The 115343-nt window shown below is 60.4% G+C and carries 98 protein-coding genes and 3 pseudogenes (1 of these 101 only partly in view); 42 read left to right on the plus strand and 59 right to left on the minus strand.

The annotated features are described in order from the left end of the window. From AC515T_RS16810 to AC515T_RS16825, 4 genes are all read left to right on the plus strand, one after another. Positions 1 to 640 carry the 3' end of a TonB-dependent siderophore receptor gene (locus tag AC515T_RS16810; RefSeq protein WP_496529244.1) on the plus strand. 1532 nt of this gene lie to the left of the window's left edge, so 640 of the gene's 2172 nt are visible here — the last part of the coding sequence; its start codon lies beyond the left edge, outside the window; it ends in the stop codon at positions 638 to 640. Positions 641 to 1024: 384 nt separating this feature from the next. Then, positions 1025 to 2887: an ATP-binding protein gene (locus AC515T_RS16815; protein WP_496529245.1), complete on the plus strand. Its 1863-nt coding sequence runs from the start codon at positions 1025 to 1027 to the stop codon at positions 2885 to 2887. 88 nt (positions 2888 to 2975) lie between these two features. Further along, positions 2976 to 4208, plus strand: coding sequence for a porin (locus AC515T_RS16820; protein ID WP_496529246.1), 1233 nt, complete (start codon positions 2976 to 2978; stop codon positions 4206 to 4208). 41 nt (positions 4209 to 4249) lie between these two features. Continuing rightward, positions 4250 to 4657, plus strand: coding sequence for a type 2 periplasmic-binding domain-containing protein (locus AC515T_RS16825; protein ID WP_496529247.1), 408 nt, complete (start codon positions 4250 to 4252; stop codon positions 4655 to 4657). 9 nt (positions 4658 to 4666) lie between these two features. On the opposite strand, the gene AC515T_RS16830 is transcribed toward AC515T_RS16825, so the two are convergent. Next, complete coding sequence (locus tag AC515T_RS16830) at positions 4667 to 7039, minus strand: bifunctional diguanylate cyclase/phosphodiesterase (protein ID WP_496529248.1); 2373 nt, start codon at positions 7037 to 7039, stop codon at positions 4667 to 4669. A 356-nt stretch (positions 7040 to 7395) separates the two neighbouring features. On the opposite strand from AC515T_RS16830, the gene AC515T_RS16835 reads away from it, so the two are divergent. From AC515T_RS16835 to AC515T_RS16850, 4 genes are all read left to right on the plus strand, one after another. Beyond that, positions 7396 to 8406 carry a response regulator gene (locus tag AC515T_RS16835; protein WP_496529249.1) on the plus strand — a complete coding sequence of 337 codons (1011 nt, stop codon included), beginning with the start codon at positions 7396 to 7398 and terminating at the stop codon, positions 8404 to 8406. A 3-nt stretch (positions 8407 to 8409) separates the two neighbouring features. Next, positions 8410 to 9369, plus strand: coding sequence for a sensor domain-containing diguanylate cyclase (locus AC515T_RS16840; protein WP_496529250.1), 960 nt, complete (start codon positions 8410 to 8412; stop codon positions 9367 to 9369). Positions 9370 to 9386: 17 nt separating this feature from the next. Then, the gene (locus AC515T_RS16845; protein ID WP_496529251.1) at positions 9387 to 9917 is read left to right on the plus strand and encodes a cupin; all 531 of its coding nucleotides are present in this window, start codon (positions 9387 to 9389) and stop codon (positions 9915 to 9917) included. A gap of 144 nt (positions 9918 to 10061) precedes the next feature. After that, on the plus strand, positions 10062 to 11288 hold the full coding sequence (locus tag AC515T_RS16850) for a zinc-dependent alcohol dehydrogenase (RefSeq protein WP_496529252.1): 1227 nt from the start codon (positions 10062 to 10064) through the stop codon (positions 11286 to 11288). A gap of 86 nt (positions 11289 to 11374) precedes the next feature. Here the strand turns inward: AC515T_RS16850 and treA are convergent, their stop codons facing one another. Beyond that, on the minus strand, positions 11375 to 13000 hold the full coding sequence (gene treA, locus AC515T_RS16855; RefSeq protein ID WP_496529253.1) for an alpha,alpha-trehalase TreA: 1626 nt from the start codon (positions 12998 to 13000) through the stop codon (positions 11375 to 11377). Positions 13001 to 13304: 304 nt separating this feature from the next. Between treA and AC515T_RS16860 the strand changes: the two genes are divergently transcribed. The 5 genes and pseudogenes from AC515T_RS16860 (at position 13305) to AC515T_RS16880 (ending at position 18033) form a co-directional block, all read left to right on the plus strand. Further along, positions 13305 to 14315, plus strand: a complete 1011-nt coding sequence (locus AC515T_RS16860) for a zinc-binding alcohol dehydrogenase family protein (RefSeq protein ID WP_496529254.1) — start codon at positions 13305 to 13307, stop codon at positions 14313 to 14315. Between the two features lie 17 nt (positions 14316 to 14332). Further along, on the plus strand, positions 14333 to 15859 hold the full coding sequence (locus AC515T_RS16865; RefSeq protein ID WP_496529255.1) for a UxaA family hydrolase: 1527 nt from the start codon (positions 14333 to 14335) through the stop codon (positions 15857 to 15859). A gap of 166 nt (positions 15860 to 16025) precedes the next feature. Further along, on the plus strand, positions 16026 to 16739 hold the full coding sequence (locus tag AC515T_RS16870) for a FadR/GntR family transcriptional regulator (protein WP_496529256.1): 714 nt from the start codon (positions 16026 to 16028) through the stop codon (positions 16737 to 16739). Between the two features lie 393 nt (positions 16740 to 17132). Further along, on the plus strand, positions 17133 to 17651 hold the full coding sequence (locus AC515T_RS16875) for an isochorismatase family protein (RefSeq protein WP_496529257.1): 519 nt from the start codon (positions 17133 to 17135) through the stop codon (positions 17649 to 17651). A 61-nt stretch (positions 17652 to 17712) separates the two neighbouring features. Then, a pseudogene (locus tag AC515T_RS16880) lies at positions 17713 to 18033 on the plus strand (isochorismate lyase). Between the two features lie 123 nt (positions 18034 to 18156). On the opposite strand, the gene AC515T_RS16885 reads toward AC515T_RS16880, so the two are convergent. The 10 genes from AC515T_RS16885 to AC515T_RS16930 all read right to left on the minus strand — a co-directional run bounded on the left by AC515T_RS16885 (position 18157) and on the right by AC515T_RS16930 (position 36005). Next, positions 18157 to 19188, minus strand: coding sequence for a glycine betaine ABC transporter substrate-binding protein (locus AC515T_RS16885; RefSeq protein ID WP_496529258.1), 1032 nt, complete (start codon positions 19186 to 19188; stop codon positions 18157 to 18159). 10 nt (positions 19189 to 19198) lie between these two features. After that, a complete protein-coding gene (locus AC515T_RS16890; protein ID WP_496529259.1) occupies positions 19199 to 24574 on the minus strand; it encodes an SDR family NAD(P)-dependent oxidoreductase in 5376 nt (1791 codons plus the stop codon). A 42-nt stretch (positions 24575 to 24616) separates the two neighbouring features. Continuing rightward, the gene (locus AC515T_RS16895; protein WP_496529260.1) at positions 24617 to 27649 is read right to left on the minus strand and encodes an AMP-binding protein; all 3033 of its coding nucleotides are present in this window, start codon (positions 27647 to 27649) and stop codon (positions 24617 to 24619) included. A gap of 141 nt (positions 27650 to 27790) precedes the next feature. Then, the gene (locus tag AC515T_RS16900) at positions 27791 to 28651 is read right to left on the minus strand and encodes a DMT family transporter (protein ID WP_496529261.1); all 861 of its coding nucleotides are present in this window, start codon (positions 28649 to 28651) and stop codon (positions 27791 to 27793) included. A 21-nt stretch (positions 28652 to 28672) separates the two neighbouring features. Next, a complete protein-coding gene (locus tag AC515T_RS16905) occupies positions 28673 to 28987 on the minus strand; it encodes an ArsR/SmtB family transcription factor (RefSeq protein ID WP_496529262.1) in 315 nt (104 codons plus the stop codon). 437 nt (positions 28988 to 29424) lie between these two features. Next, positions 29425 to 29646: a formate dehydrogenase subunit delta gene (locus AC515T_RS16910; protein WP_496529263.1), complete on the minus strand. Its 222-nt coding sequence runs from the start codon at positions 29644 to 29646 to the stop codon at positions 29425 to 29427. Further along, positions 29643 to 32519 carry a formate dehydrogenase subunit alpha gene (fdhF, locus tag AC515T_RS16915; RefSeq protein WP_496529264.1) on the minus strand — a complete coding sequence of 959 codons (2877 nt, stop codon included), beginning with the start codon at positions 32517 to 32519 and terminating at the stop codon, positions 29643 to 29645. The genes AC515T_RS16910 and fdhF overlap by 4 nt, the downstream gene beginning before the upstream one ends. Then, positions 32516 to 34075 (minus strand): formate dehydrogenase beta subunit, encoded by a 1560-nt coding sequence (locus AC515T_RS16920; protein WP_496529265.1) that lies wholly within the window; start codon positions 34073 to 34075, stop codon positions 32516 to 32518. The genes fdhF and AC515T_RS16920 overlap by 4 nt, the downstream gene beginning before the upstream one ends. Then, a complete protein-coding gene (locus AC515T_RS16925; RefSeq protein ID WP_496529266.1) occupies positions 34069 to 34551 on the minus strand; it encodes a formate dehydrogenase subunit gamma in 483 nt (160 codons plus the stop codon). Before AC515T_RS16925 ends, AC515T_RS16920 begins: the two co-directional genes overlap by 7 nt. Before the next feature lie 971 nt (positions 34552 to 35522). Further along, positions 35523 to 36005 (minus strand): hypothetical protein, encoded by a 483-nt coding sequence (locus tag AC515T_RS16930; RefSeq protein WP_496529267.1) that lies wholly within the window; start codon positions 36003 to 36005, stop codon positions 35523 to 35525. 456 nt (positions 36006 to 36461) lie between these two features. Between AC515T_RS16930 and AC515T_RS16935 the strand changes: the two genes are divergently transcribed. Together AC515T_RS16935 and AC515T_RS16940 are read left to right on the plus strand one after the other, a co-directional pair. Next, positions 36462 to 37385 (plus strand): hypothetical protein, encoded by a 924-nt coding sequence (locus tag AC515T_RS16935; RefSeq protein WP_496529268.1) that lies wholly within the window; start codon positions 36462 to 36464, stop codon positions 37383 to 37385. Positions 37386 to 37420: 35 nt separating this feature from the next. Continuing rightward, positions 37421 to 37582, plus strand: a complete 162-nt coding sequence (locus AC515T_RS16940) for a DUF2986 domain-containing protein (protein ID WP_496529269.1) — start codon at positions 37421 to 37423, stop codon at positions 37580 to 37582. Between the two features lie 23 nt (positions 37583 to 37605). On the opposite strand, the gene AC515T_RS16945 is transcribed toward AC515T_RS16940, so the two are convergent. Together AC515T_RS16945 and AC515T_RS16950 are read right to left on the minus strand one after the other, a co-directional pair. Continuing rightward, positions 37606 to 38322, minus strand: coding sequence for a class I SAM-dependent methyltransferase (locus tag AC515T_RS16945; RefSeq protein ID WP_496529270.1), 717 nt, complete (start codon positions 38320 to 38322; stop codon positions 37606 to 37608). A 351-nt stretch (positions 38323 to 38673) separates the two neighbouring features. Beyond that, entirely contained in the window at positions 38674 to 38979 is a 306-nt protein-coding gene (locus tag AC515T_RS16950) for an NIPSNAP family protein (RefSeq protein WP_122565709.1), read from the minus strand. Between the two features lie 79 nt (positions 38980 to 39058). Here AC515T_RS16950 and AC515T_RS16955 point away from each other — a divergent pair, with 79 nt between their 5' ends. From AC515T_RS16955 to AC515T_RS16965, 3 genes are all read left to right on the plus strand, one after another. After that, a complete protein-coding gene (locus AC515T_RS16955) occupies positions 39059 to 39352 on the plus strand; it encodes a hypothetical protein (RefSeq protein ID WP_496529271.1) in 294 nt (97 codons plus the stop codon). 38 nt (positions 39353 to 39390) lie between these two features. Continuing rightward, the gene (locus tag AC515T_RS16960; protein WP_496529272.1) at positions 39391 to 39957 is read left to right on the plus strand and encodes a DUF6630 family protein; all 567 of its coding nucleotides are present in this window, start codon (positions 39391 to 39393) and stop codon (positions 39955 to 39957) included. A 98-nt stretch (positions 39958 to 40055) separates the two neighbouring features. Further along, positions 40056 to 41822 carry a S8/S53 family peptidase gene (locus AC515T_RS16965; protein ID WP_496529273.1) on the plus strand — a complete coding sequence of 589 codons (1767 nt, stop codon included), beginning with the start codon at positions 40056 to 40058 and terminating at the stop codon, positions 41820 to 41822. A gap of 223 nt (positions 41823 to 42045) precedes the next feature. Here AC515T_RS16965 and AC515T_RS16970 read toward each other — a convergent pair whose 3' ends face one another. The 3 genes from AC515T_RS16970 to AC515T_RS16980 are packed head-to-tail and all read right to left on the minus strand — an operon-like array spanning position 42046 to position 46364. Continuing rightward, on the minus strand, positions 42046 to 43695 hold the full coding sequence (locus AC515T_RS16970; protein ID WP_496529274.1) for a N,N-dimethylformamidase beta subunit family domain-containing protein: 1650 nt from the start codon (positions 43693 to 43695) through the stop codon (positions 42046 to 42048). A gap of 43 nt (positions 43696 to 43738) precedes the next feature. Next, a complete protein-coding gene (locus tag AC515T_RS16975; protein WP_496529275.1) occupies positions 43739 to 45064 on the minus strand; it encodes an MFS transporter in 1326 nt (441 codons plus the stop codon). 49 nt (positions 45065 to 45113) lie between these two features. Then, on the minus strand, positions 45114 to 46364 hold the full coding sequence (locus tag AC515T_RS16980; RefSeq protein WP_496529276.1) for an MFS transporter: 1251 nt from the start codon (positions 46362 to 46364) through the stop codon (positions 45114 to 45116). A 102-nt stretch (positions 46365 to 46466) separates the two neighbouring features. On the opposite strand from AC515T_RS16980, the gene AC515T_RS16985 reads away from it, so the two are divergent. Then, positions 46467 to 47435, plus strand: a complete 969-nt coding sequence (locus AC515T_RS16985; RefSeq protein WP_496529277.1) for a cupin domain-containing protein — start codon at positions 46467 to 46469, stop codon at positions 47433 to 47435. A 107-nt stretch (positions 47436 to 47542) separates the two neighbouring features. On the opposite strand, the gene argC is transcribed toward AC515T_RS16985, so the two are convergent. Beyond that, positions 47543 to 48472, minus strand: coding sequence for an N-acetyl-gamma-glutamyl-phosphate reductase (argC, locus tag AC515T_RS16990; protein WP_496529278.1), 930 nt, complete (start codon positions 48470 to 48472; stop codon positions 47543 to 47545). Positions 48473 to 48586: 114 nt separating this feature from the next. On the opposite strand from argC, the gene AC515T_RS16995 reads away from it, so the two are divergent. Together AC515T_RS16995 and AC515T_RS17000 are read left to right on the plus strand one after the other, a co-directional pair. Beyond that, positions 48587 to 49471, plus strand: coding sequence for a LysR family transcriptional regulator (locus tag AC515T_RS16995; RefSeq protein WP_496529279.1), 885 nt, complete (start codon positions 48587 to 48589; stop codon positions 49469 to 49471). 105 nt (positions 49472 to 49576) lie between these two features. Then, on the plus strand, positions 49577 to 50530 hold the full coding sequence (locus tag AC515T_RS17000; protein WP_496529280.1) for a hypothetical protein: 954 nt from the start codon (positions 49577 to 49579) through the stop codon (positions 50528 to 50530). Positions 50531 to 50536: 6 nt separating this feature from the next. Here AC515T_RS17000 and AC515T_RS17005 read toward each other — a convergent pair whose 3' ends face one another. The 3 genes from AC515T_RS17005 to AC515T_RS17015 all read right to left on the minus strand — a co-directional run bounded on the left by AC515T_RS17005 (position 50537) and on the right by AC515T_RS17015 (position 52245). Continuing rightward, positions 50537 to 50863 carry an antibiotic biosynthesis monooxygenase family protein gene (locus AC515T_RS17005; protein ID WP_496529281.1) on the minus strand — a complete coding sequence of 109 codons (327 nt, stop codon included), beginning with the start codon at positions 50861 to 50863 and terminating at the stop codon, positions 50537 to 50539. Positions 50864 to 50904: 41 nt separating this feature from the next. Beyond that, on the minus strand, positions 50905 to 51879 hold the full coding sequence (locus tag AC515T_RS17010; protein WP_496529282.1) for a zinc-dependent alcohol dehydrogenase family protein: 975 nt from the start codon (positions 51877 to 51879) through the stop codon (positions 50905 to 50907). Positions 51880 to 51942: 63 nt separating this feature from the next. Beyond that, complete coding sequence (locus AC515T_RS17015) at positions 51943 to 52245, minus strand: ArsR/SmtB family transcription factor (protein WP_186610312.1); 303 nt, start codon at positions 52243 to 52245, stop codon at positions 51943 to 51945. 171 nt (positions 52246 to 52416) lie between these two features. On the opposite strand from AC515T_RS17015, the gene AC515T_RS17020 reads away from it, so the two are divergent. Beyond that, on the plus strand, positions 52417 to 54276 hold the full coding sequence (locus tag AC515T_RS17020; RefSeq protein ID WP_496529283.1) for an ABC transporter ATP-binding protein: 1860 nt from the start codon (positions 52417 to 52419) through the stop codon (positions 54274 to 54276). Positions 54277 to 54485: 209 nt separating this feature from the next. Here the strand turns inward: AC515T_RS17020 and AC515T_RS17025 are convergent, their stop codons facing one another. Further along, entirely contained in the window at positions 54486 to 55454 is a 969-nt protein-coding gene (locus AC515T_RS17025) for a WaaS/CpsH family glycosyltransferase (protein ID WP_496529284.1), read from the minus strand. 494 nt (positions 55455 to 55948) lie between these two features. Next, positions 55949 to 56668: a DUF1353 domain-containing protein gene (locus tag AC515T_RS17030; protein WP_496529285.1), complete on the minus strand. Its 720-nt coding sequence runs from the start codon at positions 56666 to 56668 to the stop codon at positions 55949 to 55951. Between the two features lie 201 nt (positions 56669 to 56869). Between AC515T_RS17030 and AC515T_RS17035 the strand changes: the two genes are divergently transcribed. Then, positions 56870 to 57763, plus strand: a complete 894-nt coding sequence (locus AC515T_RS17035; protein ID WP_496529286.1) for a LysR family transcriptional regulator — start codon at positions 56870 to 56872, stop codon at positions 57761 to 57763. Here AC515T_RS17035 and AC515T_RS17040 read toward each other — a convergent pair. The 11 genes from AC515T_RS17040 to AC515T_RS17090 all read right to left on the minus strand — a co-directional run bounded on the left by AC515T_RS17040 (position 57751) and on the right by AC515T_RS17090 (position 69888). Beyond that, positions 57751 to 58962 carry a (R)-mandelonitrile lyase gene (locus AC515T_RS17040; RefSeq protein ID WP_496529287.1) on the minus strand — a complete coding sequence of 404 codons (1212 nt, stop codon included), beginning with the start codon at positions 58960 to 58962 and terminating at the stop codon, positions 57751 to 57753. The two genes, AC515T_RS17035 and AC515T_RS17040, sit on opposite strands and share 13 nt — an antisense overlap. A 110-nt stretch (positions 58963 to 59072) precedes the next feature. After that, a complete protein-coding gene (locus AC515T_RS17045; protein WP_496529288.1) occupies positions 59073 to 59591 on the minus strand; it encodes a hypothetical protein in 519 nt (172 codons plus the stop codon). 164 nt (positions 59592 to 59755) lie between these two features. After that, the gene (gene metC, locus AC515T_RS17050; RefSeq protein WP_496529289.1) at positions 59756 to 62521 is read right to left on the minus strand and encodes a cystathionine beta-lyase; all 2766 of its coding nucleotides are present in this window, start codon (positions 62519 to 62521) and stop codon (positions 59756 to 59758) included. Between the two features lie 45 nt (positions 62522 to 62566). Next, complete coding sequence (locus tag AC515T_RS17055) at positions 62567 to 63166, minus strand: cysteine dioxygenase family protein (RefSeq protein ID WP_496529290.1); 600 nt, start codon at positions 63164 to 63166, stop codon at positions 62567 to 62569. 12 nt (positions 63167 to 63178) lie between these two features. Next, positions 63179 to 64015 carry an amino acid ABC transporter ATP-binding protein gene (locus AC515T_RS17060; protein WP_496529291.1) on the minus strand — a complete coding sequence of 279 codons (837 nt, stop codon included), beginning with the start codon at positions 64013 to 64015 and terminating at the stop codon, positions 63179 to 63181. Further along, complete coding sequence (locus AC515T_RS17065; RefSeq protein ID WP_496529292.1) at positions 64002 to 64790, minus strand: amino acid ABC transporter permease; 789 nt, start codon at positions 64788 to 64790, stop codon at positions 64002 to 64004. Before AC515T_RS17065 ends, AC515T_RS17060 begins: the two co-directional genes overlap by 14 nt. Next, entirely contained in the window at positions 64780 to 65514 is a 735-nt protein-coding gene (locus AC515T_RS17070; protein ID WP_496529293.1) for an amino acid ABC transporter permease, read from the minus strand. The genes AC515T_RS17065 and AC515T_RS17070 overlap by 11 nt, the downstream gene beginning before the upstream one ends. Next, complete coding sequence (locus AC515T_RS17075; RefSeq protein WP_496529294.1) at positions 65511 to 66722, minus strand: aminotransferase class I/II-fold pyridoxal phosphate-dependent enzyme; 1212 nt, start codon at positions 66720 to 66722, stop codon at positions 65511 to 65513. The genes AC515T_RS17070 and AC515T_RS17075 overlap by 4 nt, the downstream gene beginning before the upstream one ends. Beyond that, positions 66719 to 68143 (minus strand): FAD-binding oxidoreductase, encoded by a 1425-nt coding sequence (locus AC515T_RS17080; RefSeq protein WP_496529295.1) that lies wholly within the window; start codon positions 68141 to 68143, stop codon positions 66719 to 66721. Before AC515T_RS17080 ends, AC515T_RS17075 begins: the two co-directional genes overlap by 4 nt. Further along, entirely contained in the window at positions 68140 to 68991 is an 852-nt protein-coding gene (locus AC515T_RS17085; RefSeq protein WP_496529296.1) for a transporter substrate-binding domain-containing protein, read from the minus strand. The genes AC515T_RS17080 and AC515T_RS17085 overlap by 4 nt, the downstream gene beginning before the upstream one ends. Positions 68992 to 69045: 54 nt before the next feature. Further along, positions 69046 to 69888, minus strand: coding sequence for a transporter substrate-binding domain-containing protein (locus AC515T_RS17090; RefSeq protein ID WP_496533151.1), 843 nt, complete (start codon positions 69886 to 69888; stop codon positions 69046 to 69048). A 243-nt stretch (positions 69889 to 70131) separates the two neighbouring features. Between AC515T_RS17090 and AC515T_RS17095 the strand changes: the two genes are divergently transcribed. Next, positions 70132 to 70989, plus strand: a complete 858-nt coding sequence (locus AC515T_RS17095; protein ID WP_060741881.1) for a LysR substrate-binding domain-containing protein — start codon at positions 70132 to 70134, stop codon at positions 70987 to 70989. 36 nt (positions 70990 to 71025) lie between these two features. Here AC515T_RS17095 and AC515T_RS17100 read toward each other — a convergent pair whose 3' ends face one another. From AC515T_RS17100 to AC515T_RS17125, 6 genes are all read right to left on the minus strand, one after another. Next, the gene (locus AC515T_RS17100) at positions 71026 to 71469 is read right to left on the minus strand and encodes an HIT family protein (protein ID WP_496529297.1); all 444 of its coding nucleotides are present in this window, start codon (positions 71467 to 71469) and stop codon (positions 71026 to 71028) included. Positions 71470 to 72260: 791 nt separating this feature from the next. Next, positions 72261 to 72638: a response regulator gene (locus AC515T_RS17105; protein ID WP_496529298.1), complete on the minus strand. Its 378-nt coding sequence runs from the start codon at positions 72636 to 72638 to the stop codon at positions 72261 to 72263. A gap of 20 nt (positions 72639 to 72658) precedes the next feature. Then, positions 72659 to 74842: a PAS domain-containing sensor histidine kinase gene (locus AC515T_RS17110; protein ID WP_496529299.1), complete on the minus strand. Its 2184-nt coding sequence runs from the start codon at positions 74840 to 74842 to the stop codon at positions 72659 to 72661. Between the two features lie 193 nt (positions 74843 to 75035). Then, positions 75036 to 75866: an amidohydrolase family protein gene (locus tag AC515T_RS17115; RefSeq protein ID WP_496529300.1), complete on the minus strand. Its 831-nt coding sequence runs from the start codon at positions 75864 to 75866 to the stop codon at positions 75036 to 75038. A gap of 28 nt (positions 75867 to 75894) precedes the next feature. Beyond that, positions 75895 to 77184, minus strand: coding sequence for an MFS transporter (locus AC515T_RS17120; RefSeq protein WP_496529301.1), 1290 nt, complete (start codon positions 77182 to 77184; stop codon positions 75895 to 75897). Between the two features lie 132 nt (positions 77185 to 77316). Beyond that, on the minus strand, positions 77317 to 78048 hold the full coding sequence (locus AC515T_RS17125; protein WP_496529302.1) for a GntR family transcriptional regulator: 732 nt from the start codon (positions 78046 to 78048) through the stop codon (positions 77317 to 77319). A 381-nt stretch (positions 78049 to 78429) separates the two neighbouring features. Between AC515T_RS17125 and AC515T_RS17130 the strand changes: the two genes are divergently transcribed. Next, on the plus strand, positions 78430 to 79773 hold the full coding sequence (locus AC515T_RS17130; RefSeq protein ID WP_496529303.1) for an OprD family porin: 1344 nt from the start codon (positions 78430 to 78432) through the stop codon (positions 79771 to 79773). Between the two features lie 133 nt (positions 79774 to 79906). Further along, complete coding sequence (locus AC515T_RS17135) at positions 79907 to 80305, plus strand: VOC family protein (protein ID WP_496529304.1); 399 nt, start codon at positions 79907 to 79909, stop codon at positions 80303 to 80305. A 58-nt stretch (positions 80306 to 80363) separates the two neighbouring features. Here AC515T_RS17135 and AC515T_RS17140 read toward each other — a convergent pair whose 3' ends face one another. The 3 genes and pseudogenes from AC515T_RS17140 to AC515T_RS17150 all read right to left on the minus strand — a co-directional run bounded on the left by AC515T_RS17140 (position 80364) and on the right by AC515T_RS17150 (position 82894). After that, a complete protein-coding gene (locus AC515T_RS17140) occupies positions 80364 to 81155 on the minus strand; it encodes an EAL domain-containing protein (RefSeq protein WP_496529305.1) in 792 nt (263 codons plus the stop codon). A gap of 451 nt (positions 81156 to 81606) precedes the next feature. Next, positions 81607 to 82227, minus strand: a pseudogene (locus AC515T_RS17145) (AMP-binding protein); the annotation flags it as partial. Next, entirely contained in the window at positions 82217 to 82894 is a 678-nt protein-coding gene (locus AC515T_RS17150; RefSeq protein WP_496529306.1) for a thermostable hemolysin, read from the minus strand. The gene AC515T_RS17150 and the pseudogene AC515T_RS17145, both read right to left, overlap by 11 nt. Positions 82895 to 83140: 246 nt before the next feature. Here AC515T_RS17150 and AC515T_RS17155 point away from each other — a divergent pair, with 246 nt between their 5' ends. Beyond that, the gene (locus AC515T_RS17155) at positions 83141 to 84847 is read left to right on the plus strand and encodes an amidase (protein WP_496533152.1); all 1707 of its coding nucleotides are present in this window, start codon (positions 83141 to 83143) and stop codon (positions 84845 to 84847) included. 159 nt (positions 84848 to 85006) lie between these two features. Here the strand turns inward: AC515T_RS17155 and AC515T_RS17160 are convergent, their stop codons facing one another. Further along, positions 85007 to 85861 carry a LysR family transcriptional regulator gene (locus AC515T_RS17160; protein ID WP_496529307.1) on the minus strand — a complete coding sequence of 285 codons (855 nt, stop codon included), beginning with the start codon at positions 85859 to 85861 and terminating at the stop codon, positions 85007 to 85009. Between the two features lie 74 nt (positions 85862 to 85935). Here AC515T_RS17160 and AC515T_RS17165 point away from each other — a divergent pair, with 74 nt between their 5' ends. Then, on the plus strand, positions 85936 to 86892 hold the full coding sequence (locus AC515T_RS17165; protein ID WP_496529308.1) for a DMT family transporter: 957 nt from the start codon (positions 85936 to 85938) through the stop codon (positions 86890 to 86892). Between the two features lie 40 nt (positions 86893 to 86932). On the opposite strand, the gene AC515T_RS17170 is transcribed toward AC515T_RS17165, so the two are convergent. Beyond that, a complete protein-coding gene (locus AC515T_RS17170; protein WP_496533153.1) occupies positions 86933 to 87871 on the minus strand; it encodes a LysR family transcriptional regulator in 939 nt (312 codons plus the stop codon). Between the two features lie 147 nt (positions 87872 to 88018). On the opposite strand from AC515T_RS17170, the gene AC515T_RS17175 reads away from it, so the two are divergent. Further along, positions 88019 to 89218 (plus strand): MFS transporter, encoded by a 1200-nt coding sequence (locus tag AC515T_RS17175; RefSeq protein ID WP_496529309.1) that lies wholly within the window; start codon positions 88019 to 88021, stop codon positions 89216 to 89218. A gap of 99 nt (positions 89219 to 89317) precedes the next feature. Continuing rightward, positions 89318 to 90199 carry an AraC family transcriptional regulator gene (locus AC515T_RS17180; RefSeq protein ID WP_496529310.1) on the plus strand — a complete coding sequence of 294 codons (882 nt, stop codon included), beginning with the start codon at positions 89318 to 89320 and terminating at the stop codon, positions 90197 to 90199. A gap of 40 nt (positions 90200 to 90239) precedes the next feature. Here the strand turns inward: AC515T_RS17180 and AC515T_RS17185 are convergent, their stop codons facing one another. Then, complete coding sequence (locus AC515T_RS17185) at positions 90240 to 90464, minus strand: hypothetical protein (protein WP_496529311.1); 225 nt, start codon at positions 90462 to 90464, stop codon at positions 90240 to 90242. 792 nt (positions 90465 to 91256) lie between these two features. Continuing rightward, positions 91257 to 91604, minus strand: coding sequence for a carboxymuconolactone decarboxylase family protein (locus AC515T_RS17190; RefSeq protein ID WP_496529312.1), 348 nt, complete (start codon positions 91602 to 91604; stop codon positions 91257 to 91259). Between the two features lie 110 nt (positions 91605 to 91714). Here AC515T_RS17190 and AC515T_RS17195 point away from each other — a divergent pair, with 110 nt between their 5' ends. Continuing rightward, positions 91715 to 92695, plus strand: a complete 981-nt coding sequence (locus AC515T_RS17195) for an AraC family transcriptional regulator (protein WP_496529313.1) — start codon at positions 91715 to 91717, stop codon at positions 92693 to 92695. On the opposite strand, the gene AC515T_RS17200 is transcribed toward AC515T_RS17195, so the two are convergent. The 5 genes from AC515T_RS17200 to AC515T_RS17220 form a co-directional block, all read right to left on the minus strand. Continuing rightward, entirely contained in the window at positions 92641 to 93552 is a 912-nt protein-coding gene (locus AC515T_RS17200; protein WP_496529314.1) for a LysR family transcriptional regulator, read from the minus strand. The genes AC515T_RS17195 and AC515T_RS17200 overlap by 55 nt on opposite strands. Continuing rightward, complete coding sequence (locus tag AC515T_RS17205) at positions 93552 to 94472, minus strand: LysR family transcriptional regulator (RefSeq protein ID WP_496529315.1); 921 nt, start codon at positions 94470 to 94472, stop codon at positions 93552 to 93554. Before AC515T_RS17205 ends, AC515T_RS17200 begins: the two co-directional genes overlap by 1 nt. A gap of 98 nt (positions 94473 to 94570) precedes the next feature. Continuing rightward, a complete protein-coding gene (locus AC515T_RS17210) occupies positions 94571 to 95200 on the minus strand; it encodes a glutathione S-transferase family protein (RefSeq protein WP_496529316.1) in 630 nt (209 codons plus the stop codon). A gap of 130 nt (positions 95201 to 95330) precedes the next feature. Further along, a complete protein-coding gene (locus AC515T_RS17215) occupies positions 95331 to 97385 on the minus strand; it encodes a 2Fe-2S iron-sulfur cluster-binding protein (protein ID WP_496529317.1) in 2055 nt (684 codons plus the stop codon). Between the two features lie 174 nt (positions 97386 to 97559). Then, a complete protein-coding gene (locus AC515T_RS17220) occupies positions 97560 to 99167 on the minus strand; it encodes an ATP-binding response regulator (protein ID WP_496529318.1) in 1608 nt (535 codons plus the stop codon). A 101-nt stretch (positions 99168 to 99268) separates the two neighbouring features. On the opposite strand from AC515T_RS17220, the gene AC515T_RS17225 reads away from it, so the two are divergent. The 3 genes from AC515T_RS17225 to AC515T_RS17235 all read left to right on the plus strand — a co-directional run bounded on the left by AC515T_RS17225 (position 99269) and on the right by AC515T_RS17235 (position 102463). Beyond that, positions 99269 to 99907, plus strand: a complete 639-nt coding sequence (locus tag AC515T_RS17225; protein WP_496529319.1) for a response regulator — start codon at positions 99269 to 99271, stop codon at positions 99905 to 99907. A 316-nt stretch (positions 99908 to 100223) separates the two neighbouring features. Beyond that, positions 100224 to 100721: a hypothetical protein gene (locus tag AC515T_RS17230; RefSeq protein WP_496529320.1), complete on the plus strand. Its 498-nt coding sequence runs from the start codon at positions 100224 to 100226 to the stop codon at positions 100719 to 100721. Between the two features lie 92 nt (positions 100722 to 100813). After that, positions 100814 to 102463: an ATP-binding response regulator gene (locus AC515T_RS17235; protein ID WP_496529321.1), complete on the plus strand. Its 1650-nt coding sequence runs from the start codon at positions 100814 to 100816 to the stop codon at positions 102461 to 102463. Here AC515T_RS17235 and AC515T_RS17240 read toward each other — a convergent pair. The 3 genes and pseudogenes from AC515T_RS17240 to AC515T_RS17250 all read right to left on the minus strand — a co-directional run bounded on the left by AC515T_RS17240 (position 102444) and on the right by AC515T_RS17250 (position 104791). Then, positions 102444 to 103058 carry a methyl-accepting chemotaxis protein gene (locus AC515T_RS17240; RefSeq protein WP_371128517.1) on the minus strand — a complete coding sequence of 205 codons (615 nt, stop codon included), beginning with the start codon at positions 103056 to 103058 and terminating at the stop codon, positions 102444 to 102446. The two genes, AC515T_RS17235 and AC515T_RS17240, sit on opposite strands and share 20 nt — an antisense overlap. Then, positions 103032 to 103799: pseudogene (locus AC515T_RS17245) on the minus strand (PAS domain-containing protein); the annotation flags it as partial. The pseudogene AC515T_RS17245 and the gene AC515T_RS17240, both read right to left, overlap by 27 nt. An 86-nt stretch (positions 103800 to 103885) precedes the next feature. Then, positions 103886 to 104791, minus strand: a complete 906-nt coding sequence (locus AC515T_RS17250; protein WP_496529322.1) for a transcriptional regulator GcvA — start codon at positions 104789 to 104791, stop codon at positions 103886 to 103888. Between the two features lie 113 nt (positions 104792 to 104904). Here AC515T_RS17250 and gstA point away from each other — a divergent pair, with 113 nt between their 5' ends. Both gstA and AC515T_RS17260 read left to right on the plus strand, forming a co-directional pair. Beyond that, a complete protein-coding gene (gene gstA, locus AC515T_RS17255) occupies positions 104905 to 105504 on the plus strand; it encodes a glutathione transferase GstA (protein ID WP_496529323.1) in 600 nt (199 codons plus the stop codon). Between the two features lie 95 nt (positions 105505 to 105599). After that, a complete protein-coding gene (locus AC515T_RS17260; protein ID WP_496529324.1) occupies positions 105600 to 106550 on the plus strand; it encodes a DNA/RNA non-specific endonuclease in 951 nt (316 codons plus the stop codon). Between the two features lie 300 nt (positions 106551 to 106850). Here the strand turns inward: AC515T_RS17260 and AC515T_RS17265 are convergent, their stop codons facing one another. Next, positions 106851 to 107798: an ABC transporter substrate-binding protein gene (locus AC515T_RS17265; protein ID WP_496529325.1), complete on the minus strand. Its 948-nt coding sequence runs from the start codon at positions 107796 to 107798 to the stop codon at positions 106851 to 106853. Between the two features lie 304 nt (positions 107799 to 108102). On the opposite strand from AC515T_RS17265, the gene AC515T_RS17270 reads away from it, so the two are divergent. The 5 genes from AC515T_RS17270 to AC515T_RS17290 all read left to right on the plus strand — a co-directional run bounded on the left by AC515T_RS17270 (position 108103) and on the right by AC515T_RS17290 (position 111649). Then, positions 108103 to 109095 (plus strand): aliphatic sulfonate ABC transporter substrate-binding protein, encoded by a 993-nt coding sequence (locus tag AC515T_RS17270; protein ID WP_496529326.1) that lies wholly within the window; start codon positions 108103 to 108105, stop codon positions 109093 to 109095. 63 nt (positions 109096 to 109158) lie between these two features. After that, on the plus strand, positions 109159 to 110004 hold the full coding sequence (locus AC515T_RS17275; protein ID WP_496529327.1) for an ABC transporter permease: 846 nt from the start codon (positions 109159 to 109161) through the stop codon (positions 110002 to 110004). 3 nt (positions 110005 to 110007) lie between these two features. After that, positions 110008 to 110721, plus strand: a complete 714-nt coding sequence (locus AC515T_RS17280; protein WP_496529328.1) for an ABC transporter ATP-binding protein — start codon at positions 110008 to 110010, stop codon at positions 110719 to 110721. A 122-nt stretch (positions 110722 to 110843) separates the two neighbouring features. Then, positions 110844 to 111005: a hypothetical protein gene (locus AC515T_RS17285; protein WP_496529329.1), complete on the plus strand. Its 162-nt coding sequence runs from the start codon at positions 110844 to 110846 to the stop codon at positions 111003 to 111005. 53 nt (positions 111006 to 111058) lie between these two features. Further along, positions 111059 to 111649, plus strand: coding sequence for a helix-turn-helix domain-containing protein (locus AC515T_RS17290; RefSeq protein ID WP_496533154.1), 591 nt, complete (start codon positions 111059 to 111061; stop codon positions 111647 to 111649). Positions 111650 to 111718: 69 nt separating this feature from the next. On the opposite strand, the gene AC515T_RS17295 is transcribed toward AC515T_RS17290, so the two are convergent. Both AC515T_RS17295 and AC515T_RS17300 read right to left on the minus strand, forming a co-directional pair. Further along, positions 111719 to 112228 (minus strand): hypothetical protein, encoded by a 510-nt coding sequence (locus tag AC515T_RS17295; protein ID WP_496529330.1) that lies wholly within the window; start codon positions 112226 to 112228, stop codon positions 111719 to 111721. 292 nt (positions 112229 to 112520) lie between these two features. Further along, positions 112521 to 113477 (minus strand): threonine dehydratase, encoded by a 957-nt coding sequence (locus tag AC515T_RS17300; protein ID WP_496529331.1) that lies wholly within the window; start codon positions 113475 to 113477, stop codon positions 112521 to 112523. A gap of 93 nt (positions 113478 to 113570) precedes the next feature. On the opposite strand from AC515T_RS17300, the gene AC515T_RS17305 reads away from it, so the two are divergent. Further along, a complete protein-coding gene (locus tag AC515T_RS17305; RefSeq protein ID WP_496529332.1) occupies positions 113571 to 114389 on the plus strand; it encodes a helix-turn-helix transcriptional regulator in 819 nt (272 codons plus the stop codon). Between the two features lie 173 nt (positions 114390 to 114562). Here the strand turns inward: AC515T_RS17305 and AC515T_RS17310 are convergent, their stop codons facing one another. Then, entirely contained in the window at positions 114563 to 115327 is a 765-nt protein-coding gene (locus AC515T_RS17310; RefSeq protein WP_496529333.1) for an SDR family NAD(P)-dependent oxidoreductase, read from the minus strand. Positions 115328 to 115343 lie beyond the last annotated feature (16 nt).

Genomic DNA, 115343 nt, shown 5'->3' on the forward strand with positions numbered 1-115343 from the left:
CAGCGAATCGTTCTTCCCGGTTGCGGTGGCCGAGGCTCCTGGTCAGAAATTCGATCCCACCGAAGGCAAGCAGTACGAAATCGGCATCCGCTACCAGCCGCCTGGCAGCAACACGCTGTTGAGCGCAGCGGTTTATGAACTGACGCAAGAAAACGTAGTGAAGCGCGACCTGGCGGGCCTGAATCCCCAGCAGATTGGCGAACAGCGCTCCCGTGGCCTGGAACTGGAAGCCAAAACAGAGCTGACGCCTCAACTGAGTGTCATTGCGACCTACGCCTACACCGACGCGCGCATTACCAAAAGCGTGATCCAGAGCGAAGTGGGCCAGCGCAGCGAAGACACACCGTACCACCAGGCCGCCGTATGGGCTGACTACAACTTCGCCCTGCTCGGCTTGCCGCAGTTGAAGGTCGGTGGTGGTGCTCGCTATAAGGGAACGACCCAAGCCTCGGGTATCGACTCGCAGATGCCGGCCTATACCCTGTTCGATGCCATGGCCAGCTACCAGATCGACAAGAACTGGGATATTGCTCTCAACGCAAACAACGTGACGAACAAAAAGTACACCTACTGTGAGTTTGCCATCTGCCGCTACGGCGACGAGCGTGAGTTGGTCACCTCCGTGAATTTCAGGTGGTGAGACTGGCTCGGTCGGCGCTGACAGGGGTCGACCGAGCCATCTAACGCAGCTGAAATCCAAGTACTCAATAGAAGCCGGCTGACGCTGGCTTCTACCTCCCCCAAAGGCGATCAAGCGCCTGTTCGTATCGAAAACCGATCACGTCCCGAGGACGTAGCCATTTCAGCCGGCCAACCAGGTATTGCTATCCAGGGCCCCAGGATTGGCCTGGGGAATCCCGGTTATCGGATCGTTCACCGCGCACTGGCAGGTACGGTTTGTAGTCTATAGTTCCTAGCAGATCCGAAATATTTTCACTCGGGCAACTTGGAGCAACACGCTCTCGAGCCATGCCCCCCGTCGGATAACCACCCGCCTTCAATAGTGAAATGCAGGGAGCACACTATGCCGATCCAGCGGCCCAATACATTGAGGTTGGACCCTGGGAGTGCCCATTGCGCAGAGGCCGCTCCGACGACCGAGTCGAGCCAGTCCCGGCGTTTCTTCGACCAGGCCAAGGAAGCCTACATCCTGTTCCCGCTGCTGGCCGTTCTGCTGTTGCTGGCCATCTGGAGCGCTACCCTCTACCTGATCAAGGTCGAACATCTTCGCGCGCAGCAGAGTGCCGCGACGGCCAGCCTGGAAATGGGCGCCACCTACGAAGCGCAGATGTTGCGCGCCATCCATGAAATCGACCATACCCTCAAACTGGTCAAATACACCTACGAGACCGAGGGCGAGCCTAATCCCCTGCGCCAGCTCAAGGAGCGGGCCTTGTTGCCGCCGGCCTTGGTGTTTGACGTCAGTGTGGTCAATCCGGACGGCAGGCTCGTGGCGAGTACGCGGGTCAACGACCGGGAAAACATCGCTGACCCCGATGAGCAGCAAACGCTGCGACACGGCGATTCACTGTCCATCAGCCCCCCTTGGAGGAACCCGGTCACCGGAGAATGGCGCTTGCGCTTCAGCCGGCGACTTGATGCCGCGGATGGCACACTTTCCGGGATCGCCAGGGTCGAGGTCGATGCCGCCTATTTCGTCAGCAGCTACGACGCCTCGAAACTCGGCGAACAGGGAGCGCTCGGACTGCTGGGCACTGACGGTATTTTCCGCGTACGGCGCACCGGGGAGACGGTACTGGCCGGCGATACGGTCGATTACACGGCGGTGGTGCCAGACGCCGAAAGCACCGAGGCCGTGCTCTCGGTCAATGGCTGGGACGGGGTGCGGCGCTACACCAGTGCCCGCCAGCTCTACGACTTTCCATTGGCGGTGATCGTTGGGTTGTCCGAGGAAGAACAACTGGCCGCAGTGAACCAGCAAGGGCGCACCTATCTATGGCGCGCCGCGGGTGGCAGCCTGGTGCTGGTGTTGCTGGTGGGCGTGCTCGCCCGGATGAGCTGGCAACTGGCGCAGAGCCGCTTGCGCGCCGCCGAAGCCCAAGCGCAACTGGCCGCCGCCGCTCGCCAGGCCGGCATGGCCGAAATCGCCACCAACGTCCTGCACAACGTGGGCAACGTGCTTAACAGTGTGAATATCTCCGCCGACCTGGTCACCCGCAAACTGCGCACCAGCAAGGCCTTGGGGCTTGGCAAGGCGGTGCAAATGATGAACGAGCACGCCGATGACCTCGGCGACTTCATCTCCCACGACGAGAGAGGCAAACTGCTGCCCGGCTACCTGAACCAATTGGTGGACGCGCTTGCGGTCGAGCAACAGAGCATGACCGAAGAACTCGGCCAGCTGAGCAAAAGCGTTGATCACATCAAGGAAATTGTCGCCGCCCAGCAATCTTACGCAGGCACATCCAGCCTTGCCGAAACCGTGCAGGTCAAGGAACTGATCGAGGATGCCGTGCGCATGAACGCCGGCATCATCGCGGCGCATCGAATCACGGTGGTGCGAAACCTGGCCGAAACACCCTTGCTGCAACTGGACAAGCACCGGGTGCTGCTGATCCTGATCAACCTGATAAAAAATGCCAGCAGGGCCATGGGTGACCGGCCGGAGCCTGCCCCTCAAATCATCCTTCAGAGCGAGATCCCTCAAGGCGACACCCTGGTGATCAAGGTCATCGACAACGGCGAAGGCATCGCACCCGAGAACCTGACGCGGATCTTTGCCCATGGCTTCACCACACGCAAGGACGGTCATGGTTTTGGCCTGCACAGCTGCGTCCTGGCGGCCATGGAGATGGGCGGCTCGCTGGAGGCCCATAGCGATGGGCCGGGAACAGGGGCGACCTTTACGCTCAAATTGGCGATCTAGCGCTTCGCTGCGTGGTAGCGCGCAGTTTCAACCAACGTTACAAGGAACAGACGAATGGCGATCCACGCAACGAGGTCACCTTGAGCCCATGGTGAAAAAGCCCAATACCTTGGCCCTGGTAGTCGTGACGCTGTATGCCGGCGGCGCCAGTGCCGACGCAGCCGACATGTTCTCGCTGAGCAGTTTCGGCACGGTGGGGATCGTCCATTCCAGCGAGAAGAAAGCCGACGTCACGTCCAGTATCTTCAAGCCCAACGGCACGGGGCATTCGCGCAACTGGAGCGCCGACGTCGACAGCCTGATCGGCGCGCAACTGACCGCCACCTTCACCCCACAGCTTTCAGCCGTGGTGCAGGTCATTTCCGAACAGCGCTACGACAACAGTTACCGACCCTTCGTCGAGTGGGCCAACATCAAGTACCAGTTCACGCCGGATTTCAACGCCCGCATCGGCCGTACCGTGTTGCCGACGTTCTTGGTCTCCGACACCCGCAAAGTGGGCTACACCCTGCCCTGGGTGCGGGCGCCCATGGAGGTCTACAGCCTGATGCCGATCTCCAGCAGCGACGGCATCGATGGCAGCTACCGGTTTCGCGTCGATGAAATCACCAACACCGTGCAGGCTCACTACGGCCAGACCGACAGCCGCCAGCCCGACGGAGCCGGCAAGGCGCTGACGAGAAATTTCTGGGGGGTTACCAACACCACCGAGTTCGACGTCCTTACCACGCGCATCACCTACATGAAAGCCGACCTGACCCTGGAGCAGTTCAACTCACTCTTCGACACGTTCAGAGAGTTCGGTCCCGAAGGGATCGCCATCGCCGAGCGCTACGATTCCGATGACACCCCCGTCGACTTTATCGGCGTGGGCGCCAGCTACGATCCGGGCGACTGGTTCGTCATGAGTGAATGGGGGCGTCTCGACAGCCGTTCCGGCCTGGGCAGGACCAGCGCCTGGTACATCAGCGGCGGGTACCGCATCGAAGCGTTCACCCCCTATGTCACCTACGCGCGCTCCAGAACCGAAACGGAAGTCTCCAGCCCGGGCCTGACACTATCGGCCTTTCCGCCGGCCCTGGCGGGCACGGTCGCCGAGCTCAACGGTGCGCTCAATTCTGTTCTGGGCTCGAACGAGGGCCAGCAGACCCTTTCCCTGGGTATGCGCTGGGATTTCACCAAGAACATGGACGCCAAAGTGCAATTCGATCACACACGTTTCAAGGGCAACTCGGTCGGTCCGTTGATCAATCCCCAACCGGACTTCACGTCGGGGGGATCGCTCAACGTCATCAGCCTGGCTGTTGATTTTGTCTTCTGATGGAGCAGGCCATGTGGGTTGTGAGACTCATCGGATTCGCTATGTCGGGGCTCGTCCTGTGCGTCGCCAGCGTTGACGTCAAGGCCGAGGTGGTGGTGGTCGTCGCCACGTCCAGCCCGGTGAAGACGCTCGCGCGCACTCAGGTGGCGGATATTTTCCTGGGCAAGACCAGTCGTTTTCCCGACGGTGGGCAGGCAGTTCCCATTGACCAGACAGAAGATTCACCGACCCGCGATGAGTTCTACACAACGTTCACCGGCAAGTCCGCAGCCCAGCTCAAGGCCCATTGGTCGAAGATCATCTTTACCGGCCGGGGCCAGCCGCCGCAGGCGGTTTCAAGTGGTGCGGAAGTCAAGAAACGTATTGCAGGGAACCCTGACACCATCGGCTATATAGACGCACAAGAACTGGACGGCAGCATCAGGGCACTGGCGCTCGAGTCGCAATAGTACGGACCTCTACGTATCGAGCCCCGTGTCTGCCGCCTGAGCTTGCAGCAACAGCTTGAACTGATCGGCGGGCACCGGTTTGTTGAAGTAAAAACCCTGGAATTCATCGCAGGCATTGTCCCGCAGAAAATCGGCCTGTTCCTTGGTTTCCACGCCTTGGGCCACCACGGTCAGGCTGAGGGTCCGGCCCATCGCGATAATGGCCTCGGTCAAGGCTTTGTCTTCCGACACGCTGCTGGTATCGCAGATACACGAGCGGTCGATCTTGATGACATCCAGCGGAAACTGTTCGAGCGCGGAGAGCGACGAATAACCGATCCCGAAATCATCGATGGCGATGCGGATCTGCAGTTGCTTGAGCCCGGTCAACACGCTCAACGCCCTTTTTACGTCCTGCATGAGCAGGCTCTCGGCGATCTCCAGTTCCAGCAGGCGCGCGTCCATACCGGTTTCGGCCAGTATCTCGGCCAAGTCCGTCAGCAGGTTCTCATCGGCAAACTGCCGTGCCGTGAGGTTTACGGCGACGCCCAGGTGCGGCAGACCTTGTCGTTGCCAGGCGACGTTTTGCCGGCAGGCCGTCTTGAGCACCCACTTGCCGATCGGCACGATCAAACCGGTCTCTTCCGCGACCGGGATGAATTGCATGGGCGCCACGATCCCCAGGTCGGGATGATTCCAGCGCAGGAGCGCTTCCGTGCCGGTGATCTGGCCACTGCGAATGTCCCGCTTGGCCTGGTAATGCAACTGGAACTCCTGGCGCTCCAGCGCGTGGCGCAAGCTCAGCTCCAGCGTCAGCCGTTCCAGTGTGTCCGCGTTCAGCTTCGCGGAGTAGAACTGGAAGTTGTTCTTGCCACGTTGCTTGGCCTGGTACATCGCGATATCGGCGTTTTTCGTGAGTGTCTGCTCGTCCAGGCCATCCTGTGGAAACACGCTGATCCCGACGCTGGCGGTCACCCGGAACTCCTGGCCCTGGAGGTTGAAAGGCCGGGCAATGGCGGTCAGGATTTTCTGCGCAGTGGTCGCCACGTCGTTGTCCTGCGACAACTCCGGCAGCAAGATCACGAATTCGTCGCCACCCAATCGGGCCACCGTATCGCTGCCGCGCAGACACGCCCCGAGGCGCAGCGCGACCTCCTTGAGCAGTTGATCGCCGGCATCGTGCCCCAGCGTATCGTTGACTTGCTTGAAGCGGTCGAGGTCGAGAAACAACACCGCCAGTTGCCGATCATAACGGCTGGCCTCGCGGATGCTCTGGCTCAACAGCTTGCTGAACAGACTGCGATTGGGCAACGCCGTAAGGCCGTCGTGATAGGCCAGGTACTCGACACTTTCCGCGTAGGCAATTTTCGCTTCGCCGGCACGCAGGCGACTTTGCACCAGTTGCCAGCTCATCCGGGCGAGCAGTCCCGCCAGCAAAACCAGCATCAGGCTGGCACCCGCGGCACGCCACAGATAGGTACGCGCTTGCTGGTTCACTGCGGCCAGTTGCTCTTCCTCGGACAAACCGACAATCACCGCCAGTGGAAAGTCGTAGAGCTGGCGAGCACTGGTGTAGCGCCGAACACCGTCCCCTGCATTGATGGTGCGTACAACCTCGGTGTTTTCCGTATCCGGCACCACAGTTGCGTAATCGATCGAGTCGCCGGCCGATACGTCCTCCCCGCTGCGCCGTGCCCGAAAGACACCGTCAATTCCCAACAGGCCGAGCAAGCCGTGATTGCCGAGTTTCGAGGCGTCATAACTGCTGACGAAATAGGCCGCATCGACCTCGACCATGGCGATCCCGGCGAACGCGCCATCCCCTCCATCGAGCCGTCGGCTGAAACGCAACTTCCACTCTCCCGTCGCCGGGCTTTTCCACGGACGGCTGATCGACAGCGCCGTGTCCGGCCCCAGCGTCTGCAGCACATCCTTGGGCATTCGGCTTCCGGCTTCGCTCGGCTGGGTACTGGCGACGACCCGGCCGCTGGCGTCGACCACGCTGACGTCGAACAAGTAGGGGGAAGGCAGCAAGGCGCGTGCCTTGAGCTTGGGCAGCGGGTTGGGCTCCCGCTCGGATTCGTAGGTGTACTTGACCAGCTTGAGGGTCTGATCGATTTCACGCACGGCCCGCAGGATCTGCGCTTCGTAGGTGGCGCCGATTTCCAAGCTCGCCTCGGCGATCCCCTGCCGCGCGCGAGCCTGTTCGACCTTGATCAGGTACAGGGTGCCGGCCCAGATGACCAGCAACAGCAGAACGGCCAGCAACGGAAACAGGATGTAGGCTTCCCTGGCCTGGTCGAAGCCGCGTCGAAACAAATTGTTCGTCCCATCGGGCAGGGCGTTTTCACGATGGACGATATCCGGGGCCGACGTCATGACACTCGCCCGTTGGATCGCCATGGTGTGCTCCCTGCATTGTTCACTGCTGACGGCCTGCGGGTATCCGATGCAGCTGCGGCGCGGGCGTGCGCAGTCCCTGATCGCCGGCACGGAAGGATTCCGGGTCTGCTGAAAACTATAGACCACAAACCGCGCCTGCCACGGCCGATCGCACGCCGACCGTGGCTTTGCGCGGGACGCGAATGACGAAGTGCAGTTGACGCCCCTGACTTATTGGTCCAGTTTTTAATACAACCGTGTCCCGCAGTTCTCGGGCAGGACGCTAAGCTTGATAAACCCGGTTGTTAATCAAAGGGTCCTTGCAAGCCTATGAATGACGTACGTAGCAGCACCTCCTCCCCTGCCGTTGAATGTCGATGGACGTCCCTGTGTCGTTGATTCCCCTGGTGGTGTGTGACGACTCCAACATGGCGCGCAAACAGGTGTTGCGTGCGCTGCCGGCAGACTGGCCGGTTTCGGTCACCGAGGCGATCAACGGGCGCCAGGCCATGGATGCCATACGCCAGGGCCTGGGACAGGTGGTGTTGCTCGACCTGACCATGCCGGAAATGGATGGCTACCAGGTGTTGAGCGCCTTGCGCGACGAGGGATTGAAGGCGCAGGTCATCGTGATTTCCGGTGACGTCCAGGATGAGGCGGTGCGCCGCGTGCTTGAGCTGGGCGCGCTGGCGTTCCTGAAAAAACCGTTCGACGAAAACGACTTGCGCCAGACATTGGCGCGGCTGGGGCTGCTGGCCCAGCCCGGTCAGGTGCCGGTCCAGAATCGTTCGACCACGAACACGGCCATCGGTTTTCACGATGTGTTCCGCGAGACGGTCAACGTGGCCATCGGCCGGGCGGCGGCCCTGATCGCCAAGGTGCTGGGGGTCTTCGTACAGTTGCCGGTGCCGAACGTGAACCTCCTCGAGGTCGGAGAGTTGCACATGGCCTTGACCGACGTCGGCAGCTCCCAACAACTCACCGCGATTTGCCAGGGCTTTATCGGCAGCGGCATCGCCGGCGAAGCCCTGCTGATCTTCCACGACTCGGAAATCGCCGACATCGCGCACTTGATGCAGCGCCAGAGCGCCGACTATTCGGACCTGGAGATGCTGCTGGACCTTTCCAGCGTCTTGATCGGCGCGTGCCTGAGCAGCATCGCAGAACAGATCGACGTGGTGTTTTCCCAGGGCCACCCGCAGATTCTCGGCCAGCACGCGGCCATCGAGGAGCTGATCCGGGACAACAGCAAGCACTGGAAAAAGACCCTGGCGGTGGAAATCAGCTACAGCCTGGAAGGGCACGATATTCGTTTCGACCTGTTGCTGCTGTTCACGGAGGACTCCATCGAACGGTTGACCCACAAACTCGCCTACCTGATGAACTGAGCCATGAGCGAATCCATCGATCTGAACGAATTCCACTGGTTGCTGGCCATCGTTCAGAGCATCGACGTCGGCGTGGTGGTGCTCGACCGCGAGTACCGTGTGCAAGTCTGGAACACCTTCATGGAGAACCGCTCCGGGGTGCAACCCAAGGACGCGCACAACCAGCATTTTTTCAGCCTGTTCCCTGAAATCGATCACCAATGGTTCAGCCGCAAGGTGGAAAGCGTCGCGACCCTGGGCACGCCAGCGTTCACGGTCTGGGAGCAGCGCCCGTACTTGATGCGCTTCAAGAGCTACCAGCCGATCACCGGCCAGGAAGCGTTCATGTACCAGAACACCACGCTGCTGCCGCTGCGCTCGCCTGATAACACCATCAAGCACATCTGCCTGGTGATCTATGACGTCACCGACGTCGCCACCAACCGGCATCAGCTCCAGGCCGCCAACGCGCAGCTGCAGCAACTCTCCAGCACCGATCGGCTGACGGGGCTGTACAACCGCGGGCATTGGGAGAGCAACCTGAAAGCCGCCTACGCCCGGCACCAGCGCTACGGCCATGCGTTGAGCCTGGTGATGCTCGATATCGACCATTTCAAGCGGGTCAACGACACCTACGGTCACCAGGCGGGCGACAAGGTCATCGAGCATGTCGCCAGGCTGCTGCGCGAGCATGTGCGCGAGTCCGACGTGGCCGGGCGTTATGGCGGTGAAGAGTTCGGCGTGGTGCTCTCAGACACCGACAAGGCCGGCGCACGGATTTTCGCCGAACGCCTGCGCAAGGCCGTCGAAGCGCTGGAAGTGGAGTTCAACGACCAGACCATCCGCTTCACCGTCAGCCTGGGCGTGGCCGACCTGAGCCAGCCCTCGAACGACCACGCCGACCTGATCGCCAGGGCCGATCAGGCGCTGTATACGTCGAAGAAGACCGGGCGTAACCGAGTGACAGTGTACGAGCAGGTTTAGCCTGGGGAGATTGTTCGATGAGCACATTTCACGAAGTATCGGATTTCGTGCAGGCCCTGATATTGGAACGCAACGGCTGGGTCCCCAACAACCCGCGCCTGCCCGTGCTCGTCTACTCCGGCGCCATCGCCATTGGGGACGGCGATGCAGCGGCGTTGATCGAAGAGACTTTTCGCGCCAATGGTTGGCCCCCTCAATGGCGTTATGGGATTTACCACTACCACCACTACCATACCGAAGGCCATGAGGTGCTGGGCGTCGCCAGTGGCCAGGCGCGCTTGATGATTGGCGGTCCGCAGGGACATGTCCTCGAGGTGAAAGCCGGTGACGTATTGCTGCTCCCCGCCGGTACAGGCCACTGCAACCTGCACGCCAGCGAGAATTTTCTGGTAGTCGGCGCCTACCCTCCCGGTCAACAAGCCGACATCTGCCGTGAAGCACCGAGCGAAGCCCAACTGGCGAAGATCGCGACCCTGCCATTTCCCGAAAGCGATCCGGTGCAGGGGCGCGAGGGGGCTGTCGTCCGGTATTGGACAGGCCAGCGATAGCAGCCGGGCAACGCGACCAGCCCACGTCCAAAAGTACCTGCGCAGCACAAAACGACCGCTAGTCCCATGGCCCGTCATCTCTCTGAACTTCCGTCCAGAATCGCCCCTCTGCCCTTTACCCACTATCGAGAAAGGCAGGACGTCATGAGAGCACTCACCTATCACGGTGCCCACAGTGTGAAAGTCGATACGGTCGCCGACCCCGTCCTGGTGGACAGCGACGACATCATTCTGCGGGTTACGGCAACGGCGATTTGCGGTTCCGACCTGCACCTCTATCGCGGGAAAATCCCCGCCGTCGAGCACGGTGATATCTTCGGACATGAGTTCATGGGGATCGTCGAGGAAACGGGTTCAGCGGTGACCGCGGTGCAACCCGGCGACCGTGTGGTGATTCCGTTCGTGATCGCCTGCGGCAGCTGTTTTTTCTGCCAGATGGATCTGTTCGCAGCCTGTGAAACCACCAACACCGGGCGTGGCGCGATCCTGAACAAGAAGGCCATTCCACCGGGCGCGGCGCTTTTCGGTTTCAGCCACCTGTACGGCGGCATACCGGGCGGCCAGGTCGAGTACGTACGTGTTCCAAAGGCCAACACCGGGCCGTTCAAGGTGCCGGGAACCCTGTCGGACGAAAAGGTACTGTTCCTCTCGGACATCTTGCCGACCGCGTTTCAAGCGGTCACCAACACCGGGATCGGCAAGGGTTCGAGTATCGCGATCTACGGCGCCGGGCCCGTCGGTCTGTTGAGTGCCGCTTGCGCGCGGATGTTGGGCGCCGACCAGATCTTCATGGTCGATCATCATCCCTATCGCCTGGCCTACGCGCAGCAAACCTACGGCGTGATTCCAATCAACTTCGATGAAGACGACGACCCTGCAGACACGATCATTCGTCAGACCAAAGGTATGCGCGGCGTGGACGGTGTGGTCGATGCGGTGGGTTTCGAGGCCAAGGGCAGCACCACCGAAACGGTGCTGGCCACGCTCAAGCTCGAAGGCAGCAGCGGCAAGGCGCTGCGCCAATGCATTGCGGCAGTCAGGCGCGGCGGTGTGGTGAGCGTGCCGGGGGTGTATGCCGGCTTCATCCACGGCTTCCTGTTTGGCGATGCGTTCGACAAAGGCCTGACCTTCAAGATGGGCCAGACCCACGTGCAGCGTTATCTGCCCAAACTGCTTGGCCATATCGAAACCGGCCGCTTGTCCCCTGAGGTGATCATCAGCCATCGGATGTCGCTGGAGCAGGCCGCCGAGGGCTACAAGCTTTTCGACAAGAAGCAGGAGGATTGCAGGAAGGTCATTTTGACGCCGGGCAGCCCGCACGTGGTGTTGCCGGAGGGTGATGTTCCGAATGGTGCGATGGCGCTTACTTGAGACTTGGCGGGTTCATTGTGGTGAGGGGAACTCAAGGGCTGCTGCGCAGCCCGGCGGGAGCAAGCTCCCTCGCCACGGTGTTCAGTCTACGGCCTGGTGATGGGTGAGGTTGCGCCATACTTGTTCATCAGCTTCAGCGTCACCCCGTTGGTCCAGCCAAAGCCGTCCTGCAGCTCATATTCGCCGCCTCCCCCACCATTTCCCTGGCCAGATAAATCGTATTTCTCTACCAGCTTGTTCTCCTTGTGGTAGAGGTTCTGTACCTGCTGCAAAAAGCGGCTGCCAATCTGCTGCGCCAGCGCCTTTTGCTGATAGCGGTCCAACCCCTCCACTGCCACCCATTGCAGCGGTGCCCAGCCGTTGGGCTCATCCCACTGCTGGCCGGTGCTGACCTGGGTGGTGGCGATGCCGCCGGCACGCAATAGACCGTCACGGACCGCATCGGCGGTGCGATTGGCATGCTCGACGGAGGCCAGGCCGGTGTACAGCGGGAAAAGCGTCGCGGCCGTGAGTTGCTGGCGTTGCTGGTTGCGCTGCCAGTCGTAGTCCACATAGAAACCTTTGTCGGCATTCCACAAGTGCTGCTCGATGGCCCGCTGGCGCCGTTCGGCGCGCTGGCCGTAAGCCTGGACGCAGGGGCTGTTCTGCACCGTCTCACAGGCTTTGGCGATGGTGCGTTCCAGATGATAGATCAGGCTATTGAGGTCCACGGGCACGATGGCCGTGGTGCGTATGCTCGCCAGGTTCTGGCCATCGTCCAACCAGCGCGAGCTGAAGTCCCAACCGCTTTCGGCGCCGGCGCGCAGGTCGCGCCAGACCGCCTCCTTGAGCCGGTCCGGCGCCTGTTCGGCGGTGCTGACATCTTGCAACCAGGATTCCTGTCGCGGCGTCGGGCTGGCATCCCAGTAGCGATTGAGCACACTGCCATCGGCGAGTTTGACCACGTGCCGATCGGCCGCACCGGGCTTGAGTGCCTGGGCGCCCTCCATCCAATAGGCATACTCCTTCTGCAACTGTGGCAGGTATCGCCCATACGCCTGGTCGCCTTCGATGCGCGCCTGCAACTCCACCATATAGGCAAAGAACGGCGGCTGCGACCGGCTCAGGTAGTAGGTGCGATTGCCGTTGGGAATGTGACCGTAGGTGTCGATCATGTAGGCAAAGTTGTCGGTCATCTGGCGGACCTGGGCCTTATCGCCGCTTTGCTCGAGCCCCAGCATGGTGAAATACGAATCCCAGTAGTACATCTCGCGAAAGCGTCCGCCGGGCACCACATAAGGCTGTGGCAAGGGCAACAGACTGCTGTAGGCCGGCACCTGGCTGTAGGATCGGCTCAGTACCGGCCAGAGGCTGTCGATGTGTTCCTTGATCGGCGCGCCAGGCTTGGGGGCCGGGCTTTCGGCTTCGCCGGATTCAATGAAGTTGTCTTTCACGAAGGCCTTGATATCAAAGCCGTCGCGGCCACGTTGGGCCAGGTAATCGGCGCGGATCCGCGCCGGATCACGGTTGGGCAATGCGTCCACGAAATGCTTCTGGTCGGTGAACACCTGCCCACGCTGCACCGCTTCAAAGAGCTCGGGGTAGGCCTGGTCGGGGGGGAGATTGGCCCGTCCTTGGGCGTCTACGTAGCTCCATGTGGCCGGGGTTTGGCTTGAACACGCCACGCACAGCAGCGCGGCACAGGAAAGGCAGGTGAGGTCAATCGGTCGCATCAGAGGGTCCGTCCTGTTTTTCGTTCCTGACAAACGAGTGACCTGTCGGGATGGACCTGGGTTCCAGTCAATGGTGCAGCGCCGGGCGATGCCTGGGCCACACACTGGTCAGTCCAATCTATTTTTTTATTAATTGGTCTTGCCAATATTTTTTCCGACCTGTAGTTTCGGGCCAAGGTCATCGGTGCAGATCACCGCTCGCCTACAACAAAAAAGAGAGCCCCGGTCCCGGCAGCCGCGCGCTCACAACCCTCCTCCCGCGTGCCGGCAGTCACTGCCTGTACGCCAGCCAAGGAGCATCGCCATGCTGACAGTCATCTGTAACGAACCCGGCTCGCTCACCGCCATCGAACGTGAACACCCCCTCAGGAAACCGGGAGAGATCCTGATCCGGGTCAAGCGCGTCGGGGTCTGTGGCACCGACCTGCACATCTTCACCGGCAATCAACCGTACCTCGAATATCCGCGGGTCATGGGCCACGAGTTCTCCGGTGTCGTGGAAGGCACTGACGAGGCCAGCGACCTGGCTGTCGGCGACGTCGTCTATGTGATGCCTTATCTGTCCTGCGGGGCCTGCATCGCCTGCCGCCAGGGCAAGACCAACTGCTGCACCCATATCCAGGTGCTGGGGGTTCACTGCGACGGCGCTTTCACCCAGTACCTGAGCGTTCCCCATGCGTTCGTGCACAAAGCCGTGGGGATTTCCCTGGACCAGGCCGCGATGATCGAATTCCTCTCGATCGGTGCTCACGCGGTGCGTCGCTCGAACATCCAGGCGCAGAAACACGCTCTGGTGGTCGGTACCGGCCCGATCGGCATGGCGGCGGCGATCTTCGCCAGCCTGCGCGGTGCGAAAGTCACCGTCCTGGATACCCGCGAGGATCGCCTGTCGTTCTGCAAGCAACACCTGAATATCCACGCCGCCGTGCCCATCGGCGAAGGCGACAAGCAAGCCCTGGCCGAACTGACCGGGGGTGATTTTTTCGACGTGGTGTTCGACGCCACCGGCAATGCCCGGGCCATGGAGCGCGGGTTCGAGTTCATCGCCCACGGCGGCACCTATGTGATGATCTCGGTGGTCCGGGACTCCATCACCTTCTCCGACCCTGAGTTCCACAAGCGCGAAGCCACGTTGATGGGCAGCCGCAACGCCACCCAGGAAGACTTCCGGCACGTCGAGCAATGCTTGCGCGACGGCTTGATTCCGGATGCGGCCCTGAACACCCACCGACTGACGCTGGGCGACGTGCCCCATTCGTTCGCCACCTTGCTCGACCCCAAGCAAGGTGTCGTCAAGGCAATCATCGAGTGCTAGGCATCGGAGGACACCCCATGAATCCGCCCTCTTCTTTGCTTGTGTTGACACCCGGCGATGACGTCGCGGTGGCCCGAGGCGATATCGCCGAAGGTCAGCCGGTGAGTGGCGACGGCATCAGCCTGATCGCCCGGCAAGCGGTTCCGTCCGGCCACAAGATCGCCCTGCGTCCGGTGTTGACCGGCCAGCGAGTGCTCAAGTACGGGCAAACCATCGGCCAGGCCACCCAGGCCATCGAGCCTGGCGATCACGTCCACGTGCACAACCTGGACATGCCCGTCAGCACGGCCGAACACAGCGTACGGAACGTTTATGTCCCCACGTCGTTGAGCAAGCACCCCGCGACCTTCGAAGGTTACGTCCGTGAGGATGGACGCGTCGGCACACGCAATTACATCGGGGTCATTTCCAGCGTCAACTGCTCGGCTACCGTCTGCAAGCAGATCGCCAACGCCTTTACCGCCGAGCGCTTGAAAGACTTCCCCAACGTCGATGGCGTCGTTGCGATCACCCATGGCAGCGGTTGTGGCATGGGCGCCCAGGGTGAAGGCATCGACATCCTCAAGCGAACCCTGCGTGGCTATGCCGATCACGCCAATTTCGCCGGTGTGCTGTTGATCGGCCTGGGGTGCGAGGTCAATCAACTCACCCCGTTGATGAATGAACTGGGGGCTCGCCCCGCGGCGCTCAAGGCCAGCCTGGTCATCCAGGACGAAGGCGGCACTCGCGACGCCGTGCGACGTGGCATCGCCCACATTGAAGCGATGCTGCCCCTCATCAACCAATGCCAGCGGACGACAGTCGCCGCCAGCCACTTATGCGTCGGCTTGCAATGCGGTGGCTCGGATGGCTACTCCGGCATCACGGCCAACCCGGCGCTCGGCGCGGCCGTGGACCTGCTGGTGCAACAGGGCGGCACGGCGATCCTTTCGGAAACCCCGGAAATCTACGGAGCCGAACACTTGCTGACGGCCCGCGCCGCGTCTGCCGACATCGCGGAAAAATTGATGGCGCGGATCCATTGGTGGGAAGCCTATGTCCGCCACAACGACGGTGACATGAACAACAACCCCTCGCCGGGCAACAAGGCCGGGGGCATCACCACCATCCTGGAAAAATCCCTGGGCGCCGTGGCGAAAGCCGGTGCGACCGGGCTGATGGGCGTTTACCAATACGCTGAAACGGTCGATGCCCGGGGCCTGGTGTTCATGGACACCCCCGGCTACGACCCGGTGTCGGCGACCGGCCAGGTGGCGGGGGGCGCGAACCTGATCTGCTTCACCACGGGTCGCGGCTCGACCTACGGGTGCAAGCCCACGCCCTCGTTGAAAATCGCCACCAACACCCGGCTGTTCCAACGCATGGAGCTGGACATGGACTTCAACGCCGGCGGCATTGTCGACGGCCTGGAATCGGTGGCCCAGGCGGGTGAGCGGTTGTTCCGGCTGATGCTGGCGACCGCCTCCGGGCACCGCACCTGCAGCGAGGAAAACGGCTTGGGCGACAATGAGTTCCTGCCTTGGCAGATCGGTGCGGTGATGTGAATGAGGGAGTCATTGCAACCTGTTCCCTGTGGGAGCGAGCCTGCTCGCGAAAGCGGCGGTACATTCAGCATTGATGCAAGCTGACCCACCACCTTCGCGAGCAAGCTCGCTCCCACCATCAAGCGCCTATGGTAGCCTTTGCGGACCCTCCGATGGACTTCCCCCCATGGTCTCACCGATCAACGCCGCCGAACGCAAGCCATACCAGAAAATCGCCGATCAACTGCGCAACTACATCGCCCAGGGGGATTTCAAAGTGGGCTCCAGGCTTCCTCCCGAGCGCGACTTGACGCAACTGTTGGGGGTTTCCAGGCCATCGCTTCGCGAGGCCCTGATCGCCCTGGAAATAGACGGCGACATCGAGATCAAAATGGGCTCCGGCGTGTACGTGCGAGCCCGGGCCAAGGACGGAAAGACCCCGAGCATGACCTTGGGCGAGAGCCCTTCGGAACTGATGCAGGCGCGTGCGTTGATCGAAGGCGAGTCGGTGATCCTGGCGTGTCTGCATGGCAAGAAAAGCGACTACCGCTATCTGCAGGACTGCATCGATGCCATGCGCGCGAGCATCGCCAATGGCCTGCCGCCGCTGGAGGATGACCGTAAATTCCATCAGCGCCTGGCCAAGATGAGCGGCAACTCCGCCCTGGTGCGGATCATCACCGCGCTGTTTGATGAACGCCACAACCCGATTTCGGCTCACCTGAGCAAACACTCGGAGAATGCCCTGACGTGGGAAGCCGCGGTCGTGGAGCATGAGGCGATCCTGCGTGCCGTGGCCCACAAGGATGTACTCGGCGCCCAAACCTCGATGCGCCAGCATCTGAGCCGCTCGGAGAACCGCTGGCTGCAAGCGCTGGAACCGGAAGACACCGGCGGCTAGACCTGCGGTTTTGAGATTTTGGTTGACTGATCGAATGCCATCGCGAGCAGGCTCGCTCCCACAATTTGATCGGTGGCGCGCCTCGATTTGCGAGCCAGCCCAAGCCTCCTGTGGGAGCGAGCCTGCTCGCGATGAGGCCAGCCAGTTCACCCTCCAAGCAACTGAACCACCCCTATCGCGAGCCGCCCCCCCGCTTGCCAACCCCCATGACATGCCGATATTGTCAGCACCATGAATCGCCCAAAGCTCACCTCGACCACCACAACCACGACCGCCCAGGCGGGGCGTGAGGTGTCGTGAGCGCATAACACAAGAATCTCAAAGGCCCGCCAGTGATGGTAAGGGCCTGTTCTTTTGCCCTTGCGTCGCTGGCCCACACGCAAGGAAAGCACGATGCACGCACTGTTGATTCTCGATATGCAAGTCGGGTTGTTTCACGGCCCGCATAAACCCTGGGCAGGTGAAGCGCTGCTGGCCAGGTTAAATGCCCTGTTGGCCAAGGCTCGCAGCGCTGGTGCCCCCATCTTCCTGGCTCGCCACGTCGGTCCGCCTGGCTCGCCCATCGAACCTGGAAGTCCATTGACACAGCTGCTGCCGCAATTGCGACTGGCGGGCAACGAGGTGATCTTCGAAAAGAACCGCCCCAATGCGTTTGCCATGACGGATCTGGTCGAGCAACTGAAGGCCCGTGGCGCCGAGGGCGTGGTTATCGCAGGCATGAAAACCCAGTATTGTGTCGACAGCACGTGCCGCGCCGCCCGGGACCTGGGCTTCGATGCCGTGCTGATCGCCGATGGTCATACGTGCGCCGACACGCCGGACGTGAAGGCGCCAGTGATCATCGCCCATCACAACGCAACGCTGGCCGGCCCTTTTTGCCGGGTCGTTCGCGCCGAAGATTGGTATTTTTAACCCCCATCAAAACATCGGCTCAGGCTGGGCCGATCCCGCTCAAACCAATGGAGTGATCTACATGGAAGTCTGCAATCGGCTATAACCCTCGGAGTGCGTCAACATGGAGGACATCCGAGGCGAAATCGATGCCCTCGACCAGGCGGTCATCAAACTGCTGGGCAAGCGTTTTCAATATGTACTCGCGGCCTCGAAGTTCAAGACCTCGGCCACGTCGGTACGTGCGCCGGAGCGTTTCAAGGCCATGCTGGCGACACGGCGCGAATGGGCCGAGGCCGAGGGCCTGAGCCCGGACGCCATCGAAAAGCTGTACAGCGACCTGGTGAACCACTTCATTGCCGAAGAAATGAAGCACTGGACGGCTCGGCAATCCGACACCTGATCGTCACTCCCCCGTGGGGTCGCGAAGCGGCCCCAAACCAATCACCCCGCTTCGCCAAACACACCTCATGCACTGCTTTTACAGCCTACCGCGTGGACAAAGCGCTCGGCCGTACCTCAATGCCTACAGCGTCTCGGACACTTTCTTGAACACCTCTTCAGGCACCCAACCCTTCCAATCAGCCGGATGGTTACGCAAGTAATAACGCGCCGTTTGCTCGGGGGTTTCTTTGTGGGTGACCATGCGTGTTGCCAGCGTCCGGATAGTATCGGTTCCAACGAACATCGACTTCAAGAAAGGGATGACTGCCTGATGCTCTTTGGCGAATTTAGCCGACGTGTATTTATTGAGGGAGATATCTGCGTATGCGCACGCTTGCCGACTCCCGACACCCTCCTTGAACTGGGCAAGGCTGTCCTTGATGGCGTCCCAGCAGGCTTCGCTGTAGGCGGGCTCTTCAAGGCGTGTCAGGTCCAGTTCCCCCATCAGAGGGCTAGGGTCCCAGTAATAGGTCATGAAGGGCTGGCCCTTCTCGTAAGCTGAAATAATCGCGGCGTTGAGCGCTGACTCAGACTTGAGCTCCACTGGCGTAAAAGAGCGATCCACCCCGTAAGTGGCCATTTTAATCAGGTTGATTTCCCGGCACGCCCAACTACTGATGCAGTTTAACCAGGTGGCCTTGCCTGATCCCGATGCGCGCTTGAATACCTCAGCATACTTGGGGAGGTCTTCGACACGTTTCAGATCAGGGGTCGTAGGTTTGATTCCGCGCTTGGCATCGCCCTTGATCATGTAGGTGGGCACGTAGAATGCCTGTGTGAGACGCTCATAAGTGGGACCGAAATCGAAGATGGCTTTCTTTGCCCTCTGATCCTCGACCCACTGAGGCATCAGCGACGTAAACATCTCCATGTTGATATCGATGTCGCCCGTTTCCATCGCTTTTTGCATTTGCGCGATATCAAGACTTACCGACTCTACGTTCATACCGTATCCATGCTTGAGGATGTACATGGCGATATGATTGTCGATCTGGATATTCTCCCAGCCGCCGTCGTAGAACCGGATCGAGCGAGCGTCGGATGACGCGAAAGCCAAGTGAGCGGTCAGGCTTAGAACGAGGCACAGCGCAGTACGTACGAAAAATGAAGGCATTTGTACTCTCCTATTGATGGACGGTTTCTGCTGAGCGGCTGATGTTTGAATGGGAGGAACTGGCGAGGGTTTCCACCACGATATTGGCTATCAGGTCGCGCTGCCCTTCCACGAAGTAATGGTCTCCCGCACAGAACACCGACTTGAACGCATGAGTCGTATGCTCACGCCAGCCGGTGATGTGCACGCCTGTGGCGTAGGGGTCGATGCGCCCTCCAATCGAGGTAATCGGGACCTCGAGACGGGGGCTGGGCTCGTACAGATAGGTGTTATTTATTTCATAGTCAGCCTTGATGATGGGAAGCATCAAGTCACGCATTTCAGCGTCATCGAACAGTGCTTGATTATTGGCAAAATTCATTTCCTTGAGCATTGCAATGAGCTCGCCGTCATCGCTCGCCGCAGGCTCACGATCCGACTCGTAATTGAACTGCAGGACATCGGAAGCGAATTGATGCTCGTTGTAAAAGTGCGGTGCCCGACTCCCTGCGAAAATCAAATGCGTCGGGTGCAGGTTATGTACATTGACCAGGCGTTGAGCCACCTCGAATGCCTGTACGCCGCCCAGGCACAGACCAAAGAATGCGAACGGCCGGTCTAGATAGGGAATCAGTTCAGGGGTCAGTTTTGTCACCAGCTCTTCCATGCGGGTGTACGACTTTTCCCTCAGCCGTGCATTACGACCGGGCAATTGCAGTAAGCAAAGCTCGATATGATCGGGCAACCGATCCGCCCAACCCTTGAATACCGCGGGCCCGCCGCCGGCATAGGGAAAGCAGAACAAGCGCAGCGTTGCTTCTGGTCTAGGGATTGGAATAACCACGCAGTCCGATGTCTGCACTGCTTGCGACTCAGGAGAGCGACTGTCTGCTCGCTCGGTCGGGTTGTCTTGACGGACCGCCTCAAGGTGCTCAAGTACGAAGTCGGTGATATCGCTGAGGGTGGCGCCGACGATAAGCCTGTCCAGGGGAAAGTTGATACCGAGCTTTTTCAGACTGTTGCGAAATTCAACGGTCATCAACGAATCAAAACCCATCATTGTGAGCGACTTGTCCACTGGACTTGCGTCGGCATCGAGACTGCCTGCAACCCGGGCCGCAACGGACATCAACTTGCTCTGGATGAATGCCTGTCGTTGCTCGTCATCCAGCAACGACGCAGCCTCGAGAAACGGGACGCTGTCGTGCTCCACGATTGTTGTGTCCGCTGAGTGTTGCGCATCAATAAGCGATAGGTACGGCCAGTCGCTGGATTGTAAATGCGCCTTATATGGCGCCCAGTCGATCGGTGCTATACCGACGACACCTTGCGCACTCAGGTTGTCCCACAACTTTCGCAAGCCGACTTTCGCCGTCATGTAATTGATGCCTAGCGTCGACAGGCGCTTCTTGAACACCTTGTCGACCCGACTGGCCATGCCCTCGGATGACCAAGGCCCCCACGCGATGCTTAAACCAGGTAATCCCGAACTGACGCGGTTTTCCATAATGGCGTCCATCGCACTGTTGGCCGCAACATAGTTCGCTTGGCCCTTGAACCCCAGCGACGCGCTAATTGACGAGAAACCTACGAAAAAGTCCAGCGACTGGGCCCGGGTGACATGGTCCAGCACCTGGGTACCCTGCAGCTTCGGCGACAAGACATGCCTGAGAGAGGATGTGCTCAACTTCGAGAGGACAGCATCTTCAACAGCCCCCGCCAACTGCAGCACACCGCGTAACGGCCATTGCAGAGCACCTATGTACGACATCAGCGGCTCAACAGCCTCACGGGAGGCGATATCCAGAGTGAGGTAGTCGATATCCACACCCTGACGTCTAAACGTTTCCAGCAAGGTCGCGCCAGTCGCTTCCAGCGGTTTGCGTCCGACCACCGCCAGATGACGGGCGCCCTTCTCCACTAACCCTGCAAGGACCTCGCGCCCTAGCCCACCCAGCCCACCAACGACCAGATAGGTCGCTTCCGGACTTAGCGCCACAGGCCTCGATTTAGCGGGCGACACCGCTATGAGTCGGGGCACATGAACATTGGAATGACGGATAGCGAATTGATCTTCCTGCCCGTTTGCAAGAATCAATTGCGATGCCAGGAGCAGATCCGCACCGACATCCTCGATGCTCGGAGGCAAATCGATGAAGCCGCCCCAAACAGCCGGCTCTTCCTGCGCGATCACTTTGGACAGACCCCAAAGTGTGGCTTGAGAAACGTTGATCGACGAAGCGGCGGAACGCACGTTTACCGCCGCGCGCGTCATGATCCAAAGCCTGGCGACCTCTGAGCTGGAGCTGGCCGTCAGCGCTTGCAACGTGGCCAACACGCTGTAGAGACCGGCATTCAGGGCACCAAGGTCTTCGTGACCCAAAGCATGATTGTCTGCGGACCGTTGCTCGGTCCCACCGAGGTGAACAACGCCTCTGAGCGGATTCCGCGCTGAAATGGGCAGTGTTCGAAACACCTCGTGGATATCTGAGGGGGAGTCGGACCTGATGTGCCAGGTATTGGCGCTGATCCGACGGCAATCGGTCGCGAATACAGCGCGAACCAAGTGTTCGTCACGAATTGACAGGCCGTTCTGGATACCCTGGACGAGTTCGCTCGTTCCCCCAATGAACAGCCAGACCCCGGCGACGCTCTGATCGTCGTGGGTTACTTGCGCGTTGATGGGTTGCTGCACCCAGTCCACGGCCGTCATCCACTGAGGTTGTGCCGGAACGCGAGGGCCGATCCAATGAGGCACCCGCTGAAAGGGGTAGTTTGGCGTGTCTATGCGTGTCGCCGTCGAGCCCTCTAGAAGGACCTCCCAGTCAAGTTCAATCCCGGCCTCGAACAAGCGCCCCGCGCTTTCCAGCATTTGTTCGCGATCAGCGACCTTGCTGTTCAGACTCGTTATCCAGGTGGTCTGGTCGGCGTCATCAGGTTGCAGGCAGGCCGCTCCAATCGTCGACAACACCGCCTTTGGCCCGATCTCCAGAAAAGTCCGGCCACCTTTTTTGAATGCGCCCCGGATGCAGTCCATGAAGCGTACTGGCTGGCGAACATGGTCAAGCCAATGCTCCGACGCCATTAGACGCTCTGTGGCTATCTCCCCGCTGACGTTGCTGATCAGTGGATAGCGAGGGGCCGACATTTTGATGCGCCCCAGAACGCCGGCAAAGGGCTTGAGTATCGGTTCCATCAGTTCGGAATGGAACGCATGGGAGACATTCAGGCGCGTGTACTTGGTCTCCAGGGCGTCTAGCACGGGGTAGAGTCTGCTCAACTCGCTCAGGGCGCCGGAAACCACCACGTTGGCCGGGGCGTTGATGGCTGCGATGCTCAGATCGATGGCATGCTGAGCCAGCAACTCGCGCACCTCGTCGTGGTTCAGCGAGACGGCTGACATTCCGCCATCCAGGGGGAGCGCCTGCATGAGGCGTCCACGCTCGGCGACCAGGGTCATGCCGTCTTCAAGACTGAACACACCCGCCACACAAGCGGCCGAAAATTCACCAAGACTGTGCCCAAGCACAATATCGGGGACAACGCCAAGGCTCAGCCAAACCTGGGCAAGGGAATACTCCAACGCAAACAAGGCGGGTTGCGCATAGCGCGTCTGATCTATAAGCCCGGCCTCATCGCCTGGCGAAGGAAAAAGGATCGTGCGCAGGGACATTCCCATGCAGGTTTGCGCAATGGCATCGCAACGATCAATAGACGTTCGAAACACCTCGTTATGCTGGTAGAGATCTTTGCCCATGTCTGGAAACTGGGCACCTTGACCCGTGAACACGAAAACCAGCCCGGTCTCCTTGGCAGGGTCGACCCAGTGAATATCTTTATCTTCTTGTTGCAGTTTCGTCAGAAGGGTTTCTGGCTCGCCGGCCGACACGGTGTATCGAAAAGGGAATTCAGCCCGGCCAGCACGGGCGCTGTAACAGATATCGCGCAGCGACGACACCGCCGGGCGTTCGAGCAATTCGCGGTACTGGTTGATGAGGTCTGCCAGGGCGCCACGATCCTTGGCGCAAAGCGCCAGAAGGTAGGGACCGCCGGACTCTTTCAGCGAAGGCGCCGATGTCAGGGGGGCCTCCTCAAGAACGACATGAGCATTCGTACCGCCCACCCCAAAGGAGCTGACGCCTGCGCGGCGAGGGGAATCGGTGGTCGGCCAGGGAAGGGTTTTGGCGCTGATGAAGAACGGACTGCCATCCAGATGGATGTCTTTATTGGCGTTCTTGAAGTGCAGTGTGGCGGGAATGGTCCGGTGCTTGAGCGCCAGTACCGTCTTGATAAAACCCGCCACGCCAGCCGCCGCGATGAGATGGCCGATGTTGGTTTTCACCGAACCCAATGCACAGGTGTTTGCCTGGGCGCCGTGCTGTGTAAACACATCCATCAGCGCTTTGAACTCTATCGGATCGCCTAATGGGGTGCCTGTACCATGGGTCTCTACAAAGTCGAGAGTGGCGGCGCTCACCTCCGCATTCTCAAGTGCCCGTTCAATGACTTCAGCTTGTCCTCGGGAGCTGGGGGCAGCAAAGCTGACTTTCTTGGAACCGTCGTTATTGATGGCCGATCCCTTGATGACAGCCTGAATGGGATCACCCGCTTCCAGTGCATCGCCAAGCCTCTTGAGTGTGACCAGCGCGGCGCCACTTCCAAAGACCGTGCCCCGCGCGGCGGAATCGAACGCCCGACAGTGCCCATCTGGCGATTGGATCATCCCCTCTTGGTAGACATAACCCTGGGCATGGGGCACCAGAACAGTCACACCCCCGGCCAATGCAACATCACACTCGCCCAGGAGCAGGCTCTGGCACGCCATATGAATCGAAACCAACGAAGTCGAACACGCCGTCTGGATGTTTAGACCGGGGCCCCGCAACCCCAATTTATAAGCGATCCGCGTCGCCAGATAATCCTTATCGTTACCCAACAAATTCATGAAACCGGCGCTACTGTCCAAAAAGCCGGTTTCGCCGATGTCCTCCTCCCCCATGACATTGGTGTGAAGGTAACCGTTGTTGCCTGCGCCAGCGAACACCCCAATGTTCAATGCCTCACGGTCCTTGCTAAATCCCGCAGCGTCCAACGCCTCCCAGGCACACTCAAGTAACAGTCGATGCTGGGGGTCGGTAATCGCTGCCTCGCGTGCTGACATTTCGAAAAAACCCGCGTCGAACCGGTCGACATTATTCAGACGGGCCGCCATGGCAACGTAGTCTTCCCGATTAACCCGTTCAGCCGGAACCCCCGCTTCCAGCAAGGAGCCTAGGGAAACAGACTCGATGGACTCGTGACCCGATGTTAAGTTTTCCCAGAATTGCTCGATGGAGTCGGCGCCCGGGAACCGGCAAGCCATGGAAATAACGGCAATCTCATTTCCGTGATATCTGATGTCGCTCATCCTGTTCTCTCCCGAATTGATGGTGTCTTAGCCACGCGGCGCCTATAGCTGCTTCTGGCGTTTACGAGCCGCTGATTTAATGGCTGCGCTCCTGCGGCTGATACTGGAAGGAGGGACCCACTTCGAGGGCGAGGCGTCATCCAATCCCAACTTTCTGCCAATCAAGCGCGTTTGGGCGTCGATGCTGTTTTCTTCAAAAAGCTCAGTGACTTGAAGGTTCAAGCCGAAGGCATCGTTCAATGTCCTGGTCAGGTTTACGATGAGCAGAGAGGAGCCTCCCTGGGCAAAAAAACTCCGCACGGGATGTACTGAAGGGGTCATCAGGATGTCGGACCATATTCGCGTCAGGCGCTGTTTTACCGACAACGGTTGGTCGTCTGCTTGCGATGACCTGGGTTGGACTTGAGGCGCTAGCCGCTCGAGCGCTGCGACATCCAGCTTTCCGTTGAACGTGAGGGGGAAACGCTCCAGGAAAACAAAATGGGCGGGAATCATGTACGCAGGAACATGGGTGCGGAGGGAGTCTTTGAGTTTCTCAATGACATCTTGCCGGACAGCGAGATCATCGATTTCCCTGACAAAGACCTGCTCGACCGGCGCGCTATCCACGACAGGGCGAGGCTCAAAAGTGGGATCCAGGCTGTTATGGGGGCCCACGAATACGTCCATCGTCCCCGCGGGGAGACTATCGTTCCAGCGCACCCTGGCTTGACGATGGCGGCTTGAGGCCCAGCGGCGAATGTATTCGGGGTCGTAGGCTTCGTCCGGGATGATTGAGGGAGCGTTTCTGCAAAGCTGGAGGTCCAGGCTGATTCTGGCGTTTGGAACACCTGTAAGCACAAACGCCGAAGGGGCGGATGCCAACCATTGACTCAGGTCTTGCTCGTATAGACGCTCATCTTGATACGAGTAGCGTGGAACCGGCTTTAAGAGGGTTCGGTCATCGGTGTCGAGCCTTATGATGACGTCGTAACGATAACGCGTCATTTCATCGTTACCTTGTCCTGCTCGCAACTCGGTCTCTACGTTGACGATTCGCTCAAGCGTGTAGGCCACTTGCTTGATCTGCAAAGGATCGAGCCACAACTCCCCTTCTCCGATCACGGGAAGTGCACGCTGCAACTTTTTGCGGGTCCGACTCGCGGCAGCGGACAGGATGTGTTTCAGAGACGCGTAGGGAACATCGCCGATCACAATCACGCCGCCGTCTTTGCACAACGCGGAGGCTTTTTGAAGCACATCGACAAGGTAATCAATGCCTGGGAAGTACTGAATGACGGAGTTCAGAAGTACGACGTCGAAAGGTGCTTCACTCAGCGCATCAAGCTCATGGGCCGCCATTTTTACCAGCGCAAATGAGGCTGTATGGCTACCGACTGCCTCCAGCCGTCGTCGCGCGGACTCAACCGCCGCTTCAGAAGCATCGCAGCCCACATAACGCCGAACGCCTCTTTCCAGCAGCGCGGCGCCGGTCATCCCGATACCGCAGCCTACATCCAGTACTGAATGGTCTGAGAAAGCCAGAACACGAGAAGCTGTCGCCTGCACCCATTCACGCAGATCGCTGTCCGGGATCAACTCACCGGAGAAACTTGAGGTGTAACCACTTTCGGCACTGGCGATCTCATTTTTCTGTGCCGACAGATAAGCCGCCTCCCACACGTCGAGCCAGACCCCGGCATCCGCATCGCGCGGCGGCCCCAACACGTTGTCATCCAGCACGACATAGGCGGCCAACCTGTGGTCATCATGAGCGTGTTCCACAAGAGTGACGATCGATTGACTGACGAGGCCGGACTTATAGAGAGCGGACTCGATCTCGCCCGGCTCGATACGGTAACCGTTCAACTTCAGTTGTCGGTCTTTACGTCCGATGAAAACCAGTGAGTTATCGGGCTGCAGTCGAACCCGATCGCCGGTGTAGTAAGCCACTGAAGTGCTGCTCTTTGCTTCAGTTGTTTGAAATTTCTCCAGCGTCAGATCGTCCCGATTGAAATAACCGGCACTGACCCCAGGCCCTTCAATCACCAGTTCGGGCTCTAAAGGGTCATCTGACGGACACAATCGAAAGTGAGTGCCAGGCAATGGCTGGCCTATGGGGACACTTGTGGCAGAACCGGTAAAGTCGTCGGCCTGTAATCGGTGACAGAAAGACCAAATCGTTGTTTCTGTCGGTCCATAAAGGTTCCATGCAGCCCGCGCCGACTGAAAGATTTTCTCACCCAGCTCGACGGGCAACGTTTCACCGCCACACAGCGCTCCGACGGCGCAGGTGCGGGGCCACCCTGCTGCGATCAGCAGCCTCCAGGTGGCTGGGGTGGCTTGAAGCAGCGCACGCTCACATTGATCGAGTAATTTCGCGATCGCCTGTCCGTCCCTGGCCTGTTGCTCGCTGGCCAAGTACAGCGTTCCTCCTTGAGCCAAGGGCAGAAAAAATTCCAGGATGGAAATATCAAAGCCGTAGGTCGTCGTGGAAACCAGCGCGCCCCATGCCGAAAAATTGATCACCTCATTAATCGCAGATAAAAAATAGGCGAGATTTTGTCGACGGACCATCACACCCTTGGGGAGACCCGTTGAGCCTGAAGTGAACAATATGTAGGCGAGCGAACCATCATCGATAACGGGTTCGAAGGGCAGCGTCGAATCGCGCCAATCGACGTCCTCGATATTTAAAAAAGCCCGCACCGGCCATCGTGAAAGATCAACGGATTGGGGTTTGATCACAGCGTCGAGGTTGGCGAGCGTGGCTATAAGCTCATTACGCTGTAATGGCGAATCCGGGGGGAGAGGAACAAAGATGGCCCCTATCGACAGGACCGCAGTCAGGGCGACGATCAGATCAGGTTCCCGGGGCAAGTAGATGCCGATCTTGCTCCCCAATCCAAAGCCTTCGCGGACAAGGTGCTTGGCGAGCGCCTTTCTTCGATCTGAAAACTCAGCGTAGGTAGTCGGCTGCCCTCGAGACATTATCGCTACTTTCTCGGGGTACTGATTCGCCCAGGTATCGATTCTAGCGACAAGGTCCAGTGAAACGGGTGAATAATTAATGGGGCATATTGGCGGCTGCATCATTCCAAGAACTCCTTCTACCGTTGATCGGTACATAGAACTTAAATGGGTTATGCATGCAGTACTAAATGACCAGTTGACGCATTTAGCACAACGAGATGAGTCATCCCTTAAAGCGAGGAGTGCCGGCTGGAAACGTTTCGATCACTTGTAACTTAGTAAAAAGACCCCGACAAGAACAGTCCCTATCCCAACCTTCTGTACCACCGTCGTTATCTCTCTGTAGATCGCGATAGCTAACAACACAGTCACACCGGAGTACACCGAACTGATGGGCGTCACTAACGATAGATCACCCATCTTGGAGGCGAATATATAGAACACCCAGCCTGCATTGACCAACACAGAGTGCGCAAAGAAGATCCACCCGCGACGCGGAGTCACGTCCCCTTTCTCCAGCTTGCCATTGCGGATCAACGCCAACGAAGTAAAAAGAACAGCCTGAGTCAATGCCGAGTAAAAGAAGGCATTCGTGACATCAAGTGTCTTCGCGGAAAAACCAAGAATAAAAAAGGCCACGCCAAAGCCGGCCATGGCCAAAATGGCCTGGAGGAACCCTTGCGAGCCGCCACGCAATGATCGGAAGATATTGCCGGAGGTCATGACAATACCAATAAAAATAATGGATACGGCAATCCAGGCAGCCGGGGCCAACCTTTCTTGTAGGAAAACGATGGAAAAAAGGATGGTGACCAAGCTATAGGTAGAAGCAATCGGAGAAACCAGGGACAGATTTCCGACTTCACACCCTCGCATGTAGAAATAGTACCCTGATACGTAGGCCGCAGAGCTGCAGGTGATGATCAACACGGCGTTGGTGTCGAACCTGAGCTGGTGTGAAATGATCAAATATGCCCCCAGGAGGGAGGCCACCACAAAGGTAAACAGGTTGCGAACCAGCATTGTTTTTGCGGTACCTAACTGGCGAATCATCAGACTTTGAATAAAGTCTGAAATCCCCCAGCACAACATGACCATAAGCCCGCCAAAAACTCCGCTATCCATGCTGAATAAACTCCATCTCCATCAGACTTGCTGTGTCAACCAAGCCTTGTATTCATTGATTGCAGTTTCATCTCTTGAATAAAATGCCCACTTGCCAATTTTGTTCACACGCAAAAAGCCTGCTTGTTTCAAAAGATCCAAGTGCCGGCTCACCGTTGGCTGGCTCATGCCGAGTTTTTCAGTAATCAATGTTACGCAAACCCCGATCAACGCGGGATCACCCGTAACCTGATGAGAGAAGTGCGCACGGGGTTCCTTAAGCCATTGAAGGATTAGGATTCGAGGTTCCCCCGCAAACGCTTTGGATTGTTCTATGTATCTATCGTGTGAATTCATCCTATCCTCATATAGCTAAATGTCAATGCGTTTTTTTAGATTGATGTGAATCGTTCGCGATTATCTTATAACTTTAATTCGATAATTTTCGCTATCACCTGCGGCCGATGTTATATCGCCCTACCAGTGATTACTTGCCTTACATTCTGCACACCGCGACAGTTTGTAGCTTTTTCAAGCGTTCCAAAAGGTTACAGAGACGAATGTGGAAGATCGGAGGCTATTCATCAGCAAAGTGCCATCATGCCCTCCAGACGCTATAACGCCAAGGACTTATGATGTTGTGGCACTTGGACAGGCTGCATGAACGATGGGGGCATGGACACTTGGCATGGCATTGGCGCCACCCAGGCACTAGTGCCCGGTAGCAACAATACCTGTTCCTTTTTGACGGTGTGGATTGCCGTCAAAAAGGAAGGTATTCGCGCAACGGGACACTAGGTCGTCACTTGCGATTCCGTCAGCGCCGCCAAGACCAGCGGATGCAGGACGGCATCCGGATGCTTTTCCTGCCACCCCTGCAGATCCCGGCGCATGCCCGGCGTCCAGAAGTTTTTCATATGCTGGCGCACACCATTCACCGCCACCGCATGGTCCGGTTCGCTGGAGAAATACAGCGCTATCTGGTTGGCCATCTTGATCAAGCTGTCAGCACTCATTGACGCACCTCGGCTTTTTCGGCGTGGCGACGTTCCCTCAGCAGGCGGCCTTGTTCATCGCTGAAGGCCTGGTAACGCTTCTGCCATTCCGAAGGCTGGCTGACCCGCACGATCTCCACCGCTGTCACCTTGTATTCCGGGCAGTTGGTGGCCCAGTCGGAGTTGTCGGTGGTGATCACGTTGGCGCCCGATTCCGGGAAGTGGAACGTGGTGTAGACAACGCCCGGCGCCACCCGCTCGGTCACCCTCGCGCGCAGTACCGTCTGCCCGGCACGGCTGCCGATACCGACCCAGTCTTCATCGACAATCCCGCGGTTCTCGGCATCGGTCGGATGGATTTCCAGACGGTCCTCCTCGTGCCAAGCCACGTTTTCAGTGCGCCGGGTCTGGGCGCCGACGTTGTACTGGCTGAGGATGCGGCCGGTGGTCAGCAGCAGCGGATAGCGGTTGTTGACCTTCTCCTCGGTGGGCACGTAGCCGGTGAGCATGAAACGGCCCTTGCCGCGCACGAACTGCTCGATGTGCATGGTCGGCGTACCATCCGGCGCGGCATCGTTGCAAGGCCATTGCAGGCTGCCGTGGCGCTCCAGTTCGGCGTAGCTGACGCGGGTGAATGTGGGCGTCAGGCGCGCGATCTCATCCATGATTTCCGAAGGATGGTTGTAGTGCATCTTGTAGCCCAAGGCGTCGGCCAGGGCGATGGTGGCTTCCCAATCGGCCTTGCCGGCCAATGGGTCCATCACCCTGCGAACGCGGGAGATGCGGCGTTCGGCGTTGGTAAAGGTGCCGTCCTTCTCAAGGAACGAACTGCCCGGCAGGAACACGTGGGCGAACTTGGCCGTCTCGTTGAGGAAGATGTCCTGGACAATCACACATTCCAACGCGGACAGCGCAGCGGTCACATGCTGGGTGTTGGGGTCGCTCTGGGCGATGTCTTCACCTTGGCAATAAAGTGCCTTGAAGGTGCCGTCCAGGGCCGCTTCGAACATGTTCGGGATACGCAGGCCCGGGTCGGGTTGCAAGGTCACATTCCAGGCTTGCTCGAACTCGGCGCGGACCGCTTCGTTGGAAATGTGCCGATAGCCCGGTAACTCGTGAGGGAACGAACCCATGTCGCAGGAGCCCTGGACGTTGTTCTGCCCACGCAGCGGGTTCACCCCGACACCTTCGCGACCGATGTTGCCGGTGGCCATGGCCAGGTTGGCGATGCCCATGACCGAGGTGCTGCCTTGGCTGTGCTCGGTGACGCCGAGGCCGTAGTAGATGGCCGCGTTGCCGCCAGTAGCGTACAGCCGCGCGGCGGCACGGATCTGCTCGGCAGGCACGCCGCACACCGGGCCCAGGGCCTCGGGCGAGTTTTCCGGCAGGCTGACGAAATCGCGCCAGCGGGCGAAGTCCGTCGCCTCGCAACGTGCTTCGACAAAGGGCTGGTCAATCAAGCCTTCGGTGGCAATGACATGGGCCAGCGCGTTGAGCATCGCCACGTTGGTGCCGGGGCGTAGTTGCAAATGCAGCTCGGCGCGGGCGTGAGGCGAATCCACCAGATCGATGCGCCGTGGGTCGATGACAATCAGTCGCGCGCCCTGGCGCAGGCGGCGCTTGAGCTGGGAGCCGAACACCGGGTGCGCGTCGGTGGGGTTGGCACCCATCACCAGAATCACGTCGGCCTTCATCACCGAGTCGAAATTCTGGGTCCCGGCGGACTCGCCCAGGGTCTGCTTGAGGCCGTAACCGGTCGGCGAATGGCAGACACGGGCGCAGGTGTCGACGTTGTTGTTGCCGAACGCGGTGCGCACCAGTTTCTGCACCAGGTAGGTTTCTTCGTTGGTGCAGCGGCTGGAGGTGATACCGCCGATGGAGTCGCGCCCGTACTTGAGCTGGATCCGGCGCAGTTCGCTGGCGGCGTAGGTGACCGCCTCGTCCCAGCTGACTTCCTGCCACGGGTCGTTGATGTGCTTGCGGATCATCGGCTTGGTGATGCGATCCGGGTGCGTGGCGTAGCCCCAGGCGAAGCGGCCCTTGACGCAGGAGTGGCCGTGGTTGGCCTGGCCGTTCTTGTCCGGGACCATGCGCACCAGTTGTTCGCCTTTCATCTCGGCGCGGAACGAGCAACCCACGCCGCAGTAGGCGCACGTGGTGATGACGCTGCGCTCCGGTTGGCCAATCTCCACGACGCTCTTGTCGATCAGGGTCGCCGTCGGGCACGCCTGCACGCAGGCGCCGCAGGAGACGCATTCGGAATCGAGGAAGTTGTCACCGCCGGCCGCTTCGACCCGGGAATCGAAGCCGCGCCCGCTGATGGTCAGGGCGAAGGTGCCTTGGATTTCCTCACAGGCACGCACGCAGCGGCTGCAGACGATGCACTTGCTCGGGTCGTAGTCGAAATATGGGTTGGAAACGTCCTTGGCCTCGGCCAGGTGGTTGGCACCTTCGTAGCCGTAGCGCACTTCGCGCAGGCCCACCTGCCCCGCCACGGTCTGCAATTCGCAGTTGCCATTGGCCGGGCAAGTCAGGCAGTCCAGCGGGTGATCGGAAATGTACAGCTCCATCACGTTGCGGCGCAGTGTGGCGAGCTTGGAGGTTTGCGTGCGCACCACCATGCCCTCGGTCACCGGCGTGGTGCAGGACGCGGGATAACCGCGCATGCCGTCGATTTCCACCAGGCACATGCGGCAGGAGCCGAAGGCTTCCAGGCTGTCGGTGGCGCAGAGCTTGGGAATGGTGGTGCCGAGCAAGGCTGCGGCACGCATGACCGAGGTGCCGGAGGCGACGCTGATTTCGCGCCCGTCGATGGTCAGGCTGACCTGCACGTCGCTGTCACGCGCCGGGGTGCCCAGGTCGATATCGGTGCTGGGATCGAAGATGGTGATCATTGGTCGGCCTCCGTGGTCGCCAGACCGAAGTCGGCGGGGAAATGCTTGAGGGCGCTGGCGACAGGGTAGGACGTCATCCCACCGAGGGCACAGAGCGAACCGTATTGCAGGGTATCGCACAGGTCCTGCAACAGCAGGGCCTGTTCCTGGCGGGCGCCGGCTTCAGTGCTGGCAATCAAGCGGTCCACCACTTCCACCCCACGGGTGGAGCCGATCCGGCACGGCGTGCACTTGCCGCAGGATTCCTCGGCGCAGAACTGCAAGGCGAACCGGGCCATCTGGGCCATGTCCAGGCTGTCGTCGGCGACCACCACGCCACCGTGGCCGAGCATCGCGCCCATGGCGGCGAACGCTTCGTAGTCCAGCGGCGTATCGAATTGCGAAGGTGGCACCCAGGCGCCCAACGGCCCGCCCACTTGCGCGGCCTTCAGGGGCCGACCGCTGGCGGTACCGCCGCCATAACCTTCCACCAACTCCCGCAGGCTCAGGCCGAAGGCGCGCTCCACCAGGCCGCCGTGGCGGACGTTGCCGGCCAGTTGGAACGGCATCGTGCCCAGGGAGCGGCCCATGCCGAAGTCGCGATAGAACTGCGCGCCCTTCTCCAGGATGATCGGCACCGAGGTCAGGGTCAGCACGTTATGCACCAGCGTCGGCAGCCCGAACAGGCCTTGCAGCGCCGGCAGTGGCGGCTTGGCGCGCACCGTGCCGCGCTTGCCCTCGAGGGATTCCAGCAGCGCCGTTTCCTCGCCGCAGATATAGGCGCCGGCACCGACCCGCACTTGCAGCTCGAAGGTGCGACCGCTGCCGCCGACGTTCGCGCCCAGGTAACCGGCCTCACGGGCGATGTGCAGCGCGTCGTTCAGCGTACTGACGGCGTCCGGGTACTCCGAGCGCACGTAGATGTAACCCATCGTCGCGCCTACGGCGATGCCGGCGATGATCATGCCTTCGATCAGCAGGAAGGGGTCGCCTTCCATCAGCATGCGGTCGGCGAACGTGCCGGAGTCGCCTTCGTCGGCGTTGCAGACCACGTACTTCTGCGGCCCCTGGGCATCGCGCACGGTGCGCCACTTGATGCCCGCCGGGAACGCCGCGCCACCCCGACCGCGCAGGCCGGAGTCCAGCACGCTGGCGACGACATCCGCACCATCCATCTGGATCGCCCGGGCCAGGCCGAGGAATCCGCCTTGGGCACGGTAATCATCGAGGGACAAGGGCCGGGTAATGCCGGCACGGGCAAACAACAAGCGTTGCTGGCTTTTCAGGTACGGAATGTCTTCCACCAACCCCAGGGCCGCTGGATGGCTGCCCGGATCATGCGCCAGCGCATCGAGCAGGCCCGGCACGTCTTGGGCCGTGACCGGGCCAAAACCCAAGCGCCCTTCAGGCGTCTCCAACTCAACCAACGGTTCCAACCAATAAAGGCCACGGGAACTGGTGCGCAACACCGTCAGCGGCAGCTGGCGACGCTCAGCCTCACGGGCCAACGCATCGGCCACCTTGTCCGCGCCCACGGCACGGGCCACCGAATCGCGGGGGATACAGAGCGTCAGCATGCGCCCTCCTCCATGCAGTCATTCACCAACTGACGCAGACGCTCGGGCGTGATCCGGGCATGCAACTCCCCGTCCAGCTCCAGGGCCGGCGAGCAGACGCAGGCGCCCAGGCAATAGACCGGCCGCAGGCTGATGCTCCCGTCGGCGCTGGTGCCGTGGTCGTCCAGCGCCAATTGCTCGCGCAACTGCGCGGCCAGGGCTTCGGCGCCCATGCTCTTGCAGGACTCGGCCCGGCACAGGCGCAGCGTATGGCGCGCCGGCGGCGTCGTGCGGAAATCGTGGTAGAAACTGATGACCCCGCGCACTTCAGCCAGGCTGAGGTTCAGGGCGTGGGCGATCTCCGGGACGGTGCTGTCGGGGACATACCCGCAGCCTGCCTGGATGGCATGGAGAATAGGCAGCAAGGCACCGGGGGTGTCCTTTTCGCGCGCAAGCACGCTATGGATCAAGGGCAGGTGAAGCGTCTCATCAGGCATAAACGTACCTCGGCATCTCGAACGAGACCACCGCATGCCGGCGGCCGTCCGGAGTCTTGGCTGCGGCGTCCGGCCCACGTCACGGTAGCGTGGCACATCCGATCGCCATTCTCGCTCTCCGGCCAGGTGTCTTTGGCGCACTTGGTCCGGGGCATCCTCACAGCTTGCCACTCCCGGGGGTTGGCGATTGCACATGGACGACGAAACGTGTTCTGAAAGCGACTTGCAGGGAGGGCTCCCCTCAAAGACTTCTCCAATTACTGCTTTTTCACCGATTGCCAGTGGCGGCCATCATCCGTTGAGGTCCAGCCCCCTTCATAGGGGGGATCCTGCAAAGGCGCTTTTCCCATCACGGCTATAAAAGAGCTGATTGAATATCACCGGAATTTCGCTAGCGTCCACCCACGTCTTTCCCCCATCCGTGGTGTATGTCATCCGGCTCGATGAGAAATAACCAAAATTCAATGCGATACCATTGTTCTCGTCCGGAACGTTGGCATAAACAAGTTCGCGTTGAGATCCAGCCACGAGCTAACACACATATAACCGCACTGCTGGGCGGAGAACTGGAAAAAACGATAAGTTCCCTCCGGTAGAGAACCGGCATAGATTGCGGTTCTGGACGTAGCCTCCAACGTCGGAAAGATGGCGTATTGGGTTCTTCGCTCACCCTCATGGGCGAGGTATACGCTCGACAGTGATGCTTTGCCAATTTTTAAAGAATTGGCTCGCGCTAGCCATGTTGGGAGTAACTCGTAAGACGACAGCCCCATCGGTTGCGTTTTCAATTTTTGCTGCGCGAAATTCAACCTGGGCGCAGCCAGATAACAATATCAGTAGTTTTTTTCAAGAGTATCTTTCTTAAGGTACGTGCGGTGCACGCGCCCTTCGAAACCAAGGTTTGCGACGAGTCGTTGCCTCTACCCTGAGCGACAATGCCTTACATCCAAACATTCACACTTCACTCAACGTCACCGCAAAAAAATCGCAGCGCGTGCAGTTGAAACCAACCAGCGAAATTGGGACATTCTGCCTTTCGAAAAAAACAACCAGCAAACAACCGGCATGCAAAACGTACTCAAAACCCACAGCACAACGTGAGAAAGTCCAAAAGGACCGAGAGGAAACTGATAGCTAAACAATAAAACCAACAAACCCAGAGCGAGCATTGAAGACCCGAGAGTTATCACATAAGCGCGCCAAACATAACTCCACGCCCCCATTTTGATCATCAACAAGGGGTTCTTCTTGTGAGCCTTTTCTTCACCCCGAATAACACATATTAGGAATACGGCTAAAAAGCTGTAGAGAAAGCCAAACACCATCTCAAGCATCAACTGCGCTACGGCCACCTGATTTACTTTACCGATGAGGGAGACAACCACCAAAAGCATCAGGAAAAAAATCGCTTTTTTTCTACTAGGGTCCGATACGAGGCGCTTCCATTCACTCATGTTATTCTCTTTGATCAATTGTGGTTTCAACGCTGCTTGGCCCGATCAGGTCACTACGCATATGAAATATCTGCGGATGACGACGACAAGCCACCGCTGTAGATCTGTCGCGCCAGCAAAAAATATCAATTGGCCATCACGCTGTCCACTGGTTTAGCGTTTACTGAAAACTGGGGGGCACGTTGGCTCTTCCCACAATCTTTAGCCTTCCATGCAACTGCCCTATCGAGTCCACATCCGATCCTCGCTACTCCTCTAACCGGGTCAATGGCCGTGACGTTTTCCCCAAACGATGCCCTATAACATTTCGAGTAGCCTGAACACGACAGCCATCGGCTTCATCTCTGCCCCGAACGCTCCATCGTCGCCACAAGGCGCAAAATCATCACTATGCTACCCACAGAGCGATGAGTCAGGTAACGACCATCCTATGCGTAATATCAAGGAGACTGGGTGATGCAGGAAGCAACCACGGGACTCGAAAAGCAGATTGAGATCGCTACAAAACTTCTCTCTCTGTCAGCAAAAATAGGATTACTGATTGGCGGCACGTGCATCGTCAGTTACCTATTGAGCAACGGCCATTACCCACAAGGCGTCTCGATTGGAGACAGCTTGTTATTTCTGGTCGCGGCATTTTGCTTTGGGTTGGTGTGTGTTTATTTTTCAGTCTCCGTCACGGCGGCCGGGGTGCTGCTTTCCCCATTTTTCATTCCCGTGCTTAGAGGTTTCGCCTGGCTACATGGAAAAGTCACCGGTAAAAAAAACATACTGGAATTCAAGCGACCGAAAATTACGTTTTTCTCGGTGTTTTTTGGAATATGCGGCGCAGTGACCATTTATTTCCTTACCCGCAGGAGCCCCTTGGAACACATCCCACTTATCCTTCTGCCCGTTTTTCAGTACATCGTTTATTCAGCCTATCTGGAGCAGAACAAGAAAATAAAAGCCGCGCTTGAGGTCAGCAGTTCGGAACATCATGAGCACAAGCCCCACGCCGAAATGAAACCCTTGAAGAAAACCAGGGCGATGATTGTCTGTGTCATCCTCCTGACACCCCTGCTCATGGGTGGCGTGACCTCGGACTTGCTGCAAGCGGCCATGCGCTTCGCGCAAATACGCATAGAAAGGGCCACGATTCTGGTGAAACCGCCTTACGCCAACCTGTTGCCAGCCCCCAAGGATTCCCCGCTGGAAAACTACAAACGCTTTGAAAATGCGACGGTGATTTTCCGAGGCGTGGGCAATTCGACGCTCATTGAAATGCGTACTGCGGAAACGGCGATCCGGCTGGAGATTCCGAATGACTCGATCATTATCGAGCGCCGGGTGAAGCCCATTGCAAACATCAGGAAGAATCCTGAAAAAACGGAAAGCTGATACCATCCGAACATTGACACGCCGAGCAGAACGACATGAATCGCCGCAAGAAAATAAATCAGTTATTGAAGGCTAATGCCAAAAAGGCCAGTGCCAAGCTGGCCCCCAAAAGCAAGAATCAATACATCAGTAAAGCCGACCGACTGAAACTGGCGGCTGAAAGCAGTGACGCGCCCATCACGCTCCCGGAAAGCTGATCCACGTCGCTTAAGCTCCATCCTCAGGCCGTTTTACACGTTAACCAGGCGCTCCAGAAAAGACTGCTGAAGAACCGGGTTGCACTGCCGAATCCTGCATCACTCAACAGCTTTTGAACCGCGGCCTCGGAATGTGGAGGATCAGCGCCTTGGAGAATTTTCCCAAGCTTGACCGTCACTTCTTCCGGGCTGGCGCCATGCTGTCGCCACCGTTGCCCCCAGGCCGCGAGGAGTAACGGCTGGCTGGCATACGCATATTGGTTTGCGGCGACAATCAGCGGCGCTCCCGGCTTTAGATGCGCCTGGATGGACCGTAATATTTTCAACTTGGCTTCATCCCCATCGAGATGATGGAGTACACCGATCAAGGTAGCAGCATGGTACGACCCGTTTGCTACCAAGTCTTCCACATGCCCAAGATGCATGGCGGTTCTTTCAAGCAAGCTGTTTGCGGCTAACTGCTGCTTCGCGGCCTCCAGCATAGGCCCGGACGGATCGACGGCAGTGAAGTGCCAGCCCGGCTCAAGCCTGGCCATTGCAATGATCTCCTGCGCCGTACCGCCGGCGCCCACCACCAGTATTTTCGCCGAGCTCACATTCCCAAGGGTCGCCGCCAGCATGCACGCCGCCAGGTCCTGACAGGCGTCGTACCCAGCGAGCGCAATGCGGCTCTGCCGGGCGTACTCATTGGCCCGTGAAGTATCAAATTTTTCCGCTGAATTAAACGAGGATGATTTCAAAGCGCAGTTCTCCGTGTTCTGGAATCAAGCTACGCCTCGCTTGGGAATAATAAAAATTCATTAATTTTATGTGCGGCATTCCCATAAGGAATATCGGTTTTCATCGGCAGAATTTTGCATGGTTAGCTAATTGCGGTTTGCGATAAACACGGAAATACGAATATACATTTCCCCTATGCTTTATCGGACTACGCGGCATTCATATCGGCCTTATCCTTTAGGGCAACGACGCAAATAAGGCAATCCAAACCACCACCGCGGGTACAAGCCGAACAGATGACCGTCGGCCAATGCCGTCACCAGGGTAAGCGAGATGAATATCAGGTGATGCGAAACTCGAGCGTCAACCGCTCACTCAAGGACAGGGCGCAGGAAACTACGCTCATAGCTCAGAATGAATCGCTGTTCCGTCGCCTGGCGAACCAATTCGACGCACGCCGGATCCAATTCAGCTTCCCGTCGATATTTTTCATATTCGGCCAAGCTGGAAAAGCTGAACAGGCAATAGGCGATATTGTTGGCGCCCTCGGCAGGGAGAAAGTAGCCATGATGGTTTCCCCCCATTCGCGTCACCACTTCAATCCATTGACGCGAGTAGCTTTCGAAAGCAGGGATCTGGTAAGGGTCAATAACGTACCGGACATGGCAAGTGATCACAGGCTCAATCCTTTGAATTCTGGAAAAAACGGATTCTATACAGGATACGCAATCAATCATCAATCGGGATCGAAACACCATGGATGAACGCCAAGCAGCCATCAAGAACAAGATCCGCACCGTGGTGAGGAGTAACGAATCCGACGAGATCAACTATCGATCAGAGTGGCTCGGTTACCTGCCCTTCCCGGTTTTTCATTGGATTGAATACCAGGGTGAAAGCTTTTCCAGCGACTTCCCCTTTGATTGGACCCTTGAGGATCTGGTGAGCCTTGAGCGGACGGGATTCCTGGAAACACTAGAAGCTTACGAAAACCCGGAAGACCCTTTTGATCGGGATATCAAGTATCGCGTTCACGTGGAATGCGTATAACAGTAGGCTGGAGGAAATGGACAAACCAAGGAAAGGAAATGGGCATTCTTGATCGCTTGTTCGGCGGCCGCTTCACCCTGCCGCCACCGGAGGAAACAACTGTCAGCGACGCGGCGATCATGCGGGAGCTGCATCCCTATCGCGCCGAACTCAAGACGTTTGTTCAAGCCCTATTGGCCCCCATGCCAGAAGGCGAACGCGCCAGGCTGGTCAGGCGTGTGATTCGCCTATACGGCTCGGGCCAAGAGCCGGCCACCGCGCTGGTGGAAGGCTTGCTGGATGCAGACCGGGGCCAGAAGCTCGAACACCTGGCTTTGCTAGGCGTCGACTGGAGAGGCTTTGATGGTTTCGAGTATCTGGTGCCCTATCTGGTCAGCGCCAGCGGGGTGAAAGAAATTTACCCCTACCGCCATGAGGGCACCCTGTCGATGTCAGAGACGCTGGCGAGTTTCGACCAATGGCTGGCGGCATTCGACAAACGCTACCTGCACCTGGATTCCGGTGGCGACGAATATGTCGGCTTCATCGCCGAGGCAGACCAGGTCGACGCCATGATCGAACTCGCGCGGCAGGCAGGTCTTGAAGTGCGCCTCGAGCGCTTCTGAACCGGAACGGGTATTCGCTGAGTAGTGTTACCCCGCTGAACGAAGCGAGCCACGTAACAGTCGGAGCAAACAAGACCCTCGGCAAAGAAACCTGGCCCATGCTCCTACGATCCACTGCCCTCACTGCGTTGTTCACCCTGGCTGCCGGCACGGCGACAGCGACGCCGGAACCACTGCGCCTGGAAAGCCTGAAACGCTGCGGCGACCTGCTGCAAAGCCAGCACCAGGACTGGTGCCTGACAGCGCGCGGGTTGGGCGATGCAACGCCGCAACTGAAACTGGGGGCAAAGGTGATCCCCGTGGACACGGTCCAGCGCGAAGGGGAAAACCTGCGCGTGAGCCTGGACAGTATCGATTACCAGAGCGGCCCGCTCTGGCTGGAGGACGGCCCCCGCACCAGCAATGCCGCCTGGCTGACCCTGCGCAACAGTCACGTGCTGGCCGCCGGGCCGGACGAAGTGGCGAAGAACATGGACGGCCTGACCACCTACGTCGACCTGGTCAGCGTGCTGATCGAGGAAGACCGTGACGGCCGCCAGGAAGCCGAGCGCCTGGCCCACAAGTACGGAGCGAAGGTGGTCGGCAGCATCGCGCCCCTGAATCTGTACCAGCTTCGCTTGCCCGCCAAGGACTTAGTGCAGCGCGACGCCCTGGTGCTGCGCCTGGGCAGCGAAACCAGCGTGGATGCCGTAGTGATCGAGGAGTCCTCGGCCGAAGAAACCGAGCAGGCCGCTGCCCAGCCTGAAGAACCGAAGAAACCGGCCCTGGACTCCGACGAATGGGCCGCCAATCGCTTTCTCGACGCGGTGAACTATTACCAACGACGCATCCCCGGACGACAGCCGCCCATCCAGCCACAACCGGTGCGCATCGGCCTGATCGAGCGCGATGTGGATTTCGACACGACGGATTTCGCGGACTACCTCGGCGCCTGCTCGCCGCCGCGCACCTGCGTCTACGCCCGCGATGCAGACAAACCGGACAACCACGGCACAACCGTCGCCGGCATCCTCGCCGCACGCTGGGACGACATCGGCAACACGGGTTTGCTCCGTGGCCTGGACAAGACCAGCGGTGGCTTCGAGGTCATCGTCGAACGTGATTCCGATGCCGGGATCACCGCCAACATCGCCGCCTCGGTCAACCTCGTGGAAGACGGCGTACGCGTGCTCAATTGGAGCTGGGGCATCCACCGCGTCGGCGCCAAAGACATCAAAGGCGATGACGTCGACTCGTTGCTACGCTCGGGCCTCGCCATGGGTGGCTACGAAGAACTGCTGGAAGAGTTTTTCCTTTGGCTGCGCAAGGAACATCCCGACGTCATAGTGGTGAATTCCGCCGGCAATGGATCTTCGTTCTCGGGCAGCGATGAATACCGCCTGCCCTCCTCCTTCATTACCGAACAATTGCTGGTGGTCGGCGGACACCAGCGCAGCGATCATACCGGCGTCGCCGTCGACGACCCGGCCTATGCGGTCAAGCGCAGCTCCTCGAACATCGACATGCGCGTCGACATCACCGCCGCCGCGTGCGCCCACGCCTCGACGACCAGCGCCGGCCAGGACAGCGCCGTGCATTGCGGCACGTCCTACGCCACGCCCATGGTCGCAGGCCTGCTGGCGGCGATGCTGTCCATCAACCCGCAATTGCAGCCCGAGCAACTGCGCATGCTGCTACGCCGCAGCGCCATGACCATCGGCGACAACCACGACTTCGAACAGATGGACGCCGAAGACCTCACTGCGCCCATCCTGCCGTCGGAGCGTCGCTACCAACTCAACGACAAAGACGTCGGCCGTTCGGCGCGGCTGGACATGCAAAAGGCCCTGGATTTGGCCGTTCAAAGCCGCGACCGTGTGCGTTGAACCGGCGAGTCATGGGGCCAGTCGGTAGGTGGATTACACCGGCCCGAAGGAAAACTGCGGCTGGACACGAGTTTCAGATCCACATCCCGTTCAAACCCGCCAAACGAGCGCCTTTGCCGTGGGGTGGTGGGCATGCTTGGTCATGTGCGGAGATATCCCAGGGCATCGCAGCTTGATGTTATTCCAAAGCAACAACCCACTTTCAAGGAAATCGACGCCCCTCCTACGTATTGCGCAAGAACCGATCGAGCACGTTTTTTGTAATCATCACGGTGTAAATATCTGCCTGCATGAGGCCATGGACCCATTCGCATGTGGCGGCGGTAAAGACCTCACCTCGACCTTTGTGGAAGTGCACCACCATCCCGGTCCCGCGGCTGTGCAAATCGTTGGCCTCGCTAAAGTCGGGCGCCAGGATGGAAGCACGAAACCGGGCATCGCCATCGCCGAGCATGAATGAATAGGCATCCTCGGAGCGGCCGTGCTCGGCATTGGTCGCCCAGCCCATGGCTAGGATTTGCAATCCACAGGGCGCTCCGTCTGTGCCCAGCGGTTCCGGGAGGCCGTCGACAAACGTGTACTCCAGGCCATCCACCTCATAGCCGAAGATGTTGGCTTCGTCTCCGAACATGTCCGCGTAACCCAGGCCCGTGCCCATGAATGCCCAGTGCCGGGGCCTGAAGACCGTATACCCGCGCGGGTTGCGCGGTGCCATTCCCCCAAAGCCGCCGTATATCCCCCGCAATGCATTGACCCCAAACGTGCTCGCCCCGGGATGATCCACCCGCGGATCTTCCCAGGCACCCGTCAATCGACCAGGGTCAGTCGCTGCCACAGGATCGAGCGCGCCGGCATCGTACTTGTAGGCCACCTGCCGCTGGCCCTCATCCTCCAGGCGAATCTGCCACATGAAATTGCCGGCGAAGCGTGCGACCCTGCCGCCCTCCTCGACAAAGGCGTCGACATGGTTGCGCATTTCCCGCGTCCAGTACTCGTCGTGCCCTGCGAAGACGGCGCAGGTGTAGCCCTCGAGCGCATGCGGGTCATGATGCAAATCGTCCTGGGTCAGGATATCGACCGTGTAGCCTTGCTGTTCGGCCCAGACCACAAAAGGTCTTTCATAGGAGGCCCACCCCGCCAGTGCATAGTACTTGGCGTAGCCGTTAAGGGATGCCCATTCGATGAACTCGTAGCGCGCCGGCCCGGGCTTGCGCGGCCGGGTCGCGTTGACGGAACGCGGTGCATCCTCGGGCAGCCAGACCTGTCCCCGCGCCCAAGGGCGTTGTGCCGACAGCAACGGCGCGCGACCGCGAGGCGTACCGGGGTGCAGACCGAAGTAATGGTTAGCGCCGCCCCAGTCGTTATAAGCGGCCCAGGTCGATGTTGCCGCGACGAGCACCAAGGCGTCGGCGCGCTTGCGCGCCGTCTTGACGATGAACAGATGATGCCCGAGGACACTATCAGCGCTATCGCGTACTTCCACTACATAGCCACCCGGCTCGGCATCAGCCGGAATTGACCATTGCACAAAGACGGGCCATTGGCACCCATGCTCATAGGCACGTTCGGGCAACGGGTGGAATCGAGCGTCAAGGCTGTCGGTTTCATGCAACGTGCGAGCGACGACTCCATCACGATAGATCCTGAGCCTCACTTGCGGACGGTTCGACGACAGATACAGGCGCACCGAATCGCCCGGACTATAGGAGCGGCGATCCGAGTAGCACCAAGCGGCTGCCGGGCCCGACTCGGAAGGGACTTCGACCCAAATCTCGCGAGCGGCCTGACGTGGCCCCGACGTCTGGCTGACGGTCACGCTCGCGCCTGGTCGTTCACCTCGTGCAGTAGCGTTCTTGAGGTCTGTTGAATTCATTGAATCGCACTCCTTTGATCCCGCAGATCGGCAAGCCAATTGATTAATCCTGAGAGGCCATCGACGGCCGTGGGCCAGCAGCCACTCGAGCGCCGGGCGCCTCGATGTGCGCAAGATCGATGCCCGCCGTTTCGTCGATAAGAAAACCTGCCAGGACGGTGACCAGGCCCAACCCCATGACGTAGCAGGTGTACAGATAGCCAAGATCGGCGCCGCTGAGATAGCTGTGCAGATAGGGAGCGGTGCCGCCGAAGATCGCCACCGAAACCGACGACACCAACCCAACGCCCTGCGCCCGCGCCTGGGTCGGCACCTGCTCCGACAGCACGGCGGGGAAAATCGCCGCGATCAACGACCAGGCTCCCAGACCCATGACCTGGGCCAGGAACAGCGTGTACGGTTCAGTGGTCACCATTATCGAGATGGGATAAGTCAGCAGGATCACGCCCAGGCCCCAGGCAATGACCATGGGTTTGCGACCAAAACGATCGGACAGCATTCCGCAGATTGGCAGCCAGCACACACAGAGGATCTGCGCCAGAAGGCTGGCCATGTAGGCACCCGTGGCGTCCATGCCGTGGGCGATCGCCGTCGAAGCGCCAAACGTGACCCAAGCGTAGTAGGTGACATTGGCGGCCGCTGCGAGCATGACGATGTTGCGCGCGACTCGCAGCATCTCCCCCCTGGACAATTTGCGCGGCGGCCGAGCCTGGCCCTGCTGCTCTACGAACACGTGAGACTCTTGCGCACCGCGGCGCAAAAACAGCGCGTAGATACCCAGTAGCCCACCGACGGCAAAGCCGATCCGCCAGCCATAATCACCCATGGCCTGCGCGCCCAGCATCCAGGTCAGTGCCGCCGCCATGGCCGTCGCCGCCATCACCCCTAGTGTCACCCCTACATAGACTGAACTGGACCATAAGCCACGGTGTTTGCTTGGGGCGATCTCGGCGACATAGGTGTAGGACACCCCTGTTTCGCCGCCATGGGCGAGCCCCTGCATGAGCCGGAAAAACAGCAGCGCGACCGAGGCATACAGGCCAATGCTTTGGTAGTCAGGGATAACCGCGATGCCAAGGCTGCTGATCGCCAGTAGCAACATCGTGATCACCATGATGGTCCGGCGCCCCAATCGGTCGCTCAGCCGGCCAAACAACCACCCGCCAATGGGACGAGCGACAAACCCCACAGCAAACACAGCAAGGGTCGCGAGCATCGCTGAGCGGGCATCGGTCTTGTCGAACAGATTGCTTGCCAGGTACACCGAAAAGGTCGCGTACAGCGTCCAGTCGAACCATTCGAGCGCATTGCCTATACCTGCCGCGCGCAAGGATTTCAGGCGTCCTTGGTGGGACGTCGCATTGTTCATGTTTTATCTCCGGGTTACGGACGGGATCGGGGTGGCTTGGAGAGCCGGATCAAAGGTGCAGCGCCGGCCTGACCTGGGCACCGCCACCAGCAGAAGGAACCCGGACACGCCACGCAATCAGCAACGCGGCCAGCAGCATCAGCACGGCCGCCGCTACGAATACGCCTGCGCTGCCACCGAGGCTGAACATCGCACCGCCAGCGGCGGCGCCGGTTGCGATGGCCGACTGCACAGACGCCACCACCATGCCCCCGGCGCTTTCCGCCTGATCAGGTATTGCGCTGGCGACCCAGTTCGACCACGCCACCGGTACACCACCAAAAGCCAGGCCCCAGATCGCCAGCAGCACCGCCTGCCCCGGCACCGAGGCCGGCAACAGGACCAACGCCAGTGCGGCAACGCCCACCAGCGCGGGCATCAACACCAAGGTAGCCAGCGGGTGACGCTCAAGCAGCCACCCAGCCAACAGCGTGCCGCCAAAGTTCGCCACACCGAAACCCAGCAGCATCAGCGACAGCCCTTGCGGGCCGATGCCGGTAGTGCCCTCGAGGAATGGCCGAACATAGGTGAACATCGCGAAGTGGCCGCTGTGCACCAACACACAACCGAACATACCCATGGCAATGCCCGGGCGCTGCAACACCTCGAGTATGGTGCGCAGGCGTGCCGGCGTGCGCGGCGTAAGGCGCGGCAGCGTGAACGACTGGAAAGCCAGGGTCACCACACCGACCGCCGCCGCTGCAAAGAACGCGCTGCGCCAGCCATATAAACCGCCCAGGTAGCTGCCCAGCGGGACCGCAACCACCGTCCCGACGGCAATGCCGCTGAAAATGATCGAGAGCGCTCGGGGCAACAACGCCCCCGGTACCAAGCGCATCGCCACCGCCGCCGCCATGCTCCAGAACCCGCCGAGGGCAATGCCCAGCAAGATACGCATCACCAATAGCACCGCGAAACTGGAGGAAACGGCGACCAAAAGATTGGATGCGATCATCAACGTGGAAAAACCCAGCAGCACCCAGCGGCGATCGATACCGCGGGTCAGGCCTGGCACCAACAAGCCCGCGAACAGTGCCACCACGGCTGTCACCGTTACCGCCTGTCCCGCCAGCGCTTCGGACACCCCCAGATCGGCAGCCATCGGCGTCAACAGGCTGGCCGGAAGATACTCGGCGGTGAGCAATCCGAACACGCCCATCGCCAACGAGAATACGGCCATCCACGCGGGGGTCGCAGGTTCTACATCCAACCCGGCGCCGGGGCGGCTGTCGGATACGGCATTACAAACACAGTCAGTCATTGCACGGTTCTCCCAATCTTGATCGCGACCCGCAGTCTAGGCGCGGGAAATCGGATGATCTATGATCGAAAACCTCAATTTTTTGACTGAAACACCTGAACGATGCCTAGCGATCAGTTTGCCCTCTCCTCGGATCTCATCAATGAGCTGCTGCGCGGCATGCGCCTGCGTGGCGTCGAGTACCGGCGTATCCAGGCCGGTCCAGCCTTCGGCCTGGGCTTCGCTGACAAACCTGGGCATGCCTGGTTCCACTTCCTGGCGGTCGGCAATGCAGTGCTGCGGATGGAGGACGGGACAACGTACGCACTGTCCGCCGGCAACGCCGTATTCATCTCCCACGGCGCAGCCCATCAACTGCTTTCACATACGGACGCGCCTGTTCAGGACATCGACCGTTTAGACGGCGCCCCCCTCGGTGACACCGTCAGCGCGGTGGAGACCGGAACCGATGCCGGCCCCACGCCGACCACCCTTTTGTTCAGCGGCTGCATGGAGTTTGAATTGGGCAGTATCCATGACCTTGGCCGGCTGATGCCGGGCCTGATGCTGATCGATGCCGGTGGCCAGCGTTACCCTGGGCTGGTGCCTATCCTGAGCACCATGGAACGCGAGGTCAGCGCCGCGCGTGTCGGCTTCGCCGGCATCCTCGCGCGTTTGGCCGACGTGGTGGCCGCCATGATCGTTCGTGGTTGGGTGGAGTGCGCCTGCGGCAATGCCTCTGGCCTGGTCGCCGCATTGCGCGATCCACGCTTGGCAAATGCGCTTCTCGCGCTCCATCAACAACCGGGGCGCGACTGGACCGTTGCGCAGCTGGCGGAGCAATGCAATACCTCGCGCTCGGTCTTCGCGGACCGTTTCCAGATGACGATTGGCATGGCCCCGCTGCGCTACGTCACCGAACTGCGGATGCGGCTTGCGAGCCAGTGGCTGACGCTCGATAGGCTGCCGATTGAAGAGGTGGCGCAGCGCTTGGGCTATACCTCTCAGGCTGCGTTCAGTCGCGCATTCAAACGCATCACGGGCAAGACGCCTGGATTGAGTCGTCAGTCGAGGCGGTCCGCTGTTTCGTGAAGTCGAGGCTTTGCGCTGTCGGGGGCATCTGGCAGCATCGGTCGAACCTAAAACATAAAAAAAGGACCGTAAAAAAGTGCCCAAGGGCACCAGGCTGCTTGGCGCGGTCATGCACCTGCAAGCATCAAGTCCAGATTCTGCACCGCCGCACCCGCGGCGCCCTTCCCTAGATTGTCAAACACCGCAGCCAGTAAAACCTGCCCGGTCTCATCATTCCCAAACACCGACAACCGCAAATCATCAGTCCCGTTAAGCGCCTGAGGATCAAGGGTCGTCAGCGTTTTAGCTTCCTGCATGGACATCACGTGTACATGGCGCGCATCGGCGTAGTGCTGCATCAGACACGCATGCAACTGCGCCGCACTCACGCCCGGCGCCAACAACCGGGTTTGCACAGGTATGGTCAGCACGATCCCTTGCCGAAAAGCGCCATAGGCCGGCACAAACATCGGCCGTTGCGTCATTCCGCTTTGCTGCTGAATCTCCGGAATATGCTTGTGTGCCAGCCCCAGCCCATAGACCTGAAACGCCGACGCCTGTGCTGCGCCCGCCCCTTCATGCTCTTGCACGCCGACCCGTCCTTTTCCGGAATAACCCGACACGGCATGAATGTTCATTGGGTAGTCCCTCGGTACCAATCCGGTCTCCAGCAACGGGCGCAGTAACCCGATCGCCCCCGTTGGATAGCAACCGGGGTTGCTGACCCGTCGCGCGGTGGCAATGCGTTGGGTCTGCTGCGGATTCATCTCCGCGAAACCATAGGTCCAGTCTGGATGGGTACGGTGCGCCGAACTCGCATCGATCACCCGAACGGCAGGGCTTTCGATGGACGCTACAGCCTCGCGCGCGGCTTGGTCGGGCAAGCACAAAATCGCGATGTCGCAGCGGTTGATGGCTTCGGCGCGACGTTGTGGGTCCTTGCGATACTCGGCGCTGAGGGTGAGCAGCCGCAGATCGCGGCGATCGCGCAGACGCTGATGGATTTGCAACCCGGTGGTGCCTTGGTCGCCATCGATGAATACAAGGGGACTTGCCATGGCATGCTCTCGAACATTGGAAATCAGGAGTTCCCATGTTCAGCGAAGCGCTAAGATAGGAAAAGTTGAATTTATAAACGCTGAAATTCAGTTTTTCTGAACAAGGAACCCCTCATGCGCGAAATCAGCCTGGACCGTCTGCGCACGTTGGTGGCGATTGCCGACCTGGGATCGTTTGCCGAGGCAGCGCGTGCGCTGCACCTGGCGTCACCCACTGTCAGCCTGCATATCGCCGACCTGGAGGCGCGGGTGGGCGGCAAGCTGTTGTCGCGCACTCGTGGGCGCGTTCAGCCTTCAGCGATAGGGCACACACTGGTGGAACGCGCGCGGCGCCTGTTGGCGGATGCGGAGCAGGCGCTTGAGGACGTGGAACGTCAGGTACAGGGACTGGCCGGGCGTGTGCGACTAGGCGCCTCCACCGGGGCCATCGCACAGTTGCTGCCCAACGCTTTGGAGACACTGAGCCAACGTCACCCCGCTATCGATGTGCAGGTCGCGGTGCTCACCTCCCAGGAAACCCTGAAGAAGCTTGCCGAGGGCTCGTTGGAGATCGGTCTGGTCGCGCTGCCGCAGCCGCCGGTGAAGGGCTTGCGGATCGAGCCGTGGCGACGGGACCCAGTCATGGCCTTCTTGCCGGCTCGCTGGGAATGCCCGGATACCGTGACGCCCGGTTGGCTGTCCGCTCAGCCGCTGATTTTGAATGACACCACCACTCGCCTTTCGCGCTTGACGTCGGAGTGGTTCGCCAGTGACGGTCGACAGCCTGTGCCGCGCATTCAACTGAACTACAACGATGCGATCAAGAGCCTGGTGGCGGCTGGATATGGGGCGACGTTGTTGCCCCATGAGGCTTCCACGCCATTGCCCGATACCAGGGTCGTCATGCGGCCATTAAAGCCCTTGTTGTGGCGTCAACTGGGGATTGCCCACCGCAGTCAGGACATCGAACGGCCTACGCAGCATGTGCTGGATGTGTTGTGGGAGTTGAGTGCGGAGTGATTTTTTCCAGGTATGAGGTATTCTGCGCGGCGTAAAAACACGATCCTGGCCTGCTTGTCACGGCCCCTCGAATGGTCCTTAAAGGCGGCGCATCAGGAGATTTGCATGTTGTTTGGACATCGGTTCGAGCGCACCGCACAGGATGACCTGCACATCCACTCGCGCAACCTGGTGCAGAGCGCATTCGTGCTGCTGACAGGCGTTCTTGCCTTCATCTTGCCGGTGGCGTTCGTCGTGTTTGTGATCGCAGATGGAGGCTCGCCTCTGACTGACCTGGATCCGCTGACTTCACTGCTGATCGTGCTCGGGCTGCTGCTGATTCCGGCCCTCGGCCTACTCCTGATGGTGTACACCGGCATCCGCGAAACCTTGCTGCTATCGCGACGCGACGGTGAAGGTCAGCGCCGCACCCGTAACTTTTTTGGGCGTCGCGAGCGTGTGCATTCGGTGTTTAGAATCGATACCCCTGAATGCCTCGAACTTCGTCGCCGCCAAGATGCTGAATCGGCCTACACCCAGCTGTGGCTGGTGATGCGCGATGGCACTGAGCACCGTCTGACAACCGACAACGTTCCGGTACTGCCGGGAAGTCAACGCACCGACGTGTGGCTGCGTGAGCTGGCCGATTATCTGAAAGTGGCAGTGCCCACCGAAGTCGTGGTGGGCTCGGCGGCGGGTGTGAAGGCAACCTACAGGCCTGCTCCAGCCCCAACCAGCGGTAAGGCGGTGAAGGAAGCCAGGCAGCGCAGAGCCAAGGGGCTCACGGCTGCCCATGAGTCCACCCAAAAACTAGGCACCCCGGCACGCGTCCTGCTCACTTTAATGGGTGTTTTCCTGGCACTGCTGGAGCTGAGTCACGTCATCGCCTTGGTACCCGCGCTGTTTAGCGGGCGGCTGCGCGTCGGTGGCTTTAGAGGCACCACCTTCTACTGGGCTGAGCAACCGCTCACCTTTTCATTCAACATGCTTGTAGGCATGGCCGAGGTGTTGATCATCGGGTTCATCGCCTGGGGCTGTTTGCGCATGGCGATCCGGGGCCGGATGAGTTCCAATCCCTGAGAGCGGTCAATTCGACCACCGCTCGGTCAGGAACGGTGAACAGGAAGCTGCTCCCTCAATATGGTAGACCCTCGGTTCTTCCGAAAAATATTCCTCCAGGCCCATCATGAACAGCCGATGGTCTTCACTCTCTTCAAAACCCGGCGTGTGATCCTCAAGTGAAGCCCAGCGCACTATCAGATTGAATTGCTGAGGGGTCTCAATCCCTTGCGCTAGCATGTGGCCGCCGTAACCCTTTGCGCGGGCAAGTAAAGGAGCGACCTCGTCAAATGCACGTCTGAACATTTCGATGCGTTCTTTGTGCACGGGGAGCAGAGCGATCTCATAAATCATGGCATTCCTCGAAAATGGCTTAAATGGTTAAAAGTACGCACTCACGGGATGAGCGATGGCTCGACGGCAATTGCGATTTTTCCTTGAACACCGTTGTTGGGACTCTCCAGCCGGGCATGGGCGAGCGCAATGTCGGCAAGCGAATAGACGGCGCCTACATGCGGCCGCAACTGACCTCTCGCGACCAACGTGCTCAACTCGTCGAGTTTGCCGCGGTTCTGTCTAGTGAAAACGAAGTGATAACTCGCGTTCTTGCCCCAGGCCTGAACAAGGTTTTGTGGCTGGGCAATGTCCACGATCGTGACTACGCGGCCAAGCTGTGCCAGCGCATCGGGGCTGCGCGACAATGTATTGCCGCCAATGGTGTCGAACACGACATCAACGCCGCGACCACCTGTTTCCCCCATGATGACGTCGACGTAATCCTCCTTTTCGTAGTCGATGACCACATCGGCCCCCAGACTTCGTGCGAACTCAGCGTTTGCCTCGCGCACGGTCGTGAACACCCTGGCTCCCATGGCTTTTGCCACCTGGATCGCCACATGACCGACACCTCCCGCACCGCCGTGTATCAATATGCTTTCCCCCACTCTGAGCGCCGCACGCACGATCAGCGCCTCCCATACCGTCCCGCCAACCAAGCTCAGGCTTGCCGCCTCAAGATGGCTTAGCGAGGAAGGCTTCTTCGCGATGATGCTTTCGGCAGCAACGTGGTACTCGGCATAACTGCCTGGCCCGTCAAATATTTGCGGGGTGTACCAGACTTCGTCTCCTGGCGCGAAGGCTGTCACACCTGGCCCAACTTCTTCGACAACGCCCGATACATCGTGGCCGGTAATGGCCGGCAGTTGCACCAGGTCGGGATAGTCGCCACGTCGAACCTGATAATCCAATGGGTTGATGGAGGTTGCGTGTACCCGGACCAGGACTTGTCCCGTGTGCGGCACAGGCTTGGGCACATCGCGGAGTTCGAACGATCCCGGCCCGCCAAATGATTTAAGTACCATCGCTTTCATTGTAAATCCTCGTATCGACAAAAAGGGATATCGAGATATCTCGATATCATGCGGTAAAAAAAACTACAGCTCTTTCCCTATGATCTCGGCAAGCGCGCTGATAGTGGCTTCATTCCGCTTGTAGTAAGTCCACTGACCGATGCGCCTGACTTCGACCAAACCCACACGTTGCAGCGTTGCAAGATAACCAGACACCGTTGACTGCGACAGGCCGATACCTTCCTGGATACTGCTGACGCAGACGCCCACCGTGAGAACGTCACCTTCGTCCTGCGGAGGGAAGTTCTTTGCGGGATCCTTCAAACCTTTCAAGATTTCAAGGCGTGTAGGGTTTGAGAGGGCTTTGAATATTTCGATCAATTCCATGGGCCGATCATATCGAGATTTACCGATATGTCAATACGAGACGTCAATGTGGTTCAGATGCCCGTCTGGACGACGCAAGACTGTCCCCTTGGAGCCATCCCCCACTCACATAACCCCGCAAGCAGCCTTTAAATGGCAGAATCCCCATCATCAATCGTTTCGGAGACCACCATGCTTCGCGTGTTTGAACAAAGACTCGACCCCTTCCCGCCTGACGAAGCACCACCGCCACCCGAAGGTCTGGCTCGGTTTCTTTGGGCCTGCACACGGGGCGCCCGCGGTTACATCCTTGCGTTTGCGCTGCTCAGCGCCGGTGTGTCGATCTACGAAGCCTGGCTGTTTTCCTTCCTCGGCCAGGTCGTGGATCTGCTCTCGACCTGGCAGGCCGGTGGTGAGGCGGCGGCGCAGGAAAGCCGCGTGCTGTGGGGCATGGGGATCGTCATGCTGGCCAGCATCGGGCTGGTGGCGTTGCGTACCATGGTGCAGCACCAGGTACTGGCGATCAATCTGCCGTTGCGGCTGCGTTGGGACTTCCACCGCCTGATGCTGCGACAAAGCCTGTCCTTTTTTTCCGACGAGTTCTCGGGTCGGGTCACCACCAAGGTGATGCAGACTGCACTGGCCGTGCGCGACGTGCTGTTCACCCTGATCGAGATCGCACCCGGCATCGGCGTGTACTTCATCGCGATCATCGCCTTGGCCGGCGGCTTCGCCCTGAAACTGATGCTGCCTTTCTTGGCCTGGATCGTGCTGTTCGGGCTGGCCATGTTCTACTTCGTGCCCCGCTTGGGGAAAGTCGGGCAGGAACAGGCCCATGCGCGCTCCTCGATGACCGGGCGTATCTCGGACGCCTACACCAACATCACGACCGTGAAGCTGTTCTCCCATTCCAACCGTGAAGCGCACTTCGCGCGCGCGGCCATGGAGGACTTCAAACAAACCGGCTTTCGCCAGATGCGCCTGGTCAGCCAGTTCGAAATCGTCAACCAAGCATTGGTAGTGGGGTTGATCATGGCTGCAGGCGGTTATGCCCTTTGGCTGTGGCATCAGGGCGACGTCGGTGCCGGTGCCGTAGCGGCGATTACTGCCATGGCATTGCGTATCAACGGCATGTCGCACTGGATCATGTGGCAAATGACCTCGCTGTTCGAGAACATCGGCACCGTGCAGGATGGCATGGCCACCCTTACCCGCGGCCCCAAGGTTCAGGATGCGCCGGACGCAGGGGTGCTGGTGACCTCCGGCGGAGCGGTCACCTTCGACAACGTGAGCTTCAACTACAATGGCGAACGTCAGGTGCTCGATGGCCTGAGCCTGGACATTCGCCCGGGCGAGAAAATCGGCCTGGTAGGCCGTTCCGGCGCGGGCAAATCCACGCTCATCAACCTGCTGCTGCGCTTCTATGATGTCGACAGTGGGCAGATCCGCATTGACGGGCAAGACATCGCTCACGTGACCCAAGACAGCCTGCGCAACGCCATCGGCATGGTCACCCAGGATACCTCCCTGCTGCACCGTTCCATTCGCGAAAACATCGCCTACGGTCGCCCCGATGCAAGCGACGCACAAATCCGCCGTGCCGCGGCCAATGCCCAGGCCGATGAGTTCATCAGCCAACTGAGCGACCGACAAGGTCACTCCGGCTACGACACCTTGGTGGGCGAGCGCGGCATCAAGTTGTCGGGCGGCCAGCGCCAACGCATCGCGATTGCCCGAGTGATGCTCAAGAACGCCCCGATCCTGCTCCTTGACGAGGCGACCAGCGCGCTGGATTCGGAAGTCGAAGTGGCCATCCAGGAAAGCCTCGATGAAATGATGCAGGGCAAGACCGTCATCGCCATCGCCCATCGGCTGTCCACGATTGCGGCGATGGATCGACTGATTGTCATGGATGATGGACGCATCATCGAACAGGGCACCCACACCGAATTGCTCGCCAAGAACGGTATCTATGCGCGGCTATGGCACCATCAGAGTGGCGGGTTTCTGGGTGAGGATCGGGGGGTGAGCGAGGCAATGGATCAGGTATGAGCGTGGATGGCCTGGGGTGATCTGCAAGTGGAATGCTCCTAACGTAAGTGAGAGCTGCCACGTTCGCTGCTAAACACCGGTACGTTAGGAAACCGGCGCACCCGAAGAGGCCCTGCGCACAGCCGCCATAAGAATTCGAGCAATAAAAATGCCCGCACTGAAGGCTTACTCGAGGTGGCGCTGTATATCGGCGGCGTCAAAGTGTGTCATTAACACGCTGCCGCAGCGTTTTCCCGAGTCAGACGTTCGATCATGTAATCCGGGGAATAGGCGTAGAGCGCTTCCTTGGGCAACGGCGAAAACGGGGAGCTGAGAAATTCGCCGAGGGTGGCTATGTCCCATTGATCCACTGCGCCGATCACAAAGATATTGCTCGGATGATAGAGCGGCGTGTCTTTGACAGAAGCGTTGTTGGTGATCAGTTTCTTGCCAAAGTAGGCGGCTTCAAGCGTTCGAAGCGTCAAGCCGGCTTGGTCTGGCTGGTTTATTTCAATCAAGACATCCGCCGCCAGCGACAGCTTCAGGTTGCTTTCATAGTCCAATAAGGTGTCGGTGTGGAAGCGTGTATCGGGCGTCGAGGTGTTATCCCGCACAATACGGAAATCAACTTTGCAACCATGCTGTTCAAGTATACCGGCGAGCCCGTCCAGCAGGGCGGAGCGTCCCTTGTCACGTCCCAGGAAGAAACAGTGCTGTTGGGTAACAGCTTTACGCGCTTGCGCCGTCAGCCGCTCGGCTTCTGCAAAGCCCAGTGGAAAAAACTGATTCAGGTGCTGCATGCCGAGAAGTCGGCATTGGGATTGATCGAAACTATAGATCCGGTCGAAGAGTGGGGTCATTTCTTCAACGAAAGCAACATCCACAAGATCACGAACCAACAGGATCTTGCGTCCCGGAAACACGCTGACGATCGAAGGCAAGACATTGCGCCTCACCTGTCCTTCGTTACAGATCAGTATATCCGAGCGATCAAACCCCCTGGCCGCGCAGTACATACGCCCGATCCACGACACGAGACGATCCTGCACGCTCTCGGCCTTGCTGAAGCCGGTAGCAACGCGATGCAGACGCTTGAGCAGCTTTGGCACTTCCAGTCTGCTGACATCGTAATGGTCTGCCAGATACTTGATGAAATGCCGCTCGTACTGAGCCGTCCAACCAAGAAAAAACGTACTCAACGTGTATTCCCTGAAAACTGACTGCGCCTGAACCTTAGGCGATGGAGAGCGAAAGTATCGCAGGCATCGTTCGCGAACTCGAGATCTATAACAGTCATCGGGCTGTCGCAGGTGCGTTCAGTGTCACCACCGTGAGGTGCTGGCGCTTCAATAGGGTTCTTTAGCTGGCGCGTCCTCGGGCCGTCCACCCACTCAGGCCTAGGGCTAACTGAAGCGGTTCCGGTTAATTTCGTCTCGCTACAAAATCAACGGCCCGACAACTCGCTGGACAAAAACACCTCTACAGCCAGCACATGAAAAGCAGGATTCCCCGACAAAAACCACCTCCACACTATCGACTACAGCCCCCTTTTCATACTCAATATCAAGCATCACATCCGAGCCAATGGAACGGACCTTCATCAAGCCAGACAACAATTTAGCGATTAGGCGAGTCGCCGCGTATCGATAATATCTACCCCCGCCGTGAAACGGCGAAACGCATTCTGACCGAGCTAGTATTTCTGTAATAGATTGGGATCATTCGCGCCCTCGGGGACGTACGTACTCCCCTGCCCCACGTAAAAATCATTGGGCTTGGCCGCCTCGGCATAAGCTTCGATTTCATTGAGACTCATGCTCGGATCCGCCTCAAGAGCCGCCTTGAAATTTTGTGTCGTCGTTATTGAACGTTCCCAATTAAGTTGACTTTCTTCTGAAACCTGTCCAGAAGGAGCTAACGTCTTGATGCAGTTTTCCCCACACCTCTCTCCAGCGACAATATCCTTCCAGTGCGGCCCAAAAGTAAAGACGGCAAAGTACATTGTTTTCGCCTTGACTTTATCAATACCCAGATCAATGAGCGCGTAATAAAACATCCGATGCGTTTCAACCCACGACCGAACCCGATTCTCTTTATAGCAATAGTGATCGTGAACAATTGCCGCTTTCAAGAAAGACGCGTCGTACGCATCGCCTATTATAGGTTGCGCCCATTTTGGGATCGATGCGCCATCCGTTGTCCCTGACTCGTGATTGCCGGCTTTCCAAACATCGGTTTGCCAAACCAAGCCATTTGGCGATTTGAACGTAAGCATCGATCCCAACTGACACTTTCGCTCCTTGGTCAATTGGCAACCGTCAGGGAGCAATATTAGCTCTCCTGTAAACTGACTCGCAAAAAGTATATTTGCGACCCCCATTAACAGCACCATAAGCGCTATAGCCCTACGCATACCGCCCTCTCCTTGTCGATATAACAATTAGCCAACTCAAATCACTTCTCGTGGAGCGAATAGCTGCGAGCTTCACTTACATCATGGGCTGCCAGTTGACTATAGCCGTCAATTTTCCAGGCAGATCCTGACTTCAAATGACTCAACCAATTAATACAACAGATGCCATAATTCAAGGCTGCTCATACCAGAGACGGATCAATGACCACCGAACGCTACGACCAACTCGCCATCTTCGCCGCCGTCGCCCAGGAGCGCAGCTTCACCCGCGCAGCGGCCAAGCTGAGCATGTCGCAACCGGCGCTGAGCCGGGCGATGCGTCAGTTGGAGGAGCGACTGGGGGTCAGGTTGTTGTCGCGAACGACGCGCAGTGTCGCCCCGACCGAAGCAGGCGAACACCTGCTGCGGGTGGTCGCTCCGCGGTTCGAAGAGATCGATAACGAGATGGCGATGCTCAGCGAGTTTCGCGATAAGCCGGCGGGTAAGTTGCGCATCACCGCGGGTGAGCACTCCGCGATCACGATCCTGCAATCCGTGCTCGCCAGGCTGTTGCCGGACAATCCCGATCTCAATATCGAAATCATCGTCGACTATGGGTTTACCGATATCGTCGCGGAGGGTTTCGACGCCGGTGTGCGGCTGGGTCCACAGGTCGCCAAGGATATGATCGCCATGCGTATCGGCCCTGACATGCGCATGGCGGTTGTGGGCTCGCCGGCGTATTTCGGCCGATATCCCAAGCCAGTCATCCCGGAAGACCTCACGGCGCACAATTGCATCAACCTGCGCATGCCGACCCATGGTGGTCTCTATGTCTGGGAGTTCGAGAAACATGGGCAGGAATTGAAAGTCCGGGTGGAAGGCCAGTTGGTGTTCAACACCATCGCGATGCGCCTGGAGGCCGCGCTTCAAGGGTTGGGACTGGCCTTCATGCCGGAGGACCTGGTGCAGGATGCCGTGGCGCAAGGCCGGTTGATTCGGGTGCTGGAAGATTGGTGCGAGCCGTTTTCCGGCTACCACCTCTACTATCCAAGTCGCCGCCAAAGTTCACCGGCCTTCACGCTGCTGCGCGAAGCCTTGCGCTACGAGGGTTGACTGGCCTGGACGGTGTCCAATGCTTCGGCAGCGCGCTTGGCTGCGGCGACGTCGCCCTGCCCGCTCAGTAGCTGGATCAGTTGCCGCAACTGCGCAGCGCTCAAGCCAACGCGCAGGCTGGCGGCCATGTGCGAGCGCAGTTGTGACTCCACGCCGGGGGTGACCGCCAGCGCGGCGACCGTCGCCAGCTCACGGCTTTGCCAGTCCAGGTTGTCACGCTCGAAAATGTCGCCGAACAGGTGCGTCTGCAAGTACTGGTTGATGACCGGGACAAAGTCGAACAACGGCCCCTGGACGGGCGCACCGGCAATGCGTGTCTGATTGGCCTTGCCCGCCGCCAGCAGCGCATCACCGGTGGGAATCAGGCGAGTGGGCGCACGACCCGGGTCGTCCTGGACGCCGCGTTGCTTGCGGGCCTCGACCACTTTCATCAATTCGCCGAGGGCGTTGAGGCTGCGAGGGAAACCGTTGTAGGCGTAGAGCTGCACCAGGACTTCCTTCGCCTCGCTGACCGTGAGGCCCGCATCCGGCCCTTGATTCAAGGCCGTATTGAGGCCGGGCATGTTGCTCGTCGCCATGGTGGCGGCAATCAACGGGATGGCTTGCTGCTTGGCCGATAGGGTTTGCGAAACCGCCACGGCCTCCGGTTTGGTCGATGGCGTCGGCCCCCCAGCGGCGCCGTATTGTTCTTCGCTGACCTTCTCCATCCACTCCACGTTTTTGCCCTCCACCGTGCCCGTCACGGCCAGGTGGGTCATGGCGCTCGTCGGTGCGGCGCCATGCCAATGCTTGACGCCTGGTGGGCAGACGATCACGTCGCCCGGAAGAATCTGCTGCACGGGCTTGCCCCATTCCTGCGTCAGGCCGACACCGGAAATCACCACCAAGCGTTGTCCGGCGGCATGGGTATGCCAGGCCGAACGCGCGCCCGGTTCGAAGCTGACGTAGGCGCCAGCGGCATTGTCTTCATCGGTGGCGGGGAACAACGGATCAATCCGCACTCGCCCGGTGAAAGAGTCCGCCGGGCCTGTGACCGCTGCCTGGCTCCCGGCCCGGCTGATCTGCTGCGAAGCCCGGGATTCGCTGGCGCTTTGTGTACTGGCGGCGTCGGCAAAAGGCGCCGCCGCGCATAACGCAAAACAGAGGCTACCCGCCTTGGCTGCGGCGGGGACTTTCGGCGGAGTCGAACGCAGAGTCATTTGGCTTTTCTCTCGATTGATAGCGTAGAAAAGCCAAATTACCCTTGTCGCATTAATCGATAAACCATGCCAATTACATAGCACTCATACCGCAATCGCATAAATCCGATTTACTTGATCTCGACCAACCGCAGTGCCTGTGATCCGTCCAAAGACAGGTGAATGACGGCGGCTCTGCTTGGGAAATTCGGCGCGTCCTCGTCGGTATTCTCCATCACGGGAATGTCGATCAGGGTCTGCTCACCGGTCGGGTCGCTGACCAGCTTGGCATCCAGTTTGTCGATGGCCCGCCAGCTGTCGCCACCGATGCGCATCACGTCCAACAGGCTGTAGTGCGGCACGCCGTCTTCGTTCTCTTCGGGCGTGAAGGCCGCCAGGTATTGGCTGTAATTGTTGCCCATACCAAACCCTTCGATAGTGAAGACCGCGAGGGTGACCTGGCTGTCCTCGCCGGTGTCCAGCGTCTGCACCAACGTCGCTTCCGGGTAGCCGGTGGCATAGCTGTCCTTGATGAGCGCGACCAGGTGCCCGATCTGTTCTTCCAGGGCTTTCGGAACGGGTTTCGACTCAGCGGCGTGAGTCAGGGTGCAGGTGAAAAACAAGGCAGCGGTCAGCAGGCGCAATTTCATGAAAATGAATGTCCAGGGCGTCGGGAGGTCAGCGCACGAGGATAGCGGTTGGCAAGGGACTTGGTAGCCCCTTGTTGATAGGTTTTGTGCTGGGGTGCACAACCTTGCTCGCGAAAGCGGTGGGTCAGTTCGCATCGATGTTGGATACCTGACCACGCGGTGCTTCAAGTCATTGATGCACTGGCAGCAGCCTGCGCGAACCCCCGCCGCAGGTCCTCGATCAACACCTCGACGTCCTCCAATCCGACGTGCAAGCGTACCACCGGATTCAACGCCCGATCCTCGGCACTTTGCCGATCCCGAGTATCGGCAACGGTCACCAGACTCTCAAATCCGCCCCAGGACGCACCCAACCCAAACACCTGCAATGCGTCGATGAATCGCTCCAGATAAGCGTCGTCATGTTCGCGAAGCTCAAAGGACAGCAACCCATTGCTGCCCTTGAAATCCCGCTGCCACAACCCGTGGCCGGGATGCCCGGCCAGCGCGGGATGGAAGACCCGCTTCACCTGCGGTTGTGCCTGCAGCCAATGGGCGATTTCCAGGGCCTGGCGCTCATGCGTGTCCAGGCGTGGCGCGAGGGTGCGCGCGCCACGCAGGACCAGGTAGGCGTCGTCGGGGCTGACGGTGTTGCCGAAGGTGTCGCTCATGGCCGCCAGTGCCGGCCAAGCCTCCTGACGCGTGCAAACACTGCCCATGACCACGTCGCTGTGGCCGCTCAGGTATTTGGTCAGGGCCATGATCGAAATGTCCGCACCCAATGTCAGCGGGCGGTACAGCACGCCCGAACCCCAGGTGTTGTCCACTGCCAGCAGGATGCCGCGCGGCTTGCAGAGTGCGGCGATGGCCGGCAAGTCGCAGAGCTCGTACAGCAATGAGCCGGGCACTTCGGTGTAGACCATTTTGGTGTTGGCTTGCAGCCGTCCGGGCAGGTCGCTGCCGTCGGGGGCGAAGTAGTCGACTTGTATACCGAAGGCTTCGAGGAAGTCCCGGGCCACACGCCGGACCGGGGCGTACACCGCATCGGTGATCAGCACATGATCGCCAGGCCGCAGGTAGGCCAGGAAGGTTTGCGCCACGGCAGCCAACCCGGTGCCGAAGAGTAGAGTGCGGTAGCCGCCCTCCAATTCCGTGACGAGGTCTTCCAGGGCGAAGGCCGTCGGATTGCCCCGGGCGCCATAACTCAGGACTCGCTCGCTGTCGCGCCGGGAACGGGCGTCACGCATCTGGGCCAGGTTGTCGAACAGCACCGTGCTCAGGCGGCTGACCGGTACGTTGACGGGCCTGGCGCCGGCGCCCTTTCCGGCGCGCGCGCCATGGACCAGACGGGTACGCAGCCGCTCATCGACAGTGCTTTGAGGCTGTCCGTGCAAAGGCTTGAGGCTGGCGATCTCCTCCTCGCTCATTTGCGCCAGCAGACCGATTTCCCATGCCAGGTATTGGCGCGCCGCGTCCTTGTTGCCAGCGTGACGGTCGTGGGTGAAAAACAGGAAATCGATGCACTGTGCATCCGGCAATGTATCGGCGCCTGCTTGCAGCGTCAGGCCCGCCGAGCGCCAGGCATCTGGACCGCCGTCCAGCAAACAGACCTTCGCGTGAGGCAGCTCCAATGCCGCCAGGGCCGCGAGTCTGGCGTCATCGGCCACCAGCACCAGCGGTCGTTGCTCACCCGCCAGAGCACCGGCCAATAGTGGACGGATCGACCAACGCGCCCCGGCGATATGACCTTGGCGATACGCCCGGCTCGAACGCAGGTCGATCAAGGCCACTGCGTCATCCTTCAGGGCATCGGCCAAGGCCTGCACGCTGATCAGCGACAGCTTGCCAGGCGCGACGGCGGCTGGAACCGCTAATGCCAGGTCACTGCCCAACCCACCGGACAACACAAAGGCCTCGTGCCCCAGCTGCCGCAGCCAACTGGCGATGATCGGTGCGCGCACGCCGTCGTTGTCGAACAGCACCACCCGCGCCTGGCGCACGCCCACGTACAGATCGGTGGATTGAATCAACTGCCCGCCCGGCGTGTGTTGAGCGCCAGGGAGCGTGCCGGCGGCAAATTCCTCGGCGGTGCGCACGTCGCAGAGGAACAGACTGCGCCCGGCGTCCGCAGCCCACCGCTCGACCTGGGCCGCCCCGACGGTAGGCGCACCGGCCTGTTCGGCCAGTCGTGCCGCCGCCAAGCGCTGCCCCGCCAGCGTGCTGCTCGATACCTCATCGGCATAGCGACGCTCGCTGCCGTGTTCCAGTTGAAGATCTTCCAGGTGCCAGCCTTGCGTACCGTTTTCCAAGGCATAGATCGGGTTTTTCAAGCCCAGGTCGATCAACGTCTGGGCACCAATGATGCTGCGGGTCCGGCCAGCGCAATTGACCACGATGGGAGTCTGCTCGTCCGGCACCAGGTCGTGCACGCGGTAACCCAGTTCGCCATTGGGACAACAGATCGAACCGGGAATGGTCATCTTGCGATACTCGTCCAACGGTCGGCCGTCGAGGATCACCAGCGGCTCACCCCGGGCCTGCCATTGCGCCAATTGGCGGGCGCTGACGTGAGGCGTGTGCCGGACCGCCTCCACCTGTTCGCCAAAGGCTTTGGACGGTACGTGCACACCGGCAAACAGCTGATAGCCGGCGGCCTGCCAACCCTCGGCGCCGCCCTCCAGGATGTGCACATTGGCATAGCCCAGTGCTTGCAGGCGTTGCGCCGCACGGGCCGCCAGCTCCCCGCCATCCTGATCATGGAGCACCAACCGCACCTGGAGGTTCGGCGCCAGCCGCCGCACTTCCAACTCCAAACGGCTATAGGGCAGGTTCACCCCGAAAAACAGATGGGCTTCGCCATATTGGCCGTGCTCGCGCACATCAAACAGGGCGATTTCCTGCCCGTCGAACAACCACTGCTGCAGTTGCTGGGGAGTTAAGGTCTGGCTCATGGGAGTCCCGCTGGAAAAATGGAGTGACTGGAACGCAAGGTGGTGTCAGTGGGCATAGGCCTTGATCGACGGGGCCATTTGCGAGGCGTTGTAATTGAGAATCCGCCCGTCGGCTTCGACGCCGTAACGGCCGTTGAGCGATTCCAGCGGCAAGCCGTAGAGATGGAAATGCAGGGTCGGTTGCGCGCCTGCGACTCGAATGCCATGCAGATCCTCGCCCAGGAACGCGATGGATGTGCCGGGCTGCACGATCACCTCTTTATCCAGGTGCAAGGTGGTATATCCCGGTTCGCGACCTTCGTCATCGCGCCGATAGACGTAGTTGATTTCCTGGCCTTCAATGGCGCTGATGATGGCCCAGGTCTCGTGGTTGTGAGGGATGGTGCTTTTGCCCGGTAGCAGCGAGTTCAGGTAGAGCGTCGGGGTATCACCGTCGTCATTGAGGCGATAGCGAAACGCGGTGCTGCCCTGCCCCGGCTCCGGCGCAGGAAAGGCCTCGAAGTTGAACAGGTCGCGGCGCTCGGCCAGGGCTTCCAGCAGCACGACAATCTGCTTGAGCGCGGATCGGTCGACGCCACGCTGATGGATGACGCGCACTTCCTTGAGGAAGTCCTCGATGACATCGGCACGGTTAGAGGTGTTCATGGCAGGCTCCTTTTAGACGGACAGGCTGTAGCGACTCAGGTTGGTCAACAGGTAAGGATCATTGGCGATGGGCGGCCGTCGCCCCGGGTCACCCAAGGCATGGCGCAGAAACTCCCGGGTGCGCTCGCTGGTGGGGTGCTGGAAAATCCGCGCGGCGCTACCGTGCTCGACAATCACGCCGTTCTCGGTGAAATAGACGACATCGCTGATCTCCTCGGCGAAACGCATTTCGTGAGTCACCAGCACACAGGTCATGCCCTCTTCGGTCAGCTCGCGGATCACTGTCAGCACCTCGCCGACGGTTTCCGGATCCAGGGCCGAGGTCACTTCATCGAACAGGATCAGCTCAGGACGCATCGCCAGGGCGCGGGCAATCGCCACCCGTTGTTGCTGGCCGCCCGAGAGCTGCCCCGGATAGGCATCGGCCTTGTGCTCCATGCGCACCTTGGCGAGCAAGGCGCGGGCGTCTTTCTCGGCGTCGGCCCGATTGCGCCCCAGGACCTTGCGCGGCGCAATCACCAGGTTCTCCAGCACCGACAGATGCGGGAACAGGTTGTACTGCTGGAACACAAACCCCACGCGCTTGCGCAGCTCGATGCGCTGGGCTTCCTGGGCCAGGGTGTGAACCTCGGTGGCCCCGACGCGAATGCTGCCCCGCTGGGGCTGCAACAGGCCGGTGATGCAACGCAGGATCGTCGATTTCCCCGAGCCGGACGGACCGATGATCGACACGGCCTCGCCACGGCGCACATCCAGGTCAATGCCCTTGAGCACCGGGTTGCTGCCGAACGACAAGTGCAGGTCGCGCAGGCTGACCAGGGGTTCGGCGACGGTTTCAGTAGAAGGCATAACGTCGCTCCAGGTATTGGGTAAGGCGGGAAATCGGGTAGCAATAGGCAAAGAACAGCACCAGCAGGCTCAGGTAGATCACCACGGTGAAGCCCGTCAGGTTCACCGTGTTGCTGGCGATCTGCGCGGTGTCGATCACGTCGTGCACGCCCACCAGGGAAGCCAGCGCGGTGCCCATGGTGATCACCGCGTAGAGGTTCATCCACGGCGGCAACATGCGCTTGAAGCACTGGGGCAGGATAATCGAGCGAAAAATCTGCCCACGGGTGAACGCCAGGGAACGCGCCGCCTCCCATTGGGTGCTGGGGATCGAGGCGATGGCGCCACGGAAGATTTCCGCGACATTGGCGCTGGCCGGCAAGGCCAGGCCGAGGGTGACCTTGACCCAGTCGGGGAACGCGACATAGGCACTGCCAATACGAACCTCGAACGGGAACACATACGTGGTGAAATAGATCAGCACCAGCCAGGGTGCATTGCGGAAGACCTGCACCCAGATCCGCGCCGGCCAGCGCAGCAAGCGCAGGGGCGAGAGCACCATGGCGCCGACCAACAGCCCCGCCACAGAACCCAGCCCAATGGCCAGCAGGCTGATGAGAATGTTCTGGCCGAACCCTGCGGCCAGGGCCGGCGACCATTGCAGCAAGGCCTTGAACACCGGGCTGTGGGGGGCGACGTACACCAGCCAGGACAACGTCGCCAGCCCCAGCAACACCTTGCCGAAATGTCGCCGCGGCCAGGCCAGGGGCGCGATGACGGACGAATCAATGGCCATAGCCGGGCATCCTCAGGCGCGCTTCGAGGTAGCGCCCCACGCAGTTGACGGTGAAACTCAGCAGGCCGAAAAACCCCAGGATCAGGATCATCAACTCCAGCACGTTGTCGCTCTGGGTCCAGATCATGATGGCCGCGTAGGTGATGTCGCCCACGGCGATGGCCGAGGCCACGGCGGTCATTTTCACCAGGTCGATCAGGTTGTTGATCAGCGCCGGCAAGGCAAAACGCAGGGCCAGGGGCAACTGCACGTTCCATAACAATTGGCGGCTGTTGAAGGCCAGCGAACTGGCCGCCTCCATTGTCACCGTAGGCACCGCTTCGATACCGGCCCGCAGCGCCTCGGCATGGAACGCGCCCTTGTGCAACGAGATCACGATCACCACCCAGGCGAAGGGGGTCAGCGGGTTGGCCGCGCCGACGGCCTCGGTCAGCAGCATGTTCAGCACCAGGAAGGCGCAATACAGCTGCACCAGGGTCGGCGTGTTGCGGGTGACTTCGACAAACACTCGCGCAGGCCGTGCGAGCCAGGTCTTGCCCGAGGTCAACAGCGCCGCCAGGCCGACGCCCGCCAGCAGGCTGCCGACGATGGTCAGCAGGCACAACAACACCGTGGTCAACGCGCCCTGCTCCAACGTGCCGCGCTGATAAGCATCGAGCAGAAAGTTGTAGTTGAGTCCGAACTCGGCGCTCCAATGGACGAATTGCTCCAGCCAGTGGCTCATGGCTCGCCCCTCAATTGGCCGCAGGCGTGGGCAATACGGCGGCCCGCTTCGACGACGGTTCCGGTCGCCGTGGCGATGGACAGGCGAAACCACGGCGACAAGCCATAAGCGCTGCCCGCGACGCCAGCAACGCCCTCGTCCAGCAGGTACGCAACGACATCGGCATCGTGTTCCAGCCGCTGACCGTCCGGGCGATAGCGCCCCAACAACCCGACGCAGCACACAAAGACAAAAAAACCACCCTGAGGCTCGAGGACGTCAAGACCCTCGACATTGCGCAAGGTGTTCATCAGCAGATCACGGCGCTGACGATAGGCCGCGACCTGTTCCGGCAAGAAACCCAGCCCACCTTCGAACGCCGCCAACGCCGCCGCCTGGCCAACCGAGGACGCCCCGGAGGTGGATTGCGATTGCACCACCGTCATGGCATCGGTCAGTGCTTGCGGCCCGGCCCCGAAACCGATGCGCCAGCCGGTCATCGCATAGGTTTTCGACACCCCGCCCACCAGCAGGCAGCGCGATTGCAAATCCGGCGCGACGTTGAGCAGGTTCAGGGGTGCACGCCCGTCGAAACGAATGTGCTCGTAGAGCTCATCCAGCAGAATCAACACGTGGGCATGTCGCCGCAGCACCTGGGCCAAGCCTTGCAGTTCGGTCTCGCTGTAGACCGCGCCACTGGGGTTGCCGGGACTGTTGAGGATCAACCAGCGCGTGCGCTCGCCGATGTGTCGCTCCAGTTGTCGAGGCGTGAGCTTGCAGCCTTGGTCCAGCCCACATTCGATGAACACCGGCTCCCCCCCGTTGAAGCGCACGCTGTCCGGGAAGGACGGCCAGTACGGTGTTGGTACCAGCACTTCGTCGCCGTCGTCGAGGGTCGCGGCGAAGGCATTGAAGATGATCTGTTTCGCACCGTTGGCAATCACAATGGATGCCAGCGGATAGTCCAGTTGGTTTTCCCTGTGCAGCTTGCGTTGCACCGCCACACGCAAGGCCTTCACGCCCGGCGTCGGCGTGTACTTGGTGGCGCCGGCGGCAATGGCGGCATAGGCGGCTTGCTTGATGTGCGCCGGCGTATCGAAATCCGGCTCACCGGTGGTCAGGTCGAGAATGTCGCGACCGGTTTCACGCAGGGCCGTGGCCCGGGACTTGGCGGCGGCATTGGCGGACAGCGAGACACGCTGCACGCGCTTGGACAGGTAAAGCGTCATGGCTGCGTTTGCTCCAGGACCTTGCCCGGATTGAGCAGATTGCGCGGATCCAGCGCCTGCTTGATCCGGTGCATCAGGTCCAGTTCCACCGCACTTTTGTAGCGCCCCAGCTCATTCACCTTGCGCTGGCCGATCCCGTGTTCGGCACTGATCGAACCGCCGTGGGCATGGGCGCTGTCGTGGACCAGTCGGCTGAGGGCGGCGTAATGGGCCATGTGCGTGTCGACCGTGGAGTCCAGCGGATGGGCGACGTTGTAATGCAGGTTGCCATCACCCAGGTGCCCGAAGGTGTAATGCCGCACGCCGGGAAATTGCGCCTGCAACAACGCGTCGGTATGGGCAACGAACGCCACGACTTGGGAAATCGGCACGGAGATGTCGTGCTTCATGTTGCGACCGGCACGCTTTTGCGCCTCGCTCATGTTTTCCCGCAGCCGCCAGAACGCCTGGCTCTGGACGAGGTTTTCCGCGATCAGCGCATCGGCCAGCAGGTGCTGCTCGAAGGCTTCTCCCAACACCTGTTCGAAGACTTCCCGTGCATGGCTTTCACTGTGGTTATCGGACAGTTCCAACAGCGCGAACCAAGGCTGGCGAGCACTGGCGAAGGGGCGCGGACCGTCGGGAAACTGCTCGCGCAATAGCGCAAGACACTCGGCACTGAGCAACTCGAAGGCCGTCAGGCTGGCACCAAAACCGGCGCGGGCATGGGACAGCAAGGCCACTGCCTGCTCCAGGGAGTCGAACGCCAGAAGCGCGGTGGCCTGGGCCTTTGGCAGCGGAAACAGCTTCAGGGTCGCGGCGGTGATAATGCCGAGCGTGCCTTCGCTGCCGATAAACAGGTCCCGCAGATCGTAGCCGGTATTGTCCTTGCGCAAGCCGCGCAGGCCATCCCAGATTCCCCCCTGGGCGGTCACGACTTCCAGGCCCAGGGTCAATTCGCGGGTATTGCCATAGCGCAGCACCGCGGTGCCGCCGGCATTGGTCCCCAGGTTGCCGCCGAGGGTGCAACTGCCTTCGGCGCCAAGGCTCAAAGGGAACAAGCGGCCGGCCGCGCGGGCAACGGCCTGGACGGTTTGCAGGATGCAACCCGCCTCGACGGTCAGGGTGTCGTTGTCGGTGTCCACGGCGCGAACCCGATTCATTCGGTCGAGCAACAGCAACACGGCACGGCCGCTGGCGTCCGGGGTAGCGCCGCCCATCAGCCCGGTGTTGCCGCCCTGCACCACCACCGGGGTATCGGTCGCGGCGCAAGCCCGGACCACCGCAGCGACCTCTTCGGTACTGGCCGGGTGTACCGCGGCAATCACCTGGCCGACGTAACGGCCCTGTTTGTCGGTCAGGTACGGCGCGGCGTCTTCAGTGCCCTGCACATGCTTGGCGCCGACCAGTGCCTGCAACGTCAAAAACAACGACTGGCTCATGGTTGTGCGGCCAGGGGCGCAGCATTGCTGTACTTGGCATGCAGATCACGCAGGGCCTGGGACGGTGCCATGCCGGTGCGTTCGCCCAGTTCGATCAGCCAGCCGCTGCGGTGCCAGTCGCGCACGATGGCATCGAGTTTGGCCTGGGTGTCATGCTCGCCCTTGCGCAGCCAGATCACCGAATTCGATGGGATCAGATCCCCCGGCAGCGGGATTTCATAGCCGGCCCATTCGGCTTCGCTCAACAGCGCGTGCAGGGTCGGGCTCACATGGACCGCTGCCACGCAGCCATTGCCGCGCAACGACAACAGCGACTCGGACTGGCTGCGAAAGGCCTTGATCTGTGCGCCGTAGGTTTCTTGCAGGGGCTTGATGAAGTTGCTGCCCTGGGACACGCATACCGGTCTGCCTTTAAGGTCGGCCCATTGGCTGATGCCGGAGCCCTTGCGAATCAACGCCGCGCCACCGACCTCTTCATAAGGCGTCGGCACGTAGTCGAGCATCTCGCCGCGCTCTTCGGTGAACTGCATGTTGGCGATCAGAATGTCGACCTTGCCCTGTTGCAGGAATTGCACGCGGTTGGGTGCCAGCACCGACACGGTCTGGGTCTCCACGCCCAGCGCCTTACCGATGCCCTGGGCCAACTCGACGTTGTAGCCCAGGTGCTCACCGGTCTTGGGGTCGATGGTGCCGAACGGCGCACCGCTGAGCATCACCCCGACGCTGATGGCATGCCGTTGCTCGATCCGGGCCAGCGTGGCATCGGCCTGGGCCAGGTTGGCCGCGCAACCGATGGACCACGCCAGGCACAGGCTGACCAGGGTTCGTGGGGCGAAAAATGCAGTCATGGGCGATTACCTTGAGCGTCGGTCGTTGAAGAGAGAAAGCAGGCGCGACGATCCTCAGGCGCCGTTGGCCTGGAACTGTTTCTGCAACTCCACCAGGGCCGGTGACGCCGGGGTGATGCGGTTACGGGTCTGGGCCTCGATCAGCCAGCCGCTGCGGTGCAATTGCTGGATGATCGGGTCGAGCCTGGCCTGGGTATCGCTTTCACCCTTGCGCGTCCAGATCACCGAGGGCGCCGGGTTCAGCTCCGGGCTCAGGGCGCGGTAGCCCTGCCATTCGGCGTTGTCGGCAATCAGTGGATTGATCAGCGTGGCGTCGTGCACCGCCGCAACACAGTTATTGCCACGCAGTGCCAGGAGTGATTCCGAGGAGCTCTTGAAGGCTTTGATCTGGACACCCAACTCGGTGAGCGGCTTGATGTAGCTGCTGCCCTGGGAGGTGCACACCGGTTGATTCTTCAGGTCTTCCCAGCGACTGATCGTGCTGTCCTTGAGCACCGCTGCAGTACCACCGACGCGGTAGAACGGCGTGGGTACGAACCCGAGGATTTCACCGCGCTCGGCGGTCCACTCCATGTTGGCAATCAGCACATCGACTTTGCCCTGCTGCAAGAACTGCACGCGGTTGGCCGGCAATACCGGCACCAGTTGCACCTCGGCGCCCAGTTGCCGGCCCAATTCCTGGGCGAGGTCGACGTTCAAACCGCGCGGTTTCTGAGTGGCGGGGTCGATGCCGCCGAACGGACCACCGGACAGCAGCACACCGACCACCAATTCGTGGCGTTGCTCGATCTTGTCCAGAGTGGCATCGGCCCGGGCGATGTTGACGGTCGACAATGCAATCAAGGCGCCCAGCATGACAGGCAGCAATCGTTTTACGGGTGAGCGCTCAAGCAACATGAATTTCCCCTCATGGATGGCCGGCGTCCCCCCGGCCTGATGAGTGGGCATCCTAGGTAGCGCTTGGAGGCAAAGGAAATTCAAATATCTAATATCGTTATAACTTCAAGGGTTTGGTTTCCAGGCGAAAAACTTATAACCGCTGTTTTACTGGCTTACAGCAATCCACCAGCAGAATCGCCCCCCTAAACCCATAAAAAACTGTAATGTTTAGGTTTGCACCCTTGATATGAAGCCACCGCCATGTCGACCCTCGATCTCGAATTACTGCGCACCTTCATCGCCGTGGTCGATCACCACAGCTTCGCCGAGGCGGGCGCCCAACTGTCCCGCACGCAATCGTCGGTGACCCAGCACATGCAACGCCTGGAACAGCAGGTCGGGGTGAGCCTGTTCGAAAAGCGCGGACGGCAAAAACAACTGACGGAAGCGGGCCAGCAACTGCTGCGGCACGCGCGGCAGATGCTGTCGCTCAACGACGATGTCCTCAGTTCCCTGCGCGAAAGCAGCCTCAGCGGCGTGCTGCGCATCGGTTCGCCCCACGACATCGCCGACACCATCCTGCCACCAATCCTCAGCCACATCGCCCGCTCGGCCCCGCGCTTGCGCCTGGAAATCGATGTCGGGCGCAGCCCGTTCCTGATGGACGACCTGCATCGGGGCAAGGTCGACATGATCATTTCCACCCGTCAGGATCCGAGCCTTGAAGGCTTCGCCTTGCGCACCTCGCCGGTGTGGTGGATCTGCTCGGCTCAGTACCTGCACAACCCCGGCGAACCGTTGCCGCTGATCCTGGTGGACGAGCCCAGCATCTATCGCCGCTATGCCCTCGAGGCGCTCGAACGCGCCAAGATTCCCTGGCGCCAGGCCTACCTGGCCTCGAACCTGATCGGCATCAAGGCCGCGACCCGCGCGGGCCTGGGCGTTACCCCACGCAGTATGGAAATGCTCGGCCCGGACATGCGGGTATTGGGAGAAAACGATGGGTTACCGCGGCTGCCGGACGTGACTTACCACTTGTGGATTCGACCCAATACCGTCAATCCATTGGTGCGCCGGGCTTATGAGTTGATTCGCAGCAACCAGGGGCACGGGAACTGATACGGCCCGTGCCCCTTCGCAGGATCCTGCCCGGCGTCAGGCCCCTGAGCGAATGCGCTCGACCAGGCGAGCCTGGAGTTTTTCCAGTTCCTCGGGGTCGGCCTTGCCCCGGCCATGCACACCCGGCTCCTCGCCTTCCCAGCGCGGAATGATGTGCACGTGAATGTGATAGACCGTTTGCCCGGCCACGGCACCATTGAACTGCGCGACCTGGACCCCGTCCGGCTGCAACTCGTCCACGATGATCCGCGTCAGGCGCTGCACCGCAGACATCATCGCGCCCAGGACAGCGGGCTCGACTTCGAGGATGTTGCGCGCCTGGGAGGCCTTGGGGATGACCAGGACATGGCCGCGCGATTGAGGAAAGATATCCAGGAAAGCCAGCACATCGGCGTCTTCGTAAATCTTGTAGCACGGCGCATCACCGCGAAGGATCAGCGCAAAGATGTTCTGGGGATCGTAGTGACCGTGGAGACTCATGCTCACTCCTTGAATGGATTTGGAGAGGTGGATTGCCGGTAAGAGATTTAGCACAGTCCAGCGGCAACGTCTCGTAGGCCTGCTTGAAGGTCAGGGCTGTGCTTGCGGGGAATGGGGTTGTATCAGTGGGTGATGTATTGCCTGTGCCACCGTCATCGCGAGCAAGCTCGCTCCCACAGAGGATTTGTGGTGATCACTCAGTCACCGTCCACCGCCGGTCATTGTGGGAGCGAGCCTGCTCGCGATGGCGGTGGGTCAGCCGGTATTGGTGTCGAATGTCAGGTCGCTATCGCGAGCAGGCTCGCTCCCACAGAGGATTTGTGGTGGTCACTCAGTCACTGTCCACCGCCGGTCATTGTAGGAGCGAGCTTGCTCGCGATGGCGGTGGGTCAGCCGGTATTGGTGTCGAATGTCAGGTCGCTATCGCGAGCAGGCTCGCTCCCACAGAGGATTTGTGGTGGTCACTCAGTCACTGTCCACCGCCGGTCATTGTGGGAGCGAGCTTGCTCGCGATGGCGGTGGGTCAGCCGGTATTGGTGTCGAATGTCAGGTCGCTATCGCGAGCAGGCTCGCTCCCACAGAGGATTTGTGGTGGTCACTCAGTCACTGTCCACCGCCGGTCATTGTGGGAGCGAGCCTGCTCGCGATGGCGGTGGGTCAGCCGGTATTGGTGTCGAATGTCAGGTCGCTATCGCGAGCAAGCCCGCTCCCACAGAGGATTTGTGGTGGTCACTCAGTCACTGTCCACCGCTGGTCATTGTGGGAGCGAGCCTGCTCGCGATGGCGGTGGGTCAGAGAGCATCAGGGCTGATGGCCACACCGCTGTCGTGGGCCTCCCTCAGCGTAACGGTCATTTTCTGCTGCAATTCGCTTTCCGAAAACGGCTTGTGCAGAACCGGACACCCGGCGTATTCGACCGGCAGCCCGCTGGCGCCGTATCCGGTGCTGAATAGAAAGGGGATTTGGCGACCGCGAAGAATGTCGGCCACCGGGAACACGCGCTCGCCAGCCAGGTTGACGTCCAGGATCGCCAGGTCCACCTGCACCGCGCCGGCGATTTCACATGCCGCAGCGAGCCGGGCGACCGAGGCCACCACTTCGCATCCGAATTCCTCCAGCATCTCCTCGATCAACAGGGCAATCGCGCCTTCGTCTTCGACGACCAGCACCCTGGTTCCAGCCAATGGGATCATGTCCCAGCCGCTCCAATCAGGAACGAAAAGCGACAGCAAACGCCCTGTGGAGCATAGGTGAGGTCAAACGTGCCCCCCAAGTCGCGCTCGATGCAGCGCTTCATCAGGCGCGAACCCAGCCCTTCCCGTTCCGGCGGAGAGACCCGCGGCCCTCCGCGCTCCTGCCAGTCGAGGGTCAGCCACGTTCCGTCCGCTTGGGTCTGCAGCTCCCAGGTGACGGCGAGGGTCCCCGTCTCGACCGACATGGCCCCGTACTTGAGCGCGTTGATCGCCAGTTCATTGAGGGTCATCGTGAGGTTGAGCGCCACGCGGGTGCCGACATCAACAGCAGCCCCCTCGATCACGACACGGCCGGGCTCATGCCCAAAGACCGGCAGCAGCACTTCATGGGCCAGGGTATCGAACGGCGTCTGGCCCCAATGGCGCTTGGTCAAGAGATCGTGTGCCCGCGACAACGCCAGGAGCCTGGCCTCGAAACGCCTGTAGCCGTCCTTCGCATCCTCTGCATTACGCGCGGTCTGGGCCGCCAGCGATTGCACCGTGGCCAGGGTGTTCTTGACCCGGTGATTGAGCTCATCGATCAGCGTCTTCTGTCGGTTTTCCGCCTGCTTTCGTTCGGAAATATCGACCAGCATGTTGATGGCGCCCACCAGGTTTCCATCGGCGCCATGCAACGGCGTAGGAAACGGCGTGAACGGTACACGGCTGCCATCCGGCCGCTGCGCAACCGCCTCGACGCCGCGTATCGGCCGGTTCTCCCTCAACGCCACCGCCATCGGGCATTGATCGTGGGGCAGTGCGGTGCCGTCGGTATTGAACAGTTTCCAGGTCACGCACCACATCTCACCCAACTGCGGCGTGCGCCCCGACAACTCGACAGCGGCGCGATTGAAGAACGTGATGCGCCCCTCGGCGTCGGTGGTGTACACCGCGGCAGGCAACGCTTCGAGAAGATTGCGCATATGCCGTTCGCTTTCGCGGAGCTGGTCTTCCATCCGTTGTGTCAGCGTCACGTCCTGCAGCACCCGCACGCCATAACGAAACGTACCGTTGGCGTCCCTCACCGACGAGCTGTGGATGTCGAGGTAAACCACCTCGCCATCGGGCTTCAGGGCGCGCTTGCGCAGCACATAGTTATCCAGCTCACCGGCCACCTGGCGGGCGTACAACCCCGCATCCTGCTGAATGCAGTCCGGATGGGTGTAGTCCAGGAATGTCATCGACAGGAGTTCTTCCCGTGACCGACCCAACATGTTGCACAGGGCGTCGTTCACCCGGAGCAAGCGACCGTCGATACCGGCCTCGGCGATACCGATGGTCGCCGCCTCATAGGTCGCCGAAAGCCGGTCATCGCTGTCCTGACGCGCCGCCTCGGCCGCATGAACGCTGCTCCTGTCGATGGTGAAGCAACGGGTATTGAAGAACTTCCCGTCCTCGAACCGCCCGTTCGACGTGATCGTGACATGCTTGATCGAGCCGTCTTTCGCCCTCAGGCGCGCCGGGTAGCTCTCCAGGCAATCGCCACTGCCCAACTTGGTGAGGATGTCGCCGATGACCGGTTCATCGACATGAAACTCAGTGATGTGCCGCCCGATGTATTCGTCCGCCGGATAACCCAGCAGCGCCAGCTCCGCCTTGTTGGCGCGCAGGATGATGCCCTCGCCGCTGACGATATGCAGGCCCACCGCACTGTTTTCGAAAAAGTCTTCCAGGTCCGCGCTCTTGCGCCGAAGCTCCTCGGCCATGGCGTGGTGCGCCGTAACATCCTGGAAGCAGTTGATCACCCCTTGAATGACGCCCCAACGATCCCTGAGGGCGCGGATGTTCATCAGCGCCACGAAACGCGAGCCATCCGGGCGCTGGATGACCACTTCCTGGTTGCGCGACGACATGCCTGTATCGAGCGCCGAGGCCGTCGGGCAGTGTTCGAATGCCAGCGGCGTACCGTCGGTCAGGAACAATCGATGGGCGCCGCAGAAACGGTCGCCGTTCTCTCCGAGTGCCGGCGCCCTTCCCCATAGCTCGGCCGCCTCGCTGTTGTACCGGACGAGCCACCCCTGGTGATCGCAGAGGTACACCGCACCGGGAATGGCATCGAGCGCGCTCGTTCCCATCGCGATCAAGCTTTCGTACTCACTCGGCGCATGTGTTTGTGTGGGTAGCTCTTCAATGTTCGACATCAGTCATCCTCAAGCCGCCTGGCTGAACCACCCTCGCTGTCCTTCGCCCGAGCGCATCGCCTGGGTCGGTGGTTTCAGCTCGCAGAATCCCTTTTAAAGGCCGATACGGCGACTGCTCATAGGGTTTCAATGGAGTCTAGATCCCTATTCATCGGGCGAGTTCAGGAAAACTCGACACTACGACCTTCGCACCTCAAAACTTGAAGAGTGCCTGGGGTGCCTGGACCATTAACGCATGCTTCAGCGACGCTGAACATTCCAATGCGCGCAACTGCGCCATGACCGTCACGAAACCAATCTGTTTTTCATGCTGGGTGTGCGGCCAATCGCTGCCCCACACCAGGCGTTCGGGGCCGAAGCTGCGTTCCAGCAGCAGCAACGAGGCGCGGGCGAACTCAAGGTTGCGCGGGGCGGTTGCGCCCAATCGATAGATACCGGACACCTTCATCCACACCTGCCCACCCTGCCCCAGCGCCATCAATTGGGCCAAGCCAGGTTGATCCAGCCCCAAACGCGCATCCGGGCGACCGAAATGATCGACCACCAACTTGATGCCCGATGGCAACAGCTGAGCCATCAACCCCGGCAAGTCCACCAGGTTGGCATGCAACTCGACATGCCAATCCAGCTCCGCGATGTGGCCCAAAAAACCGTTCCAGGCGGCGTCACGAAAATCAGGCAAGGCTTTGCCCATCAGGTTCAAGCGCACACCGACCACGCCCAGTCGGGCCATGCCGTCCAGCTCGGCGCGGCTGACGTCTCGCTCCACCACCACGACCCCGCGCAACTGCTCCGGTGCTTGCCGTAGCGCGGCCAGCAGGTAGCGGTTATCGGTGCCGAGAAAGCTCGGTTGCACCAGCACGCCATGGCTCAAGCCATGGGCGTGCAAGTGGCTCAGGTATTGAGCGAGCGTGGCGTCATAGTCGGGTGTGTAGCGCCGGACAGCGGCCAGTTCCAGCTCGCGACTGAACACGTGGGCGTGGCAGTCAATGCCGGTGATCGGTTTAGTACAGGTATCAGGCATGAGGCTCATCTATCGACAATAAGGAAAATCAGGCCCGGGCGCCCTGGCTGTCACGCTCAACCACAGGCGCCGATGCCACGGGGGCTTCCAGGCTGCGGCCGCGGGTTTCCGGCAGGCACAGCGCCGCGATCACCGCCACGCCGTAGGCAATCCCGGCGTCGATGCCAATGGCCGAGCCCAAGGACATGGAGTCGCTCATGTGGCCGACCAGGAACGGGAACACCGCCGAGAGCACCCGGCCGAAGTTGTAGCAGAACCCCACGCCGGCACCGCGCACATCCACCGGGTACAATTCGTTGAAAAACGCCCCGAGGCTCGCCGGAATACCGGCCGCGAAGAAGCCGAGCGGGAACCCCAGGAACAGCATCTGGGTGTTGCTCAACGGCAGGAACACATAGCACTGCACGGTGACCACGCAGCACAGCGCGAACAACACGATGTTTTTCCGACGACCAATGCGATCGATCAATAGGCCACTGACCACGCAGCCGCACCAGAAGGCGAAGATGATCACCGCCAGGTAGCCACCGGAGTTGAGCACCGACAGGTTGCGTTCGGTCTTGAGGAAGGTCGGCAGCCAGGTCATCACGGCGTGGTAACCGCCGTGCGCGCCCAGCCCCAGCAACCCGCCGAACAAGGTCACACGGATCAACTCGGGACGAAAGATGCCGCCCAGGGATTTGAAGAAACTTTGCGCAATGACATTGTCTTTTTTCAGGCGCTGGAAACTGTCGGGCTCTTCAACGTTGCGCCGCACCCAGATGATCAGGAACGACGGCAACAGGCCCACGACGAACATCACCCGCCAGGCCATGTCCTGCGGTACGAGGGAGTAGATCAGTGTGAAGACGCCGACTGCCAGCCCCCAACCCACCGCCCAGGCGCTTTGTACGGTGCCCATGACCTTGCCGCGGTACTTGGGGTTGATGGTCTCGGCCATCAATACCGCGCCGGCGGCCCATTCCCCGCCGATCCCGAAGCCCTGCAGCGCCTTGACGATCAACAACTGGTGGAAGCCGGTGACGAACGCCGACAGGAAGGTGAAGAACGAAAACCACAAGATCATCCATTGCAGCGTGCGCACCCGACCGTAGCGGTCCGACAGCGTCCCGCCGACCCAGCCGCCAAGGGCCGAAGTGACCAGGGTCACGCCGCTGACCAACCCGGCATCGCCCTTGGTCAGGGCGAACGCGGCGATCAACGCCGGTATCGCCAGGCCGAACATCTGTACTTCCAAGGCGTCGAGTGACCATCCACCGAAACAGGCCCAAAACGTTTTGCGCTCCCGCGCAGTGACTTGGCGATACCAACTGAACATGCTTCTTATCCTTATAAGTGGAACGAAAGGCAGCCGAGAGCGAACCGCGCCGCTACAGGGCCAGTCATGGCAAACAAAACAATAAAGACAGCGGCGACCGACTCGCCGCTGGACGCCCCTAGCCGGGCCGCGTCAGCGGATTTCCACGCTGTAGCGGAAGTGCTCGGCATGCCCACGGGAGCGTCGCCACTCCAGAGGATTGCCGGCGTAGTCCCGCGCCAGGCGCTCGATCACCACCACCGGGCTGTTGACCGGCACCTGCAGCAATCTTGCGTGCACCTCATTCACTGATTCGGCGGTGAGGGTTTCTTCGGCATAGGCGACGACCTGGCCGCAGACCTCTTCATAGATGGGGTAAAGCAACGGGCCTTTTTGACTCAGGTCGATTTCGAGCAAGGCTTGGAAGCGGCTACGGGGCAACCAGATTTCTTCGGCGAGCACCGGCTTCACTTCCAGCAGACGCACCCGCACCAGGCGAATCACCGGCGCTTCCACCGGCAGGCCCAGCGCCTGGGCCACCGCCGAAGGCGCGACCACCGGTTCCACGGACAAGATCCGGCTCTCGGGAACCCGGCGTTCGCCTGAGGCGCTTTGAAATCGGAAGAAGCGGAACAGCGACGATTGAAACTGCGGTCGACGAATGAAGGTGCCGCGCCCCTGCTGACGCTCCAGGATGCCTTCGCTGACCAACGCGTCGATGGCCTTGCGCACCGTGCCGGTCGACAACTGATACTCCGACGAAAGTGCAGCCTCGGTAGGAATCGCCTCCCCCGGACGCCAGCGATTATGGGCGATCTGCTCAGCCAATTGGTCGCGCAAACGTTGGTAAAGCGGCAGGCGGGCATCGCTGGAGAGAGATTTCATCGACCTTATTCACCTTGTTATCTAGTCATCTATATGAATATGGGTGTGAGTATTTGCTTAAGGCCGTTTGATGTCAAGAATGCGCAGGCTAGCTGATTGACAAATGGTCTCCAGCAGTGAGGCAACGCCTGTGTCATCAGCACCGCTATTGGACTTCACTCGATCATGCACCCGCCCACGCCGCGAAAATTGCAGCCATGAGCTGAATGGGGCCGTGCCCTGCCCGGCCGGTGAACGCAATTAACAACGTTTAACTCGCACGCTCGCGCCCTGCGCCCAAGAATGAAGCCCTCTGCCCAGATCTGTTTCTCAAGCGGGAAGCTGCTGCCCCACCGTACAGTGCGTCGGGCATTGCCCGCCAATTTCACATGGAAATGAAGCATGTTGCCTGCACCCCACCATTCAACCGTCGCTCTGAAGCCGCTCTGGCTGCTTGCCCTGCTCACAGGCAGCGCCGCTCCGGCAATGGCCGCGGAACTCGCGCCAAACACGCCTGGCTTTCTCGACGGGGCAACGCTGGAAGTCCTCAGCCGCAACTTCTACCTCAACAATGACTATCGCTCCCCGACCCCGGCCGGCAAAAGCTACAAACAGGAATGGGCCCAGGGCTTCATCGCCTCGTTCGAGTCCGGTTTCACCCCCGGCACGCTCGGCGTAGGCATCGATGCCCATGGTTTCCTGGGGTTGAAGCTGGACGGCGGCAAGGGCCACTCCGGGACGGGATTATTGCCCTTGGATGAGGACGGGCGAAGCGAAGACCAGTATTCCAGCGCGGGTGGCGCGCTGAAACTCAACGCCTCACGCACCACCCTGGCCATCGGCGAAATGACCGTGGAAAGTCCGGTATTCGACACCGCAGACAAGCGCCTGCAACCGGAATACGCCAGCGGCCTGCTGGTCACCAGCCGCGAGTTCGAAGGGGTGGACCTGCAGGCGGGTCACTTCAGCGCGTTCAAGAATCAGGACGCCTCGACCGGCAAGGGTGACTTTTCCGGTTACGGGGCGACGACGCGCCACGGCGCCATCGACTTCATCGGCGCCGATCTGCTCACCGGCCAAGCCCTGGGCGGTGCGCTCTATGCCTCCGAACTGAGTGACACCTGGCGCCAGCACTACGCCAACCTGCATGCCACCCTTGGCGATCTGTTCCTCGACGGCAACCTCTACCACACCCGCGACTACGGCAAGGCCAACGCCGGGGCCATCGACACAACAGCCTATAGCCTGAGTGGCAAATACCGGCTCAATGCCCAGGCGTTCACCCTGGCCTATCAGAAAATCAACGGCGACACGCCCTTCGATTTCGTCGGCGGCGACTCCATCTACCTGGCCAACTCGATCAAATATGCCGACTTCAACGGCCCCGGCGAGCGCTCATGGCAAGCGCGCTACGACCTTGACCTGGGCACCTTGGGCATCCCCGGCCTGAGCTTCATGGCCCGCTATGTGACTGGACGCGGAATCGACGGCAGCCATGCCCCCCAAGGCGGTGCCTACAACCCGTTCGATAGCGACACCGGCGACTACCATCCACAACAAGGGAACGGCGGACGCCATTGGGAGCGCGACCTGGACCTGCACTACATCGTGCAATCAGGCCCGGCCAAGGACCTGTCGCTGCAACTGTCCCATGTCACCCATCGCGCCAACAGCAGCCAGGGCGGCGATGACATCGACCGGCTGTATATCGTCGTCCAGTACCCGCTCAAGCTGGGGCCGTTCTGACGTTAGCGCCGTGAAAGAGCTGCTGGACAAGCTGCCGTGCAGCGTGTGGGTGATTGCGCCGTAGCTAGCCCTTTCACCGTCTATCGTTTCGCGCCAAACTCCTTCGCTCTCATAGGCAAAATGGTGAGTCATCATGCTCTCTCATGTCTTTTTAGGTATCGCCGACTTTGACCGCGCCTTGGATTTCTACTCAAAGATCATGACCGCTCTGGGTCTCAAGTTGAAATTTTGCGACGCTGCCAAAGGTTGGGCTGGCTGGGTTTCAGAAACTTCTCCCCGGCCGATTTTCGTGATTGGAAAGCCCTTCGACGGCAAGGCAAACGCGCCCGGTAACGGTCAGATGGTGGCGCTACTGGCGCCGAGCCGAGAGATCGTCAGGAGCAGCCATGCAACAGCCTTGGCGCTGGGCGGAACGTGTGAGGGAGCACCGGGCTTGAGACCTCACTACCACCCCGACTATTACGGCGCCTACTTTCGGGACCTCGACGGCAACAAGCTGTGTGTCTGCTGTCATGATCCGGTATCGGGGTAGTCTGCCTCACAGAGCGATCTGTCAGCGCGCACTGGCTCCAGCACAGCAGAGAAAGCAGTCAGGCCTCGCGCGCAGCAGACTCATCGAAGCGCCCAACCGCAAGACGACCGACCTCAGGCCTTGCGTATAAATACCCCTGCATCAGCTCAATCCCCATGCCTAGAAGCATTGAGCTTTCTTCACGGGTCTCGACACCTTCGGCAATGACCAGAATCCCCAGGCGCCTGGCGACCAGAATGATGCCTTCAACGATCGCTTGTTTGACGGGGTCTTGATCGATAGCACGGGTCAACGCCATATCAATCTTCAGCACTTGGGGCTGGAACATGGCCAGCAGGTTAAGGCCCGAATAGCCAGAACCGAAATCGTCAATGGCGGTCGTGAAGCCTTGACGCTCATACTCCGCGAAAATGGCTTTGAGATGATCCGGGTCGTCCACCCTTTCGCCTTCGGTGACTTCGAACATGATCCTGTCTGGCGGGAAATTTGTCAGGCGCGCGGCTTCCAGTGTGGCCCGGATACAGGTCTCGGGCCGGTACACCGCGTTGGGCAGAAAGTTAATGCTCAGCAAGCAATTGGGGATGTCCAGAATGCCCAGTCTCGCTGCTTCTTCGATAGCCTTCACGCGGCATGCCTGATCGAATCGGTAGCGGTTGCCATCGTTCACCAACCCCAGGATGTAGCCTGCCGACTCGCCATTGACGCCCCTGACCAACGCCTCATAGGCAAATGCGGTGCGCGTTCGGACGTTGAAGATCGGCTGGAAGGCCATGGTGAAGTCAAACCCCAGCGCCTCATGGCTACGGCACTCGGCGCAACCGAGCGATTGGAACGCAGAGTCTTTCATCATGATCAGTCTTCCGTGGCGGGAATGGCGCGCCTTTGCAATTACCAGAAGTGTAGCCATCCCCACTGAATCGGCATGAGCCTGGGTTTCTGAAGCGTCAGGAAAACCAGGATCGGCAAACACCTTGCGCCGGGCGCCTTGATCATGCCGCGTACATCCACTGGTTATTTGCTCATCCGAGTGGCGCGTATGGTGGCCTCTTCGGGGGTACGTTAAGCGCGACAGGAAAAACGTCTAACAACTGGCTCGAGTATCTGGCAACACCCTCTGCCCACTCTGATCTTTGTCAACTGCATGGCTCGTCCCAATGTCCCCCACATTGGCTCACTTAAACCTTGTTGATTTAGCTCAATGTCTTTGCAGCATTCAGTGCGAAGTGCCTTGAACTGATTATCGGTCTCTCACACACTCAGCCGCTGTTTGGCCTCAGCGCCAATCGACAGTCGGTATGCCTCAGCATCGCGCCGGCATACAGCGCCGCGTAGCAGCCAAGGTTCTCCAGCAGAATCGCCAGGGGCAGCAATGCCAAGTGATGCCTGGCCTCGACCGGTTGGCTGGCCTGCTCCAGTTCACGGGCCACCCGCAACAGGCTGTCGGCGCTCAGGCAGACGCCTTTGGGTGTGCCGGTGGTGCCGGAGGTGAACGTCAGCTTGGCGGTGCCTGCCGGCAGACGACTCGGCCCGTCGAAATGCCGGCGCCAGAACTCGCCACTGTGCTGGTAACCGGCGGCTTGCAGTTCCCCTTCGAACGCAGGCTCGGCAATCACTCGCTCGGCCTGGCTCTGCTCCAGGCAGTGGCGACGTTGAGCCAGGCTGAAAAAGCCAGGCAGGATGACGCAGGCCAGCCCTTCGAACAGCGCGGCAAGGTCCCAGAGCATCGCTTCGATGCCGTTGTCCAGAGCCAGGGCGACAACGCTGATGTGTTCATCGCGCAGGCGTTGCTGGCGGTACACCACTTCGGAATAAAGCGTTGCGTAGTCGAGCTGCGAACCGTCGCCCCACAACGCAATAGCGTGGCCCCTGCGTTCGGCATGCCCACGCAAGGTGCGTTTGAACCGTTCCATCTCAGGCGACATGGCTGGTCTCTCCGAGGTCCGTCGGCAGTCCCAGTCGATTGAACAAGCCGGTATTGCGCAGATGAATGAAACCGGCGCGGATGTTTCCGACATGCACCCACGGCTGGCTTTCGTAGTAACGGCCCCAGAAGTGACGGTCCTCGCCGAGGCGTTGCGGGTCGGCCGGGCACAGGGTCACGGGCTTGAGGCCCAGGCGGTGGAAGCTGTTGACCAGGCCGACGTTGCCGGTGAACGCAACCCACTCCAGGCCGCCCATGGCCAACAGATAAGTGATCGCGATGATGCTCAGCCGGGCGCTGCCCGTGTCACTGGCGGCCAGGTTGCCGACCTCGACGATGGCGGCGCGGTCCACTGGCCGGTCGGCGGCGGCGCTGATCAAAGGCTCGATGGGGTTGTCCAGATAACGTTCGAGGAACAGCGGCCCTTGGGCGGCCCGGCGCACGCCAGCCGCTGCGCAGAGCGCGCCGTGGACATCGTCGAGCCCGAACAGCTCCGGCATGAAGTGTCGGATATCGGCGCCGTGGACCTGGCGAAAACGCCGCAGGATGAACGCTTCGAACTCAGCCCGCCGGGGTTGTCCCGGCAAGGCTCGGTGCAAGTGACGAGCCGGCAGCCCAGCGTCACCAAAGGCCAGCGGCAAGTGGATGTTCCAGTCAGAATCGGGCATGGCGCAACGTTCTCCCTCGGGCTATTGGGGAGAAGTATCGAGGCCGTTTCTTAACGAAGTCTGAAGATGGGAAGTTTGCGCACGCTTGAGAAATAGTCCGATCAAACCTGGGCTGCCCTTGTTCGTTCTTCCGTAGTACAGTAGGCAAAACCCGATAAATATCCACCTTGAGATGACCTGAAGCGCCAGGCCCCGACGTCAATGGACCCGGACACCCCGTCATCCTTCTACCGCGGCGGTAACTGCATGATCGACATCACCGAAGTTTCCATTGCCCAACTGCGCGCCGCGCTGGAATCGGGCCAGACCACGGCGGTAGCGCTTGTCCAGGCCTACCTCGCCAGGATCGATGCCTACGACGGCCCCGACACGCCCACCGCCCTCAACGCGGTGGTGGTGCGCAACCCGGATGCGCTGAAGGAGGCGCAGGCCAGCGATGCCCGTCGGGCTAACGGCCAGACCCTCGGCCCACTCGACGGCATTCCCTATACGGCCAAGGACAGTTATCTGGTCAAGGGGCTCACCGCCGCGTCCGGCAGCCCGGCGTTCAAGGACCTGGTGGCCTATCGCGATGCGTTCACCATCGAACGGCTGCGCGCCGCCGGGGCGATCTGCCTGGGCAAGACCAACATGCCGCCCATGGCCAACGGCGGGATGCAGCGCGGGGTGTATGGCCGTGCGGAGAGCCCGTACAACGGTGACTACCTCACCGCGCCCTTTGCCTCCGGCTCCTCGAACGGTGCGGGCACGGCAACCGCCGCCAGTTTCGCGGCGTTCGGCCTTGCCGAAGAAACCTGGTCGAGCGGACGCGGCCCGGCGTCGAACAACGGCCTGTGCGCCTACACGCCGTCGCGTGGGGTGATTTCGGTGCGGGGCAACTGGCCGTTGACGCCGACGATGGACGTCGTCGTGCCCTACGCCAGGACCATGGCCGACCTGCTCGAAGTGCTGGACGTGGTGGTCGCCGAGGACCCGGACACCCGTGGCGACCTGTGGCGCCTGCAACCCTGGGTGCCGATTCCGAGCGTCGACTCGGTTCGTCCCGCCTCGTATCCGAGCCTTGCCAGCCACCCGGCGGCGCTGGCCGGCATTCGGTTCGGCGTGCCACGGATGTACATCAACGCTGACCCTGAAGCTGGCACGGCCGAGGCCCCCGGCATCGGCGGCCCGACCGGGCAGCGAATCGTCACACGCGCCTCGGTGATCGACCTTTGGGAACAAGCTCGCAAGGCCCTGGAGGCTTGTGGCGCCGAAGTGATCGAGGTGGATTTCCCGCTGGTGTCCAACTGCGAGGGCGACCGTCCCGGCGCACCGACGGTGTTCACCCGCGGCCTGGTTTCCAAGGAATTCCTGCACCATGAGTTGTGGGATCTGTCGGCCTGGGCATTCGATGATTTCCTGCGGGCCAACGGTGATCCGACGTTGAACCGCCTGGCCGACGTCGACGGACCGAAAATCTTCCCCCACGATCCGGGCACCCTGCCCAACCGGGAGGACGATCTGGCCGCCGGCATGGATGAGTACGTGAAGATGGCCCAACGCGGCATTACGCCTTGGGACCAGATCCCCACACTGCCCGACGGGCTGCGGGGCCTTGAAGCCACACGCCGAATCGATCTGGAAGACTGGATGGAGCGGCTGGGCCTGGACGCGGTGATCTTCCCGACCGTCGCCGACGTCGGGCCGGCAGATGCAGATATCAATCCGGAATCTGCCGATATCGCCTGGAGCAACGGGGTCTGGGTCGCCAACGGCAACCTCGCCATCCGCCACCTGGGCGTGCCCACTGTCACCGTGCCAATGGGCGTCATGGCGGACATCGGCATGCCCGTCGGGCTGACATTCGCCGGGCGTGCCTATGATGATTCGAAGCTGTTGCAACTGGCGTCGGCGTTCGAGGCGATTGGCTCCAAGCGCCTGATCCCGCCTCGGACGCCGCCGTTGTCGGCTTGACCGGTCATTGGGGCTGATCTTGGGGCTGGCTGCGCAGCCCAGCGGGAGCAAGCTCCCTCGCCACAAAAACAGCGTTCGACTTCATTTTTGAGTACGGACGAAACCCCGTGGCGAGGGAGCTTGCTCCCGCTGGACTGCGCAGCAGTCCCCAGACCGGTTCTACAGCCGGAAGTACTGTTGCATGGCACGGGCAAGCAGGCTCACGGCTTCATCACCCTGTGAAGCCTGGGCTCGCATGAACACCACCTCATGCTCCGCGATCACTGGCAGGCCTTCCAGGATCCGCATGGCATCCGTCACCCGCGCACGGTCTATCAGGCTGATTGCCAATCCAGCCTCCACGCAGGCCTTGACGGCCTGGTTGGAGGGGCTTTCCAGGACGATGCGGGTCTTGCGCCCGCTTTGCCTGAGGGCCTCCATCATCGCTTGCCGATAAGGGCACTGCGCCGCATGCACCGCCAGCGGCAGCGGCTCCATCGAAGCCGCCGTCGTGTGGGCCGGCCCGACCCAGACCGGTGTGGTGGACACCAGCACTTGTACCTGCGCATTCGCCTGCCCCTTCGGTTGGGCAACGACCGCCGCCTGGAGCTTGCCGCGCTGCACCAGGTCCCGTAGCGCATAGCTTGGCGCGGTCTTGAGTTCCAGCACCACGTTGGGCCACGCGGCGGCGAAGGTCGGGAGGATGTCGCGGATGACATGGTCTGCGTACTCATCCGGCACCCCCAAGGTGATGCGTCCCGCCAAACGGGTTCCGTGCAGGTCGGCCAGCACTCGGTCATGGGTGCTCAGCAGCTCCGTCGTTGCCACGAGCAAACGCTTGCCCAACGCAGTGAGGGATACCGATTGATTGTCCCGGTTGAGCAACCGCCCGCCAGCGACCGCCTCCAGACGCTGGATATGCACGCTGACCGCCGCCGGGCTTTTGTGCAATTGCTCTGCCGCCGCACTGAATTTCCCGATTCGCGCCACCGCATGAAAAGTACGTATCAAGTCGATATCGAGTATGGCCGTCATGATTCAATCTTCGTGAACAACTTATGCATTACATTTTGATTTATTAGATTAGCCGGGTTTCGTAGCCTGGGGTCATGAACCCGAATAAATCGATGACCTGCACTTCCCTGCCCCGGTCCGCCTGGTACTGGCTGATTCCATTGCCGTTGCTCGAAGCGGCATTGCTTGTGTCGTGGAGTTCCGGCTTCGTCGGCGCGCGCTTCTCCATCGATTACGCGCCGGCCCTGCTGGTGGTGTTCTGGCGATGCGTCGTGGTCACGCTCGTCCTGCTTCCCTTCGTCGCCAGGCCGCTACGCCGGACCCCGCCCGTCGTGCTGTTGAAGAACGCCAGCATCGGCCTCCTGGCGATGGCGGGCTACCTGGGCGGCATCACCCAAGGCATCGCCCTGGGTGTACCGGCGGGTTTGGCCGCGCTGGTCGCCGACCTGCTGCCGATGGGCCTGGCGCTGCTGGCCGCAGCCGTACTCCGACAACGCCTGGCCTGGCAGGTCTGGGCCGGCCTGCTCATCGGCTTGTTCGGCGTCATGCTGGTGACCCAAGGCGCGCTGGCGTGGGGCAACGCGCCCTTATGGGCCTATGGCCTGCCGCTGCTGGGCATGCTCTCGCTCGCTATCGCAACCCTGTGGCAGAAATACCTGCCCGCCGAACAATCCCTGGGCCTGCTGCCCAACCTGTGGCTGCAGTGTTGCGTGTCGGGCCTGGCCTTCGCCCTAGTCGAAGGCGCCCATGGCAGCCTCGCCCCGCTGCCCAGCACAGGCTTCGCGCTGAGTGTCTTGTGGACCGCGGGTTTGTCGACGATGGGCGGCTACGGGCTCTATTGGCTGTGCCTGCGCCGCGCGAAGGCCACCCGGGTCGCCAGCGTCCTGTACCTCAGCCCGCCCATTACGATGCTCTGGGCCTGGGCCATGTTCGACGAACCGCTTTCCTGGCAGATGGTGGTGGGGATGGCGGTGTCCGGGATCGGCATCTGGCTGGTCGTTGGTACCGAAACGCGACAGGCCAGGCATCAAGCGTCTGGGCGTGAGTCTTAGCCGCCGAGGCTTGGCCAGGGGCAGGAAAATGAGAAAACCTCTAGAGCGACCGTTGCACCCGCTCACCTACCGCCTGAGCCAAACTGGCCGTCAGCACGTCCAATAAAGCAGCGACCTTGGGCAGCGTCTCACGGCTTTTCTGCCAGGCAAGACTGATCGTCATCCCATCGGTTGCCAGCTGGGGCAGCACTTCAACCAATGTTCCTTCGTCCAGTTGCCGTTGGACCAACCAGGACGGCAATTGGGCAATACCGTACCCCGCCAATACCGCAACCACCAAGCCCTCGCCATCGCCCACCACCAGCGTTGGCGACACCTGTTTCCTGACCGTTTCGCCCCGGTGGCGCCCGGCGAAATTCCAGGGGCTGACATTTCCATCCCGCCAACCGTAGGCGATGCACCGGTGCTGCTCCAGGTCAAAGTCAGTCAGGGGCGTGCCATGCCTGGCCAGATACGCAGGTGATGCGCAGAAAATATGCCATTCGCTGCCAAGGTACCGATGCCCCAACGTGTCCGGCCAAACCTCTGCGCCTCCCAAACGGATAACGATGTCCACGCCTTCTTGCACGGCGTCGATGAAACCGTCGGAGAACGAAATGTGCGGGGCCAGTTGCGGGTATTGCTCCAGGCATCGCAAGACGATAGGCAGCACCTGGGAACGACCGAAAGCGCCGGGAAGGTCGATCCGAACCCTGCCACGGGGCTCGGCGTTTTCAGCCTGTAGCGACAGCTCGGCCTCTTCGAGGTCGGCCAGCACGCCGGTGCAGGTGCGAAGGAAAGCGCTCCCTGCATCGGTCAGCGAAACACGTCGAGTCGTACGTTCGAACAGCCGAACGCCGAGCCGGCTCTCCAAGCGAGCAACGCTTTTACTGATGGCGGACCCCGTGAGATTCATCCGCTCAGCGGCGGCCTTGAAGCTGCCGGTTTCGGCGACGCAGACGAATACATCGATGCCCTTCAATCGCTCCGAGGAAAACATGGACATCCTTCATTCATGAACTGGATTCAATCAATATGAGAAAAAACATCATAAATCAGAACTGGATTCCTCAGTAAACTTGGCAGCTGCGAATTCGTCCGCGAGACGACGCTGGCCCCCAAACATCTCCGGTCGTATGAGGCAAGGATGCTCGCCACCCTTAAACGTTATCCCACGGCAATCAATTTGCTGCTTTCAGCGTCACTCATCTTGACGCTGGCCCGGGCAATCACACTGCCCTACCTGGTCATCTACCTGTCGGACAGCTTTGGATTGAACGTTGCCGACATCGGCCTGGTGATCGGCAGCACGTTGATCATCGGTTCCCTGTTGAGCCTCTACGGCGGCTTTCTGGTGGACAACATGTCCAGCCACCGACTCATCCTGGGGTTCAGCGGCCTGTTCACGGCGGGGTTTCTCGGAGCGTTTCTGGCTCGCGAGCTCTGGCTGTTCTATGGCTGCCTGATACTGATCAACCTGGCTTATGCCGTTATCGATATCGCGGTCAAGGCAGGATTTGGCAGCGTGCTCACAGTCGCCGATCGCAGCGAAGCGTTCTCGATCAAATACACGCTGACCAACATCGGCTATGCCGTTGGGCCGTTTCTTGGGGCGGGGATGGCCAAGCTGGACATCAGCCTGCCATTCCTGTTGTCCGGCATGCTGGGTGCCGGGTTCTGCCTGGTGTATTTCATCTGGGGCGACAGGGACCTGGCGGTCGTCGACACAGGCCACAAACACGTGCCCTTTTTAGCCGTGGGCAAGCTTCTGCTCCGGGATTACCGCTTAGTGTGCTTCACCCTCGGCGGGCTGCTCAGCGCGGTGGTCTTCGGCCAGTTCACGGCCTATCTCTCGCAGTACCTGGTGGTCACGACAACAGCGGAGTTCACCTACCGCACCATCAGCGCCATTGTGACGACCAACGCGCTGATGGTGATCAGCCTGCAATACGCAATTGGCCGAAGAATCTCTCAACATCATCTGAACCTGTGGCTGGCGGCGGGGCTAGGTCTATTCATCCTCGGGTTGGCCGGCTTTGCCCTGGCCGATACCCTCGTGCTCTGGGTGATTGCCATGGCGGTGTTCACGCTCGGCGAGATCATCGTCTTCCCCGCCGAATACATGTTCATCGACAACATCGCGCCCGACCACTTGCGAGGCATGTACTACGCTGCGCAAAATCTTGGCAACCTCGGCGCCGCCTCCGGACCGGTGCTGTGTGGGCTGGTATTGGCGACGCAGCCGCCTCACCACATCTTCTACATGCTCGCCCTCTTCATTGTTGCCGGTGGTGCGCTTTATTTCCTGGGGACTTGCCGGCTGATCGACTCGCCGGCCAAGACGTAATGCATGGCCTGTCACCAGGCGGGGCGCTCAAGTTAGCAAGATCGGTCGAGCGCATTTTGCTTGTCGACCTCATGCTGGTGTTCTCAACGGGGGAAAACCATGACCGACATACAAAAGCACTACCCGTCCCGGATGCAGAAGGTGCTCGATTACATCGACGAGCATCTTGATGACTGCCTGGACCTGGATACGTTGAGCGGCGTTGCGGCTTTTTCGAAATACCATTTTCACCGGCAGTTCATGGCGACGTTCAGTTTGCCCTTGAACCGCTATGTCCAGCTCGCTCGAATGAAACGTGCCTCCTACAAACTGGCGTTTCGCGAACATGAAACGATTACCGGGATCGCCATGGATGCCGGTTACGCAGCGCCTGACGCCTTTGCCCGTGCATTTCGATTGCGCGTGGGGCAACAACCCTCGAACTTCCGCGCGTCTCCAGACTGGCAGCGTTGGAACACCACGTTCACGCCATTGCACACTGCGAGGAACCGTCTCATGCCCCCGCCCTATCAGCCCAGCGACGTGCAGATCCGTACGGTTCCCGCCACACCCGTCGCCATCATGGAACACCGAGGCGATCCCTCGACGATCGGGACGACCCTCCAACGCTTCATTGCCTGGCGGCGGAGAGTCGGCCTGATCCCGCCGATCAGTTCGACGTTCAATGTATTCCACACTGACCCGCGCACGACGCCACCAGAAGACTATCGCCTGGATCTATGCGCAGGGACGGAGCAGCCCATCGTGCCGAACGACGAAGCGATCAAGGCCGGTAGTATCCCCGCCGGGCGTTGTGCAGTGCTGCGGGTCGAAGGGGGCGCAGACAACCTCGAGCCCGCCGCGCTGTACTTGTACAGGAACTGGCTGCCGGCCAGCGGTGCAGAGCCGGGAGATTTCCCGCTCTACTGCCAGCGCATGACGTTCTTTCCGGACGTTGCCGAGAACGAAGCCGTTACGGAGCTCTTTCTGCCACTCAGGTGATCGGTTATTCGGTGGTGGTCATCAGGCCACAGGTCCTACGTTAGCTGATCGGTATTCGCCTCAGAGCCCGCATTACAAAAGCGCCAGCCTTCGCCAGCAATACGCCGCCTGTGTGTTGTTGGCACAGGTCGTTCGAAACAGGCGCTACGGACTCGTTGGCCAGGGCGCCCATCAACTGGGGTAGCAGGAATCCACTTTCGTGCTCTGGGTGAATCGCGACAGCGGTGTCCGGCCAGAGGTTGCCGGGGCAGGTAACGTCGTTCATGGGAAATCTCCTGGAGGATGGAGAACGCTGCGACGGCCCGAAACGGTCGATCGCTTCTGGGATCAGTTTCACTGGTGGGCGGTTTTTAGAGAATGCCCAGGAATCTCATGACTTGATTGCGCCACATGAAACAATCGCACCGGGTAGCACTAAAAGTCCCGGGGGCGTTGTAATGCTGTTTGCGGGGTTTTGATTTTCCGTTCAGAGAGGCGTCGTTTTTTTGGTGTGTATATCCGTTGCTGCGGTAACGGCCACTGGCGGTGAGGCGGCCTGATAGCCGACCTGGTTCTTGGTGAGACCGCGTCTCTCCTGTGGGAGCGAGCCTGCTCGCGAAGTGGTCCACATCCAAACATCCATATAAACTGACCCACCGCCTTCGCGAGCAGGCTCGCTCCCACAGTCGGCCTGCGGTGAACACAAGATTCATGAACACCCAAGATCACCTGTGGGAGCGAGCTTGCTCGCGATGGGGCCCGCACATCCACCATCACCGAAAACTGACCCTCCGCTTCGCGAGCAAGCCCGCTCCCACAGGAGAAACGCGGTCCCACCAAGAACCAGGTCGGCTATCAGGCCGCCTCGTGGTGGACGTTGATCTCGGACGCCCCGTTAACCACGATGCCTTCGTTCAGGCATGCCGAGCCTAAGCGAGGCACCGAGTGGTGGGGCAAAAGCGTTTTTGGTTACTTTTGGCTGGTCCGGCTCCCGGCTCTTCCAAAAGTGACCCGCTGAAAGAGCGGAACCGTCAGCGGCCGCTACCGCAGCAACGGATATGCATACCAATCCTACGAATCACGCCGGCTTTTTCAGCATGTCATACGCCTCAAGCGACCGCAGCGAGTAGATATAGGCAGCCCCCGCATTCAACGAGATCGCGGTTGCCAGGGCTGCAGCGACCTCCTCACGACTCGCTCCCGCCTTGATCGCCGCATCCGTGTGGGCCGCGATACAGCCATCGCAACGAGTGGTCACGGCGATGGCGATCGAGATCAGCTCGCGGGTCTTGGCATCGAGCACATTGTTTTCGCTGGCGGCTTCCCCGAGGGCCATATAGGCCTTGACCATTTTCGGGTTACTGCGGCCCAGCGCGCCAAACGCTTTCTGGATGGTGGGCAACAATTCGGACCAGTTATTGAACATGGCATTAACTCCTGAGTGGGTTGGGTGTACTGTTTTGACGCCCTCAGTTTTTCACCCTGGCGCCACTCGGTTTTGCTCAATCCGCTCAGTTTTTTTGGCGAAACGCTCAAATGAATGCGATCGATAAACTCATCAGCCTGGCCAACGTTCGCGGCAGCCTGGACCTGCGCTGTCAGTTCCAGGGCGACTGGGCCCTGGATCACGGGCAACAAGCCCTGGGTACGGCGCCCTATCACATCGTGCTGGCCGGCGAATGCCGCGTCGAGTTTGCCGATGGGCAGCGCTTGCCCATGCGCGCCGGTGACATCCTGCTCCTGCCGCGAGGCGCCCCGCACCTCATGCACAGCCCTGGGAAAACGGTGACGCCGACCTCACCCCGGATCGTGACCGGAGGCACCCTGCCGATTCATCGTATTGGCGGTGCCAGCGCGGAGCTGGACATGCTTTGCGGTGGTTTTCACTTCAACCGGGCTTCGTTGCTGTTCAGCGCCCTGCCCGAATACCTGGTGATTCCCAGCGGCGCATTACCGGCCAACGGGCCATTGCCGGCGCTGGTGGAGATCCTTCGCGGGGAAGCGGATGGGGACCAGCCCGGCGCTCGCTTCTTGCTCGACGCCTTGTCCCAGGCCCTGTTCACTCTGATTCTGCGTGCGCACCTGGCGAGCCATGGCCAGGACAGCGGCTCGCTGGCCCTGCTCGGCGACAAGCGCCTGGGCCGGGCCTGGCAAGCGATGCTGGCGGACCCGGCGCACGAGTGGACCATTCAAGGCCTGGCGGACCTCGCGAGCATGTCCCGGGCCAATTTCATGCGCGCATTCGTCAAGCTGGCCGGCGTCTCGCCGTGGGTGCTGTTGACGCAAGTGCGGATGGAGTTGGCCTTCAGCCTGCTCAGCCACTCACACCTGGGGCTGAGCGATATTGCCGTACAGGTCGGCTACCAATCCCAGGCTGCGTTCAGCAAGAAATTCAAGGAAATCTACGGCGAAGCGCCAGGGCGGGTGCGCCGTGGGATCCAGGCCCAAGCGTGCGCTGACCATCAAGCGCTATCCGCTCGCAGGGCCGGGTTCGCGCGCAGGTGCTCGACGATGTAGTCCACGAAACTGCGCACGCGCATTGGCGCCTTGCGTCGTTCACGGTAGACCACATGCACCGGCAGCGAGGGCGGCTCATAGGCTTGCAAGACCCTGCGCAAGCGTCCGCTGCTCAGATAGTCGTACAACGGATAGCTCAAGCAGCGCGTCACCCCGGCCCCATGAGCCGCAGCGTCGATGGCCGCCTGTAGCGTGGTGCAACTGAGCCGCGTGCGTGCTTTCAAGCCATTGGCCTCTCCCTGCTGTTGGAACGACCACTGGACCCAATCCTGGTTGGCCTGCGTGGCGATCAGTCGATGATCGTGCAGATCCCGCGGCACAATCGGCTCACCGTGCATCGCCAGGTAACCAGGACTGGCGCAGACCAGCGAGCGAACGCTGCCGACAGGTCGCGCGATCAATGAGCAACTGGGTAGAGGCCCCACCAGCACCGCGACATCCAGCCCCTCCTCATGCATGTTCGGGAAACGATCATGGTAGTGGGCCAATACCCTGATCTCGGGGAAGTGATCCATGTAGCCGGCCAACACCGGGGCCATGACATAACGGCTGAACAACGCGGGCAACAGAATCGTCAAATTGCCCTGCGCCTGGACATGCCAGCCCTTGGCCGATGCTTCAGCCTCGTCGACGGCCTTGAGAATGCGTGAACAATCGGCCATGAAGCCGACCCCGGCTTCCGTCAGCGCCACCCCGCGCGTGCTTCGTGACAGTAACTGCACACCCAGTCGCGCCTCCAGCCGAGCGACCGCACGCATCACGGTGGGTCCGGAGACGTTGAGGCGCTGGGCGGCCGAGGCGAGACTGGGGCACTGCGACAGCGCGTGGAAGATCAGCATTTCCTGGTGGCGCGCCATCAGCCGGTGCCTTTTACGACAGGTTTGAGCGTGACGTCGTCTCCCAGCCGATCCGCGAGGAAGTCCACGAACGTGCGCACCTTGGCCGGTACTCGGTTGCTTTTCTGATACACCACGTGGATCGGCAATGCCGGTGGTTCGAAGGCCTTGAGCACCACTTCCAGTTCACCCTCGGCGACCTGCCGGGCCACTTGATAGGACAATACCCGGGTAACGCCCCAGCCCTGGCGGGCGATATTGATCGCGGCCTGATTCGCGGTCACCACCAGGCGAGGATCAACGCGCAGGTTCAATGAATTTGCGTCGTCCATGAACTGCCAGTGGCTCAGCAAATGACTGGCCGAAGACATCACGATATTGGCCTTGCTCAACTCGCCAGGATGAGTCGGCCGTCCATGGCGCTGGAAATAGGCCGGGGCGCCGCAAATCACTTGGCGTACCTCACCGACCTTGATGGCATGCTGATTGTTTTCTTGCAAATGGCCGATGCGGATCGCTACATCGATGCCCTCGTCGGCGATATTCACCACGCGATCGACCAACAAGGCGTTGAGGTGTACCGAGGGAAATTGATCCAGGTAATCCGTCAGCAAAGGCGCGATGTACAACTCGCCAAACAGCACCGGCGCGGTGACCGTCAGATACCCGCAGGGGACCGAGTAGCTGCCGGCGGCGGCCTCTTCGGCCTCTTCGAGTTCACTCAGGATCCGTCGGCAATCTTCCAGGTAGCGTTGCCCCGCTTCGGTCAGGTGCACATTGCGGGTGGTGCGAGACAACAGCTGGGTGCCGATCCGTTCTTCCATGGCCGCAATGGCCCGTGTCACGCTCGGTGGCGAAATGCGCAGGCGGCGGGCGGCAGCGGCGAACCCTTCCTCCTCGGCAACCGCCATGAAAATATGCATTTCCTGAAAGCGATCCATGGGCGATCCAGCCTGGGTTGGGGGAGATTGAAAAGACGTGCCGGTTACGCCTGAAAGTTTGCCGGAAGAGGCCTCCCGGCAAGCACCTGCGGTTTGGATCAGGCTTGCTGCAAGCCTTTGGCGGTACGCTGCATGCCGACGAAATTCGGCAGGGCTTCGATGCTGCCCAACCAAGCCCGGACGTTCGGGTAGTCGGTCAGCGCGACGTTGCCTTCCGGTGCATGGGACACGTAGGTGTACGCGGCCACATCGGCGATGGTCGGTTGCTCACCGGCCAGGAATCGGCTTCGCCCCAGCTCCGTCTCCATCACCTTCAACAGGGCATGGGAACGCTTGATGGCGTCTTCGGCGTCATAACCGGCGCCGAACACGGTGATCAATCGAGCGTTGGCCGGCCCCAGGTTGATCTGCCCCGCCGCCACCGAAAGCCAGCGCTGTACCCGGGCCTGGGCGAGCGGATCACTGGGCAGCCATTGGCCCTTGCCGTATTTGGCCGCGAGGTAGACCAGGATCGCGTTCGAGTCGGCCAGCACAACACCGTTGTCATCGATCACCGGCACCTGGCCAAAGCTGTTGATGGCGAGAAACTCCGGGGTCTTGTGCTCGCCTTTCATCAAGTCCACGAATACCAGCTCGGTCGGCAGCCCCAGCAGCGAGAGCATCAGCTCGACACGATGGGCGTGACCCGACAACGGGTGGCGATAAAGTTTGATCGCGTTCTCAGACATGACGTACTCCGTGTTGTTTGGGCTCGAAGCGGTGATCGCGTCGATGGCGCTATCCTCTGCTCTTGCACCGGACAGCGGAATAACCAGCTTTTACAATCCAGCATTTCATTCGGTGAAACGATCAGGCACCCTAGACCTCAAGCACCAGCGGCTCGCTCCCTTGGGCCGGTACCGCGCAACAGATCAGCACTTCACCTTCGCCAACCGGTTCGGCCGGCTGGCTCAGGTAATGCACCTGGCCACGGCTCAAGCGGGTTTTGCAGGTACCGCAGGAACCGCCGCGGCAGCTGAATTCCGGGTTCAGGCCACGCGCTTCGGCCAGCTCCAGCAGCGTTCCGCCGCCGGGTTCCCAACGGGCTTCCTTGCCGGAACTGGCAAACAAGACCTTCACCGCTTCAGTCGCGGCCGGCACTTGCTGGGGCGCCGGCATGCTGACTTCGATATCCCGCACCAGGGTGGAGGGACCAAAAGTTTCCGCATGGATGCGATCGTCAGGGATGCGCAATTTGCGCAGCCCGTCGTACAGCGCCTGGGTAAAGCTGCCCGGCCCGCACAGATAAAAGTCGTAGTCGTTGAGCGGCAGCAGTTTCTTCAGCAGCTCCACATCGATCCGGCCCGCCAGGTCATAGCCTTCACCCACCTTCGCCTCGGTGGGCGGTTGGCTGACCATGCGCACAACCTTGAGCTTGTCGCCAGCACGGGCGGCCAGTTCTTCGATTTCTTCACGGAACGCCAGGTCGGCCACCGAGCGGGCGCTTTGCACCAGCCAGACCGGGCGCATGCGACTGATGCGTTGTCCCTGGTAAACCACCTCACGCAACATCGACAACAACGGCGTGATGCCCACCCCCGCTGCCAGCAACACCAACGGACGCCGCTCGGTGGCCTGGACGGTGAAATGGCCCTGGGGCGCCCGCGCGTCGATCTCGTGTAGCGCCCGCACCTGCTCATGCAGGTGGGACGACACCGATCCACCGCGCTTGACGCTGATGCGCAGGAAATCATCCGACGGCGCACTGGAAACGCTGTAGGTTCGGATCGACGGAGCGTTCTGCCCCTCCAGCTGGATCCGCACCGGCAAATGTTGCCCGGCTTCAAACCGGGGCAAACCCAAGCCATCGCTCGCCTGCAGATAGAATGAGCGAATGTCGGGGCTCTCGTCCACGACCCGCGCGACCCGCAATGAACGCCAGCGGCTACGCAGCGCCTCGGCCTGCAAACGTTCGGCGGCTTGCTCCCAGCTGCCGGTCATCAATGAATTGGGGGAGTCGCCCTCGTCCTGGTCTTTCCAGCGCAGCGCGATGGCGGCCGGGCGATGGACGATGCGTTGCGGCGTGAAGCGCAACAGCCGCTCGGCGCCTTGAAAGGCCTTGATCTCGGGATCGTCCAGCAGGACTTGCGCCGAACCGCTCATTTGCAGCAGATCGCCGGTCTGGAAATCGACGAACACCAACCCGGCCCGTGGGTTGAGCAGGATGTTGCCCAAGGTGTTGAAGAACAGGTTGCCGGAAAAATCCGGAATGGTCAGCGACCCGTCTTCGTCCATGCGCACGAACCCAGGCTTGCCGCCACGGTGGGAAGCATCGACCTGCCGCTCGCCATCGCGCACCACGTAGGTGGCGATATAGAACGAATCGGCCGCTGTCACCAGGCGACGGACCAGCGGGTCTGACACGGTCAATTGACGCGGTGCGGCGGCCTGCGCGTCGACAAATTGGTACTGGCGCAGGTTGATGTAGCGAGGGCAGTTGCCATAGGCCTGGCTCACTGCAATCTCCAGCCCCGGGGCAAGCTGACGGCGCACGACGCCGTTCATGCGATTACGCCGACGGGTGTGCAACTCGATCCCCAGCATGCCGATGGCATCCCCCTCGCCCATGCCTTCCTGGGCCGGGTCGTTCGGCTCGGGCTCGAGGTTGATGTGCAGGGTCTGCGGATCGGGCGAGCTCATGAACCCTGGTTGTCCCGCGCGCAGGGTCGCCCAGATATCGCCTTGCCGATCCACCGCCCCCAGCACCACGAAAGGCAGTTGGGCGTAGAACTCCCGGTGCTGGTCCGGCATCCACGTACGCGCCAGTTGCCGTTGGCCGACGCTGGTCATCATGTCGACTGCCCCAACGGAGCGCTGCAAGGTCAGCTCTCCTTCGTGCCAGGGCGAGTTTTTTGCTTGCAAGGCTTCGTCCATCAGCTACTCCTCGCGCTCGCAGCATCAACGCCTGCGCCAGTGCGCTACGGTTAGGGATTCTCCGCCATCGTTTGCACGGCTGTGCAAGTGGCTGGAGCCATCTTCTGCCCAAAGCGGCTGCGCAGGAATACGCACAAACTGCAATCCACCGTTTCATAAAATGGAATGGTGGGCTCAGGTCCTGACACTGGCGAAATGCTTGGTCAATTCGAGCAAGGTCGCCCGCAACTCCGGAGGCCGCACGGGCTTGGCGAGGATCGAAATATTCATGTGGTGCAATGCGTGGCGAATTCTTTCGATCTCATGGCCGGTCATGATCATGGCGGGGACTTCCCAGCCCCGTTGTTCGCGAATCGCGGCGATGCATTCGGCCCCCGAGACCTTCGGCCCCAGGTCGAAGTCGGCAATGATGATGTCGCAGTCACTGGTCACGCCCACCCCGTCGCTGTGGGTTTCCACTTCGCATCCCCACTTCTCCAACAGCGCCGACGTCGCCATCAGTACGTTGGCGTCATCCTCCACCAGGCACACCCGCAAGCCCTGCAAGCGGCTTTGCGTGGGCACCGGTCTGTCCACCAGCGCCCTTGGCGCGACCCTTTCCAGCCCTTGGATCATGGCACGCGTGCCCTGGCCGAGGCGGGAGTCCAGCTGGATGTCCAGATTGATCAGGTGGCTGATTCGCTTGACGATAGACAACCCCAGGCCCAGCCCCTCGACGTCCTTGTCACGGACGTGGCGTACCCGATAAAACTCCTTGAACACCTCAGGCAGATGTTCGGCGGCAATGCCCCGGCCCTTGTCATAGATGACGATAGCCAGGCCACTGCCTTTCGGACGCACACCGATCAACACCGGTTGGCCGGGGGCATATTTGAGCGTATTGGAGACCAGGTTCTGCACCATGGTCGCCAACAGGCCGGCATTGACGTTGACCCAATGCCGACAAGGTCGCAGGCGCAACTCGACACCGGCCCAGCGGGCGGCTTCGGTGTTCTGCTTGACCACGTCCTGGAGCAACGCGCCCAGGTGCACGGGTTCGGCCTGGGGTTCAAGCTGCCCGTTATCGAGGGTGTAGATGTCCAGGATCGAACGAAACAGCTGCGACACGATGTGCAACGAGCGGTCGATGTTGTCCACCAGTCGCAACTCTTCCTGGCCCAACCGGGCATCGCGCAGGCAGGCGGTGAACAAGCCGATCGAGTGGATCGGCTGGCGCAAGTCATGGCTGGCCTGGGCCAGGAAGCGGGATTTTTCCTGGTTCGCGGCAATCGCCTCTTCAGAAGCGATGCGAGTACGGGTCAGCAGGATATGCGCGTAGGCAGGCACCACGATGGTGGTGACGATCAACGTCAGGAACAGGTAGGGCTGGCCACGCCAGAACGGCGTGAGCAGGAAAATCACCCCCAGGGTCGACAGCGCGATACCGGTTGCCAGCGCCAGGTAGCGCGAGCCGAAACGCATGCCATTGCCCAACGTGACCCAGAGCAATGCGGCGTACACCGGCAGCGTGCCCTCCCCGCCCACGATCAAGGCGAAGGCGAGGCTTGCGTAATCCAGTGTCATGGCAAAAAGACGACGCAGGAAGAAGTGCCCGGGCCAGCGCTTGACCGCCATGCGCAGCGGGACCGCGACGCCGAAGAAAAAAGTCATGTACCACAGGATCGGTACATAGGTTTCGAAGTCACTGGCCAGACAAGCCACCACAATGACGTAGAGTGAAGCACAGGCCCCGACCGTCAATCTCAATGTCGCCTGATCAAGCTCGCTATTTTTTTCCGTCATATTCACAGTTTTTTATTCCAACATGAAGTTTGTTTCAAACTGAAACCCGAGGGGCAGTTTAGGTTACGATGCGCGAACTTGAAGTCAGAAGGATCTGAAGCATGACGTGCAGAGTCATTGTGGCCGATGATCATCCTTTGTTTCGTGAAGGTATGTTGAGAACCCTCGAACGGCTTCTGCCGACAGCCAACATAGAACAAGCGGGCAATCTGGATGAAGTATTGGCGCTGGCGCGTTCCGGGGAGGAAGTGGACTCCCTGATACTCGACTTGCGTTTTCCCGGGATCAAATCGTTGCACGTCATCGGCCAGTTGCGCAGCGAGTTCAAACGAACCTCCATTATTGTGGTTTCAATGATGGATGACATTGATGTTATTTCCCAGGTAATGGCCCTGGGGGCTGACGGTTTCATCGGCAAGAATATCGACCCCGCCGGCATTGCCGACGCCATCATGGCAATACGCGAAGGCGAAGTGGTGGTGAAGTATCAAGCCGAAAACGCGGTCCAGGACGATGCGCTTTCCCAACTGACAGTGCGCCAGCGGCAAGTGCTTGGCCTGATCGCGGCCGGCAAGACCAACAAGGAGATAGCCCGGGACCTGGGCATTTCCCCGTTCACGGTGCGCATCCATGTCTCGAGCCTGCTCAAATCCCTGGGTGTTCCCACGCGCGCAGCGGCTGCGGCGCAATTTTCCAACTTCCCCAGCCATGGCGGATGGTCGGAAAAACAGGATAATTAACTGTATAACGGCCGCCAATACGCATTGATCATTCCTCTCGTTGCTCGCCTACCAGGCCATAGCACACTTGTACTATAGCTTCGTCCAGTACTCTCCCCCTAAGCTGTGGACGCTCCCTAAAAAGGCTGTTCAAACAGCCAAACATAAAGAAAGCCAACGCGCCATTCGCCATGCAGTATCACTGTGCCTATCGAAATGTTATGGCGTGTAAAGCCTATGGATTAAATAAACCCATAGACGGCGCAATGCTGGGTCAACTTCACCGTCTGCCCGGTTGAAGTGGAAGGGTCCTGACATTAACTCAAGGAAAGTCATCATGTCCTTCGTATATGGAAAAACACTTAGAAACGGATTGTCACTGTGCGTGCTGGCGGGCGTACTCAACGGCTGTGCAAACACCGCTGACTTGGGTAACTTGATGAGCACCTTGAATCAGGGTGCGAAAAAATACGACGTCGCTTACCTCAAGCAGACGATCATTCCGGGCAAGACGACCAAAGGCCAGATCACTCAAATGTTCGGCGCGCCGACCAATGAAGAACTCAATTCGACCAGCACCAGCAACGAGTCGAACTGGACCTATGAAAAGAGTGATGAGGGCCTGGATAAATACATGAAGCTGGCCAATAAGTACGTGTCGACCGAGACGCGCCAGAAGATGTACGACACCTCGGCACAACTGTCCAAGGCACAAACCGTGGCCAACGACGTCAGCAGCGTGACCGGCACGAAAACCGGCCAAAGCCAGACCCAAGGTTCGGTATTGACCATTTATTTCGTCGATGACGTCGTGAAGTACTACAGGGTCTACTGACGCAATGACTCGTCCGTTGGGGACAGCATCAAGCCTGTCCCCCCCCCTCACCGAGGCTAGCCGCTACGCTTGGAGGCATCAGAGATCATGAGATGCCAAAGCCAGTGGAAAAGAACAGTGAACTCGACCAGGCGACGTTACGCCTGACCGTCAGCGCCTGCGCGCTGTTGTATATCGTCGTATTGGCCAGTCTCCATCCCGGTGATGCCACAAGCTACGTGCCCATCATCGTCTACATCGTGACGTTTATCGTCGCCTCGGTATTCCTGCGCATGATCATCAAGCGTTGGCCGGGACACTTCTTCTGGCGACGCCTTTTCTCGATGCTGCATGACTACACAGGCATCGCTTTCGCCATGGTGCTGGGCGGTGAAAGCGCACTGCCGATCTACGCCGCGCTGCTCTGGGTCACTTTGGGCAATGGCATGCGCTTCGGCTCGCGCTACCTGGCACTGGCAACCGTTATCGCGCTGTCGACCCTGGTGCTGGTTTTCTGGCTCAACCCGTTCTGGCACACCCAGCCCTACATGTTCCTGATGGTGATCGTCACCACCATCGTGGTGCCCGCCTACGCACACATTCTGCTCAAGCGCACACGCATTGCCTCCGAAGAAGCCATGGCGGCCAACCAGGAGAAATCAAGGTTCCTGGCCCAGGCCAGCCATGACCTGCGCCAACCCATTCATTCCATCGGCCTGTTCACCGCCTGCCTGCGTGACGCCAGGCTGGGCCTGGAAGAATTGCGCTTGGTGGACAACATCGACCGTTCGCTGCACACCGTATCGCAGCTGTTCCGTTCGATCCTCGACATCTACACCCTGGACCACGGCCAACTGATGCCGAAGGCCGACACCGTCCATTTGGGAGCGTTATTGCAGGACGTCGTCAAGCAGAACACCGAGGCGGCTCGCTGGGCCGGGGTCGAATTGCGCCTGCGCGCCTGTCCTTACTGGGTCAGCGTCAATCCAGGCATGTTGACCACAATGGTCCAGAACCTGCTGTCCAACGCCCTCAAATACGCGCCCGGCCAACCGGTGCTGATCGGTGTGCGGCGCCAGGGCACGCGCCTGGCCGTGGTGATCTACGACAAGGGGCGCGGCATTGCCGCCGAACATTTGCCCGAAGTGTTCAAGGAGTTCTACCGCGTGCGCCATGTGCGCGACAAGGATGTCGAGGGCCTTGGCCTGGGCCTGTCCATCGTCAAGCGCATCAGCCAGATACTCGGTGTCGATATACATATCCGTTCCACCGTAGGACAAGGCACCCAGGTGGCGATCAGCGGCCTGGAACTGGCGGCGCCAAGGGCCATGGAGCCCAAGGTGTCACCCGTCCAGCATCGCTTGGACGGATTACGGGTGTGCTTGGTGGAAGACGACGCCAACGTCCTGATGGCGACGTCGGCGCTCCTGGAAAAATGGGGCTGCGAGGTGGAAACCCACAGCGACGGCGAAGGGCTGACCAGCGATTGCGACATCATCATTGCCGACTTCGACCTGGGTACGAAGGTTTCCGGCTCCGAATGCATCGCCGCGATACGCGAGCAGCGCGGCTGGCAAGTCCCGGCGCTGGTCATCACCGGGCATGAGATCGAGCGGATACGCCAATCGCTGCACAGCCTGAACATCTCGGTGCTGGCCAAGCCCGTGCGACCGCCAGAGCTGCGAACGGTATTGCTTGAACGGGTCAAGCGCATGGATCGCCAGGGCGAGGACTCAGCTCACCTCAACCCACCCAGCCGATAGCCGTCTTGGGAATCACCTCGGACTCGTCGAGCTTGGACGCGAACATGCTCACCGCATCGAGGGCATCGGTGGTCCCGTTCCGGATCTGCACGATGACCGATCCGGCCTGGTCTGCCAGGGTGACGCCGCGCAAGGCGCCCTCATGGGTCACGTTCATGCTCGCGACGGCATCGCGGGTTTCGGAGAGAATCATACCGATCATTTCGGCAATCTCCGAGGTGGAACGACTGGTGCGCCCGGCCAGTTGCCGGACCTCATCGGCCACCACCGCGAACCCCCTCCCCTGATCGCCGGCCCGCGCGGCCTCGATGGCCGCGTTGAGGGCCAGCAGGTTGGTCTGGTCGGCAATGCCGCGAATGGTGTTGACGATGGCCGTGATCTCTTCCGAACGCGCCCCCAATTGTCCAACCAGGCGTGCGGAGGCGCCGATGTTGTCGGCGATCTCACGCATCTCCTTGGCGGTCTGGTGGATCACCTGGGCGCCCTGCTCGGCCACGCGTTCGGTTTCGGCGGAGATGTGGTACGCACGGGAGGCGCCGCGCGAATCCTCTTCGAACTTCTCCACCCGTTCGGTGATGTCGCTGGCGAACTTCACAATCTTGCACAACTTGCCTTCGGCGTCGTAGACCGGGTTGTAGCTGGCTTCCAGCCAGACGACTTTGCCGTTTTTGCCGAGGCGCTTGAATTGACCGCTGAAAAACTCACCGGCGTTGAGACGACGCCAGAAATCACTGTACTCCGAGCTGCCCACCAGGCTCGGTTCGCAAAACATCCGGTGGTGCTTGCCCTTGAGTTCGGCCTGTGAGTAATGCATGACATTCATGAAGTTGTCGTTGGCGGTCAGGATGTTGCCGCCCAGGTCGAACTCGATGACTGCCATGGCCCGGTCGAGGGCCGCCAGCCGACCCCGTGTTTCGGCCTCAGCGGTCACCTTGGCGGTGACATCCAGTGCGTATTTGACCACTTTCGCGACGCGGCCTTGTTCGTCCATCATCGGGTTATAGCTTGCTTCCAGCCACACGTTCTGGCCTGACGCGCTACGCCGCTGAAACGTGCCGGAAACGAATTGACCGGTGCGCAACTTGTTCCAGAATTCACGGTACTCGGCGCTGCCCGCCAGCGCTGGGGTGCAGAAATCACGATGGGACAGGCTGGCCAATTGATCTGCACGGTAGCCCATCGTGCTCAGGAAATTCTCGTTCGCCCGAAGGACCTTACCGTCGGGGCTGAACTCGATAACAGCCATCGACCGCTCCAGGGCGCCGACCAGTCCTTTGTAAGTTGCCAATTCGGCCGTCCTAGCCGTCAGTTCATTTTTTAGTTTTTTATTAAACATGACGTACCCTCGGTGCCCCCTGAAAGTAACCGGACCTTCTATGTGTATATCGGCTGGCTTGCGGGGGACTGAACGGTACGGCTTAATCACGTTTCGGCGCCAAAACTCACCGCATCCATCAACCAGGTTCTAAAGGCCTGCACCTTTGGCGCATCGGCCAGTTCATGGGGGGTGACGAAGTAAAAGCCCAGGTCAGACTTCAACCGCAGATCAAAGGGTGCAACCAATCGTCCCGCCTTCAGGTCATCCTCGACATACGTTGAACGGCCGATGCACACCCCCAGGCCATCAACCGCCGCCTGTACGGCCATCATGGCCAGGTCGAAGGTCAGCCGGCTGCCTTCGGCCAGTCTTTTCGGCTGGCCAGCGGCACTCAACCATGAAGCCCAGTCGCCGCTGGTCACCCCACTGACCTGCAACAAGGTGTGCTGGGCCAGGTCGCCGGGGGCCTGCAAGGGGGTGGGACCTTGCAGCAGCCTGGGGCTGCACACCGGGAAGATTTCGTCGGCCATCAGCCAGTCGGCCCGCACGCCCTTCCAATCGCCGACACCGTAACGAATGGCCGCATCGACGCCGCCCTTGCGAAAATCCACCCGTTCCGTGGATGCGGTGACGCGCACGTCGATATTCGGGAACGCCTGTTGGAAGGACGCCAGCCGCGGCAGCAACCATTTGGAGGCAAAAGAAACCAGGGTGCTGATCGTCAAGACACTGTTGTTGCGGCTTTCCAGCAACGTCTCCGTGCAATAACGCAGTTCATGGAAGGCCGACCGAACGCCTGGGAAATAGGCCTGACCTTCGCAGGTCAGGGCCAGGCCGTCCTTGAGCCGCAGGAACAGACGCACGCCCAGTTCCTCTTCGAGCCGGCGAATCTGATGGCTGATGGCTGTTTGAGTGACGTTCAGCTCTGCTGCGGCTTTGGTAAAGCTCATGTGCCTGGCAGCTGACTCGAACGCTTTCAGGCCGTTGAGAGAAGAGATTCGGGTGGCCATGGCGGCTTGCTGAGCTCATGAGATTTTGTCATACGCTAGCACTGAAGATGTCCTTTGAAAATGTTCCGGCCCTCACCGATTCTGGCGGCCCGCCCCCCGCCTGTGAGGAAACCATGAAACTGTACTTTGCCCCCATGACCTGCTCATTGTCCCCGCACATCGTGCTGCGGGAATTGGACCTGCCCTTTGAGTTGATCCGGGTCGACAACAAGACCAAGCGCACCGCCGACGGGCTCGACTTTCTGAGCATCAACCCCAAGGGTTACGTGGCCGCCTTGATGTTGGAAAACGGCAGCGTGCTGACCGAGGGGCCCGCCATTGTCCAGTACCTGGCCGACCTGGTGCCCGGAAACACGCTAGCCCCGGCCAATGGCACCTGGGAGCGGGTTCGCCTGCAGGAGTGGTTGAACTTCATCAGCGCCGAAATCCACAGCGGCTGTGCCCCGCTGTTCAACGCCGACATTGCCGAACCAACCAAAGCGATCTTCAGGGCAAAACTGTTCAAGCGCCTGGATTACCTCAGCCAGGCCCTTGCACGACAGGACTACCTGATGGGCCGCTTCGGCCTGGCCGACGGCTATCTGTTTACCGTTTTGAACTGGTTGCCGTTGTTCAATATCGAGATCGGGGACTGGCCGGTGCTGGCGTCGTTCATGGCCCGAATCGCAGCACGCCCCAGTGTTCGGGCGGCGATGGCAGCGGAGGCGGCATAACCACAGGCCAGGCAGCATCATAAAAACTTCATGGTGCCGGAGCATGATCGCCAGGTTTGCTGATTACTTTCGTTCCCATTCAGCGAGGTAGGATCATGCCACCGCAAGGACTCCAGGTGGATTTCGCCCACCGACCACGGCTTGCCGATCTGCACCCCCTGCAGGAAACCGCCAGGCGCGTGTCCGGCGCCCTGCGCAAACAGGCAGAGCCCACCGTCACGCCGGCAGTGCAGTTGCAAGACCGACAGGGATACGACAGCGGCTTTCTTGGCGACTTCATAGTGCCTTGGCCGAGCGTGGAAGCGACGTTGGTCGATGACGTCTACCCGACCGGCACCGCCGACAATCGCCTGGATTATCAGCACTTCTCCATCACGCTTTCGCGACGGCGACGTCTGGCCCTGGTGGCGGGCGTCAACATCGATGGCGCCAGCAGTGTCGAGATCGACCGGGGTCGTGATGCCTGGGCCTACGACGGACGAATCCCCAGCGACGCCCAGATTGGCGAAGCGCTGTATGCCGGCAATTTACTGGATCGCGGTCATCTGGTCAGACGACAGGACCCCAATTGGGGCCCCGACGCACAGACCGCCAACAACGACACCTTCCACTTCACCAACTGCTCGCCGCAGATGGCAGCCTTCAATCAAAAAACCTGGCTTGAACTTGAGGATTACATCCTCGATAACACGCGTCGGTGGAAAGCCAGGGCGACGATATTTACCGGACCGTTGTTCCGGGACGATGATCAAACGTACAGAGGCGTACAGATCCCCACCGCCTTCTGGAAGGTCGTGGCCTTTCTCGGTGACGACGGCAAACCTTCGGCCAGTGCCTACATGATTGACCAGCGCCAGGAGCTGGAACAATTGGAATTGGTGTTCGGGGCACTCAAGACCTACCGGCGCAGCGTCGATCAAATCGAAGCGCTGACCGGTATCTGCTTTGGCAGCTTGGCTGACTATGACGGCTTCTCCAATGAAGAACGACTGACCGGTACGAGGATTGAAGCGCCGATCCGTGGGCCTGAAGACATCCGCCTTTGAAAAGCGGTGGGAGCGAGTCTGCTCGCGATGGCGGTGGCACAGTCAACATCTCCGCAAGCTGACCCGCCGCTATCGCGAGCAAGCTCGCTCCCACAGGGGATTTAGGGTGTATCTCGAATCTCATGATCACCCCGGAAAACTGTGTGTACAAGCGAGCTTGCTCGCGATGACGGCGGCACAGTCAATATCTCCGCAAGCTGACCACCGCTATCGCGAGCAGGCTCGCTCCCACAGGGGATTCAGGGCGTATAAGCTCATGATCACCCCGAAAAACTGTGGGGGAAAGCTTGTTCACTCGGGTTATTCGCTCAAGGCCTGGCTGAAGGAGGTGTCGATAATCCCGGCAGTGGCCAACGGGGCCGGCAGTGCCTTGACCTTGAACAGGAAGTCCGCCGTGCTTTGCAGGTCGGCGGCGGCCTGTCGATCCACCGGGCCGACGCTCATGTGGGCCTGACGCAACCAATGTCGCGAGACGTTCTGGTCGAGATTGGCCTTTTTCGCCCACAGGTCCGCGTACGTATCAGTGTGGTTGTCGACCCAGGCGCGGGCTTGTTTCACGCGGCCGAGGAAGTCGGCGATGGCTTCGCGCTTGCTGTCGATGGCCGGCGTCGAAGCGGCGATGGCACTGAGGCCGGGCATGAGGTTTTTCGCCGTCAGGATCGGCCGGGCACCAGAGAACAGGATCTGTTGCGAGATGTAGGGTTCCCACACCGGAAAGGCGTCGATGCTGCCCTGGGGCAAGGCCGCCGCCGCGTCGATCGGCATCAGCTTGATGAATGCCACATGACTCTCCGGCAGGCCGGCCTGTTCCAGGGCACGCAGGGTCAGTTGCTGGCTCCAGGCACCCGGCCAATAGGCGACCTTCTTGCCCTTGAGGTCGGCGATGGTCTTGACCGGTGAATCCTTGGTCACCAACAGCGCAATGGTGTCCGGGTTCTGCCGTGAGACACCGATCAGTTTCACCGGTGCCTGCTTGGCCGCCAGGAACAGAAAACCCGAATCGCCGAGAAAACCCAGATCCAGGTCGCCGGTATTCAATGCCTCGGCCAGGGGCGCGGCGGCCTGGAAGTGTTTCCAGTCGACGCGGTAGGGGGCGCCCTCAAGCACCCCCGAGGCCTCCACCGAAGCCCGCACGTTGTAATAGTTCTGGTCGCCGACGTGCAGGACCAACGGCTCGCTGGCCTGGGCCAAAGGTGCGGCGAACAAGGTGCTCAAGAGCAGACGGCGCAGGGATCGAGCGAACTTCATGAAGGCATTCCTGAATGAATTTTCATAGAACATAACGCTCTTGCAATCCGCATTCGAAATTCTTTTAAAGCATAAGCTCAGAGTCGCAAGCAGCCAGTGTCCATAGCGCAACAGTGCCGCAACAGACTGTTGGCTGGGCAACATGTCCTGGAAGCCTTCACCCCAGGGCGGCCCCCGAAAACCGCCCGTTCGCCGGCTATGGCACAGAGCCTGCAATATTCCTTTCAAGCGTGATTCTCTACCGCTGTCCGATCTTTCGGAAATAAGAACATTGCCTTCTCGCCGCCTTGTCTGGAGCTGTTCCATGAAACCCGTCGTCCGCTTCTCCCTGGCCCGCGCCAGATACCTGATCAGCGCCTGCGCCCTGGCGTTGAGCCTGCCGTCTCTGGCCCTGGCCGCAGAAAGCCCCCCGGCCGAAGTGCACCTGGATTACGCCTATTATTCGCCGGTCAGCCTGGTACTCAAGCACTTCGGTTACCTGGAAAAGGCCCTGCCCCAGACCAAGGTCAGCTGGGTCCTGAGCCAAGGCAGTAACCGCTCCTTGGAATACCTCAATAGCGGCGGCGTCGACTTCGCTTCGTCCGCCAGCCTCGCCGCGGTGCTGAGCCGGGCCAATGGCAGCCCGATCAAGTCGGTGTATGTCTACAGCCGCGCCGAATGGACCGCCCTGGTGGTGCGCAAGGATTCGCCGTACCAAACGATCGCCGATTTGAAGGGCAAGAAGATTGCCGCCACCAAAGGCACCGATCCCTATCTGTTCACCCTGCGCAGCCTGCAACAGGCCGGGCTGAAAAAAGACGATGTGGAATTGGTGCATCTGCAACACCCGGACGGTCGTACCGCCCTGGAAAAAGGCGATGTCGACGCCTGGGCCGGTCTCGACCCGCACATGGCCGCCAGCGAAATACAGGCTGGCTCACGTCCGCTGTATCGCAACCCCGCCTTCAACAGCTACGGTGTGGTCAGCGTCACGGAGAAATATGCCCAGGAGCATCCGCAGACCATCGATACCGTGCTTGCGGCCTACGAACAGGCCCGGGCCTGGTCGGTGGAGCATCCGCAAGAGCTGGCCAAATTGCTGGCCGACGAATCCGGACTGCCACTGGAAGTCGCCCGGCTGCAACTGTCACGCACCGACCTGGGCAGCCCGCAGTTGAGTGCCAAGGATGTGTTGGCCTCCAAGGCTGCCGCGCCGATCCTGGTCTCGGAAGAATTGGTACGTCGCGGGGTGAATGTGGACCAGGTGATCGATCAATTGCTCGACACCGGCCGCCAGCAGGCCGTGGCCCGACAATAATCCCTTGCCCAGGCGACAACCGATCCGCGCCTGGCGCGGATTCGGTGTTGCCGGAGGACCGCCATGAGCACTAACAGCGAAGACCTCTCCAGCCCACATTTGGCCGTATCCGCATCGGGCAAAGCGCCTCTGTTCAATCCCGACCACTGGCGGCTGCGTCTCAAAGGCCTGGCCCTGCCAGTGCTGATCATCATGACCCTGGAAATCATCGTGCGCATCGGCTGGCTGCCCGCCTACCAGATGCCGGCCCCCAGCGAGATCGCCCTGACCCTCGCCGACCTGGCCGAAGGCGCACTGTGGAAACACATCAGCGCCAGCTTGTTGCGCGTACTGCTGGGCTTTGCCATCGGCGCCGGCCTGGCCTTGGTCTTCGCCGCCTGGGTTGGCTTGAGCCGGGAAGCCGAAGCCTATCTGGAGCCGACCTTCGCCGGCCTGCGCTCGATCCCCAGCCTGGCCTGGGTGCCGTTGCTCCTGCTATGGCTGGGCATCGACGAAACCTCGAAAGTGGTGTTGATCGCCATCGGCGCGTTCTTTCCCGTGTACCTCAATGGCGTGGCAGCGATTCGCAACATCGACCGCAAGCTGGTGGAGGTCGGCCATATGTACGGCTTCAGCCGCCGCCGTCTGGTGCGACGGATTCTCCTGCCCGCCGCCCTGCCCGGCCTGTTCACCGGGTTGCGCGGCGGCATGAGCCTGGCCTGGATGTTCCTGGTGGCCGCCGAGCTGATCGCCGCCACCAAAGGCCTGGGCTATCTGCTCAGCGATGGCCGCGAAACCTCGCGTCCGGACATCGTGCTGGCGGCGATTCTCGTGCTCGCCCTGCTGGGCAAGCTCAGCGACGGCATCCTCGCCGTTCTGGAAAAACGCTTCCTGGCCTGGCGCGACACCTTTAACGGCACCGAGGAGTGAGCCATGACCCAAGCCCTGCTGGAGCTCTACGTCGAGCGCAAGGCCTTCGCCGACACCACCGTGCTCAATCATATCCATCTGCAACTGCAACCCCGGGAAACCGTAAGCCTGCTAGGCCCCAGCGGCTGCGGCAAAAGCACCTTGCTGCGCATCGTTGCCGGCCTGGAGAAGGACTTTGAAGGACAACTGCTCAGCCACACCGGGCAGTTGGCCTTTGTGTTCCAGGAACCGAGGTTGATGCCCTGGCTGACGGTGCAACAGAATATCGGCTTTGTTGACGACGACGATTACGACAAGGCCTGGGTCGCGCAGTTGATCGAGGAAGTCGGCCTCACCGGTTTTGCCGACGCCTTGCCCAAGGCGTTGTCCGGCGGCATGGCGCAGCGGGTGGCAATTGCCCGCGGCCTGTACGGGCGACCACGGGTGCTGTTGCTGGACGAGCCTTTCAGCGCCGTGGATGCCTTCACCCGAATGAAACTGCAGGACCTGTTGCTGCAACTGGCCGAGCGGCACGCCATTGCCTTGTTGCTGGTGACGCACGATGTCGACGAGGCGCTGTACCTGAGCGACCGGGTGTTGGTGATGGACAACCGCCCCAGCAGCATTCGCCAAGCGTTGACGGTGCAACTGGACCATCCGCGAGACCGGCGCGACCCGTTGCTGGCCCGACTCAAAGCGCTGGCGCTGACCGAACTGCAGCGTGCTCATGTGATTTGATCAAGGTGCTTCGCTAAGCACTTAAAAGAATTAATCAATAAACAATCAGTATTTATGGTTATAAACATAACCACGTACTCTCAGCTCATCCCGTCCCATTGGTCACGACAGTGAAGTGCCTTATGAAACCGACTGACAACGTTATCGACTTCGTCCAGTTCCGCAAACGCAAGCAGGCTCAGCAACTGGCCCGGGCCATGTGGGAAATGTACGCACGTAATGCCGGTTACCAGGCGTTCCAGTGGGTCAAGGCATCCCAACCGACCAGGACGTATCAGGCGTGAGCGCCCAGGAACCCTCGCGCTTTTTGGCGAGTGCCGACGAACCCGAAGTGGATCTGAATAACCTGGAAGCCTTGGATGAGGATCCGATTTGCGAACGGGTCGCGCAGAATCTGCAACGCCTGCGCGGCAAGCGACACCTGTCCCTCGACGCCCTCGCCCGCCAGTGCGGAGTCAGCCGGGCCATGCTGGCGCAGATCGAGTCCGGACGCAGTGTGCCGTCGATCAAGGTGCTGTGCAAAATCGCCAAGGGCCTGAAGGTGTCGGTCGCCGCGTTCCTGGAACACCGGGCTTTCGAAGGGGTGGCGGTGCTGTCGGTCAGTCAGAGCAAACGGCTGGTCAGCGCCAGTGGCGCCTTCGTCAGCCGTGCCCTGTTCCCGTTCGATGTGGCACGCCAGTCGGAATTCTACGAGCTGCGCCTGAGCCCCTTGGGCGAGGACCGGTCCGAAGGGCACGGGCCCGGGGTCCAGGAGAACCTGGTGGTGTCTCAAGGTGTGCTGGAGATCAGTGTCAACGACGAGCGCTATCTGCTCTCCACGGGTGATTCGATTCTGTTCTACGCTGACCAGCCTCATCGGTATCGCAACCCGGCGGACAGTGAGGCGGTGGCGTATCTGGTGGTTACCTATCCGGAACGCCTGGACTGAAAAGTCAGGTTGGTGTGTATATCCGTTTCTTCGGTAACGGATAAACACACCGCCCGTAGCAACAAAAAATCAGCAGGTGCAGCACATCATCGGCATGCCATTGCAGCTCATCATCATCGGCATGTTGCAGTCGCTCATCATCTTCATCATCAAGGCGCAGCAGTTTTTCATCATGTCCATGTTCATGCCCGCCATCGGCATGACTTTGCACATCATGCAGTCCGCCATCACCGTGCATTCCATCACGCACTTCATCGACGGCATCGGCATGCCCATCATCGGCATTGGCATCATCATGCTCGCCATCGGCATGGCCATGCTCGCCTGGGACATGCACATCATGCTCATGTTGCCGCAATGCATCATCATCGGCATGCCGCAGTTCATCATCATCTGCATCATGTCGGCGCTGTTCTTGAACATGGCCATGTCCATGCCGGCAGCTGGCATCATCTTGCACTGCATGCCGTCCCCCATCATTTCGCAGGTCATGGTCGCCATCATCATCGGCATGCCCATCATCGGCATCATCGGCATGTTGGCGTTCATTGGCATTGGCATCTGCATGGCGTTCATCATGGTGGTGTTCCCTGTAAGTTCGAGAGTAGGACAAGCTGATGGGGCGGATTCTAAGCATTGACCCGGGCCCGACAAGATGACGATCGAACAGCAGGAATGAACGTTCAAACAGGCTTACCGGAGTGACACGCACCAAGTCGTCCGCTGCTGCATGCACTACGCTTTCATTGCAGACACTTTCTAAACGACAGCTTCGATTCTTCGGTCATGGATATGCCATCCAGACCTAGGTCAATAACCGTAAGAAATAATCGATCTAAACGTGCCCCTTGGAATCTCCCGCCCCGATGGCTCAGCCAATCAATCGGGCATACACCGGCCGGTCAATATTCCCACCGGACAGAATCACCCCCACCTTTTTCCCCCGCATCGCTTCACGTTCCTGCATGAGTGCCGCCAAGGCCGCGGCGCCTGCCCCTTCGGCGAGGTTATGAGTGTCGGTGTAATACACCCGCATGGCCTCGGCAATTTCCGCGTCGCTGACCGCGACGATCCGCGCCGCAGCGGCCCCATAGAGGGCGAAGGCCTCGGGAATGGGTCTACGCACGGCCAGACCGTCGGCAAAGGTATTCGCCGAAGCGGTCTCACAGAGCCTTCCCGTTTCAAATGACCACTTCGCCGCGAGGGCCTCGGTGGACACGACGCCCACCACATGGGTTTTCAGCCCCAAGGCATCGCGGGCGGCGATGACGGCGCAGATCCCCGAGCCACAGCCTATCGGCACATAGACGGTGTCGAGGTCCGGCACCACCTTGAACAGCTCAAGCCCATAGGTCGCCACGCCCTTGACCAACTCGGGATGGAACGGCGGCACCAGGTAGAGCCCCTGTGCATGGGCCAGGCGTGCAGCCTCTTCGCGGGCCTCATCGAAATCGCGGCCATACTCGACCACCTCGCCGCCAAAGCCGCGCATGGCATTGTTCTTCTCCACCGAGTTACCTTGGGGCACGACGATCAACGCTTTCAAACCCAATGCAGTAGCCGCCAACGCCAGGCTCTGGCCATGGTTGCCGCGCGTCGCCGTGACGATGCCTTTCGCCTCGGGGTGCTCACGCTTGAGCCAGTGCACGAAGGTCAGGCCGCCGCGCACCTTGAAGGCCCCGGTCGGGGTGTGATTCTCGTGCTTGACCCACACCGTGCAACCCAACCGCTCAGCCAGCAACGGCCAAGCGTATTGGGCAGTGGCGGGCATGAATTGATAGAGATGGCGGGCTGCGTGTTCGATGTCGTCGCGGGTCAGTGTGTGCATGATGGGCCTCCAGGTTTTGCCCAGTCTAATCAGCGCGACGGCGACGGGGCTTTCAGAAAACTGACCTGACTTTCAGCCCCGCTCTTCATTACTATGCTGTGCATGAGCCCGCGAAAACGCCAACCGCCGCCCCTGTCTGAACCGGTCCGTCGTATCGAGGCAGGGCCGTGGGCGATCGAATTGCTCCCCGGCTGTGCTTACGCGACCCGCTATATCGCGACCCAGTCGGCGATCGGTTTTGCCTTCGACAGCCAGCGCGGCCGGCACGCCATCGGCAGCGACCGCGTGTTGCCCTTCGAGGCGCTGCCCAACGGCCTGGCATTCGTTCCCGCCGAGTGCGACGTGTTCTCCGAATCCCCCAAGGGCGGTGAATACCTGCGGGTGGTGCGCACCGACGGCCTGGCGCTGCCGGGGGAACATGCGTTCAACAATCGCATTTACCCGCAGGCCATCACCCTCGCGCTGAGAATGCGCAGCGCACTGCTGCGTGCCACGGCAGAGGATGATTGGGAGGCCTGGGCACTTGGATTGGCTGAAAGGCTGAAGGACCGCGGGAAGTTTTCGGCGCTCTCCCAAGGCTCGATCACGGGCAGCCGGATGCGCCTGCTCGATGAATTCATCGACGCCGGTCTCGACGGTCCGCTGGGGATCAAGGAAATGGCCGGGCTGCTGGGCTTGTCCGAAGGTTATTTCATGCGGGCATTCAAGCAAGCGACCGGCAAAAGCCCACACAGCTACTTGATCGACCGACGCCTGGCCAAGGCACGGGCGCTGATGGGCGATTCAACCGCCCGGCTGACCGACATCGCCCACACTTGCGGCTTCAACTCCCAGGCGCACATGACCACGCTGTTCAGGCAACGCCTTGGCGTCAGCCCGGCGCAGTTGCGTGGGGATTGGTTATGCAACTGATACACCGCCCCCACATTCGATCAGCAGACAAAACATCCATGGGCAAGCTCGCCCCCCTGTGGGAGCGAGCTTGCTCGCGATGAGGTCCTGGCAGTCGACATTGATGCTGAATGGAAGACCCCTATCGCGAGCAAGTTCGCTCCCACAAGTGGACACGTTCAAGCCTGCTCGGGCTAGCCAGCGGTCACGGTCATGCCACCGTCCGCCATGACCACCGCACCGACGATAAAGCTGGCCCGGTCCGAAGCCAGGAACGCCACCACCTCGGCGATTTCTTCCGGCTGTGCGGCCCGGCCAATGGGCGCGGCTTCACCGTGTTGCGCAAGGAACGCCGGACCGTCCTCGACCACGTCATTGAGGATGTTGGTGACCACATCGCCAACACCGATGGCATTGACGCGAATGCCATGCTCGATGACTTCCAGCGCCAGGGTGCGGGTCAGTTGCGCCAGGGCGCCCTTGGAGGCGGTGTAGGCGGCAATGGTCGGGAAAGCGAAATAGGACGCGTAGGAGGCAATGTTGACGATGGCCCCCGACTTGTTCGGCATCATCGCCTTGACCGCTTCGCGTGAATGCAGGAAAGCGGCGGTGGCGTTGACCGCCTGGATGCGCTCCCAGTCCTGGCGCGTCATGTCGATGACGAGTTTGTTGATGATGATCCCGGCATTGTTGACCAGGATGTCCAGCCGACCGAACTGCTCAATGGCCACGCCGACAGCGCGCTCGGCGGCGCCATCCTCGGTGATGTCGGCCTCCAGCGGCACCAGCCCGGGACGGGCCAGCTCGTGGACGGCGGGGTTGATGTCCTCAGCGACCACCTTGGCGCCGCGGGCATGCAACAGCAATGCGATGGCCTTGCCGATGCCACTGGCGGCGCCAGTGACCAGTGCAACCTTGCCTTCGACTTCGTGGGGAATGTTGTGTTGGATATCGGTCATGATCGCTCTCCTGCGT

This window comes from Pseudomonas sp. FSO-7 (genome assembly GCF_059579345.1).

Bases quoted from the DNA above. Each gene is read 5' to 3' on its own strand.
- AC515T_RS16815 (WP_496529245.1), top strand. From the start codon at position 1,025: ATGCCGATCCAGCGGCCCAATACATTGAGGTTGGACCCTGGGAGTGCC.
- AC515T_RS16820 (WP_496529246.1), top strand. From the start codon at position 2,976: ATGGTGAAAAAGCCCAATACCTTGGCCCTGGTAGTCGTGACGCTGTAT.
- AC515T_RS16825 (WP_496529247.1), top strand. From the start codon at position 4,250: ATGTCGGGGCTCGTCCTGTGCGTCGCCAGCGTTGACGTCAAGGCCGAG.
- AC515T_RS16830 (WP_496529248.1), bottom strand. From the start codon at position 7,039: ATGGCGATCCAACGGGCGAGTGTCATGACGTCGGCCCCGGATATCGTC.
- AC515T_RS16835 (WP_496529249.1), top strand. From the start codon at position 7,396: ATGGACGTCCCTGTGTCGTTGATTCCCCTGGTGGTGTGTGACGACTCC.
- AC515T_RS16840 (WP_496529250.1), top strand. From the start codon at position 8,410: ATGAGCGAATCCATCGATCTGAACGAATTCCACTGGTTGCTGGCCATC.
- AC515T_RS16845 (WP_496529251.1), top strand. From the start codon at position 9,387: ATGAGCACATTTCACGAAGTATCGGATTTCGTGCAGGCCCTGATATTG.
- AC515T_RS16850 (WP_496529252.1), top strand. From the start codon at position 10,062: ATGAGAGCACTCACCTATCACGGTGCCCACAGTGTGAAAGTCGATACG.
- treA (WP_496529253.1), bottom strand. From the start codon at position 13,000: ATGCGACCGATTGACCTCACCTGCCTTTCCTGTGCCGCGCTGCTGTGC.
- AC515T_RS16860 (WP_496529254.1), top strand. From the start codon at position 13,305: ATGCTGACAGTCATCTGTAACGAACCCGGCTCGCTCACCGCCATCGAA.
- AC515T_RS16865 (WP_496529255.1), top strand. From the start codon at position 14,333: ATGAATCCGCCCTCTTCTTTGCTTGTGTTGACACCCGGCGATGACGTC.
- AC515T_RS16870 (WP_496529256.1), top strand. From the start codon at position 16,026: ATGGTCTCACCGATCAACGCCGCCGAACGCAAGCCATACCAGAAAATC.
- AC515T_RS16875 (WP_496529257.1), top strand. From the start codon at position 17,133: ATGCACGCACTGTTGATTCTCGATATGCAAGTCGGGTTGTTTCACGGC.
- AC515T_RS16885 (WP_496529258.1), bottom strand. From the start codon at position 19,188: ATGCCTTCATTTTTCGTACGTACTGCGCTGTGCCTCGTTCTAAGCCTG.
- AC515T_RS16890 (WP_496529259.1), bottom strand. From the start codon at position 24,574: ATGAGCGACATCAGATATCACGGAAATGAGATTGCCGTTATTTCCATG.
- AC515T_RS16895 (WP_496529260.1), bottom strand. From the start codon at position 27,649: ATGATGCAGCCGCCAATATGCCCCATTAATTATTCACCCGTTTCACTG.
- AC515T_RS16900 (WP_496529261.1), bottom strand. From the start codon at position 28,651: ATGGATAGCGGAGTTTTTGGCGGGCTTATGGTCATGTTGTGCTGGGGG.
- AC515T_RS16905 (WP_496529262.1), bottom strand. From the start codon at position 28,987: ATGAATTCACACGATAGATACATAGAACAATCCAAAGCGTTTGCGGGG.
- AC515T_RS16910 (WP_496529263.1), bottom strand. From the start codon at position 29,646: ATGAGTGCTGACAGCTTGATCAAGATGGCCAACCAGATAGCGCTGTAT.
- fdhF (WP_496529264.1), bottom strand. From the start codon at position 32,519: ATGATCACCATCTTCGATCCCAGCACCGATATCGACCTGGGCACCCCG.
- AC515T_RS16920 (WP_496529265.1), bottom strand. From the start codon at position 34,075: ATGCTGACGCTCTGTATCCCCCGCGATTCGGTGGCCCGTGCCGTGGGC.
- AC515T_RS16925 (WP_496529266.1), bottom strand. From the start codon at position 34,551: ATGCCTGATGAGACGCTTCACCTGCCCTTGATCCATAGCGTGCTTGCG.
- AC515T_RS16930 (WP_496529267.1), bottom strand. From the start codon at position 36,005: ATGAGTGAATGGAAGCGCCTCGTATCGGACCCTAGTAGAAAAAAAGCG.
- AC515T_RS16935 (WP_496529268.1), top strand. From the start codon at position 36,462: ATGCAGGAAGCAACCACGGGACTCGAAAAGCAGATTGAGATCGCTACA.
- AC515T_RS16940 (WP_496529269.1), top strand. From the start codon at position 37,421: ATGAATCGCCGCAAGAAAATAAATCAGTTATTGAAGGCTAATGCCAAA.
- AC515T_RS16955 (WP_496529271.1), top strand. From the start codon at position 39,059: ATGGATGAACGCCAAGCAGCCATCAAGAACAAGATCCGCACCGTGGTG.
- AC515T_RS16960 (WP_496529272.1), top strand. From the start codon at position 39,391: ATGGGCATTCTTGATCGCTTGTTCGGCGGCCGCTTCACCCTGCCGCCA.
- AC515T_RS16965 (WP_496529273.1), top strand. From the start codon at position 40,056: ATGCTCCTACGATCCACTGCCCTCACTGCGTTGTTCACCCTGGCTGCC.
- AC515T_RS16970 (WP_496529274.1), bottom strand. From the start codon at position 43,695: ATGAATTCAACAGACCTCAAGAACGCTACTGCACGAGGTGAACGACCA.
- AC515T_RS16975 (WP_496529275.1), bottom strand. From the start codon at position 45,064: ATGAACAATGCGACGTCCCACCAAGGACGCCTGAAATCCTTGCGCGCG.
- AC515T_RS16980 (WP_496529276.1), bottom strand. From the start codon at position 46,364: ATGACTGACTGTGTTTGTAATGCCGTATCCGACAGCCGCCCCGGCGCC.
- AC515T_RS16985 (WP_496529277.1), top strand. From the start codon at position 46,467: ATGCCTAGCGATCAGTTTGCCCTCTCCTCGGATCTCATCAATGAGCTG.
- argC (WP_496529278.1), bottom strand. From the start codon at position 48,472: ATGGCAAGTCCCCTTGTATTCATCGATGGCGACCAAGGCACCACCGGG.
- AC515T_RS16995 (WP_496529279.1), top strand. From the start codon at position 48,587: ATGCGCGAAATCAGCCTGGACCGTCTGCGCACGTTGGTGGCGATTGCC.
- AC515T_RS17000 (WP_496529280.1), top strand. From the start codon at position 49,577: ATGTTGTTTGGACATCGGTTCGAGCGCACCGCACAGGATGACCTGCAC.
- AC515T_RS17005 (WP_496529281.1), bottom strand. From the start codon at position 50,863: ATGATTTATGAGATCGCTCTGCTCCCCGTGCACAAAGAACGCATCGAA.
- AC515T_RS17010 (WP_496529282.1), bottom strand. From the start codon at position 51,879: ATGAAAGCGATGGTACTTAAATCATTTGGCGGGCCGGGATCGTTCGAA.
- AC515T_RS17015 (WP_186610312.1), bottom strand. From the start codon at position 52,245: ATGGAATTGATCGAAATATTCAAAGCCCTCTCAAACCCTACACGCCTT.
- AC515T_RS17020 (WP_496529283.1), top strand. From the start codon at position 52,417: ATGCTTCGCGTGTTTGAACAAAGACTCGACCCCTTCCCGCCTGACGAA.
- AC515T_RS17030 (WP_496529285.1), bottom strand. From the start codon at position 56,668: ATGCGTAGGGCTATAGCGCTTATGGTGCTGTTAATGGGGGTCGCAAAT.
- AC515T_RS17035 (WP_496529286.1), top strand. From the start codon at position 56,870: ATGACCACCGAACGCTACGACCAACTCGCCATCTTCGCCGCCGTCGCC.
- AC515T_RS17040 (WP_496529287.1), bottom strand. From the start codon at position 58,962: ATGACTCTGCGTTCGACTCCGCCGAAAGTCCCCGCCGCAGCCAAGGCG.
- AC515T_RS17045 (WP_496529288.1), bottom strand. From the start codon at position 59,591: ATGAAATTGCGCCTGCTGACCGCTGCCTTGTTTTTCACCTGCACCCTG.
- metC (WP_496529289.1), bottom strand. From the start codon at position 62,521: ATGAGCCAGACCTTAACTCCCCAGCAACTGCAGCAGTGGTTGTTCGAC.
- AC515T_RS17055 (WP_496529290.1), bottom strand. From the start codon at position 63,166: ATGAACACCTCTAACCGTGCCGATGTCATCGAGGACTTCCTCAAGGAA.
- AC515T_RS17060 (WP_496529291.1), bottom strand. From the start codon at position 64,015: ATGCCTTCTACTGAAACCGTCGCCGAACCCCTGGTCAGCCTGCGCGAC.
- AC515T_RS17065 (WP_496529292.1), bottom strand. From the start codon at position 64,790: ATGGCCATTGATTCGTCCGTCATCGCGCCCCTGGCCTGGCCGCGGCGA.
- AC515T_RS17070 (WP_496529293.1), bottom strand. From the start codon at position 65,514: ATGAGCCACTGGCTGGAGCAATTCGTCCATTGGAGCGCCGAGTTCGGA.
- AC515T_RS17075 (WP_496529294.1), bottom strand. From the start codon at position 66,722: ATGACGCTTTACCTGTCCAAGCGCGTGCAGCGTGTCTCGCTGTCCGCC.
- AC515T_RS17080 (WP_496529295.1), bottom strand. From the start codon at position 68,143: ATGAGCCAGTCGTTGTTTTTGACGTTGCAGGCACTGGTCGGCGCCAAG.
- AC515T_RS17085 (WP_496529296.1), bottom strand. From the start codon at position 68,991: ATGACTGCATTTTTCGCCCCACGAACCCTGGTCAGCCTGTGCCTGGCG.
- AC515T_RS17090 (WP_496533151.1), bottom strand. From the start codon at position 69,888: ATGTTGCTTGAGCGCTCACCCGTAAAACGATTGCTGCCTGTCATGCTG.
- AC515T_RS17095 (WP_060741881.1), top strand. From the start codon at position 70,132: ATGTCGACCCTCGATCTCGAATTACTGCGCACCTTCATCGCCGTGGTC.
- AC515T_RS17100 (WP_496529297.1), bottom strand. From the start codon at position 71,469: ATGAGTCTCCACGGTCACTACGATCCCCAGAACATCTTTGCGCTGATC.
- AC515T_RS17110 (WP_496529299.1), bottom strand. From the start codon at position 74,842: ATGTCGAACATTGAAGAGCTACCCACACAAACACATGCGCCGAGTGAG.
- AC515T_RS17115 (WP_496529300.1), bottom strand. From the start codon at position 75,866: ATGCCTGATACCTGTACTAAACCGATCACCGGCATTGACTGCCACGCC.
- AC515T_RS17120 (WP_496529301.1), bottom strand. From the start codon at position 77,184: ATGTTCAGTTGGTATCGCCAAGTCACTGCGCGGGAGCGCAAAACGTTT.
- AC515T_RS17125 (WP_496529302.1), bottom strand. From the start codon at position 78,048: ATGAAATCTCTCTCCAGCGATGCCCGCCTGCCGCTTTACCAACGTTTG.
- AC515T_RS17130 (WP_496529303.1), top strand. From the start codon at position 78,430: ATGTTGCCTGCACCCCACCATTCAACCGTCGCTCTGAAGCCGCTCTGG.
- AC515T_RS17135 (WP_496529304.1), top strand. From the start codon at position 79,907: ATGCTCTCTCATGTCTTTTTAGGTATCGCCGACTTTGACCGCGCCTTG.
- AC515T_RS17140 (WP_496529305.1), bottom strand. From the start codon at position 81,155: ATGATGAAAGACTCTGCGTTCCAATCGCTCGGTTGCGCCGAGTGCCGT.
- AC515T_RS17150 (WP_496529306.1), bottom strand. From the start codon at position 82,894: ATGCCCGATTCTGACTGGAACATCCACTTGCCGCTGGCCTTTGGTGAC.
- AC515T_RS17155 (WP_496533152.1), top strand. From the start codon at position 83,141: ATGATCGACATCACCGAAGTTTCCATTGCCCAACTGCGCGCCGCGCTG.
- AC515T_RS17160 (WP_496529307.1), bottom strand. From the start codon at position 85,861: ATGACGGCCATACTCGATATCGACTTGATACGTACTTTTCATGCGGTG.
- AC515T_RS17165 (WP_496529308.1), top strand. From the start codon at position 85,936: ATGAACCCGAATAAATCGATGACCTGCACTTCCCTGCCCCGGTCCGCC.
- AC515T_RS17170 (WP_496533153.1), bottom strand. From the start codon at position 87,871: ATGTTTTCCTCGGAGCGATTGAAGGGCATCGATGTATTCGTCTGCGTC.
- AC515T_RS17175 (WP_496529309.1), top strand. From the start codon at position 88,019: ATGCTCGCCACCCTTAAACGTTATCCCACGGCAATCAATTTGCTGCTT.
- AC515T_RS17180 (WP_496529310.1), top strand. From the start codon at position 89,318: ATGACCGACATACAAAAGCACTACCCGTCCCGGATGCAGAAGGTGCTC.
- AC515T_RS17185 (WP_496529311.1), bottom strand. From the start codon at position 90,464: ATGAACGACGTTACCTGCCCCGGCAACCTCTGGCCGGACACCGCTGTC.
- AC515T_RS17190 (WP_496529312.1), bottom strand. From the start codon at position 91,604: ATGTTCAATAACTGGTCCGAATTGTTGCCCACCATCCAGAAAGCGTTT.
- AC515T_RS17195 (WP_496529313.1), top strand. From the start codon at position 91,715: ATGAATGCGATCGATAAACTCATCAGCCTGGCCAACGTTCGCGGCAGC.
- AC515T_RS17200 (WP_496529314.1), bottom strand. From the start codon at position 93,552: ATGGCGCGCCACCAGGAAATGCTGATCTTCCACGCGCTGTCGCAGTGC.
- AC515T_RS17205 (WP_496529315.1), bottom strand. From the start codon at position 94,472: ATGGATCGCTTTCAGGAAATGCATATTTTCATGGCGGTTGCCGAGGAG.
- AC515T_RS17210 (WP_496529316.1), bottom strand. From the start codon at position 95,200: ATGTCTGAGAACGCGATCAAACTTTATCGCCACCCGTTGTCGGGTCAC.
- AC515T_RS17215 (WP_496529317.1), bottom strand. From the start codon at position 97,385: ATGGACGAAGCCTTGCAAGCAAAAAACTCGCCCTGGCACGAAGGAGAG.
- AC515T_RS17220 (WP_496529318.1), bottom strand. From the start codon at position 99,167: ATGACGGAAAAAAATAGCGAGCTTGATCAGGCGACATTGAGATTGACG.
- AC515T_RS17225 (WP_496529319.1), top strand. From the start codon at position 99,269: ATGACGTGCAGAGTCATTGTGGCCGATGATCATCCTTTGTTTCGTGAA.
- AC515T_RS17230 (WP_496529320.1), top strand. From the start codon at position 100,224: ATGTCCTTCGTATATGGAAAAACACTTAGAAACGGATTGTCACTGTGC.
- AC515T_RS17235 (WP_496529321.1), top strand. From the start codon at position 100,814: ATGCCAAAGCCAGTGGAAAAGAACAGTGAACTCGACCAGGCGACGTTA.
- AC515T_RS17250 (WP_496529322.1), bottom strand. From the start codon at position 104,791: ATGGCCACCCGAATCTCTTCTCTCAACGGCCTGAAAGCGTTCGAGTCA.
- gstA (WP_496529323.1), top strand. From the start codon at position 104,905: ATGAAACTGTACTTTGCCCCCATGACCTGCTCATTGTCCCCGCACATC.
- AC515T_RS17260 (WP_496529324.1), top strand. From the start codon at position 105,600: ATGCCACCGCAAGGACTCCAGGTGGATTTCGCCCACCGACCACGGCTT.
- AC515T_RS17265 (WP_496529325.1), bottom strand. From the start codon at position 107,798: ATGAAGTTCGCTCGATCCCTGCGCCGTCTGCTCTTGAGCACCTTGTTC.
- AC515T_RS17270 (WP_496529326.1), top strand. From the start codon at position 108,103: ATGAAACCCGTCGTCCGCTTCTCCCTGGCCCGCGCCAGATACCTGATC.
- AC515T_RS17275 (WP_496529327.1), top strand. From the start codon at position 109,159: ATGAGCACTAACAGCGAAGACCTCTCCAGCCCACATTTGGCCGTATCC.
- AC515T_RS17280 (WP_496529328.1), top strand. From the start codon at position 110,008: ATGACCCAAGCCCTGCTGGAGCTCTACGTCGAGCGCAAGGCCTTCGCC.
- AC515T_RS17285 (WP_496529329.1), top strand. From the start codon at position 110,844: ATGAAACCGACTGACAACGTTATCGACTTCGTCCAGTTCCGCAAACGC.
- AC515T_RS17295 (WP_496529330.1), bottom strand. From the start codon at position 112,228: ATGATGAACGCCATGCAGATGCCAATGCCAATGAACGCCAACATGCCG.
- AC515T_RS17300 (WP_496529331.1), bottom strand. From the start codon at position 113,477: ATGCACACACTGACCCGCGACGACATCGAACACGCAGCCCGCCATCTC.
- AC515T_RS17305 (WP_496529332.1), top strand. From the start codon at position 113,571: ATGCTGTGCATGAGCCCGCGAAAACGCCAACCGCCGCCCCTGTCTGAA.
- AC515T_RS17310 (WP_496529333.1), bottom strand. From the start codon at position 115,327: ATGACCGATATCCAACACAACATTCCCCACGAAGTCGAAGGCAAGGTT.